This window comes from Paenibacillus polymyxa (assembly GCF_001719045.1).
Lineage (GTDB): Bacteria > Bacillota > Bacilli > Paenibacillales > Paenibacillaceae > Paenibacillus > Paenibacillus polymyxa_B.
In genome coordinates, this window is sequence record NZ_CP015423.1 from 4,542,875 (window position 1) to 4,658,217 (window position 115,343).

Here is a 115,343-nt window from a genome sequence, read left to right on the forward strand (position 1 = left end):
AAGAGAGTGCTTGCAGCCGTTGTATGAAGTCTCAGAAGGGCATCCGCATTTAGTTTACGAGTTTGAAAGAGCGAGATGGAGGGCTGAAAGGATTGAATGCATACAGAAGCAGCGTATGTATACACCACGAATCAGAACGGATATGCAGCAGGCTTTTGACAGGGTGAACCGCAGGAATGATGAAGCAGGGGGTTGAGTATGAGCCAACCAACAACCGATTTACCGAAGTTAGATAATAAAAAAACAAAAAATGCAATAGAAGGTGTCTTTGAAAAGTATCAAATATTCAAAAATACGATATTTGAGCTAAGAGAAGCAACTATTACAGCCAGTTATCAAGACCGTCCAAGCGGGCCAACCAATGTTACAAGTGATTCCACTGCGGATATTGCAGTATTTAATGTGTTCGCGCCTGAACACCGCAGACAATTTTGCAAAAATGTCGAACAGGCTGTGAACCAACTTTATCCTAAGTACAGAGAAATAATCGAATTGAAATATTTGGGTGACGACATGCCGACTGACTACGCAGTTTACAATTTCAAGATGGAACATCCTATTAGTAAGGATACTTACGCTAAATTACGGAGAAAAGCATTTCAAACTTTAGCATATAGTTTTGATGCTTTTGGGATTATCAACATACAGAATTTGTTAGATAAAAAACGTGCAAACATACGGACAAGCAGCCTCGAATAAACTATACAACCAAGATCGGAGGGGAGGGAACGATGTTAAGTCCAAAGGGTTATGGCGACTCACACGCACATAAAAAAGTGGAAATTGAGAGCAAGGTCACAACGTACATTCAGGGCAAGAATGGACTCATTGGAATCATAATCCCGCCCTGTGAGGGGCCGACAAGCGCATTAGAAGACCTTCATCGGACGATTGCTGAAATAGCAATCAAACAAGCCATAAAGAAAGAAGCTACTCCAGAATAGGGGCAGCTTCTTTCTTTATATATAGGTAGCTTAGTAAAAAAGACTGCTACATCAACGTTTTTATTTTGGGTGTATCAAGTAATAACGTATGAACTGATCGTGGCTCACACCAATGAATCCGAGTATAAAAGCTTTATTGCAAACAAAAAGAACGAGGCGTTGCAATCACGGATGATTGTAATGCCGATTCCTTATAACCTGAAAGTATCTGAGGAAGAAAAGATTTACGCCAAGCTCATTGATCAAAGTGATATGAGACATATCCACATTGCGCCTCATGCGCTGAGAACGGCTGCCATTTTCTCCGTGCTTACCCGCTTGAAGGAGACGAAGAAACAGGGGATGGATCTGGTCAAAAAGATGCGCATGTATGACGGTGAAGAGGTCGAAGGATACAAGGAAGCCGATCTGAAGGAAATGCAAAGTGAGTTTCTGGAGGAAGGTATGTCCGGGGTAGACCCGCGGTACGTCATTAATCGTATTTCTAGTGCATTGATTAAGCAAAATGTGGAATCCATCAATGCCCTTGACATTTTACGAGCAATTAAGGATGGTCTGGATCAACATGCCTCCATCACAAAGGAAGAACGGGAGCGGTATCTGAATTTCATTTCCGTGGCTCGTAAGGAATATGACGAATTGGCGAAAAAAGAAGTGCAGAAGGCCTTTGTCTACTCTTTCGAGGAATCAGCCAAGACGCTGTTTGACAACTATTTGGATAACATCGAAGCCTTTTGCAATTGGGCGAAAATTCGCGATCCGCTCACAGATGAGGAACTCGACCCGGATGAGCGGCTCATGCGCTCTATTGAGGAGCAAATCGGGGTATCGGAAAATGCGAAAAAAGCGTTCCGTGAAGAAATATTAATCCGTATTTCCGCGTATTCTCGCAAGGGACGAAAGTTTGAGTATCATCATCATGATCGCCTGCGAGAAGCCATTGAGAAGAAGCTGTTTGCTGATTTGAAGGATATTGTGAAGATTACGACTTCGACCAAAACGCCTGACGCTAATCAGCTCAAACGGATGAATGAGGTGATTAAGCGACTGATTGAGGAGCACGGCTACACAGGAGCCAGCGCCAACGATCTGTTAAGGTATGTAGGTAGCCTCCTGAATCGGTAAGACGAATAATAAACAAGTACAGTATGGTGAAACCATGGGTTGATCTGGATGGTGTCATACGGTTGTGAGGTATCCGATGAACGTGTTTCGTAGAGGGAATTCGGCAAGCACAGGGGGATTTCAGGTGCTGCCGGATTCTTTTTTTGTATCATTAAGCAGTTGAGTTTATATATATTTTTTCTGAAATTGATATGAAAAAAATCATAATCAATCTTCTGCTTTTTTAACATTTTCTAAAAAGTTGCCGATAAATATGGTAATGTAAAATCTATGTAAACTATTATTTGGAGGAACTTATGATTCATGTCGCGGAGAGTAGATTAAAACAGATACAATATATTGGTATTACTGATGATGATTTGGCTTTATTGCATCATTATCAGGGACTATTCCAATCTATTGTGAATGAGGTGGTCGATCGGTTTTATGAGCACGTAGAAAAGGTTCCGCATCTCATGTCGATTATTTCCAAATGGTCGAATATTGAACGACTAAAACAAACACAACGTGAATACTGGCTTTCTCTCGCAGATGGAAAAATAGATGATCAGTTTATCGAACACCGTCTTTTTGTGGGGCAGGTACATTCCCGAATCGGATTGTCTTCCGATTATTATTTGGGCACGTACATTGCTTATCTTGATATTGCAGTCGACATTTTAAAACGTTCGGGGATAGAGGATTGGTTTTCTATTGTGCATGCTCTTTCCAAAATGTTCAACCTGGATTCCCAGCTTGTACTGGAAGCTTATCAGGAAAAGGAAAAGGAACAAATCAACGAGCTGGCCGACGAACAAACGCAGGTGCTGACCGTTGTGTCCCGAATTGCGCAAAATTTGACCGGGATGATTGCTGAGCTTAGGGAAAATACGGATAATATCGCGGAGAGTGCCTGCAACACTGCTTCTTCGCAGGAACATACAGAGGAATTGGTACAGCATTTGAGTGACGAGATTAAGCATATTGAGCAGATGAGCGGTACGATCCGGGAACTGTCCGATCAGACTCATCTGCTGGGACTGAATGCGGCGATTGAGGCTGCCCATGCGCAGGAAGCAGGGCGCGGGTTTCAAATTGTGGCACAGGAGGTGCGAAAGCTTGCATCTAATTCGAAGCAAGCACAGGAGCAAATTCAGCGCAAGGTGCTGGATATTGCCCGTATGCTTGACAGTGTGCAATCCGAAACAGCTGTCACAACAGCCAGTGCCCGGCAACAGGCTTCCAGCTCAGAGGAATTGGCTTCGTTCACAAAGCTGATCGAAAACATGGTGAAGGAATTGGAAATGCTGCAGCACTCCTCGGAAATGCTAAAGGTGTAAGATGTGGCTTGAAGGCTATCCTTACGTTGGAGGCTTCACTACTGTAACGATTCAGTCATAGACTTTTTCCATTCTATATGAGCCGCAAGTACTCTTTTCCATAACTCGTCCCGTTCCTGGCGACTGTAGTTAACGAGCGGCTCGCCAAATACATCTGCCAACACTTCTAGCCACTGCGACTTCTTATCCAGTTCTATTTTTTCCAAACTGTGTAGCCCGCGTCTTTTCCAAATACATCCTCTGAGTTCATTCGCCTCTAATGCTTGCCTTTGCCGAATCAGAAACAGGTTAAACCATGGAGATTCCGCTGAGCGGCTATAGAAATGATGTTTCGGCATAAATTCTTCCAAATCCTGAACAACCGCAGGGGAAAAATCAACGCCAACAAATGAAGCAAGTGAGTCATGCTCTAAGCGCCAACCTTTTGTAACAACTCCGGATTCCATAACTTTATAATGAAGAGGGGCTTGTTCATAAGTCCCCATACGGAGTGGAAGAGGCTCATAGGGCATATCGCCTAGCCCGACATCAACAATCCATACTTCATCTTCATGATGCTCATTTAGCAAGTTCACTGTTAGTCCAAGATGAAATGAATTAATGCGTGGTTCAGCTCCCAGAGGTTGTACCCCGGCACGATGCAGAGAGACTTTGTACCCTAGTGAATATAGTAGTGCACTAAAGGCACCATTCAGATGAAAACAATAACCACTTCTCCCATGTAGAATGAGTTGAATGGATTCTCGAAAACCAATGGCTGCCGGCTTCCTTGCGAAAATGTCCAATGTTTGCCATGAAAGATGTTTTACATGAGCCTTATGCAGTTCAACTAAATAGGAAAGGGTAGGAGGCTGAATTTCGGGAATTCCGATTCTGTTTAAATAAGCTTTTATTTCTTCTTTTGTCATGGTGTACATGTACAATCACCTCTATTGTTAGTTTCCCAAATTCTCTTCTCGAAACCATTAAGCATTGAGTCTTAGCATCATTGTAGAAGGGGGAAGTGCTGTTTACAATGCTATACATTTTTGGTTGTACCGGTACAGTCAGCAATTCGATTGCCTTTAGCGGCATGCGCTTTTCCTGTAGTTGGTTGTCAGTACACAAAAAAACAGACCGCTTCATCGGGTCTGTTTTTTTGTTTAGTTCCAAGCTGACAGATTATAAGAGTGATCTAAGTTCACGTCGGTATTTGTTCAAATGCACGAACGACGGAATGACTCGCTTGGCAGAACGGAAGCCGCCTATTCTGATATTGCGGACCACATGATAGGGAGAGATCAATAGTGCGTGAAGCAGATGCAAATCATGGGTGCTCAATGGACGATATCGTTGATAGTAATCTATCGCGCGCAGCATCTTTGTCCCATTCCAAAGACAATTCCGATGAAGAAGATGGGAGAGATCTTTCATCCTTACATGTAGGGAGCAATTTTCAAAGTCGATCATATGGATTTTGAGCTGTTTGTCTTTAATCAGATTGGGATAATTATAGTCGCCGTGTATAAATGCGGCGGCTTTTTGCTCCTGAGCAATGGCTTCTCTAACTTTGGGCTGCTGTAGGCGATGGGACACTTCCTCACAAAGAGCTACGAGATGTGCTGTGCCTCTGTATGGGATGAGGCGTTTTTTGTATCCAGCTATTTCATCGCTCAAGTCTTCATAACGGATTCTGGATGGCGGAGCTTCAGTGACAGGAAAGCCCACGGCACTGGAATGGAATTTGGCTAAAGTAGCAATTCCCTTTTTGAAGTCTATTCTTTTTGTGAATTCTGGTCTGAGTCCATGAACCCAATTGGTTAATGTATACGAAACACCTTCATAGGTCATGTAAGCCGTTTGTTGTACTGTTGGATAGACCTTTTGGCTGCGTGTAAACCCGCGCTCATCCAAGTAGGACAAGACACGTGTAATAAAACGGATCTCTTCTTCCGGGAATTTGTAGGGTTTTAAGCAATAAGTCGTATTAGCGGTCTCAATCTTGTGAATGTCCTTCATTTGACGGCTACGCTGAATTTTGATTCCGTACATCTGCTCAACGTTCGATAAAATCGACATTTTGCTCCTCACTTTCTTTTATACATGAGCCCAATCCTGCAAAATATGGATGATTTGTAATCGAAGAGGCCACGACTGATCCCAATTGTCCAGGATTTCGCGATCTCTTGAACGATTCGGGTGTCGGGAAGCATGCCAGGCTTCTCGTGGTAGTTTATATAAAGCTGTAACAATCTTCCGTTCAGTACGGCTTAGCGGTTTGCGTTTTTGGTATCCCTTCAGCAAGGATTGCACAAATTCAGGGTTGAATTGAGTCGTATTCATAAGGGCCTTTGCCAAATCAGCATAGGCTGAGCCGATCTTAACCCGATCCCAATCAATGATTTTGAGATGACCGTCATCCGAAATAATGACATTTGGGGTAGTGATATCACTGTGTATCAAGGAGGGATGCCGATGTTCCATCCGAAGCAGCCTTATAATGGATGCATCCTGCAAATCCTTCCATGCTCGCCTGGATAAACGTTTGCAGTCTTCGCCGTGAGCATTGTACCAGTTGCGGTACGTTTTATCATGGCGACTGGTTTTTGTCATTTTTTTTTGAAAAAGACGATCCTGGTTTTTCCATATCCGCAATTGTTGAATGGTCGGAGGGGACTTTCCTTTATCCATCTGATGCAAGCCGGTGGAGGTGGCGTGAAGTGTGGCAAGTGCCCGCCCCAGTTTTTCGAAATCTTCAGCGGTCTCCAGGCCCCGTCCTTTGATCCACTGACTTACATAAAATGGCGTTCCCTGATATAGAGTCCATAACTTGCCGGAATGAGTGGGGAGCCATGCGGGCATGTAGGTATACTTTCTCTTTTTCAAAAGCCTGATATGGCTCGCAGCTCGTTCCATCTGTTGAATCGTATTTGAACGGACCATCTTTGTACGACTAAAGGGTTTTAATGCATAAGTTCCCTTTTTCGTTTTCACCTGGATCACTGCATTTTTTCGGTATAATGATGAGACTAAGCTTGATTTTAACGGGATCAGGCCGAAACGACGGGTGATTTTGCGAATCTGTGCTTTAGTATAGGATTTCGCCATAAGAACCTCACTTGACTTTGGATTGAAGAAAAAAGGTAATCCTCTGTTAGTTATCAGTCTATTCATGAAGAAATAATAGGTGCAGTTTTATGGAGCCATCTTCGTTCTTTTCCTGTGTCACATTGGTCAAAAAAACGGAGCAGCGAAAGTTCGCTGCTCCGTTTTAATTAGCTCTGTACTTAGTTACCCTAATTATGATCTGGGTAATTAATATTCGTTGTCATCATCATCGTCGTCTGTATCCACGATTGCGCCAGATGATGTATGGATATCAAGCTCAACGGTTCCTTCGTTGGTGAGTACCTTTACCTCGTAGATGAATTGTCCATCTTCCTTATCCAATTTAGAAGACAAAAGGGTACTCCCGGGCACGTGCTTAAGCGCGATTTGTCCAGCCTGCTTTTCAGTCAGGGTGATGTGATTTGGCTTGTTAAGGGAGGACTCGTTATTAGAGTCATGATCAAGCTCAGAATGGGAACGGATGGTTTTCCCGGTATGAGCATCAATATCTATATCCCAATCTTTATCCCCTTGCTGGAGATCCACCTCATAGTAGACTTTTCCGTTCTTGCGCTCCAGTTCGACATCTTCAACTTGTGCATTATTCCCCACAGCCTTCTTGGCAATGTTGGCAGCGGCGGTCGCTCCAATAAGGCCCGTAGGTTTAGCGGCCCATACGGCATTCGCTGAGACACCCGTAACCGTAACTCCAAGCAGAACCGTAGCTGCCATAATTCCTAATGTATAGTTTTTTTTCATTACATTGTTCCTCCTTGTGCTATAAGCATGAATACAGCTTATCTCTTAAACATGAGAGGAACATAATAGAATCATGAGAAAACCATGAGAAAACATGAGCTGAGATGATCATCAAGTCGTCATGATTCGTCGTGCTCCTGTTTTGCTTTTTCCCACGTTATAGAGTCGATAGAGCCCGATACTGCATTGACCTGTACCACTGCTTCACGCCCATTTTTCACCTCAACCTCAACCAGATAATAGAGGCCTTTGTCGTTGCGGTGAAGCTCAATATCATCGGATGTTCCGTTAACTGCTTTGGCAGCAAGCTTGGCTGCTTCTTTCTCTGTAATAACGAGAGAAACCGGGTCAGGTTTATTAGCTGGATTCGATGTGTCTCTGGTTGGTGAGTTACCGGGATTGTGGTCTTGGGGCTCCTGCTTCACATCTGTATAAGCTTGTGTCCGCTTAATGGAGTCGATGACACCGTCATAGGCATTGGCTTTTATATCGTACTTCCCTTTGGCGCGTTCCAGCCTGATCAGATAAAAATCACCCAAGCGTTGGGATTCGAGCACCTCGCCGGGATACTGATGCAAAACGGATTGGATGACGACCTTTTCTTCCAATGGAGAAGCTGCTAACGACCGTGCCCAAGGCCACTGTAAAAGACAAATTGTAATCAATACAGCCGCCAGCGTACCCCCAATCATCCACACATAGATGGCTTTCATCGTTATTCCCTCCTTTGGCTTATTATTTTGGAACGGTAGGGAGGATGATCGTTGCCGTTGTTCCGCTCCCCTCTACACTTTCTAGCCCAATTTGAGCATGTATAGCTTGTGCAATTCCTGTAGCCAATGATAAGCCTAGTCCAGTCCCACCTTCCTCGCGGCTTCTGGCTTCATCCACACGATAGAAGCGGTCGAATACTTTAGATAACTTTTCTTCTGGGATTCCAATTCCTTGATCTGTGATTCTTATGCAGGGTTGAGCTGTATCGCCTATCGTATCAATCATCAGGTGTATCGACTCGTCACTGTATTTGCGTGCATTATCCAAAAAGATAAATAGGAGCTGCTTCAGCTTATTTTCATCGGTATAGCCAATGCAGTCTGCCTGTACATCCAGTTGAATTTGTCGGGCGAACGCATTTTCAAATGTAGCCTTTAATTCTGTCGCTATTCTGGTCAGGCGTACAGGCTCCAGCACGACATTCCACTGTTCTTCGTTTCTGGCCAACAGAAGAAGCTGCTCTGCCATGTCCTTCATTCGGATCGCCTCGGAATGGATCGCTTCAACGGATTCGGCAAAAATCTTGGGATGCTGCAACCCCCGCCGTTTGAGCAGGCTGGCATAACTTTCAATAATGGTGAGTGGCGTCTTCAATTCATGGGACGCATTAGATACAAATTGTTCTTGCCTGACGAAATTTCGCTCCAGCAGTTCAATCATGTCATTAAATGTTTCACCCATTTCGACCAGTTCGTCGCGTGATGATGAATGGAGCGGAAGACGTTTGAATTTCCCGCTGCGCTGAATTTCTTTCATCGTGCTAATCATAGATGCAATTGGACGTGTAATCAGTCTGCCGAGCAGTCTTCCCGATACCACGACAGGAATGAGCGCAATTCCAGTGACAGCAACAAGTACGATTCTGAGTACCTGTAGCGTCTGCATCGTCGGTTGCAGACTTTCGGTCACCTGGAGATTGACAACCTCGCCATTGGTCCAAATCATGGGGAGCGATACAAGAATGTAACGGTTGCTTTCATAGGTAATGATGCGAACCTGCCGTGTTTCATCAAAAACGCCCTTCATCAAGCTAAGAGATTGCTCGGAAGAAGAGGTGATAGGGGGAAGAAAGTCGCCTTCTGGTTTCATTAGCCGAAGCATGCCATCCAGCGGTACATAGGCTCGGAGAAGATCCTCAGCGGCTACGGATACCGGAGCACGTTGAATCCCACGAATCATGTTTTCTGCTGCGGCCTCTACCTGGTCTTTTCGACTGTCTATCGAAAGTTGGCTGAATAGGAAATAGACTGAGAAGTTAATGGCCACAAGTAAAATCCCGAATAATAACGAGGTATACGTATGGATTTTGTTTTGTAGCTTCATAAGGATTCCTTCAGAACATAACCAATTCCACGTACAGTATGGATCAGCTCAGGGAGCTGGCGCGTAGGGTCGATTTTATTGCGCACGTAGCGAATATACACATCGACCACATTGGTATCGCCCATATAATCTATGCCCCATACATTCTCCAGTAATTGTTCACGGCTAAGTACCTGCCGCTGGTGTCTGAGTAAATGAACGAGCAAGTCAAACTCTCGCGGTGTAAGCTCAATGTTGTGCTCTCCCCGAAGAACTTCGCGAGTACCTTCATGGAGACGTAAATCCCCGGCACTAAGCCATTTATCTACCACTTGTGGAGCCGTGTCTTTCGTTGCACCCACTCTGAGTGCGGCCCTTACACGTGCAAGCAGCTCTTCGATCACAAACGGTTTGGTAACATAATCATTGGCTCCCAAATCGAGTCCCTCGACCTTATCTGCAATGGAACTTTTAGCCGTCAGCAAAATGACAGGAACGTTCGCATCATGCTTACGAATCCTCCGAAGTAGCTCGATGCCATTGAGACCGGGAATCATAATATCCAACAACACTAGGTCCCAATTGCCTTTGCAATACGTCTCCAGCCCATCAATTCCGTTTTTTTCTTTACATACTTGATAGCCTTCAAATTGAAGTTCAATCTCTAGAAGCCGGGCAATCTTTTCTTCGTCTTCTACGATCAAAATAGATTGTTTCATGATCATGCCCTCCTGTAGGCGAATAGCCGATACGGAAGTATTTTAGCATATACGGGCAGGTAAGACACTTCAAAGCGCAGGGCAGTGAGGGAAGAGATATTTATACTGCGTTATATTTCTTAACATTAAAAAGGGACAAAATGTAATGATAGCGCTATGATTTTGTTTTTTTATCCTTTATGCACAACAAATAAGCCTTTGTTTTGGTCAGAACGAACATTGTTTATGTTAGGAAAGTTGCAGTAACATAAGTTAAAACTATTCACCAGAACCGAAATAAGGGCAGACCGCGGGCTTGCCCTTTGTCGCCAGGAGCGTAAAATAAAATGAAGCGAAAGCAGGGGTTCAAAATGCATAAGCTTGGGATGATTACGATTGGGCAAGCCCCTCGGTCAGATGTGGCCCCTATCGTAGAAAGGGCGTTGGAAGGACGGGCAGAGCTGGTACAGGCCGGTGCGCTGGATGGGCTCTCATTGGACTATATACAACAGCATCTATCACCGTCACCGGGAGAATATGTATTAACCTCGCGCTTGACGACCGGGGAGTCGGTGGTCATTTCACGCGAAAAAATCCAGCCGCTGCTCCAGGAAAAAATCACACGTTTGGAGGAGCAAGGCATACGTACGATTTTGCTACTCTGTACCGGTGTGTTTCCTGGATTACATACCCAAAGCGCTTTTCTAATTGAGCCAGATCATGTGCTTCCTCCTGTACTAAAGGCCATGTCCAGCGGAAGAAGACTGGGTCTCATTGGACCGCTCGAAGAACAGAAGAATAACCTCAAGCTTAAATTCAGTCCTTATGGATTGAATCCAGAGTTTGCGGCGGCCTCGCCTTACAGTGGCAGTGAAGAAGAATTTTGCCGAGCAGCCGGACAGTTCAAGAATCAAGCCGATCTGATTGTGCTGGATTGTATGGGCTATACGGAAACGCATAGAGAGCTAGCGGCGCATTACTCGGGGGTTCCCGTTGTATTGTCCAATGCCTTGATTGGCAAACTGGTATCGGAAATGGTGTAAGGAGCTAAAAATTGGAGGTAAGAACTATGAGTCAACACCGTATTGAAATCAGTAAAAATGTATTGCAAAAATGTTTGGGACTTACCGCTGGGGAGACGCTTCTGGTCGTAACCGACGATGATAAAAAAGAATTGGGCGAGTCCATATATGAGGCTGGCAAGGCACTGGGGGCAGAAGCAGCTATTTTGACGATGAAGGTTCGCTCCAAATCGGGCGAGGAGCCTCCAGTCCCTGTTGCCGAAGCCATGCTTCGCTCCAACGTTGTTGTATGTGTCACCCGGTATTCGCTGACACATACAAGTGCCCGTAAGCAGGCCGCAGCTGCTGGAGCACGCCTGGCGACCATGCCTGGCATGACAGACGATATGTTCATGAATGGAGCAATCGCTGCTAATTATCCGAAGGTCAAGGCGCTGACCGAAGAGGTAACCGCATTGCTGACTGCTGCCAAGCAGGTACGGATTGAAAAGGATGGATATAGTTTGAACTTTACCATAGAAGGGCGCAACGGCGTTCCCAGCACAGGTATGTATTTGAATCCTGGCGAATCGGGCAATCTGCCTTCCGGTGAAGCGTATATTGCTCCACTGGAAGGAACGGCACAGGGTCAGATTGTGGTGGACGGTTCTGTAGCAGGAATCGGTGCCTTAAAAGAGCCGCTGCTGCTGACGGTGCAAAATGGCAGATTAATCGCCGCAGAAGGGGAAGCCGGACAGTCCCTGTTGGATATGCTCGGCGAAGGCGATGGTAGAATGCTGGCCGAATTTGGTATTGGAACGAATGATAAAGCCCGCATTACAGGTGTTGTGTTAGAAGACGAGAAAGTGTATGGCACGATTCATGTCGCTTTTGGCAGCAATAATACCTTCGGGGGAACTGTCGCTGCGGGTGTACATATTGACGGAGTCGTACAAAAACCGGATGTATATCTGGATGATCGTCTGATGATGAAGGCTGGTCAGTTGCTAGAGAGATAAAAGGGAGGAAGTTATCATGCTTGGAATGATCAGAGTGCTTACCATGCAGGACAAAGCAGCTATCGACCTTCACGGCCGGGTCATTGAGCAGCGCTACGGGCTGCCTGTCACCAGTGTATGTATCCCTGATCAGCCGAAAGGAATCTACGATGATATCACAGACCGGGAAGCGGTGCCTAAAATTGTGCTTGCGGCGCAACAACTCGTTGAACAAGGCTGTACGTCTATCGGTATTAGCTGCGCGGCTGATCCGGCGCTAGAGGAAACTCGTCAAGCTGTATCTGTACCTGTATACGGGGCGGGGTCTTGTGCGGCACTCTTGGCTCTGACATCGGCCAGCCGTGTAGGCGTGTTGACCATTTTGGAGGAGGCTCCGCCGCTGATTCGCCACATTTTGGGCAATTCCTATATCGGTACAGAGCGTCCCATAGGTGTGCAGACGACACTGGACTTGAACACTCCACAAGGTAAAGAGGCGGCTATGGCAGCAGCGTTGCGGCTTCAGGAGAAGGGAGCTGAGGTAATCGTACTTGCCTGCACAGGTTTTGTAACGATGAACTTTGCGCCAGAGCTGGAGCGTACACTGGGTATTCGGGCTATTGATCCGATTGTGGCGTTGGGTGCAGCCGTTTCGTTACGCTAGCAGTTGCTTCGTGACGGGGCACAGGCAGGATAATCTTAAACTTCATCATAAATAGTTCAATATTGGAATAAACCGCCTTCTTTAGAAAGGCGGTTTATTTATGTTCCATTGAGCTCCTAAAGATAGGAATGGGCTGGTGTGGATAGACTTGACCAAGCGGTAAAAGGTTTTGTTTTGTACACTTTTTTGGTACACTATCCTGAAAATTAGATGAAGTAAGGATTTTGCAAAATAAATAGCAGGGTGGTCTGTCTTTATGAAAATACCGGGTGTAACAGTTCAAGAGCTCATGGCAATACCCGTGTTGAAGGAGGCGAAGGTATTAAGCGGAGAACAGGGGCTAAGCCGGGTTGTCCGGTTTATTGACATTATGGAAGTCCCTGACCTGAAAGGCTGGGTCCGGGAAGGTGTATTGTTGATGACAACGGCTTATTCGATCCGTCATGAGCCTGAGGTATTGTGCCAAATTATTCAATTACTGCATCAGGGCGGAGCGGCGGCGCTTGTGATCAAGCCTACCCGCTTTCTCACGGGAATTCCCCACAGTGCGCTGGAAGAAAGCAATGCCTGCGGCCTTCCTGTGATTGAGATTCCAGCCGATATTCCCTATACGGATATTACGCAGCGTGTCATGGATATGGTGTTGAACCGACAGGCAGAGCTGCTGCGACGTTCGGAAGAAATCTATCGAACGTTAACGACGATGGTGCTGGAGAACAGTGGCATACAGGCTGTAAGCGATAATATAGCAGAGCTTTTTAAAGCTCCGGTTGCTTTGATTGATAATGGAGGTCAAGCCATTGTCACTTCACCACAAGAATGGGATTGGACGATGGTACAAGATGCTCGTCATTTTCCCATTAGCGTAGATAAACGTACAGTTGCCAAGTTGGTCATTGCCCGCAATGAGCTGGATGATATGGAGCAGGTTGGTATTGAGCAGGCACGGCTGGTGATGGCGTTGGAACTCATGCGTGAAAAGGCAGTAGAAGATACGGAAAGCCGACTACGGGGGAACTTTATAGATGAGCTAATGACACCTCCGTTGCCGTTGCGGCATGAGGTTGAGCGGAGAGGTCGTCAATTGGGATTTAATCCGGAATATGACTGGGAGGTGGCTGTACTGGAAAGTGCTGCGGCTCCGCCAGAAGAGATTCTTTCTGGGCTACTGAGTATGGAATCGACCCGACGGCGTGTGGTGTCTCATATTGAGTTTCGTTCAAATCGTGCGATATTATTTCTGCCGACTCTTCAGCCGAATGATTACCAGAACGTACCTGGCTCTGATCAGGAAATGTCCTGGAGTGATACGCTGAAAAACTGGTCGACTGAGAAGGCCTGGGGGACCGCCGATTATTATTTAGGCATCGGAAGTGCCAAAAAGTTATGGGAGCTGCTGCAAAGCTACAATGAAGCACGTCGTGCCATTACTGTAGCCCAGCGGCTGTATCCTGATCAACGTGTATGTAAATACAGCGATATAGAGATGCATTATATGCTTGGAGAAGCGATGGACAAAGAGGAATTTTCAAATGTATTTGAACGCAAGCTGGGGAGACTTCAGCAATATGATCGCTCACATGGCAGTGACTTACTCAAAACGTTATTTTATTATTTGGAAAACAGAGGAAGTCTGGTAGATACAGCCAATTATCTTTTTATACATCGTAACTCAGTAAAATACAGATTGGAACGGATACGCGACATGACAGATTTTGATCTTAACGATCCACGTGAGCAGTTTATATGTCATACCTGTCTGATTCATTATTATTTGCGGGAACATAGGTAGCTGGAGCGGTTTTTTATGCAGGGAGGGCAGGACATGGATAAAAAAATACTGATAGCGGACGATGAGGCGAGCATTCGAAATGCGCTGGCTTATGCATTAAAGCGAGAGGGTTTTTTGGTGGAAACCGCCGTTGACGGGGAGGACGCCTTGGAAAAAGTGCGTTTGTTCCATCCAGATGTGCTCATACTGGATGTGATGATGCCCAAACTTGGTGGATATGAGGTGTGCCGCCGTTTGGAAAGTCGGAAGGGCATCGGTATTTTACTGCTGACGGCCAAAAACGATATCGTTGATAAGGTACTCGGGCTGGAGCTGGGTGCGGACGATTTTATGAGCAAACCGTTTGACCTGAGGGAGCTGCTCGCTCGTATTAAAGCATTGGTACGGAGGCTGGAGCGAGAAGGAGCGCCTGCCCCGGAAGGAACAGAAGTAGTCCTCGGCCCATTACGGGTACGTCCGTCCAGCCGAACAGCTGAACTTGGAGCCATAGCGCTGGAGCTGACCCCCAAGGAGTTTGATGTGCTGGCGCTGTTGGTGTCCCATGCCGGGAGGGTATATACACGGGACGAGCTGCTGGAGCAGGTATGGAGCTTCGATTATGTGGGTGGAACGCGGACGGTGGATATTCATATCCAGCGCTTGCGCAAGAAGCTTGAGCCACATCAAGCGATATTGCAGACCGTGTATGGTATCGGCTATAAGGCAGAGAAAATGACGTGAACGAACATCATTCACTCCATCAGCAAGGAAGCTTGCGGTCCACCGACCAACAGAAGCGCAAACGCAAACCTACAGGCTTGAGCCTGCGTTGGAAATTTCCGCTGGTACTGGCGGCTTTGCTGCTATTTACTGTCGGTGTGCTGAGCTGGCTCGTGCTTACTGGTATTCGCGCTAACCAGACAGACCAAATGGAACGCAGCTTAAAGCGTCAGGCCGAAATTGTAGAAATGCGTGTAAAACAGTCTTACCTGTTGGGAGTGCGCCAATCACCGGAAGCCTTTATGAAGAAGCAGGCACCTGGGCTCGCAGTGGAACTGGGCGTATCCAGTAATATGCGTGTTATTTTATATGATGGTCAGGGGCATGAGGTTGGCAATTCTCTACCGCTGGCTTTTAGAACAGATGTCAGCCAGGCGCTCTCCTATGCGATCCAAGGCAAAATTGCGTATATTACGGAAGGAAGCGCAATCACTTATTTGGCTCCGCTTCAAGGTCCAGACGGCTTACTGGGAGTGGTACAGCTTCACAGCTCAACAGAAGCACAGCAGCAGTTCTACCGGGCCATTGCCCACTTGTTTCTATGGACGGGGGGTGCGGTGCTGGTATTGAGCTTTATTTTGGGTTTAGGCTATGTCAGCCGCCAGACGAGGGACATCGGACGACTGACTCGGGCTTCCGAACAGATATCGGCAGGGCATTATCCAAAAGCCAGACTGCTGCGGCGGCAGGATGAGCTGGGAAGACTGGATGAAGGAATGCTCCAGATGAGTCATGTGATCCGGAAGAGCATTACCGCGCTGGAAAACGAAAAGCTCCGGCTGGAAGAAGCGGTTCAGCGCTTGAGAGAGCTAGAGCAGCAGCAAAAATCTTTTATTGGAAATATCAGTCATGAACTAAAGACCCCATTAACCTCTATTCAAGCTTATGCTGATTTACTGGATATGTATGGGGATGATCCTGAACTGGTGCGTGAAGCGAGAGAAAGCATCAGTAAGGAAACAAAACGGTTGTACGAGCTTGTCGAGGACTCGTTGCGGCTATCTGTGCTGGATAAATATGATTTTGAATTGCATACGGAGGCTGTGGAACTGCATTCGTTACTGGAAGATGCAGGGAGCCGTATTCGAGGAAAAGCGGCAGCGCGTAGACTGAATTTTTCGATAGATACTGTTCCTGCCCAGGTGTGGGGAGACCCTAAGCATCTGATGCATATTGTACTGAATTTGCTGGATAATGCAGTGAAGTACAATCGGGACGGTGGATGGATTACGTTATCGAATCGGGTAGAACAGGACACTGTGATGGTGTATATACGTAATTCCGGTCCATGGATTCCCAGGGAGAAATGGGACATGATTTTTGAGCCGTTCGCTACCTTAAGCCGTGATCGTTCTCGTCAGGACAGCGGTACGGGACTCGGTCTTCCTCTGGCACGCAGACTGGCGGAGCGTATGGGGGGAGAGTTGCAGCTTACAGCTTCAGATCATAGTGGGTTGGAAAATGGCAACGGCCATACGAATGTAAGTGGGAATGAATTTTCGCTTAGACTCCCCCTCTTGGTTCACGATGGCTCCCTGTAAACGGCCGATTGTTAGCACAGGGCTAGATAGAATGATGTCTTGTTTACAATTTGGAAACAATTCGATGTATTCATGAGATGTTCGGCTATTAAACTAGGGGTATCGTTAACAAGGAGGCCGTTGTACATGATAAAGAAAAACATAGACAGCTATAGGCAAAAGAACGGCTCCTCTCATCGCGAAGGTTCCAACACAAGAGTTTTCAGACAGAAAGCCACGGGGGTGCTCATAATCGGCTTAATCGCCGGGGGATTACTCAGTGGTTGCGGCATGAAGAGCGCAGGAGAGACAAATCCAGCATTCGGTATGAAACCGGGCCAACAGCTTACTGTGATTGACACGGATACAGCCCAGAAGCAAGTAACGGACGAGCTGGTGGTATCGTCTATCGACAGGCTGGGGGATGTCTACGCGAGGTCTTGGCTGAGCGACGAAGAGCTGATTGTCGAGCGTAAAACCCAGCTGTGGATTCATAATGTAGAGACAAACAAGGAGCGGATTTTAACACCAGGTCGTAAGGCTCCACAGTTACTTGCTGTGGTATCACCGGATCAGCGCCATGTCTTTTTTACTGAAGGTAGCACCAGCAGCAAATATGATATCCAGGGTTACATTTTGGAACTAAGCAGTGGTAGGATTACATCGATTGGCAAGCTGGATATGACTAACGAAGTGAGCTGGAGCGATGAGAATGATCTCATTACAGGCACACCGGATGGTAAAATACAGCTGATTGGTCTGGACGGCAAAGCTGAAGAATTGAGTTTTCAAGATCCGAATCGCTCTGAATTGATGTCTCATGTCGAAAAAGTGGGTAACGCCATATTTTATACAGGCAGTGATAAACAAGGGTATCCGGTGCTGAATCGGTTCACCCTCAATCATCCTCAGGCTGTGACCATTGCAGAGGGTGCCATGTCCTTTGCCGTGTCGCCTGACGGTAAGTCTATTGCCATTGAAAAGCGGAAATGGAATACATCCGAACCAGCCCGTATGATCATTTTGGATGAACAGGGCAAAGAGAAAGGAATCGTCGGTCAAGGTACTTTAATGAGTCGTGGAAGCTGGTCCAATGACGGGTCCAAGCTTGCTTTTTCCATTTATGATGAGGATCAGCAAGGCATGAGAGGGCTGTATGTGTTTGACCAGTCCACGGGTAAAACCACTCCGGTTACGACCGATATCCAATCCTATGACAGCCCAACGGTATGGAGCCCATCCGGCCGGTTTTTATCCATGTACCAGAACATTTCGGAAGGTGGAAAACAGCTCAATCAAAGCTACATCGTCGAATTTAAGAGGAAGTAGTTCCTGGAAAAATATGTCCATCCAGTCCGTAAGAAATGGTGATTGCTTAGAGCTGTTATTAAGTAAGTAGTAAAAAGGCGCATATCCTTTTTAGGTATGCACCTTTTTTTAATTAGGCTGGCTATTTGATTTTGTATGACTATACAAACTTACGATGATGTTTTTTACCGTCATATGAGAATAAGGCGAGCTTACCCTCAATCAATGTTTCCAAATGAACGGTGCGCCCCCACAGCTGATACACATACGGAAGTGTGCGCTCCATATATTTTAAATCCAGCTCAATGCCTTCGTACTGGTGCTTGAGCTTCAACTCGCCCGTATGCAGGTAATCTCCATCCTCGACGACGATATAAGGGGAGCCTCCATTCACACGTGAAAACACGAGCTGATCCCGTATGTTTTCCCAGGATTTATCGGTAATTTTCCAATCGGGTCCCCGTTTCTCAAACACGTACAGATCCAAATCCTCTGTCAGTTTCTTGGTCATGTAATTGCGTATAAAAGAGGTGTCCGAGTCGAACTCTCGTACCTCGAACATTTTAGCGCGTCCTTCTCCCGGTCTGCGTCCTTGTCGCTCTTGCTCCTCACGGGTTGGGTTATCCCATCGTTTTTCAATATCCTCAAATATTTTCAGCCCCAAATAGTAAGGGTTTAGGCTTTGCTTGGAAGGCTGTACGACAGAAGCGTTCAGCATCGCAAATTCAACGGTTTCCTCCCCGGTCAAATCCAGTTCCCTTACAATCCGCTGGTGCCAATAGGAGGCCCAGCCTTCATTCATGATTTTGGTCTCCATTTGGGGCCAGAAATACAGCATTTCGTCCCGTAGCATCGTCATAATATCCCGCTGCCAGTCCTCCAGCACCTCCGAGAATTCCTGAATAAACCAGACGATATCTTTTTCAGGTTCCGGTGGGAACTTGCGTACCTTGATGCCCTCGGTCTCGGCGGGATCATGCTGCTTCACTGTGTCCAGTGACCACAGATCATCGTAAGGCCCAGGGGGACGCAGTCGTTTTCCAGGTTCTTTCTGCTCCCGAATTTTGAGTTCCATGTAGCGCTGCTTATCCAGATGCCTTGGTTTGATGATCTGTGGATCCACATGCTCTTGTATCGCCAGTACAGAGTCAATGAAGGATTCCACAGCCTTTGAACCGTATTCCATTTCATAGCTGTTGATTCGATCTGCTGTGGCCGACATACTCTCCACCATATTGCGATTAGAAGCTGAAAAGCGGGCGTTGTGTTTGAAAAAATCACAGTGTGCCAGTACATGGGCGACAATCAGTTTATTCTGCACCAAAGAATTTCCTTCCAGCAGGAAGGCATAGCAGGGATTGGAGTTAATGACCAGCTCATAGATTTTGCTCAATCCAAAATCGTACTGCATTTTCATCTTGTGAAACGTTTTTCCAAAACTCCAGTGGCTGAAGCGCGTGGGCATACCATAGGCTCCGAACGTATATACAATATCCGCCGGACAAATCTCATACCGCATCGGATAGTAGTCGAGCCCGAATCCATCTGCAATCTCCATAATTTCTGATATCGCATATTCTAGCTCCTTCTGGTCGGTGCTCATCCCACCGTTCCCCCTTCCCGTTTGCGAAAAAAGGTACGTAAGGCTTGGTATACCTCACCTTTTTCCTTGATGACATAGTACATAAACTGATCCTTTTTAATATTCTTGTAGGCTGACATCAGCGTGCTGCTGCGATTATATTGATTCACTTCTCCATAGCCGAACATATTGCTTCGCTTTATAAGTTCCTCGATTAGCTTCACACACCGCTCATTGTCCGAGGTCAGGTTATCGCCATCCGAGAAATGGAAGGGATATATATTGTAGCTGGAAGGAGGATATCGTTTGTCGATAATCTCTAGTGCTTTCAGATAAGCCGAAGAGCAGATCGTGCCGCCACTTTCTCCGCGGGTAAAAAATTCTTCCTCCGTAACCTCTTTAGCCTCGGTATGATGCGCGAGAAAGACAATTTCCACCTTTTCATACTGACGGCGCAAAAAGCGGGTCATCCAGAAAAAGAAGCTGCGAGCGCAATATTTTTCAAAAGAGCCCATCGAGCCTGATGTGTCCATCATGGCTATAATCACCGCGTTGGATTGGGGAATAGTCTTCTCTTCCCATGTTTTGTAGCGAAGATCGTCCGGACTAATATGATGAATGCCCGGTTTCCCTTCACGGGCGTTGCGGCGCAGATTTTCGAGAATGGTTCGTTTCTTGTCAATGTTCGCTTGCATGCCTTTTTTACGTATATCATTGAACACTATAGATTCAACCTCAATTTGATCCTTATCTTTTTGCTGTAAATTCGGTAATTCCATTTCCTCGAACAGCATATCTTCCAGTTCTTCTATGCTGACTTCCGTTTCCATAATATCGTGTCCCGGCTGGTCGCCGGCTTTCTCACCTTTACCAGGCTTCTGGGAGGCAGGATCACGTCCGATGACATCCCCCACCTGACTATCTCCATCCCCTTGGCCTACATGCTTTTGCTTTTGATAGTTATAAATGAAGCGATATTCATCCAGACTGCGAATCGGCACTTTAATAATCTGTTGACCGTCCGACATAATAATATTTTCTTCCGTTATCAGATCGGGTAGATTTTGCTTAATGACATCTTTGACCTTCTGCTGATGACGTTGCTGGTCCTGGTACCCTTTGCGATGCAGCGACCAATCTTCGCGGGATACGACGAATGAATATGGCTGGCGTGGTTCCGGCATTATTAGGCACCCCCCAAGTGGATACACGGCACAGTTTGGCCTTGTTGGTTATTAAGTATATTCACGGGGATGAACGATATGTGATGGAACTCGATTTAAATTCTGCCCGTTTGCTTTTATAATGAAAGTAAAAAATGTAAAAAAAGAATGGAGAACCTTGGGTTAATATTGATTGATTGTGCTTGAAGATATGCTTACTGATAGTAGAGGTATGCGTCAGATGCGTCAATTTACGGATTGCCACATTCTTCGAGAACGTGGTTTTGAGGAAGAAGATCTGTCGCCCTCGTTAGTAAGGACGACAGGTGGATCATAAGAAATGGCAGATGCCCTCCTATTGTAGGAGGGCATTTTTATCTTCACCACAATAGTCGAACTACAGCCATACTCACAATACCGACAACGACGGTAGCCAGCAGGTTTTTGCTCCACAAGGCGGTCACTAGCGTAGGAAAGACAGCCATAAGTACTTGCCCATTAAGAGTGACTGAGGATTCGGTTCGGACGAGCAGATTTTCCATCACGAGGGCTGTGAATATGCAGATGGGAATATAGGAAAGCCATTGTAGCACTGGCTTGGGAAGCGCCAGTCTTTGCAGCACGACAAAAGGAATGATCCTTGGGATCGCCGTGACAATCATGGCACCGATAATGATATACAGGACATTGGGATTAATGCTCATTTGTCGGTTAACACTCCAATCGTTGCGGTGATCATGGTTGCTACAATGACGGAGATATGTGATGGCACCCACCAGGACAAAAGGTACATCAGAACAGCCATACATAGCACAAGCAGCAGACGATGCTTGAGTTTGGAGGTCTGGACACTTTGGAGCTGGGAAATAAGCAGGGCAAGGAACATCGCAGGCAAGGCAAAGTCCAGACCAAAAGCCTCCGGCCGGGAAATCCAGTTCCCGAGAACCCCTCCCGCCACACAGGATGCAATCCAAGCGAGATAAGCTGTAATATTAAGCCCGTTCATCCAGCGGTCACTGACCTGCCCGCCTTTAGCCAATTTATCCGACGCTACTCCAAAGGATTCGTCCGTCAAAAGAGCGCCGATGCCTATGTTTTTCCACAATGAATATTTAGAAAAGTAAGGAGCCAGCGACGCACTTAACAGCAGATGACGAGCATTCACAATGAATGTCGTTAAAATAATGACGGATGGAGGACTGGCTGCAGCCAGCATCGAGCACATAATAAACTGAGAGGCTCCGGCGTATACAAGCGCCGACATGAAGGCAATTTCCATGGTGCTAACCCCTGATGAGGCACCCACAATGCCTGCCGCGAACCCAATACATACATAACCGAGCAATGTAGGAATACAATCTTTAACCCCATGTAAAAAGCTGAGTGAATCGGGCTTCGTTCCGCTCAACTCCGAAGCTATGGACATTTTAACCTTACCCCCAGTGTATAAATTTTATAATAGTATATAACGTAAGTTGTAAAGTATCAATATATTATACGTTTGTACGTTATATTGAATAATTTCTATAGCGAACACACAGGGAGAATGTTTATTTTATTGCTTTTTAGAACTTGATCCTAAGGATAGAGATGAATATGAACAGATGTAGAGGACAAGGACGTATACCTAATGGAATCCGCGCTGGTGCTTCAGCCCGGTAAGGAAGATAAAGAGCTTCAGCGAAAAAAGAGCATCAACAAAATTGAAACGTTTCCATCTTAGTGTTATTATAATTTTCATAAAGAGAGATAGGGAGAGGGAGATGCCGATGCCAAGTATTAAAGATGTAGCTAGCTTAGCTGGCGTAGCTGTAGGAACTGTATCCCGAGTTATTAACAACTCGGGCTCTGTAAAACCAGATACACGCAGAAAAGTGGAGGAAGCTATACAAGAACTGAATTATTTTCCTAATGAAGTCGCTCGAAATTTCAAGATGAGGAAATCCAAGATGGTAGCCTTGCTGCTTCCAAGTATCTGGCATCCTTTTTTTTCTGAACTGGCTTATTACATTGAGGATGAGTTGGATCAGGAAGGCTTTAAGCTCATGTTGTGTAATAGCGGCGGCAAGCCCGAAAAAGAACTGTATTATCTGGATATGCTACGGCAAAACAAAGTGGCTGGTATTGTCGGCATTACTTACAATGATATAGAAAATAGCGTAAGCAATGACATTCCGATTGTAAGTATTGATAGGCACTTCAACAAAAAAATTACTTGTGTGACCTCCGATAATTATGAGGGAGGGCGTCTGGCTTTGAGGGAGCTTGTTAAAGTGGGGGCCCAGAAACCGGCTTTTATGGGAAGCGTCACTTCCATTTTCAGTGAAACCATGAATCGGAGAAAAGGTTTCATTCATGAGGCGCAAACATTGGGAGTCGATTATGTAATCTACGAGAAGCCCGACCCTATAGTGGACGACGATGCCTATTTTAACGAGTTCCTAAATGAGCATCGCGATGTGGACGGCATTTTTGCTATTACCGATATGTTAGCCGCCAACTATATAGAAAGAGCACGCAGGGAGGGCATTCGCGTTCCAGAGGATGTAAAGGTTATCGGCTACGACGGGATTCAGGACCATCCTTATTTTCATCCGATATTGTCTACAATCAGGCAGCCAGTGGAGGAGATGGCACGTATGACAATCAGACTGCTTTATAAGAAAATCGAAGGTGAAACTTTAGATCAGCAAGTGTATCGTCTCCCCGTTGTCTTCAAGCAAGGCGAAACTACATGATTTTATTGTAAAAATATTAGCTCATTCGGTCGATTCATAGTATGGATCTACTAACTGATGTTTTTCTCACAGCAAATTGGAAGCGTTTCAAAAGTGAAAACATCCTAGTTCAAGAAAGGAGGTGTAATGGTGAATTCAAGAACTAGCGAGTCGGATCATTCAGGATCAAGCCAAATCGAAAAATATGGAACCGGATCAAACGCGACTATTCCTTAAACATTCAAACTTCAAACTTTTTTCTTTTGGCAGAAGAAAGATATCTCAGTTCTTCCCGATATTTCGCCACGGTTCTGCGTGATAGATGCAAACCTTCCTTTCCCAGCAGGGTAGTAATAGCCTGATCCGATAACGGTTTTTGCTTGTCCTCATCATCTATCAAATTTTTGATACACTTTTTTACACTCTCCGATGAAGTAGCATCTCCGTCCGCTGACGTCAAGGAGGAAGTAAAGAAAAATTTGAGCTCGAACAATCCGCGAGGCGTCTGTATAAATTTATTACTGACCGCCCTGCTGACCGTGGATTCGTGTAAGCCCGTCTTATCGGCAATCTCCTTTTGGGTGATTGGTTTGAGGAAATACACGCCATGCTCAAAAAAATCCTGCTGCTTTTCCACAATGGCCTTGGCAACCCGTAGAAGGGTCAGCCGACGTTGCTTCAGGCTATTGATCAGCCATTTTGCCGTATTCATCTTCTCATGGATAAAACGTTTGGTTTCACTATTCGGTAGATCCTGCATCATTTGCCGGTAAAAAGGGTTGATCTCAACCCGCGGCGCACTAATGTCATTAATCAGGACAAGATATTCCCCGTTGGCTTTTTCGACCGTGATATCTGCTATGATGTATTGCTGCTCTTTATGAGCAAATGCTGCGCCCGGGCATGGATTTAGCTTGCGAATTCGATCGGCCATCTGTATAACCTCTTGCCTACCGATTTCAAGAGCATCCGCAATTTTTTGTATCCGATTGTTCGCCAGATCGGCCAGATGGTTGCTTACCATTCTGACTATGCATTCATCATCCATGCCAGCAAGCTGGAGCTGGAGAAGAAGACATTCTTCCAAGCTGTAAGAGGCGATCCCCGGTGGATCAAAACTCTGTATCACCAAGAGCATATCCTCAATTTCGGCTATGGGAACGTCCAATAGTGAGGCGACCGTTGGAACATCAAGTTCTAAATATCCCATTTCGTTCAAATTGCCAATGAGGTACCGTGCCACCATACGCTGTGAATTTGTAAGCCCACATACCAGTCCAAGCTGCCTGTTCAGATGTTCAAACAGGGTATCATTCGGATTGGGGACAAAATCCAGAAATGTAACGGGATTTGCTCGCTGGACCGATGGATATTTTTCTCCGCCACGATAATGTTCAAGCAGATCTCCTTGATCTTTCTGTGAAAACCGCTCTGCTTCTTCTTTGATACTGCCTATGGACATATTAAACTCCGGCAAATCAATGACTGGATTATTGTTCGCCTGTTCATGCAGAAAGGATATTAAATCAGCCGAAGAATATTGCAAGATCGTGATTGCTTGTCGCAATTCGGGCGTCATAACCAGCTTGAATCCTTGTTCCTGTTGTAATCCATATCGTATCATTGACTTATTCGAACTCCTTTTCCATACATTTCCGGTACAAATTCACAGTCAGTCATTTATGAAAGATCTACTTCTCTAAGCCTATGCAATTCTCCTGCCTAGATGTTAACGTTACCGAGTAATTTTATCTGATAGAAACGATTCATAAACAAGCCAAAGATTGTCGTAATAAGTAACAGTTATTATGTGTGTTGTATTTTTGGTTATATACACTATCTTTCTTGTATACTCATTCATTGAATAACAAAATACACTGGAGCTGGAGGAATCATTTATGGAAACTTATAAAATTGTCTGCATTGATATTGACGGGACGCTGCTTAACTCGGCGCATCAAATCACGGAAGCAACCAAAGAAACCATTCTCCAGGTTATAAATGATAAGCAGATTCCAGTGGTTCTTGTCTCTGCGCGAATGCCAAAAGCAATTATTCCATTGCAGAATCATCTTGGTATTTCTGAGCCTCTCATATGCTACAGTGGGGCACTTGTTATAGATAAACACGGGAACAAGCTGAACACCCGTTATATAGATAAGAAAATGACACAGTGTTTGCTTGACAGCCTGGCTGCCTATGATCTTCACGTAAGCCTGTATAAGATGATGAGTGGTATATTGAGCAATTGGATGCATGGGCGCTTCAAGAACGTGACATCACCAATATCGAGCCTCGCATTTATAGTTTTTCTAAGCTTACCAGTGGTTGGAGGGAAGAGACTGATGGAACCAGTAAAATTTTGTGCATGGGTGATCCCGAAGAGATCAGACGCGTCCTTCAAGTATTGCGACCCCTATACGGCGAAGAAGTAAATCTCTACTTATCCAAGCCTACTTATCTGGAAATCATGTCAAAAAAGGCTTCCAAAACGGCAGCCATTCAAATTCTGCTAAAAGAGTACCAACTGAAACAAAGCGATTGTCTGGCTATGGGTGACAACTACAATGATATCGACATGCTGGCCTTTGCGGGACTTGGCATTGCCATGGAAAATGCTCCCCTTGAGGTCAAAGCTGCTGCCAACACCGTTACTCTCTCGAATGACGAGGATGGAGTAGCTCATGCGCTGAAAAACCATATTCTGTTCCCTAAATAAGCGGGTTGGAATAAATTTCCAATGACTGATTCAGGCTGGAGGAATACAGGTGAAAAGAATAGATAAGATTTTAGAGTATATTGCCGAAAGCACCAAGAAAATTTCCAAAGAGGCTTTATTTGCGGGGGAAGGGATTACGGCTGCGGAAATTGCTGATGATCAAAAGATGTTGAGAAACAATGTGAGCAAAGAGTTGAATAATCTGCTGCGTGACGATCTAATCCTTAAAATCAAAGGAAGACCGGTCAGATTTCTGCACAAGCAGATTATCGAGGACACCTTTCGGGTTCGGCTGAAAGAGAAACAAATTGAGGTCAAAAGCATCAAAGAGGTATTGCTGCCTGACGAACAGGTCGATCCGTTCCATGCTTTGATCGGTTTCAGGGGCAGCATGCGTAACCAGGTTGAGCAGGGGAAGGCAGCGATTCTGTATCCTCCTAGAGGTCTGCATACCCTGATAGTCGGGCAGACGGGTGTTGGAAAAACTATGTTTGCCAGGTTGATGTACCATTATGGCAAATATATGAAGCGGTTTTCAGAGCATGCGCCATTTATCGTTTTTAACTGCGCTGATTATTTCAATAACCCCCACTTGTTACTTTCCCACATCTTTGGTCACGTTAAAGGGGCGTTTACAGGCGCTGATCATGAAAAAGCAGGGCTGGTGGAGAAAGCTGACGGAGGCATCCTGTTTTTGGATGAGATTCACCGTTTACCCCCGGAAGGCCAGGAAATGATTTTCTATTTCATGGATACTCACACCTATAACAAATTGGGCGAAACGGATCGAAAAAGAGATGCGAGTGTGTTATTGATTGGAGCTACGACGGAAGATCCCGGATCATCCATGCTGAAAACCTTCATTAGGCGCATACCCATCACGATCAATATCCCTTCCCTTCAGGAACGTGCTATTGAGGAGCAAATGCTGATTTTGAAGTATTTGTTTGCTAACGAGGCCAATAGGGTAAATAAGCCGATTAGGATTGAACCAGAGGTAGTAAGAGCACTGATCGGCAGCGTCACCTACGGCAATATCGGCCAGTTAAAGTCGAACATCCAGCTGGTATGCGCTAAAGGTTTTTTAAACAGCATACATGAAAACAAAGAAGAAATAGGACTTGATTTTAAAAACCTGCCGGGAAATATCCGAGATGGTTTGTTTAATATTGATAAAACGCAATATAAGATGAAGGAAATCGGATGTATTTCCTCGTGCCTATACATTACTCCAGAAGGAAGAAAAGCTTTGGATGAAGAGGTTGTTTCCGAGCTGCCGTTTAACCTTTACAAACTAATTGAAGACAAGATTGGCATGCTGAAGGAAGAAGGGCTCGACGACGCCTACATCCACAGATTTATTGCTACGGATGTCAATATCCATATTAAAAGCTTTTATAACCGTTTTTATAACACCAAGGGGAGCAGGGAACGAATTCTGAAAATTGTGGACAAAGACATCCTTGAATTCTCCGAGCAGATTAAGGAAATGGCCAAAAAGGAACTAAACCGAATTTACAGCGAGAGATTCGTGTATGCTTTCAGTCTTCATTTAAGCGCCTTTTTCAAGCGCACCAGAGAGAGAAAATACGGTGATGCACGAATCTATGAACCGATGAATGAACATGATGAAGAGTACAGACTGGCCCAGACTATCAAAAGTTTGATCGAGTCTAAGTTTGGTGTACATGTACCGGAGGCCGAAATAACTTATATGGCGATTCTTCTGAAATCTGTTGAGGAAGAACGACAGGGTAGTGTGGGAATTATTGTGGCAGCACACGGTACCAGTACAGCGAGCAGCATCGTCGGCGTCGTAGACAGCTTGCTGGGCAGTTCTAATCTTTGTGCTGTTGATATGCCCCTCGATGTCAGTCCTAGGGAAATTTTGGAGCTTATTATCGATAAAGTAAAGAGCATTGACCGTGGTAGAGGCGTGTTGCTGCTGGTTGATATGGGCTCTTTGCTCAATCTTGAAGAAACTATTATGGAACGTGTTGGAATCAATGTAAAGACTATTGATATGGTTTCAACTCCGCTCACGCTGGAGGCTGTCCGAAAGGCCAGTGTTTTTGACATGGGGATAGAGGAAATATACCAATCGCTAAAAGATTTCAGGGGATATAACAATAGCAGCGCCGCAGTGAAAGTAGTCCATAAGGCAATTGTGACGGTTTGCTCCTCCGGCAAAGGTGCAGCGGTCAAATTGAAAGAGTTTGTAGAGAAAGTTGTCTGCGATTTGACGGATGAGGAGATACTGGTTGTCCCGGCAAACGTAAGAGAGTTGGATAAAGTGGTCCAGGATATGCGGTCTAAGCGAACCATTCTTGCCGTGATTGGAGTAAAACGGCCAAGCGAGCCGGAAATCCCGTTTATTCCCTTGGAAAAGCTGATTGAAGCGAGCGGTGAGCAGACATTGAGAGAGCTACTGCTGAATAACAAGCAGATCCCTGCTGTGGATCAAAGTGTAGTCGTCAGGGAGTTATGCGAGGAAAGTCTGAAAGAATTTATGACTTATTTGAATCCCCACAAAATTCTGGGAATGGTGATGAGATTTGTGCAAGAGCTGGAACTTGGATTAGAAGTCAAATTTGATTATGCAACAAAAGTCCAAATTTCTACTCACACAGCTTATGCGCTGGAACGTATGGTTATTCGCGATGGACTTGTTTATCAGGGGGAAGTGAAACAGCTCGACCAGCACATATTCGAGGTGGTAAACCGTTCATGCAGCATATTTGTTTCTGGTATGAATCTTATACTTTCTGAAGACGAAAAATATTATATTTGCGAAATGTTGAGCGAAGTATATAACTTTATTCCACAGTAATGGCCAAAGAGTATAAAACGCTTTCATATGTGTATGAAAGCAGTGGAGATTGATAAATAATGATCTGTTCAGACTGGAAAAAAACCTCCGACGCAACGGGGGTTTTTTTGTTGTTTACAAAATTTCTTCTGATCTATACAGAAGTTTGGCACAGAACTTGCATCATAGATATGTGGAGAGAAAAAAAGGGGGTGAGACAGATGATCGGTGTAATTGTTGGGACACACGGGAAATTTTCTGAAGAAATACTGAGGTCAACAGAAATGGTTTTCGGCCAATTGGATAATGTGGCAGGTGTTACGTTTGAACCAGGTGAAAGTGTCAGCGGACTTGTAGAGAAATATAAGGCTGCGTTGGCATCGCTGGATTGGACGGACGGTGTTATCTTCCTTGTTGATCTATTCGGCGGCAGTCCTTATAATGCTGCCAGCCGAATTGCAGTTAACCATGAAAAAATGGATATTGTGACAGGAGTAAACCTGCCAATGATCGTTGACCTTCTTGCAAACAGAGGAATTGAACAAGTGGAGAATTTGGTAAATTTAGCGATCCATGCAGGGCACGATTCCATGATGTCTTTTCGTGCCATTCGAAACAGTCAATTAGAGGAGGAATTATAGAATGGAAATTGCATTAGTTCGTATTGATGACCGTCTGATTCACGGTCAGGTGGCGACCGTTTGGGTGAAAGAAGCGAAGTGCAATAAGATTATCGCCGTTAGCGATGATGTCGCAGCGGATACATTACGCAAAACCTTATTGCTTCAGGTGTCGCCGCCTGGAATTAAGGCGTATGTCGTAACGATTAACAAAGCGATAGAGGCTTATAATAACCCCAAATACAGTGATTTTAAAACATTGTTTCTCTTTACCAACCCTACGGATGTACTGCGGGTTGTGGAAGGGGGAGTACCCATCCGCTCGGTGAATGTTGGAGGAATGTGTTTTAAGGAAGGAAAGACGCAGATTACCGGGGCGGTATCCGTAAACCAACAGGATGTAGATGCATTTCGTAAGCTGCATGAAAAAGGCATTGAGCTGGAAATCAGAAAAGTAGCCAGTGATCCGAAAATCAACTTGATTACCAAACTGCAGGATATGTGATCGTAAATACCAGGCGGCAACTAGAGAGGAGTTATAGAAATGACTGTTTTTCAAATTGTGATGGTAACACTGGTAGCGGCCATATGTGGCATGGGTAGCGTTCTAGATGAAGGGCAAACCCATCGTCCTCTGATTGCGTGTACGTTGATTGGCCTTGTCCTTGGCGATCTCAAAACTGGCATTATACTTGGCGGTACTCTGGAATTAATGGCTTTGGGATGGATGAATGTAGGAGCATCCATGGCACCAGACGCTGCTCTAGCCAGCGTGGTTTCAACCATTTTGGTCATCGTCGGCCATCAATCGATCGGCGCCGGAATTGCCGTTGCGATTCCAATTGCAGCCGCCGGACAAGTGCTTACCATTTTTGTCAGGACGATTACTGTCTTCTTCCAGCATTTAGCTGATAAGTATGCGGAATCTGCAAATTTCAAAGGAATTGAGCTATGTCACTTTATTGCCTTACTTTTGCAAGGTCTGCGCGTTGCTTTGCCCGCTGTTTTGGTGGCAGTTGCCGCAGAAACGGGCCTGGTGACTGCTATGCTTAACGCAATTCCGGAGGTTATCACCAGAGGACTACAAATTGCGGGCGGCTTTATCGTAGTCGTAGGGTATGCGATGGTCATTAATATGATGGCAGCCAAATACCTGATGCCATTCTTCTTTCTGGGCTTTGTCATTGCAGCTTTTACCAGCATTAATCTGGTTGGTTTTGGGGTCATTGGCGCGGTTCTGGCTCTGCTTTACATCCAGTTGAGCCCAAAATACAACCAGCGTAATGAGAAGATGGAAGAAATTGAAGAGTTATAGTAACTACCTGAAGGGAGAGGAGAGCACTATGAAAGAAAAGAAGCTGACTAAAAGTGATTTAAATAAGATGTTTGTCCGTTCATGCTTCCTGTTAGGCTCGTTCAATTTTGAGCGAATGCAGTCGATCGGTTTCTGTGTCACCTTGATCCCTGCGATTAAGCGGCTGTACAGCAAGAAAGAAGATCAAAAAGAGGCATTGAAAAGACATCTGGAATTTTTCAACACTCAACCGTTTATCTCGGCGCCTATTATGGGTGTAACGGCTGCGATGGAAGAGCAGAAAGCGAGCGGCCAGCCGATTGACAATGCGACCATAAGTGGAGTCAAAGTCGGTCTAATGGGACCTCTTGCGGGAGTGGGTGACCCCATTTACTGGGGGACTTTACGTCCGGTTCTGGCTGCTCTCGGAGCCTCAATCGCCTTATCCGGCAGCCTTGTCGGACCGGTTCTTTTCTTCCTTCTCTTTAACACTGCACGCTTGGCAACGAAATGGTACGGTCTGAAATACGGTTATCACAAAGGTACGGAGATTGTCTCCGATATGTCGGGAAACCGGTTGCAAAAACTCACGGAGTCAGCCTCCATACTGGGGCTTTTCGTTATGGGCGCACTTGTTTCTAAATGGACTACCCTGAATGTGCCGCTGGTGGTATCAAGATATGTGGGAACGGATGGAAAAGAGGTTATTACGACCATTCAGATGATTTTGGATCAATTGATGCCTGGACTTTTACCACTATTATTGACCTTTTTATGTATGAGGCTACTGAAAAAGAAAGTGAACGCAATCGCTCTGATTTTTGCTTTATTCGCAGTAGGCATTATTGGGTACGCATTTGGTGTTTTGGCTTAAAACGTGCGGTCAGGGAGTCATCCTTGGCCGGACTTTGTCGGATTTTTGTGACCAAAGCAGCGTAAACATAAGATATTGAACTATAGAGTTAAATATAAACGCTTTGTCAAGAACATTACTTGGAGTTCAAAATATTAAAAGAGGATATGAAAGATGGTGAAGAGGAAGTTAAGTATGTTGCTTATTTGCAGTGGGCTATAACATCCCTTCTTCTTCCTGGGATTTGTCATTGCCGCTTTCACGAACATCAATCTAGTTGGTTTTGGGATCGTAGGAACTGTGCTGGCTCTGCTATACATCCAGCTCAGTTCGAAATACGGCGGAAATTGAAGAGCTATAAGAAAATATTTTATGAAAGAAGGGGAGTACATATGGAAGAAAAGATGATGACCAAAAACGACTCAAACAAAATATTTGTACGTTGTTGGTTCCTTAATTCCGACGATTAAGCGGCTGTACAGTAAGGTTACTACCGTTCTTACTGACCTTCCTTTGCATGAGACTGCTTAAAAAGAAAGTGAACGCCATGGCTCTCATTTTTTGCGCTATTCGCAATTGGTATTATTGGATACGCTCTCGGTGTCTTGGCTTGAATAATTCTTAAAACTATTTGGTCAAGGAGTTATCCATCACCGGGGATAGGCTTTCATTATAAGGCGTTTTGAACTGATTTATAAAATTAGTTATAAAGGGAGTGAACAAGATGAGGAGTAAAAATATGAATCGGATTTGTTCTTTAGCACTTAGTATCATCTTATTATTATCTTTAACTTCATTCACGAAAGCGTTTGCATCAGATCCAGGATATTATCAGGAAACGTACCGCAATCAATTTCATTTTTCTCCCGAGGCCAACTGGTTGAACGATCCCAATGGAATGGTTTATTACAAGGGTGAATATCATTTATTTTACCAAAATTATCCATATGGAACGACATGGGGACCGATGCATTGGGGGCATGCTGTGAGTAGAGACCTTGTTCATTGGGAACATCTACCTGTTGCACTTTCTCCTGATATCCACGGACAGATTTTTTCCGGAAGCACTGTAATCGACTGGGGAAATACAGCCGGCTTTGGAAAGGAAGCAATGGTAGCCATCTTTACCCATTCAGGTGATAAGGGTCAGGTTCAAAGCATTGCTTACAGCTTGGATAAAGGGAGAACATGGAAAAAGTATGAAGGGAATCCGGTAATGCCTGAACCTCCCGCCGCCGATTGGCGCGATCCCAAAGTATTTTGGCATGAACAATCCAATCAGTGGGTGATGTCGTTAGTTGCTAACAATAAGGTGATGTTCTATACTTCTCCCAATTTAAAAAATTGGACTTATGCCAGTGAATTTGGTCCAGATGGTGGAATACAGGCCAATAGTCTGGATTCCACTTCTTACGCGATTTCCTCACAAGAAGGTGGATCATTCAACTATGAGGGCGACATTACCCTTAATGCAAAAAATGGCCGGGAAGGATCAGGAGGACTGGTTTTTCGTTCTGATAAGCGTGCGGCCAACGGCTATGTAGTCAATCTAGATGCCAAAAATGATCGCGTAACTTTAACTAAAAATAGGAATGGAGAAAGCATTGAACTTGGGGCCAGTTCTTTGCGCCTGGATACTTCATCTACCTATCATTTACAAATTGTAACAGATAGACATCACATTCAGGTTTTTGTAAACAACCAATCGGTTATCGAACAAACGGATGATGAATTTGTATACGGCTACTATGGGTTAACCGCATGGAATTCAACAGCCTCTTTTCGAAATGTGAAATTCAATAATACATCAAACTTTGTGACCAATTTGTCAAAATGGACTGTTGTAAGCGGTTCCTGGGAAGACACCGTGAAAGGAATGACCGGGACTTCCGCGGTGAATTCATATGTAATGAGCGGGCAAGCCGGGGAAAACTTTCGATATCAGGCGAACATTGAATTATCGGATGGCGGAGATGAAATCGGCTCACTTGTTTTTCGGGCAGATGCCGAGGTGAGAAATGGATATATGGCGAGCCTCGACGCTCACAACGATAAAATAAAATTGATGAAGCTTGAGGACGGGAAGCAATCAGTTCTGGCCGAGGCCACTGTATCTCTCGCTACGTATACGGATTACCCTTTAGAGGTGAGGACCTATGGAGAGAATATAAAAGTATATTTAGATGGTAAACTTACTCAGGATGTAAATGATTCTACCTTTTCCTCCGGCGTTTTCGGCTTGCATTTGGCGAATTCCTCTGTGCTCTTCCAGAATGTTCAGTTGGGCAAAAATATCATCACAGAGGAGAATGAAATACTTAACCATGATTTTGAAACAGGGGATCTGACTGGGTGGACCAGTGTACAAGGGGAAGCATTTACTAATGACCATGTAACAGATCGAAAGGATTGGTGGGGTGGAACTTTCGACCAGCAAGGCAAGTATCATCTATGGGGGTTTTCCGATAGTCACAAGGGGGATGATGCTACTGGAGAACTGCATTCATCCTATTTCAAACTGGGTGGCTCCGGAGAGATTAACCTGATGATGGGCGGAGGCAAAGACGTCAGCAACCGTTATTTATCGTTAGTCAGAGCTTCTGACGATCAGGAATTGCTTCGTCAAACAAATACGAAATCCGAAAAGGAAACGTATAGCAGATACGTATGGGATGCTTCCAATTATATTGGTGAAGTGCTATATATCAAAGCTATAGACAATGCAACGGGACGTTGGGGGCATATCAACCTGGATGATATCAATGTTTATAATGACAAACCAATTCCGGAAGACGTTGACCAGGTTGCACAAGAGCCGGAAAAAGGCAATTTGCCACAAAGTGGCCTCATAACGGATTGGTCTGCCGTCTCAGGTTCGTGGATACCTTCTACAAACGGAAGTATAGGCGGCGTATGGGAATGTCCTGCATTAATTGAATTGCCTATTGATGGCGACCCTTCAAAAAAGAAATGGGTTCTGCAGGTAAGTATAAATCCGGGAGGACCTGCAGGCGGATCCGGAATGCAATATTTTGTAGGAAGCTTTGATGGGAAAACCTTCACCAATGAGAATTCTTCCGACCAAATATTATGGTCCGATTATGGAGCTGATTATTATGCCGGTGTGGAGTGGAGCGGAATTGAAGGGGAGAAGGGCGAGAAATACTGGCTTGGCTGGATGAATAACTGGACTTATGCTCAAGATACACCTACTTCAACATGGAGAAGTTCCATGTCACTGCCGCGAATGATGGAACTGACCCAGACAGAGGAAGGATTACGATTAAAACAAACACCAATTTCTCTGGCCGGCATTCGTGCTGAAACAAAGGGAATTTCATATATAAATGAAAAGATTAAGGGAGAAAGCGACCTCCTATCCAACTTTTCTGACGATACATTTGAAATGATTGCAGAGTTTGATCTTTCCAACACCGAAGCAACTGAGTTTGGTTTTAAGGTTCGTAAAGGAACTGAGGAATATACAACGGTCGGGTATGATGTCTACAATGAAAAGCTGTTCGTTGACCGTACGAATTCCGGGAATTATGATTTCGGACCTGATATCACAAATAAACATGAGGGCCCGCTGAAGGCTTTAAACGGTACGGTGAAAATGCATATTTTTGTTGACCGGTCAGCGCTGGAGGTGTTCGGGAATAATGGAGAAACAGTGATAACTGACCAAATATTCCCTCATCCTTCGAGTAAAGGAATGCAAATCTACAGTAAGGGCGGGGATGTGGAATTAAAGTCTTTGAAAATATTTCCGTTAAAAAGTGTCTGGAAAGCGCCCCCATCTAGTGTCTCCGTACTGTCAGATTGGACGACGATCAGCGGCAAATGGGCGGATACTATTAATGGAAAACAGGGGCAGGGCGTAGGGGATGCGTTTATTCTGGCAAGTAATTTCGGTGAGGACTTTATATATGAAGCGGACATTAAAGTGCCGGATACAGATTCGCATCCCGATGATCCTGAAAAAGATAACATAGAAAACCCCATCGGCGCAGGTGCCTTGGTCTTTCGTTCAGACCCTACGGCAAAAAATGCGTATGCAATTAATCTGGATGTAAGGAATAATGTAGTTAAGTTGATGAAATTTGTTAAAGGGACCGGTAGTGATCTTGCCATCTACAATAATGACGCGAAGCTGAAACTACGGACAAATCAGGATTATCACCTCAAAATTGTAGCTGTCGGGGATACCATAAAGGCTTATTTGGACGGACAACTGGTGATTGATACCAAAGACCAAAGTTACACACGAGGATACTTTGGGTTAAATGTAAGGGATACAACAGCATTCTTTAATAGTGTTCGAATAATATCAAGTTCCAATTCCGGCCATTCCGGTGGCAATTCTCAGAACAACAAGGGTAGCGACAGCCAGGCGGTAAAGCTGCCAGTCAAGGCATCTATTCCGGCTTCCGCCACTTCAGGAATAATGGAGTATGCTCCGGGTATTACACAAAAGGCTGATGGCAGGAAAGAAGCCGCAGTGGTCGTGGATGATCTTACTTTGCTTAAAGCTTTGCCGGTAAGAAAAGGTTCAGCACTAACTTTGCATGTGAAAGCTGCTGGGGCTGACGTGGTTATCGTTGAGCTGACCAGCATGGCCAATAAGCTTTGGAGCGAGCATCGAACTCTGGATCTTCAGTTAATTACAGAACTGGGGACGTACACCCTTCCAGCCAGCAGGGTGAATAGAAATACCTCACCTTCCAATAGCGTGCCAGGGCTGCGAATTACGTTATCCAAGGCAACAATGCAGCAAAATGCGGCTATTCAAGAAGCGGCTGTAAAAGCGGGCGCAACCGTGGAAACGACTCCTATAGACTTCAAGGCTGAAGCAGTAACAGGCAGTACAACAACCGCTCTTGATTTCGGTGATACCTATGTGAGCCGGACACTTCCGCTTTCATCAGCGATGGACCCAAATCGTTCCACCGCAGTTTGCTACGACGAAGCCAGAAGGAAACTTATCTTTGTACCGAGCATTTTTCGGGCTGGGGATGATGGAGCCTCCGTTGAAATAAAGCATAATTCCAATGGTGTATATACCGTTGTCAACAGCAGCCCAACCTTCGATGATTTACCAGCTGGGTACTGGGGCAAAGCCGACATAGAGCTACTTGCCGCAAAAGGAATTGTTGTCGGTTCGATAAAAGGAATATTTGAGCCATCCAGGCCTGTTACCCGCGCCGAATTTGCCGCTATGCTTGTTCATGCACTGGGGCTTAAAGAACGGGCGACTCCAGCCTTTAGGGATGTAGTCAAGGGTTCATGGTACAGCGGATATCTCAGCGCAGCCTATTCAGCTGGGCTGGTCAAAGGTTATGAAGACGGTGCTTTTCGTCCGGAATCGAGGATCAGCCGCCAGGAGATGGCTCTACTTGTCAATCAAGCATTACAATATACCGGGTATGTCTCAGTCAACAGCAAAAACGGGCAATCGCTAGATGGATATGCCGACCGTTCGTCTATCGCGGTTTGGGCGCAAAATGCAGTAGCCGCTGTTACAGCTCAGGGCATCGCACAAGGTATGGACACTGGACACTATGAGCCACATGCAACAACTACCCGCGCCGAGGCGGCAGTTATGATAAAACGTTTGCTTCAAAAGATTGAATTTATCAATAAATAGGCAAAATGAATAAAGTCCCCGGACTCTTAATGCAATATGCATGCGGACCGGGGACTTGCTATGTGAAATACACAATATAAGCAATTTGCTTATCTTTATAAAAATACTTAAAAACACTTAACAAAAAGCGTCTAATCGCTTATAGTGAATATAGGGATAGGGGGGGCTTTATATTTACCAAGAGGAACGACTTTTAAAAATTTTGGAGTATCTCCAAAGCCGTAACCAATTATCAAATTCGGAAATTTGTAATTTATTGAACATCTCGAGAGATACGGCAAGAAGGGATATTATTAAGCTTGTTCACGAAGGGGGGGTTATCAGAACCCATGGAGGTATTGCCTTGCCCTTATTAAAAGAAGAAATAAGAGCCTACAAGGAACGTGTAACTTCAGCAACAAAGCAAAAGATGCTCATTGCAAAAGCAGCTTCCGCGCACATCGCTGACGGAGATGTTTGTTTCATGGATGTATCGACTACCATTCAACTGCTCTGTGGGCAATTGGACAAGAATCTCACGGTTTATACACACTCGTTGGATAATGCAGAAGCTTTATCAGCAAAAAGTGAAATTAACATAAACTTGCTCGGGGGCAAATTTAATCATGAAAACCGTTTTTTTTATGACCACTACACGGCTATGCAGTTGAACGATGTTTTTTTTGACAAAGCTTTTTTAGGAGCTGCCGCCATCATGGAAGACGGAGTGTATTTTGCAAACCGTGATGATGCTTTAGTTAAAAAGCTGGTATCGGGACGTGCCAGAGAAGTATTTTTACTTGCTGATTACAAAAAATTTAATTTAACAAGCCCGTTTAAAGGCCTGAATTTTTCCGAAATTGATATTCTAATTACAAATCAGGATGCACCGGAGCACTCATTGCTGATGTTGCAGGATAGCGGAGTAGAAATTATCAAGGCGCTTGAGGAAGAATCGTGATAAATAATCGCAAGGGAGCCATCGGCCATGATACAAGCAATCTTTAGCGATATTGACGGGACGTTGTTAAATTCAAAACATCAAATTACGTCCGACACTAAAAATACAATCCAAAAAGTTGTGGGAAGAAATATCCCTTTTGTACTTGTTTCAGCGAGAATGCCAAGCGGCATTTTTCCTCTTCAGCAAGAGCTCAATATTCACGCTCCCGTCATTTGTTATAGCGGTGCTCTAATATTGGGCGGCAACAGGGAAATCCTTCATAGCATCTGTTTATCGAAAAAGAGCATTAAACGAATATACGATATTGTAATGGATCATTATCCTTCTATCAGTTTTAACTTGTATGGACATGACCAGTGGATCGTTGGCAACATTCAAAATCCTTGGGTAATTCAGGAAGCGGAAATTATTAATGGCTCCCCCATACAGAGGTTACTCCCCTCATATATAGAAGAAGATCATGATATTCACAAAATTTTATGCATGGGAGATCCCGAAGGCATTGAGCGGCTTGTACAACAAATCAATAAAGAAGTTACTGGTATCAGTGTTTATAAATCCAAGGGAACTTATCTGGAAATTATGGATGAGATGGTGTCCAAATCGTATGCCATTCAGGAGCTCGAGGGGATATTTAATATTACTTATCGTGAATCGATGGCCATTGGAGACAACTATAATGACATGGATATGATTTTGTACGCAGGCCTTGGGATTGCAATGGGAAATGCGCCGGAGGAAGTTAAGAAAATTGCCGACAGGGTCACATCGAGCAATGATGAAGACGGTTTGAAAATAGGCTTGGAGGAATACATTTTGTCCGTTTGAAATGATCCAGTACATTGGATATCCAAACACCAAAAGACGGTAGGCATTGGAAATAGAAGAGAGGTGTTAACTAGTTACTTATTTCGAATAGCAGGAGGCAACCTGACAACAGAGTATTATGGATTTTCTTCTAGACCTATTATGCCTATCGCAGCTAAAATGCTATTTTCCAAAGAAGTGCTAAAAGAGGGTGCACGCCTCATCCAACAACTAAAAGTATCGAAGGATGATATCAGGATACTAAAACTCTATAATATGATGGCAGTAACTTAACAATGTTTTGTTTTAATTAGGTTAATTAGGCAAGCGCTTTCTCGTTCTGTCGACTGTCATTGTTTACAATGCCTGAATAGTTGGTCGAATTATCATTTTACTCATAGATGTATCATCAGGATCATTTATTGCATTAGCAATAGCTTTGCAATCCGATCAGGATAAATGCTAAGTCTGCAATATGAATTATAATGGTTTATGAGAATATCTGAGTTAATTAAAGATGAAAAGTTTTTGGCAATCGAAAAAAATCCTGACCTGCCTTATATAAAAGAAAACGACTACGTAGGATAAGTACTCGTTTTCTTTTGATTAAACTCCCTCGATATGTTTTAGTTTCTCACTTCATCTTCAAAAGAATGACTAAAAAGGTATCCAGCGACCTTAGAGATCGTCGGACACCTTTTGCTGTTCTTACGCTTCATTCCTTGATTCAACCTTGCGCTACGAAACGATTAACTTCTTCCAACGACGGCAAGGCTGCAATCGCTCCAACTTTAGTGCACACGATGGCGCCGACTTGATTGGCAAGTGTCACAAATTCCTGCTGCTGCTTCGCGTTGGAGGTAAATGCCTTAGGCTGACTCAGCTGGCTGATTTGATACAGCATTGCTCCGACGAAGGCATCTCCGGCACCAGTAGAGTCGATCGATTTGACAGCGATACTGCCGATTAACGAACGGGAGGCACCACTTGAGATGAGGGTTCCTTCTTTCCCCAAGGTAACCGCCACCGTCTTGGCTCCCAACCCATGCAAAAGATCCAATGAAGCATCGCGGTCAGCCAGCCCTGTAATGATGTTTAATTCCTCTTCGCTTACCTTTACCAAATCCGCATTGTGTATTCCTCTTCTGGACAGTGTGATAAATTCCCCCTGCCTGTCTTTCCAGAGGTCCCCCCGGTAATTGGGATCAAAGGAGGTGAATTGCCCGTTGGCCTTCGCTCCATCCAATAAAGACAAATACGCTTCTCGGAAAGGATCGGCGAGCAAGGCCGTTGCCGATCCAAAATGCAGAATGGCAGCCTGTCGGGTCCATTCTCTATCAATGTCCTGCAGAGACAGTTGACGGTCAGCTCCCCGGTTGAACACGAAATCCCGTTCGCCGTTAGCGGCAAGGGAAACAAAGGCCAGTGTAGTCGGCGTTGACGGATCAAAAAGGAGCATGGACGTATCCACATGCTGCTCATCCAACGTTTGCTTCAGGTACATGCCAAAGGGATCAGCCCCGACTTTCCCCAAGAATGACGCTTTTCCTCCGAGCTTGGCTACGGCTGCGCTTACATTTGCCGGAGCGCCGCCGGCCTGCTTGGAGAAATGCTGACCCTTGGCAAGATTAACATCAATATCCGTGCAGAAAAAATCAATGAGCAACTCGCCCACACAAAGAACCGTTCTGTCATTTTTCACTTTGATTCACCTCTTGGTAGATTTAGTTTAGAACAGGGGTCGAGTCCCGGTATACGATATCCGTTGCAACATGAGTCACTCGGTATGGCATGGTATTGTCTTTGATTCTGGACAATAACATTTCGGCTGAAATAATCCCCATCTGACTACTGTAAATATGCACGGTTGTAAGATGAGGCTCGACAACCCGGGATTCCAAAGCATCATCGAACCCGCAGACAGCAATATCTTCCGGGACTTTAATCCCTTTGTTTTTCAAAGATTTGATCACGCTGATGGCAATGAAATCATTGGCACAAATAAAGACGGAGGGACATTCCCTCAGGGCATCCAACTGCTGTTCCATCCAGTTCTCCTCTAGAACGAAGTTGCGGTCAGGCGCTACAATGCTATGGGCAGGATCTACGGCGATTCCTGCTTCTGCTAAGGCCTTATTAAATCCGGTCCAGCGTTCATTAAAACTTTTGCAGTGATTGTAATCGCCTACAAAACCGAAGCTTTCATAGCCATAATCGATTAATTTCCGGGTAACACAGTATGTGCTGTGTTCATTTTCCATTAATACTAGATCCGCCTTCAATTCTGGATACATCATATCCGCAGCGCAATCAATAAAAATGGTTGGGATGCCAAGATCTGTGATCAGCTTGCTGTATTCCTTGCTGAACATTTCGATGCAGAAGATGCCAGCCACATTCGAAGGTTCAAAATTGCCGGGTAGGGTCATCGAATTGATATCATTCTCACGGACAAAATAAATAGATAAAGTATAGCCCTGTTTGCTGATTTCCTTCTCCAGTCCGCTAATCAACAATGATCCAAAGTGTGAGCTATTAGGAAGATTACAGGTCAAAAGTGCGATATTGCCTTGTTTTTCAGAAGCTGTTTCCATATAAGAAAATTGTTTGTATTTAAGCTCCATTGCTTTTTTGACCACCTTGTCCCTAGTAACGGCGGGAATACTCTCCACTCCATTAAGCGCCTTGGAGGCAGTGTTTCTGGAAATCCCCAAGGCATCAGCGATATCTTGTATCGTAACCTTTGACTTTCTCGTCATATTGTTCACCTTATTCTCCGAATTAAGATTCTTCATATTTCTAAATATATAGTATTTTCATGTTTTTAACAATGTATTTATTCAAATGAACAATATAAGTTTACGTTTGTTTATTTATATTGTGTATTTTTGATATATTTTTGCTAAAAACATTATAATTATCTTGAAATACGCTTTTCGAATGAATTTTTCACCCGAAATATATTGACTAATTAAATGTACATCTGATAAATTGTAAGAGTAAAAATGTTCAAATGTAAATTGTAAGCCCATTCATTTTGGGAATGTGTAAAATTCTCGTTCTGTTGGAGGTGTGGATATTACAAGCAAGTATTTGAAAAACATCTTGGTTAATTATGTCAGAGAGATGACATAACATGGCTTATATTTTGTGTCGTATAACAAGCCGTGAACAGTAGGAGGGAAAATATTGGCAAATTCGATCGTTCAAAAAAGGGGACTAAAGGCTTCAGAAACAAAAAAAAGAAACCATTGGTTAAGTTATATGCTTCGAAATTATATATTGTATTTGTTTCTGCTTCCGTCCATAATTCTTACCGTCATTTTCAAGTATGTTCCCATGTACGGCTCGATCATTGCGTTTAAAAATTTCAGCCCAAGAAAAGGCATCCTCGGCAGCGAGTGGGTTGGATTTGAACATTTTCAGCGGTTTCTTTCATCACCAAATTTTTATGACATTTTAATGAATACGCTTAAATTAAGCGCTTACGGTCTTATTCTCGGCTTCCCAGTACCAATCATTCTGGCCTTAATGCTAAATCTGGTCAGAGGAGCGAAGTTCAAGAAGAATATTCAGCTTATTGTATACGCACCTAACTTCATCTCGGTTGTTGTTGTTGCCGGTATGCTGTTTGTTTTTCTATCGCCAGCTGGAATAGTGAACGCTTTGGTAACAACCTTCACCGGCAAGCCGATTGCTTTTATGACTGATCCTGCCTATTTCCGAACGGTATATATTTTGTCCGGTATATGGCAAACAGCGGGCTGGTCCTCTATTATTTATGTGGCCACCTTAGCCAATGTGGACCCGCAGTTGCATGACGCTGCAACAATTGATGGCGCTTCATTGATGAAGAGAATCTTCCACATTGATCTGCCAGCTCTTAAACCCGTCATGGCCGTCCTGTTCATTCTCGCTGCAGGAGGTATTATGTCGATCGGCTATGAAAAGGCTTACCTGATGCAGACTGCTCTGAACACACCTACCTCGGAAATCATCGCGACTTACGTATACAAGGTGGGGTTGCAATCCGGCGATTATGCTTATTCTACGGCAATCGGGTTGTTCAATTCCGTAATTAATGTATTCCTGTTGATTTTCGTAAATACCGTCGTCAAGAAGCTGAACGAAGGAGAAGGGCTGTATTAAAGAAGGAGGTATTTATGGATATTCATTACACCGGGAAGGACCGGATTCTGCTCATCATCAATTATATTCTACTTGGTTTGTTTGTTCTCGCTATTCTGTTACCGCTGGTTTATGTGGTGCTTTCGTCCTTTTTAACTCCAAATACCCTGATTACCAAAGGGTTTGCCATTACATCATCAGACTGGACACTCACGGGATATGCCAAAATCCTAAGCAACAGTGCCATGATCCGCGGTTTTTTTAATGCTATTTTTTATTCAGCAGCCTTTGCGTTCGCAACCGTATTATTTTCCGTCTTCGCGGCTTATCCGCTTGCGATTGAAGAGTTGGTAGGGAAACGATCCATTATGATCTTTTTCCTGATAACGATGTTTTTCGGTGGCGGTCTGATTCCTACCTATCTGGTGATTAAGGATTTAGGCATGTTGAATACGGTCTGGGCCATTATTCTACCCGGCTCGATCAGCGTATTCAATATTATTCTGGCAAAGACTTATTTCCAGGGACTTCCGAAAGAACTGTTCCAGGCGGCGAGTATAGACGGAGCTTCCGAGCTCAGTATTTTCTTTAAAATCGTCCTGCCGCTTTCCAAGCCTATTATTTTTGTTCTAGCTTTATACGCTTTTGTCGGACAGTGGAATTCTTATTTCGACGCCATGATTTATCTGGATGATCCGAAGCTGTTTCCGCTTCAACTGGTACTGCGCTCCATTTTGATACAGAATCAGGTTCAGCCCGGCATGATTGCCGATGCGATGGCACAAGCGGAGCTTAAGAAATTGTCTGAAATGATTAAGTACTCTGCCATTGTCATATCAAGTTTGCCTTTGATTGTCATGTATCCATTCTTCCAGAAGTATTTCGAAAAGGGTGTCATGGTAGGTTCGATCAAATAACAAATCGGGGGAATAGAGATGAAAAAAACATTACTAACCTTGTCTGTGTTGGCACTTTCTACTTCACTGCTTGCCGGATGTGGCGGTTCAGGCAATAATTCTGCGGCATCCGAAGATTACAAGCTGCAAAATGTTACTCTGCCGCTTAAAGAGAAAGTTACTTTGCATTTTATGACTCAAAGCTCGCCGCTGGCACCTTCCGATCCAAATGAAAAGTTGATTTATAAAAGACTGGAAGAAAAAACAGGGGTGCATATCGATTTTACCAACTTCACCTCCGATTCCTTCATTGAAAAAAGAAACCTTGCTGTTGCCAGTGGAGATCTTCCAGATGCCATACTGGATGCCGGATATTCTGATTACGATTTGTTGAATCTCGGAAAGGATGGAACTATTATCCCTTTAGAGGATTTGATTCAAAAATATATGCCGAATCTGCAGAAGGTATTGAAGGAAGCACCTGAGTACAGATCCATGATAACCGCACAGGACGGGCACATTTATGCCTTTCCTTGGATTGAAGAACTGGGTTCTGAGAAGGAGAGCATTCATTCTGTAAACGACATGCCATGGATCAATGTGGAGTGGCTGAAAAAGCTGGGACTTAAAATGCCAAAAACCACCGAGGATTTAAAAAAAGTTCTGCTCGCATTTAAAAATGGCGACCCTAACGGAAATGGCCAAGCGGATGAAATCCCGCTGTCCTTTATGCTCAATAACGGCAATGAGGACCTGAATTTTCTGTTCGGATCATTCGGTCTTGGGGACAACGGCGATCATACGGTAGTGACCAATGAGGGGAAAGTGGTCTTCACTGCCGATCAGGATGGTTATAAAGAGGGGATTAAATATCTTAATGAGCTGTATAAGCTGAACCTGATCGACGAAGAGTCATTCGAGCAGGATTACAATACGTATCTGGCCAAAGGCCAGAATGAAAAATATGGTCTCTACTTTCAATGGGATAAGGCGAACATCTCAGGAGATAACGATAAATATGAATTGATGAATCCGCTCGCCGGGCCAAGCGGTGAAGTCAATGTGACCCGCACGAACAATCTCGGCTTTGACCGGGGGAGAATGGTGATTACCAGTGACAACAAAAATCTTGAGCTTACGGCAAAATGGATTGACCAACTGTATGATCCTATCCAGTCCGTACAGGACAACTGGGGCACCTACGGCGACAAAACTCAGCAGAACATTTTTGAATACGATGAAGCGAGTCATATGCTGAAGCATCTTCCGCTTAAGGGAACGGCCCCTGTCGAGCTGCGGCAAAAAACGAATATCGGCGGTCCATTGGCAATTCTTGACGAGTATTACGGAAAAGTAACGACCAAGCCCGATGATGCAGTGGGACGGCTTAAGCTCATGAAGGAAAGACTCGTTCCTTATATGAAGGCTGACCATAATTTCCCGAAAGTCTTCTTCTCGCTGGAGGATCAGAAGCAGATCTCCACATTGGAAACCGATTTGTTTGCTTACGTTAACCGCAAGCGGGCGGAATGGATCAAGACGGGTAAAGTGGAAGAAGAATGGGCCGAATATAAAGCCGAGCTGTCCAGACTGGGGCTAGATAAATGGCTGAAAATCAAACAAAAAGGCTATGACAGATATCTTAAAGATCAAGGCTGAAACATTTAAATGGTAGTATCTCAAATTCATTTGCAAACGAGCAAACTCAAATTATTATGTTAAATACCTTATCAACAATCAAAAGGAGAGCGGATACTATGAAAGAATTAAAAAGTAACTATAGTGAAACGTACAGGCCTCAATTTCATTATTCACCGGAGAAAAATTGGATGAACGATCCCAACGGCATGGTTTACTTTGAAGGAGAGTACCACCTGTTCTACCAGCATACCCCCCATGATACGCAACCTGATTTTGGCAACATGCATTGGGGTCATGCGGTAAGCAAGGATCTAGTGCATTGGACTGAGCTTCCACCGGCAATTCCACCTGGGGAGGACGGAGCGATCTTCTCGGGGAGTGCGGTGGTGGATAAGAACAATACCAGCGGATTTTTCGACGAGGAAGGATCAGGATTGGTTGCCATTTATACGAATGAGGGCAACAAGTCTCAGCCTGGAAAGCCGCAGGTGCAAAGCATTGCTTACAGCAAGGATAAGGGTCGAACCTGGACAAAATATGAAGGTAACCCGGTTTTATTTCCAACGGACACGCTAGACTTTCGTGATCCGAAGGTGATTTGGCATGATGAATCATCAATGTGGATCATGGTTCTTGCCGTAAGGGACCGTGTAGAATTTTACACATCTCCAAACCTGAAAGAATGGTCTTTTGCAAGCGAATTCGGTTCCGACATTCCGCATATCCACCGAGGTATATTTGAATGTCCTGATATATTTCGAATCCAAGTGGATGAGGATCTTAATACCACGAAGTGGATTCTGATGCTAAGCGTCGGGGATAGAAATGGTGTGAATCCAGACGATCCGGAACCACCGGCAGGCGGTTCTGGCATGATGTATTTCGTAGGCAGCTTTGACGGTAAGTCGTTCACGCCAGATGAAGCGTTGGAATCTATCGATACTATCAAATGGGTAGACTATGGATCAGACTTTTACGCGGCCGTGTCCTGGAATGGCATTTCGAACGAAGACGGACGGAAAATTTGGATCGGCTGGATGAATAATTGGCGTTATGCTACCACGCTACCTTCAGAGGAATGGCGTGGCAAGATGTCAATTCCTCGTGAGCTACAGCTTAGAACTTATCCGGAGGGACTTCGCCTAATCCAAGCACCTATAAATGAATTAAGTCAGCTAAGAAAACCGATTTTGTCTCTGCAAGACTTGACGATTAAGCCAGGTATGAACGTGTTGTCTGATATTTTCGCAGCCAAGGCAGAAATTATTGCAGAATTTGAAATCGGTACTGCCGTGGAATTCGGGTTTAAAGTACGGAAGTCCGCCAATCAAGAGACGATCATCGGATATAATATCACGAATGGGGAATTGTTCGTCGATCGGACGAAGTCGAGCGCCACTGATTTTCATTCCGATTTCACAGCAATACACAAGGCCACTATGAAGCCAGAGCATGAGAGGATACAGTTGAGCATTTATCTGGATTGGTCAAGTGTCGAAGTCTTCGGCAATCATGGAAAAGCAATCATTTCAGACATGATATTTCCGGACTTCGAAAGTAAGGGTTTAGAACTCTACGCCATTGGTGGAGAACTAAGGGTCGTGTCGCTTCAGATCAATGATCTGGTAAGCATTTGGGGAAATGAGAATGTGTAGACGTTAACTATTGATATCATTCAAATTTTAATTATCTCACGAAGGAACTCATTGAGTAGCGAGTGTCAAATTGATTTTTCAATTTGACACTTTTTTATATTGGATAAGATAATGAGTTTGTGTAAGCTAGATAGCAATAAGACTGTTAAGACTTAATTGTAGATTCATTTTCGAATGAACCTCTCTCGAGTAAATTGTGTATTCTTCTTATATAGACTTTTGGATACAAGGAGGCAACGTTCCGTGGATTCAATGCAGCATATTATTGGCTCTAATTTGGCTCAAATCAGGAAGACTAGAGGATTAAGTTTGGATAAGGTGGCTGAACTGACAGGGGTCAGCAAAGGGATGCTGGCTCAGATTGAGAAGGGGAAATCCAATCCTACGGTAACAACCCTTTGGAAAATTGCGAACGGTTTGCATGTATCCTTCTCCACCTTTCTCAAAGAAGACCCGCCGCAAATCACGAAAATTCGGAGGGAAGACCTGCATCCGGTTATTGATGAGGACGGTAACTATTTTGTTTACCCTGTATTCCCGTATCACGCTGAAAAGAAGTTTGAGGTGTTCACGGTAAGTCTGAAGCCAGGCTTTACACACCAGGCAGAGAAGCATCTGGGTGAGGAAACGATTCTCATGATCCGTGGGGAGATGTACTTTGAAATGCAGGGGCAACAGCTCAAGCTGAGTGCAGGGGATGCCGTGCAATTTCAAGTATCTGACATACATACCTACCGCAATGATTCGGAAGAGGATGCCGATTTTTATGTATTGATTTATTATGCGGATTAGTGGGATGATTAGCATAGTCTAAAACAGGCTTCCACATCAGGATTTTGCAAAATCCAGAGATATAAAAAGAGAGCAACGAGGAAAAGAGAGGAAAGAACCCATGGAAAGCAAGTACATCCGAGAAACCTACTGCTTCAAGACGTCCCGAGTATTTCCCAACGATATCAACAATCATAACACGCTCTTCGGCGGCCGATTGATGTCGTATATCGACGATATCGCATCTATTGCAGCTGCTAAGCTGTGTCGTACGAACACAGTTACAGCCTCTACGGATTCGGTGGATTTTTTGCTACCTATCCATCCGAGTGATTCTGTCACGCTGGAAGCGTTCGTAACCTGGACAGGCCGCAGCTCGATGGAGGTGTTCGTAAAGGTAATTCGTGAAGGACTGATGACTGGCGACCGAAAAATCGCAGCCACCGCCTTCCTGACCTTTGTGGCTTTGGACGAGAACAACCGTAAGGTGACCGTGCCGCAGGTGATTCCAGAAACAGAAGAGCAGTTACAATTGCACCAGACGGCTCCATCTCGCGCAGCCATACGGCGTCAGCGGAGGGAAGAAAGCAAGCAGCTGGCTAGTTTTCTGACAACAGATTATCCGTGGGAACTGTAACGTACTAGAGATTATCAATTTCATCGTTTTACGTAAAAAGGAGCCGTCTTTTCCGGTAGCAGTCGACCATGATCTGCTTGGAATACGGCTCCTTTTGAAAATAACTTGAGCTATTCTACTTTAACTACACGGAAATGCTGATTTGTCCCATCGTTATCGCCCCATTGAATGGCTTTAGCTCCATCGGCGGTGGCGCCTTCAGAAATATCGATCAGCTTGCCGGTTGCCCGATTTTTCAGCTTGTAATAACCACCGGTTACGGATACTAATTGCCAATGCTGACTGGACCAGCCTCCGTCGCTCCACTGCTCAATAACTGTACCGTCTGTTGTCGTACCGCTTTCAACACCAATTAGCTTTCCGCTGTTGCGGTTTATAATTTTATAATATCCGCTGCCTGCATCCTTGAGCTGCCATTGCTGGTTTGCTGCCCCGGAATTTGCACGCTGCTCCAGATCTGCGCCGTCCGTCGTTGTATTGCCCATAATGCTTAGTGGCTTATTGCTCTTGCGATTCACTAGCTGATAATAGTCATCCGGATCAATGGCAATTGGCGTCGTTATCCCCTCGACCACACCACTGGCGGTGTCAATATTAATGCTGTCGAACCAATCCATGGCTAATGAAGTCGCTGTTGGAAAACGCAGTGGCAACCATACATATTGAGAATCCTGCACAGGACCGCTCCACGCACCCGCCCAACGGTCGCCCAAATACAGGTATGAAGTTGTCTGGGCACCTTCAACAGGGATCACGTAAGCCGACTGTGAACCATATGTCGTACCGTCCCCGAAGTTTATCGTATTACTCCAGGTTCCTTCAATGCTGGATGCGGTAGCATACTTGGCCTGATTGGGATTCCAGCCGGTTGCCCCGGATGTAATCAGGAAGTAGACGTCTCCTTTTTTGAACATCGCCGGAGCTTCACGATATTGTCCAGGCCAAAGTGTAGTCACCAGCGATTCAACTTGCAGAAAATCCGGTGTCAGACGATAAATGTTCAGATCTGCGTTTACCCGGGTAGCCGAAATGAGGTAAGCTGTACCGTTATCGTTGTATACGGTCATATCGCGTGAATCGTAATCCAGAGGACGGAAGCTGCCCTGATACGTGTAATCGCCGTCCACCGTATCGGAAGAGGCGACAGCCACTCGGGCTTCGTTGTAATTAACCCCATTTTCCTTGTGCATCCATAATACGTATTTACGTGTTTTTTCATTATAAATCACTTTCGGACGTTCAATATTCGAAACATTCAGCTCTACGGCGGAGCTGCTGGTCAGTACGTTTTTACGAAACTCCCAGTTTTTTAAATCAGAGGAACGGTAGGCGGATACCGCCTTGAACGTGCCGTTGGGATTACGATTTTCACCAAACCAATAATAGTAACCTTCTACTTTAATCATACCACCCCCATGGGTATGGACCACGTTTCCATCTGTATCTTTAAACTGAATGCCATTCACAACATTCGCTGAAGCGGCTGAAGCGATCTTAGGTGAAAACATCTGAAAAATGCTCAACGTCAGCAAAATAGAGAGCATAATACACAGCAAGCGGGCAAAATCATATTTCATTGTTTCGTCCTCCTCTGTATGTGTTATTTTAAAGCGCTTTCATTAATGGACTCTATGAAGTATTTTTAATAGAGCTACTTATCCCAATTGTATCCATATTGAATTGAAAGTGCTAGAGTAGTATATTGACCATGTACACGGCACACGCCATCCATATCTAACAGACTTCATCGAACGGTGAGTGTTACAAACTGGCTGATATTCATTAGGTATACAGGAGGCAACCATGAAAATATACGCGATTGATACGAGCAAGCCGGAGGCTGAGGAGCATTACGAATCACTGGTAAATCAGGTTTCGCTGGAAAAGCAGCACAAGTTAGATCGTTTTTTACATCGGGAAGATGCTTTGAGGGGGTTATATGCCGATGTGCTGCTGAGATGGTTGGCCTGCCGGCAATTGAAGGTATCTAATGCCAGTCTTCAATTTACATACAATGCATTCGGTAAGCCTTCCTTGATCAATGCACCCGCATTCCATTTTAATGTTTCTCACTCGGGAAAATGGGTGGTATGCGCTATTGATGATCACCCGCTTGGAATCGACATTGAACAGCTCCGTCCTATTGATTTTGCGGTAGGTAGAGTGTGCTTTTCAGACACAGAGTATGATGCGTTAATGCGTCAGGACGCAGACAGCCGCTTATCGTATTTTTACGACCTATGGACGCTTAAGGAAAGCTTTGTGAAGGCCGAGGGGCAGGGACTAACCCTACCGTTGAAGTCTTTTTCATTCGAGCTGAAGGCACAGCCATTCATAGGCTTCACGACAGAGGGCTTTACCACCGAGTATTGTCATTTTAAGCAGTATGAGCTGGATCAGGATTATAAAATGGCTGTCTGTGCAGCTCATGACCAATTTGCCCAGCAGGTGCAGCAGATAGATATAAATACACTACGCTTGGAAGTGGCAACACAGGCGTAATATGAAGTGGATATGCGTATAGTTGAATAAAGGAGATGAGTGGCGTTGACATTCGTTTTGTTCAAGCACGGCCGGTTGTATGGGGAGTGGGCTTCCAAAGGAGACTCTATCGTTGTACAGCATGGACGGATACAGGCCATCGGGTATGCTCGGGAGCTTGAATTACAGTTGTCCGGTAAGGAATATGAAACTGTGGATTGGGAAGACGCCTATGTACTGCCAGGCTTAACCGATTCACATATGCATTTGTCTATGCATGGTATGAAGCTGGCTATGCTGGATTTAACATCAGCTACCTCCAAGGAAGAGATGCTGGCTATGCTGCGCAAACGGGTCGCTGTAACACCGCCAGGAGAATGGATTTTAGGACTCAACTGGAATGAAAATGCGTTTATTCCTGTTGAAATACCGGATATAGCCGAGCTGGATGCCATTACAGATCAGCATCCGGTATATCTCACTCGTACGTGCTTTCATACGTTCTTGGCCAATTCAGAGGCATTTCGACGTGCGGGTATTAACGAGGACACCCCTGACCCGGCTTCGGGAGCCTATGGGCGAGATGCAGATGGACGGTTGAACGGATTGATTTATGAGGAAGCATCCTTTGCCTTTACTAGCGTGCAGCCAGAGCCGGATTATTCGGTTAAGAAGGATACGATTCGGCGGGCTTGCATGGATGCGCTAAGGCTTGGTTTGACTGCTGCGCACACAGAGGATTTACGTTTTTTGGGCAGCGTGGAGACGATGCAGCAAATTTACAGGGAGCTGAGGGAAGAAGGTCTTCCTTTTCGCACACACCAGCTTATCTATCATCCATTTTTGGAAGAAGCGAAAGTGCAAGGGCTGCGTGCAGGTACCGGAAATGAATGGTTTAAAATCGGTGCGATTAAAATGTTTGCCGATGGCGCTATTGGTGGAAGAACGGCATTATTATCCGAACCTTATAGTGATGCTCCACATACCTGTGGAATGGCGATCCAACCGCAGCCAGAGCTGAATCAGATGGTGGCTGCGGTCAGAGCAACAGGCTATCCGGTGGCTGTGCATGCCATAGGGGATGGGGCGGCGCACATGATTTTGACAGCGATGGAGGCTCATGCGCTCACGGGGGAAAGCGGTTTGCCAGACCGCCTGATCCATGGACAGGTGCTTAGGGGTGATTTGGTCAAGAGAATGGCGAAGCTGCCGCTGATCGCGGACATCCAGCCCCGTTTTGTCGCAAGTGACTTCCCTTGGGTACTGGATCGGGTGGGGAAAGAACGGACTGAATATTTATATGCCTGGAAAAAGCTACTGGAAGCAGGCATTCCATGTGCTGGAGGTAGTGACGCGCCGATTGAGCCGTTAAACCCTTTTCTTGGTATTCATGCGGCCGTGACTCGTGCCAAGCCGGAAGAAATGCATGAGGGCTATCTTCCCGCTGAAAAGCTGGATGTACATGAAGCCATTCGTTTGTTTACCACGGGAAGCGCGGTAGCAGCCGGTGAGGCTGATGAAAGAGGGACGATAGCTGAAGGGAAAGCCGCTGACTTTACAGTCATTGACCGTGATGTATCGGAAAGTCCGCAAGCTTTACTTGATGTTAAGGTACGAATGACAATTGTAAACGGGAAAGTTGCATATCGGTCATAGGCTTGTGATAAGTATATATGCCAAAAGCCTTCAACTTCACTTTTCATGTGAGGTTGAAGGCTTTATATTTTATAAACCACGCTGTATAAATCGGTCTGCGTTTTTTACACTGGACCACAGATCAGAGCTTGCTCCGCCCGGATACCAGTAGGCGAAGCCAGCAAACCCAGCATCCTGTCCCAAGCGATACTTACGAGTGAAGGATCGTCCTTCCTCGAGCCACAGCTTATGAAGCTGCGTGTCTTTGTAAGACACGGTATACTGCTGAATATCCTCATTCCAGATTGGTTTGGAGGCGGAACGGGATACTAGCTGGTTTTGCTGATCTAGTGAAATATCAGAGGAAGCGATTGACTTTCCGCTAGCGTTAAGCGTCCAGTTCCGTGTAAATAATGGCAACGCCAAGATCGCTTTCTCCGGATGGGTGGTTTGTACAAAACGCCGCACGCTTTCACGGAGCCATGGCAGTGAGGACACAGAGCCGGGGATCGAGCTACCTCCCCAATGCTCGTCATATCCCATCAGGATCAGATAGTCTGCCGCAGCGCCAAGCTGTTTATAATCAAAGGCGGCAGTCCAGTCCGTTCCATAATCAGGAGATACACAAATCGCCAGTACCGTATTCTGACTCTTCAACTTAGCTTTTAATTGTTGGACGAACAATGTTAAATTGGCACGATCCTGACCATCTACATTTTCAAAATCAATGACAAGCCCGTTCAAACCGTATACAGATACGGCATTAGCAAGCTGAGTTATAGTTGTATTTCGTAGAACCTCACTGGACAGAATTTGGTGCGTCAGTGCCAGGTTGGAACGGTTGCCTACCATCGCCCAGATATTTTTATGATGCTGTTTGGACCAGGCAAGCAGCGACGAATTGGTATAATCGCTGATAATACCTGTTTCATTTAGAAAAAACCAACGTGGTGATAGGGTGTTGATGTTGGATTGGAGCACCGTATTTTCAAACTGCTGAACGGTTTGATCATATTGCCAGCCTATTCGGATGGAAGAAGCGGTGGAAGCAGTTTGGTTAGCATGCTTTGTTGAATACGTTAGCAGTCGTTCCAGCAAGACTGCTGTTTCTTCACGGGTCAGAGAGGATGCAGGACGGAAATAGTTACTTTCACCTTTCATAAAGCCGTAACGATTTACGGTGGTTACCGCATCAAGGGCCCAATCTGCAATTTCGCCAGTATCTGTGAAGGAGGAAGTAGCATATCCTGATCCGCCCGAAGAGCGGATGAGACGTGCGATCATCAAGGCCGCTTCTTGACGGGTTATGGGACTATTAGGTTGGAATGTCGCAGACGTTCCCCCCTGAACGATATTGAGTTGAGAAGCCGATTCAATCCATCCATAGTACCACGTCTTTTTGGCAACATCTCGGTAGGAGGAAACGGCCGCTTGTACAGGCTCCAGACCGAGTGTACGGTCCAGTGCGGTAACCCATTCGGCTCTGGTAACAGCCTTTTTAGGAGAGAAGTAACCAGGTTGTGTACCGTTCAAAATTCCTTTAGCATGCAGGGAAATAATAGACTGATAGGCATAGCTGTGTGCAATATCTTGGAACGTAGCGCCGGATGCTGCTGCTGGAGCAGCTAAGTATGAAGTGAATGTTGTGAATATTGTGATGGCTGCAGTTGCTGAAAGGGTGAGCCTGGTTAACCAACGTGATCGTTTGGAACTCATACCAAATAACCTTCTTTTTTATGATAGATTGTAGACTCATATATCGTTACTCGACGAATAATACTATCAAAAAGAGGAAAGTTATTCATTGCTAAATTGTTGGAAAAACACCAAAAAACCCGCCACCTATGCGGAAACGGGTTTGATATTGGATAAACTATGCTTTTTTGGCATACATAATACCGATGGTCTGTGGACCACAATGACTGGAAATGACACAGCCTGCTGTAGTTAGCAGTACCTCTTGTGCGTTCGTTTCTTCTTTCAAGCGAGCTTGCAGCATTAGCGCGTCTTCCTCGGCCAAAGCGTGCACGACAATAATGATATCATTATCCATCTGATCTCGTTGATTCAGTGCATTTTGCAGCATCTGATCCAAAGCTTTTTCACGTTTGCCGCGGACTTTGTAGGCAGGCGTCATTTTTCCGTCAATCACTTTGATCACCGGACGAATTTTGAGCAGACTTCCGATCAGGTTTTGCATGCCTGAACATCTTCCGCCTTTATACAGGTATTCAAGTGTATCAATGACAAATTCCGTGTCTATGAGCGGCCTGGTTTTCGTCAACATGTCTACAATCTGCTCTATCGTATTGCCGTTGGTTGCCGCACGAGCAGCTTTCATCACAAGCAGGCCAAAGCCGCACGATAAATTCAAGGAATCAAAAACCGTAACGCGGCCTTCCGGAAATTCAGAGGCAGCGAGTAGCGCATTCTGGTACGTCGATGATAGCTCGGAAGACAGACTGATATATAAAATGTCGTCCCCTTGTTCTATGTAGGGCGCAAAGGCCTGAATAAAATCCGATGGAGAAGGTGCGGCGGTACGCGGTAAATGTCCCTCGCGGCTTACACGTTGAAACAATTGTTCCGGGTGAATGTTCACCCCATCCTGCAATGCCTCATCACCAAATACTGTATACAATGGCACAATGCTAATCTCGTACTGTTGACGCCAGTGAGCAGGAACATCACTGGTACTGTCGGCAAAAATTTTAATTTTGTTCATACATTGAATCCTCTCTGTGTGATGCAGAAAAATTATAAAGATTGCACGGAGGAAGGATAGATATCCGCTGTGCTATTCGGAACGGAAAGACCGATGGCCAGAAGAGCAATAAAGCCCACAATAATAAGTGCATTAATGATTAAGCCTGTAATAGCAAAGGTTTTCTTACGGTTTTTTAACGCAATTCCAATGATACCGACCACAAGTCCGCTACAATTCAGCAACAGGCTGCCTAAAAAAATAAAAGGAAGCAATACCGTTCCGGTTTGCTGCAGAGCGACTTCCGGGTTCAACGTTTGGTATTGGCTGAAATGAGCCAGCAGATTAATGACCATAATAGCCAGAATAATATATCCGATCAGGCTGACAAGCGACATAATAAAAGAAGCAATTCCGGGACCGGAATGTTTGAGCTTGACCGGAGGCTGAAACACAGGAGCTTCTGAAAAAACAGGGTGCTCCTCAGACGCAGCAGGTTTTTGCAAATTAGGATCTTGGTAACTCATTTTTTCCACTCCTTGAACATAGTCCGAACAGGTACTAATTTTCCACAAAATAAACAAAAAAGCAAGCCATCCTACACATTACCCTTCAAAAGACAGGGTCTAATCATCCAATTCTGTATGCGGTCTGTTCACACACGCTGGCTGGTAAACTTCATACGGTTTCGATAAAATAAGAAGAACATTCGGCTAAAAGGATGAGATGAAAAGGAGTACACAAACATGCAACGAAAATGGATATTTGTGGGATCTATAATGATGATGTTGGCGGTAGCCATTGGAGCGTTCGGGGCACATATTGTGAAAGCCCGGATCAACGCGGATGCTTTGGCCGTGTATGAAACAGGTGTGAAATATCATATGATTCACGCTGTCGGTTTGCTGATCATTGCGTTGGCTGCCGGACAGTGGGGTCCTTCCAACCGTTTAAGATGGGCAGCGCGTCTGTTATTGACAGGTATCATTTTGTTTTCTGGTAGCTTGTATGTGCTAAGTTTGACCGGAATCCGTGTGCTGGGGGCTATTACCCCTCTAGGAGGCGTGTGTTTTATTGCAGGATGGATATTGCTGGCATGGGCTGCCATGGGTCTGAAGAAAGAGGATTAGAGTTCTTTTCGGATAATGCAAAAAAAGAGAATGGACAAGAAAAACGTCATGTTTTTCCTGCCCGTTCTCTTTTTTCATGCTTCGTTTTTTTATGAAATATTACATTTACGATGTGATTTCATCGATCTCATTCATTTTAAAGGAGTACACTTGCTTCTCATCTACATGATACACACTCAGCAGGCTATTATCATGATCCAGATTGAGGATGCGGCAAGGAATGCTGCGCTGTCCGCCATAGCGGTTCACGATTAACCGTACAAGCGTGTTATCTTGAATATAGCGTTTGATCCATTCATACGTACTAAGGTCTTGTTGAATTGCAGGCTTTGGCTGTACGTGGGATTGTTTGATCTCTTGAACGACTGGTGGCTTGTTCGTAATTGCGGCTGATTTCTTTTTAGAGAATTTTTCCGCGAGCGTAGCGGCTGCATTAGATGGGTTATTCACGGCCGACTGTTTTTTTAGGTACAGTGCAGCTTCAATTAAATTGCCAAGTTCGATACCGGATTGAATCCGGCTATCCGCAATTTGTTCATTTTGGCTCAAGAGATTAAGCAGGAACTGAAGGGCCTCTACGTTCGAACGACCTTTAACTAATACATCTACATTAAATAAATAACTGGTTTCGTCTTGATTTGATTCCTTTTGCATACATCCTCCAGCCCAAGCCATGGGTAATTAGTCTTTTATAGTACCTATCAATATATCATTAAAACGTAATCTATCATAGTGCCTAAGGCCCTGTTGTTGGATATTAACAAAAATAAAATCTATATAAAGCCCTATGCGTAATATTTTCTCAGATAAGCAAAGCCAGAGTTACATATACAGAGAATAAAGGAGGTAGGGGGTGAAATCAAGTAGTTTAAATTTCAAATATATTACAGTGGAAAAATATAACGAAGCAGTATCATACATCCAGAAGAAAAGTAAAATCCCCCTTATTGAGAGGGGGATTGGCATATCAAAAACATGATATATTATAGTAAGCGCAATTAAAGCAATTTTATTTTCGATTAAACTCATACATTTCACCTACAAGCACTTCGTTGATGGCATGCCTGAAATCTTCCTTTGTTGGGGATTCGGCCGCTTCCTTTAATGTAGAAAAAAAGTTTTTAGGATCATACAGACGAAGTGGGGAAAAGAAGGGTCCATGTGTCAACGGCCAATCGCCCTCAACAGTAGAGGCAATTTTAAGAAGAATGTCTGAACTACAGACGTTCACCTCAGCTTTCCAGGGCCCTGCCGACCATTCATGGCTAAATTCTACGGGGCCGTTTGGTTCACTCAGTACGCAAAACATTTCAATATCCGAAAAAGGGCCGTCAGTACCTTTGGCAACAGATCCATAGATCCCTATAGCCAGAATTTTGTCTCTGTATACTTCATGTAACCTCGCAGCTATTTCGTGGCAAGTCTGAAGTCTCTCACTTCGAGAAATGTTGACAGGTCCATTCATGTCCATTAGTGACCTCCCTCTGTTTCCTAGGGTCAAAGTGACTTTTCCAATTTACGGATTCGCCATTCAGCGCGGGTTTAATTTCACTTGCGAGCCCTTGCCGCCTGTCTGGATTCCAGTTTCCTTCACTCCGGCTTCCTTCAGATCGACTAGTAGCCGCTCTAGTACCGCTTTGGCGACGGGGGCTTCTTTTGCTCCAGACGCTTTAACGACCAACTGCACCGGTTTGCCGGAACGCAGATGTTTGTCTGCCTGACGCAGCTTCGTGTCGTAATCATGCTCCTCAATATGAGCAGTGAAGCGAAGCTCCTTGACCTTTTCTTTGCCGCTGTTTCTTGCGGCTCGGCCGACATTTTTGCTTGCTGCGGTTTCTTTTTGCGCCAGCGCTTTTCCTTTGCCCTTTGCGACCAAGCTACAGGGCGGTGGGCTGCTCATGAGTGAGGTACATACCAGGTCCACCCCTTGGGATCGGGCCATAGCCAAGGCTTCTGACTTGGAGACAACGCCGAGCTTCTCTCCCGCGAGTCCAGTGAGTACCACTTCGTCAGCTTTAATTTGCTCGTTGATTAATACTGCCACGTAAATGTAGCCTCCCTTAAACAATGATAAAGCTATCATATACGGAACCTGTTTGTGATTCAATTTTAGATTTATCCGTATTGACAAAAGTCACTAACCCCTATAATCTTTTACTGATAATGATTATCATTTTCCAATGCAATATACATACAGGGGTGATTGAGAGAAATGAAAAAGATGTTGAATAGCCTATTATTATTTGTAGTTTTTACTATTGTATTGGCGGGCTGCGGTGCAGCTGGGGATAGCTCGAAGACGGAAGGTACTGCAGGGTCTGAGCAGACATCCACAACGGCTGGTCCGGTTACGGTTAAGGACGACCACGGGGAAGTCAAACTGGACAAGCCAGCGGAACGTGTCGTGGTACTCGAATGGACGTTTACCGAGGACCTCATTGCACTTGGCGTACAGCCGGTCGGCAATGCAGACAATGAAAACTACAAGCTGTGGGTAACACCGGAGGCGAAGCTGGCTGATACCGTAACTGATATCGGCACACGGGGCGAACCGAATCTAGAAGCGATTGCGGCGCTCAAGCCGGATCTTATTATCTCTAACGCCGATAACAATGCAGCGATCTATGCGCAGCTTAAAGGAATTGCACCAACGATAGAATTCGATCCTTACAAGGGGAACGGCTATGATTACGACCGTATGGTTGAAATCTTTAAGCAAGTGGCTGTAGCTACCGGAAAAACGGAACAGGCTGATAAGGTCCTAAGCGAACTTGACCAGCACTATATAGATGCAAAGGCTACATTGGAGAAGGCAGGCAAAGCAGACTTTCACTATGCGCTGACACAGGCCTTTACAGCTCAAAATGCTGCCAGTCTGCGAATGTTCAAAGAAAATTCGGTTGTAGTGGGAACGCTTGCGAAAATCGGCATGGTGAACGACTGGAAGTCGGACCAGACCGAGAAATACGGGTTTAGCACCGTTGGCATTGAAGCTCTTCCAGCTGTACAGGACAGCAATTTTATCTATATTACACAAAAGACGGACGATGTATTTGGAGCCGCGATGAAGAACAACTCGGTATGGAACGGACTGAACTTTGTCAAAGAAAAACGTACCTATCCGCTGGACGGTACAACATGGACATTCGGTGGTCCTATCTCATCCAAAGTACTGGTTGATCAAGTAGTTGGAGCTCTGACGAAATGACCCGAACAGACACAACGGGTTTATCGAAGACTTGGCGTGTAGGAAGCATCTTTGGGGGCGGATTGATCGTCCTCATCGTGCTTTTTTTTGTAAGCTTGTGTTATGGAGAGGCTTCAATCCCGCTGCATACAGTAATTGAGGCGTTGACCCAGCGTCAGAATACGCTTGATCATAACATGGTGTGGGATCTCCGAATGCCGCGTACGGTCATCGGAATCCTAGCAGGTGGTGCGCTGGCCATCGCCGGTGCTCTGCTCCAGGCCATCACCAAAAATCCGCTGGCGGCTTCTGATACACTAGGAATTAACGCTGGTGCCTACTTTGTGGTCGTCCTTGGCGCGGTGATGTTTCCCGGATTGCTGCACCAGGCGCCGTTTTTATTTGCTGCTGTCGGCGGCCTGCTAGCAGCGGTACTGGCTTACTTCATGGGTGGGGGACGAGCTGGAAGTCCAATTCGGTTGGCGCTTGCCGGCTTGATTGTATCCATGGTTCTCGGTTCGTTTACCGGAGCTTTGCATATCTTTTATTCATTTGAAACCCAGGGACTGTTTCTCTGGGGTTCTGGCTCGCTTGTGCAAAACGACTGGAGCGGGACAACTTACGCCTGGCCCTGGGTCGTAGGGCTCTCGGTCATTGCCGTTCTGCTGTCAAGGCAGTTTGATGTCCTAGATCTGGATGAGTCCACATCCACGTCGCTCGGACAAAAGGTTAGCTTGACCCGGGCGGTGGGAATTGTATTAGCTGTCCTGCTATCGACCATTACAGTCAGCGTCATTGGACCCATTGGTTTTGTGGGTTTGGTAGCTCCGCATTTGGTGCGCTTAAGCGGTCTAAAAATGCATCGTTGGGTGCTGCCCGGTTCCTTCCTCTGGGGGGCATTGCTGTTGACGGGTGCTGACGTGCTGGCGAAAATGGTCCACCAATCAAGCATGGATCTGCCGACCGGAGCAGTGATGGCCTTGATCGGTGCTCCTTGGTTAATTTGGCTGATTCTGTGGAAATTGAAGCTGCCTTCTGGTATTAGTGGACAATCTTCCATGAACATAGGTGTGCGCTCTCGGAAATTACCGTATGGCAGGCTGGTCACGTTGTTTGGATGCGGTGCCGTGCTGTTGACTGTATTCAGCCTGATGTTTGGAGGGATGCGAATTCCTGTCGGCGATCTATTGTCCGGCCTGTTCGGCGGTGAGAACGCAAATTCGGCCTTGCTGCAGTTTAGAATTCCGCGCACGCTGGTGGCAGCCGGGGCTGGTATCGCTCTTGCTGTCAGTGGTGTCTTGATCCAATTAGCCGTTCGTAATCCTTTAGCGGATGCCTCGATCATTGGTGTTTCTTCAGGGGCTGGCTTTGGTGCGCTTGCAGTGATTATCGTTTGGCCTGGGCTACCTGTTTATATGCTGCCCATCGCGGCGATTGCCGGAGCGACGGTGTCGGCGGCAGTGATCTTCTTTTTATCATGGAACAAGCACCTAAACCCGTCTGTGGTCATCCTACTTGGGATTGCTGTATCAGCGATCGGAGCAGCCGGCATTCAGGTACTGATTATCCAAGGCTCGCTTTGGGGCAGCACAGGCTATATTTGGCTGACGGGTAGTACCTACGCTCGAAACTGGGGACAGGTGGCGACGATTCTGGCCTTTCTGCTCGTGTTGTTGCCAATAGCCTGGTGGCTAGCTCGCCGCTTTGATCTTTTGGTGTTTGACGATAGCAGCGCTATGGGACTGGGACTTCCGGTGCGCCGCACCCGGCTGCTGGCCATGGCAGTGGGTGTGCTGCTGGCGGGTGGAGCGGTAGCCTGTGTAGGTACAATTGGCTTCATCGGGCTGATTGCTCCGCATATCGTGCGTACGTTGATTGGGCACCATGTACGCCGCTCCATTGTTCTGTCGAGCCTCTTGGGAGCAGTAATGCTGGTGCTGGCTGATACGATTGGCCGGACAGTGCTTGCGCCGACTGAAATTCCTTCCGGATTGCTGATCGCACTGATCGGTGCACCGTATTTCCTGTACTTGATGTATCGCTCCAATAAGAGTAAGTCAGTGTAGTTAAATATGTACTTGAACAGGCTGCTTCCCAGCGGATTTTGCGTGGGGAAGCAGCCTTTATTATTAATTTTCTACGTAATCAATGGACTTTATATTTACAAATCTAATAAAATAGATATAATGTTTTATATGGAACCGTCATTGATTTATAAAGCATTGTCAAACGAAACTCGTCGTCTAATTATGCTGTGGTTAAAAAAACCAGAAGAGTTTTTTGATGAACAGGCTTATCTAAAGCAAGGGCTTAATTTTCAAATTGGTGTATGTGTGGGAGATATACAGGCTAAATCGGGACTTGCGCAGTCTGTGATTTCAAGTTATTTATTAACGATGCAAAAATCCGGTTTGTTAGAGTCTGAGCGTATTGGGAAGTGGACGTACTATCGTCGGAATGAAAAAACAATCCGGGAATTTGCCGAGTACGTTCAAAAGGAACTATAAACTGAAAGGAGGTTTTTTTTCACATAACATATCTACAAATCTGTATATATAATTAAATTGGAGGCTTATACTTAAAATGAAAAAGGTTAACCCGTTACTTATTATCATTCTGGCTTTAGGCGTATTCGGCATTATTACAACGGAAATGGGGATTATAGGCGTTCTCCCTCAAGTAACCCAAAAATTCAATGTATCAGCTGCCCAGGCTGGTTGGCTCGTTAGTATTTTTTCTTTAGTTGTTGCCATTTCAGGTCCGTTCTTGACCTTACTCGTTTCCGGCATGAATCGTAAAGTCATTCTATTAAGCGCTGTATTCAGTTTTGTCATTTCTAATATTGTCTATGCCTATACCACTCATTTTGAGGTCATGCTCATTTTTCGTGTTCTTCCTGCTATTTTTCATCCTGTCTTTTTTTCGGTCGCTCTCGTGACTGCATCTCATCTTGTCCCCCCTGAAAAGAGTAGTAAAGCCGTCACCAAGGTTTTCGCTGGAATTACAGTAGGATTTGCGTTTGGCGTGCCTTTGACTTCCTATCTTGCTGAAAAGATATCGTTAGAAGCTGCTTTCTTGTTTGGAGCTGTCGTAAGCATGATTGCATTTGTGGGAATACTCGTATGGCTTCCTTCCCTGCCCGTTCAGGAAAAGATGTCTTATGGCAAACAGCTTGGTATATTACGTAAACCTCAATTGTGGTTCAACATTGTGACTGTTATTTTTATCTTTGCAGCTATGTTTTCGGTGTATAGCTACTTTGCCGAATATCTTGGAGAAGTAACTCTTATGAACGGGTCATGGATCAGTATGATGTTGATGGTCTTTGGAATCGTCATGATTTTTGGGAACTTTTTATTTGGAGGATTATTACATAAAAATCTGACAAAGACCGTCATCATGTTCCCATTGCTATATATGGTCATTTACGTATTCACTTATGCTCTGGGAGCTTCTTTCCTACCGATGATTGTGGTTGTACTCATTTGGGGGGCCGTGCATTCCGGGGGGCTAATTATTAGTCAAACATGGTTAACCACTGAAGCGAAAGAAGCTCCAGAGTTTGGTAACAGTCTGTTTGTCTCATTTTCTAATCTGGGTATTACGATAGGGGCTGCTATGGGCGGGTGGTTTATCTCTCACTTGGGAATACACCAGCTCATCTGGAGCGGATTGATGTTTGCACTGCTAGCGTTTTTATCTATGATTTTAAAAATAAAATTGTTCAATTCGAATGCAACGGAAGTCAACGTGCGTTAAAATATGGAGAGATATTAGAAGAGTACTCTAGAAGATGATGACCATAAAATGATGCATGGGGTGATGTTGATTGAATTTCGTATGGACTTCGATCTTAATGACATTCGTAATCGTTATCGGGATTTTGGCGTTGCTCATCTGGGGAGTGATATCCTTAATTAAGCGTTTTCGCTAATCGCAATGAAGGGGTAGGCATCTCTATGTACAGGTGTAACCTTGCATCAATACGTTCAAATTCTCAATTATAACGGGCATACTCAGCGGTCAGTAGAGCTTTTAAATGAGGAGATTTTAGATTTGGAAGGTACAGGGTACCGGATTATACATGCTGAACCTTATATTCAGATGGCGGAAACACTTCTTCATCAGAGCAATCCTGTATTAGCTCATGAATATCTCCAGAAGGCATACTTGATTGGAAGTGCAAGAGCATTTCGGGACCAGCCCAAGCTCTATCAAGAAATGGCGAAAAGTAAATCTCTGGATGAACAGGATATACTACTTCAATTTGCGGCGTTGGATGTGAACGCCAAACTTCTAACCGATTTAAAGGATAATTAATAACCAATGTAATGAACCTCATACAGTCTGAGATAAAATGCTGATCTGGATACGACGGACTAATGGGCTTCAATATTATTTATGGGGAGGACTAATGCATTGAAATTAAAAGAAGTGCTCTTAGGCACCCACAGTTTCGAAGCGATGAAAGCTTTTTACGGCTCTCTCTTGGATTTGCAGGTTGTGGAGGAAAGCTCTTTGCGGTTGTCGTTTCAAGTAGGAGAATCAGTTCTTGCTTTCCAGGAATCCCCCCATATGGAGAATGGATTTTATCATATTGCGGTTACGATTCCAACGAATAAATTCATAGAAGCAAAACAGTGGGTAATCGACCGTGGGATTTCATTGATTTCAAGATCCGAAGAAGATGAGTTTTTTTTCGAAAACTGGAATGCAACAGCACTTTACTTCTATGATCCAGATCATAACCTCGTTGAATTCATTGCCCACCATACACTCGATAATGCAGTCGCTGAAGCTTTCGGACCCAACTCTATACTTCGTATAAGCGAGATTGGTCTTCCGGTCGATGATGTTCCAGAGGTATCTAGAATAATTACCGAAACGTTCCAACTTAATTCATGGGGAGGGGCTGGACAGAAATTCGCGCCGCTAGGGGATGTAGAAGGATCATTTATAGTCATAGACAAGCAACGGCCTTGGTTTCCTGATGATAGGCTTCCGACCGTGTTCAGCATCAGTGTCTTGTTTGAAGCTCCACACTCTGCCAGTCTTTCACTGCATAATGGTTTGTATGAATTGAGAGCAGACGGATAGTGCTTCCCATCTCCACCATCCCCGGATTTCTGGAATAAAGCTTACGATGGAGTGGAAATCCGGGGATCATAATACATACAGGAGAGAATATATGAATATTAGACTACTTCATTCAAATGAAAAATATCCAATAGAGCTTTTGTTACTAGCTGATCCATCGCACCAACTTGTTGAGGAATACTTAAAGAGAGGGGAGTGTTATGTAGCAGAGATTGACCAACATATTGTTGGAGTCTATGTTCTTTTACCTACAAGACCTGAAACAGTTGAGTTAGTGAATATAGCAGTGTCAGAAGGTATGCATGGTAAAGGAATAGGCAGACAATTAGTAACACATGCAATTGAAACAGCCAGGGCACAAGGTTATAAAACGATGGAAATGGGTACAGGAAACTCTAGCATTGGGCAGTTAGCTCTCTACCAAAAATGTGGGTTCAGAATTGTTGGTGTAGATCTAGATTTCTTTGTCAGACACAACTATCTAGAAGAAATTTATGAGAATGGCATACAGTGTAGAGATATGATTCGTATGTCTCAGGATTTATAGAGCTTAAATTCTTTGCAAGCCCATCAAAGGTATCTTAAGTAAGGTTCTGAAAGGTATATGATATTGTGCCAAAAGATGGTACAATAAATTGCGGAAAGGCTATACAATCATTGGATTGCAATAGTCCTTTTTTAATAAGTTGATATCCTACTAAGTTCCTGATAAGGGGTGGTTACTTTGTACAACACAACAACCACGATACTCACAGAGATAACAAAACATATGAGAGATAATGATTTAATCCTAAGTGATTTAGCTAGAGCAGCCGAAATGAATCCGGGCACCATGAGCAGTATTATTAATGGGAACCGCACACTTTCAGTGGATCAGCTAGATCGAATTACACAAGCGATGGGCTACCCCGTTGGTTACTACTATGAACGCTATGTGTCTGAGTATTTAGCAGAGGCTAATCCGAATTGGCGTCGAATGAGTCCTTTCATACATAACTGTGCGAAATTAAACAAACTGGACTGCATTCATGATGTGGTCAATCTATTGATGGACAAGTTGGGCTATTCAGAATCCTTATTTGAGCTTGCTGAAGAGCTGTTTAAAGAAGAATGTTATGAAGCGGCAACTATTCTGTACGAGAATGTAGCTATGAGTGAGAAAAAACAGTATTCGGAACGTTTAGCAATTTGCCAATATCGACTGTTCCAAACGAGGCAAGGAGATAATCAAGAGAAAAACTATGATGCGGTTGTTCAATTTGAGGCTTACGTGGAACGTTTGGATGAAGCGGACCAGTTAGATGCGTTAAGAGATTTAGTAAATACTTGTCGTTCATTGCGAAAGTGGGATAAGGCAAATAACTTTGCTACGGCCTTGGGCAATAAAGCTGAAATACAATATAAAATTGACCAGCAGCATACAAAGAGTGAGCAAACAAAGAAGCCTTTGTATCCTCCATTTGTTTATTGGGCATTTTCGCATTTAATTCGTGCTGAAATTTGTGATGCTAATAAAGATTATGAGACAGCGCTTCAGCATATTCAAAAGTATGCCGATTTAAGCTGGGTAGAAGAAAAAGATGATACAACTTTAAAATGGAAAAATCAATTTAAAGAATGGGCCGACGCCAATACTTATGTGAATAGGCTTATGTCTGGCGATGTAAGCGTACTCTCTGATTATGTTGCTTATTTTTCTTCGAAGGAAGATGAAATACTTCCCGCAATAGATAACATAATCGAGGCGGCTAATCGATACAATATAAATGTAGATCATATACTTGCATTGTTTGAAGTAGAAATTCAATCTTTTTTGAATGAACAAAATCGAGTAGGCGTATATACTCAACAAATTATTTTAGAACGTTTTACTCATTTCTCCAATGAATTAGCAAAATACTATTTAAATAAAGGGATTTATTCAGAAGGTTTTCGTTTTTTGTTGAGTTGTTTGGAAAAATCTACAGTTATTAATAATAAATCATATATAATCAAATGTGTAAGGCTCTATGAGTCTTATCAAGAATATGCATCATCTGAAACAAAGGCAGTGTATAGAAAGTTGATTAAAGAGGTGGAGGAAGATGAAGATGAAGCGTAAAATTGTTCTAACCTTATGGGTGACTAGTTTTCTAGTATTGACGATAATGGTTCCTCCTTTCCAATATCAAGATGATGGGTTTAATTACGAACCGACAGGGCACCACGGAGGAATCTAAGAATAAAAAGTCTCCAGTATAAGGCACAGTAGGACCTAAAAAATTACTATTATTAAGTGGTTAGACGGAATGATCCGTCTAACCTTTTTATTATCTGTTTTGCTGTATATAAGCAATATGAGGAAATCTTCTTTTGAGAAATATATGTAAAAAGTGCAAAAATGTTATGTGTGCTGTTGTAAACAACTGAAGGGTATATGACTTTGTTCCAAAAGAAAATGATGGGCTAAAGTAATTCTTACTAACTGTTTCTCATTACATGGTTTAATTATGTATCATATGCCGAGTCTACGTTGAAAGGGTGGTTTATCTATGGAGATCACACCTACGATTAGAGCAGAAATTCAAACCTATCTGATAAGAAAAAGCTTAACCATGACCGAGTTTGGTCACATTATTGATTTGAATGTAGGAACGGTTAGTGGCATTGTGACGGGCAACCGACCTATTTCTGTTCACCAGCTAGATCGGATCACTATGGGAATGAATTTACCATCGGATTATTTTTATGAACGTTATATTGATGAATGTATTGAAGAAGAACCGCTTAACTGGCGAAGAATCAGCCCTTTTTTGTACCGGTGCGCGGAGTTAGGGCGACTTGATTGCTTGCGAAGAGTTGTAGGTATGTTGCTAGATAATCCTGTTTATCTTCCTTCACTTTTTGAAGTAGCCGAGGATTCTTTTAAAAAGGGTAATACTAGAGCAGCGGCGTTCCTTTATGAAAACGTGTCAGAAGGGGAAAAGTATCAGTATTCAGAACGATTGGCGGTTTGCCAGTATCGATTGTTTACGATTCGTATTGGAGACGATCAAGAGAAAAACTATGATGCAGCCATTCAATTTGAGCCTTACGTTGATCGATTAGATGAGGTAGATCAGTTAGATGCCTTAAAAGACTTGGCGAATACATACCGCTCGTTACGAAAATGGGATAAAGTAGAACTATTCGCTAAAGCAATGGGAGACAAGGCAAAAATTCAATACAAACTGCAACAACAGCGGCATCATGTACACAAAGACAATTCGAAGAAACCAAGCTTCCCTCTGTTTGCTTATTGGGCATTTTCTCATTTGCTTCGGGCAGAAGCTTGTGAAGGAAGGAAAGACTACGAGAAGGCACTTCAGCACACTTATGCTTATTCCGATTTGAGCTGGGTAAATGCTACAGATGAAACTGCTCTGAAATGGAAAAAAAAGTACGAAGACTGGGCAGTAGTAAATACGTACTTAAATAAGCTGCTTTCTGGCGATAAGAGCGTTCTTTCTGATTATGTAACTTATATTTCTTCAAGAAAAGATGAGATTCTTCCCGCACTTGATATTATGATCGAGGCAGCTAACCGATATCATTTTGATGTAGATGATATTTTAAAGCAATTTGAAGAAGAAATCATCTCCTTTCTGGAACAGAAAAAAGTTGAAGGATTGTATTCTCAACGATTCACAACGGAGCGATACACTCATTTCTCAAGGGAATTGGCAATCTATCTTTTGCGTAAAGGGAAGTTTTCAGATGGATTCACATTTTTGTTCAGTTGTTTGGAAAAGTCGGCTGAAGCTAATAATAGAATACAAGCAATTAGATGTATGAGGTTGTTTACACATTTTAAAGAACATGCATCTGCTCACACGAAGGAAGTCTATGGAAATCTGATTAAAGCGGTTAACGAAGATGAAGAGTAAGCTGATCCCACCATTCCAGTTTTATGTTAGTAGCCAGTGGAGGCACCTCCTATTGAGCATTGAGAGAATGGCTCGAATTACGGACCAACGGGTCACCACGTGGCAGTCTGAGAATAAAATGCTCTCAAGTTAAAACCACAGCCATTAGAAGGAGTAAGAGTATGAAGACAGATAAAATAAATGATACCTACTATGCTGGATTTGAAGGAGAACCAGAAATAAGAGTGATTTATACAAATTCAGAAGAGCTATGTATTGAAGATATGGAATGGATACTTTGATACATTATTGGATTGTTTGGTTCAACTAGAATCTGCACAAAGTAATATACTAAGTGAATATTATGCCCACGAAGGCTGGTATAAGGAAAGTTCATGGGAAGCGGAAAATATTGGAGATGCCCTACAATTATTTGATTCATTTGATATTAGATATTTGACTAAGGAAGAAGCGAAAAGTTTGACTAATATATTACCTGTACTTCCTGATCTTAAGAACGATATAATTATATTGTTACAGAAAGCCGTCAATGGAAACGGCAATGTGTTCATTGAGTATGATTAATATTTTATAAGCTTGCTCCTAAACATTAAAATGGGAGTAGGCTTTTTTGCATAGTTAGTCAATCAAATAAAGGGTACGAATTTTTGAACACAGCAAACAACAATATTTCCGATATAATCCTTCAAAGTCCATCTTAGTTTCTAGACGATCATATTATTTGTTTTCATGATGTTTATAATTATAAATCCCATCATCTACTCCTTTAACGGGGGGTTGGTTATACTGAATGATTTTACTCTGCTCTTTTTTATTAAAATACCTTGAATTTTTACAAGATAGCTGAGTATTTCTTTTTGAGTACGACTTTAGTTGTGTAGCTACTAAGTATCCAAATGCTTGCAAATATAATTACAATAAAGATTGGCATTCCATATTTCTTTATAACTATCTCCTTTGTGGGAGCAAGCTTAAAGCGGCGCTAGCTGTGACGCAATATTTGCTTTGAACCGTCAATAAAGAAAAGGAGCTATTGCGATTGGATGGCTCCTTTTGCTTTGAGATTACTCTGGGAAATCTACTTATTTCCTTTTATACATAAAAAAACGATTGTATACACCGCTCCAGCAATGAGGCTTAGTATAAACGAGATGGATAAAGTTCTGAAAATAAAAGTAGAAGTGGGTACTGTATAAAATTCAAACATACCGTTGATTGAAGAACTCGTTGTTGTTGGCCCTTTAATAAAGGAATAATAAATTCCTACACAAAAACCGTAAGACAAATACTTAATTAGATTTTTTTTCAAATTTACTCATTTACTAGCCTCCAATAATGTTTATGGGCAAGGAGAATTTGTGTACTATGAAGCCATTCAAATTAGTATAGGAAAAGCCTAGTATTTAAAAGAAATCCTTGTTAAGCTAACGGGAAACGCTAGTTGAAATTTGTTCATTGAGAGGAATGTTACATGAATGAAAAACAAAGTTATGAAGATTATTGTTACCACTGCATCTATTTTACTTATTATTGGCGTTTCAAGTGCCTTGAAAAATAATGTTGATTTAAAATCCAAAGAAGAAAATGAAATCTTTGAAAGCAGTCCTGATGCACTCGAAGATACACTAACTTGGGATTTAGCGGGTGATAAAGTGGACCCTGAAAAAGATTATTCTGTGACAGTTGGATATCCACATATTAAACTTAATGCAAAAAATACTGGAGCACACTCTTTTAGGGTCGAAGTAAAGCACAATAGCAAGAATACGGTTATTTTTAATGCAAGGGTTGCAGCAGACGCAACAGTAGAACTTGTAAATAATGATAGTATGCCACTTGTTCCTTCAGGCGCTTATAAAGTGACTATTTACGGTGGGACAGGTCTACCAAAAGGACAAGTTCTTCTTACACAGTCAAACGCACCATATTGAAGAGACAGAAATTTGTTCCTATCAAAAGTCGAGTTGTCGAGGGACAAGAACTTGTACCGATCGACGATTAGATATACATTTAATAAGTTACTTTAGCTCATTACGCTAGCGGGCAAGCTAGGTAATCATATAGCGAACACATCAAAGTGCTGACTGTTTATGTGGAGGTCACTATATATGAAATATGCATGTCCATGCTGTGGTTATAAGACACTGGATTATGAACCACCAGGTACCTATGACATTTGTGATATTTGTTTTTGGGAGGATGATGTTTCAATATCACGATCCCGATTATGAAGGGGGAGCAAATATTGAATCGCTAAGGCAATATCAAAAAGCTTATTTACAAGGACGTGTTAATCGTAAGCCAACGATTAACGATGAGCGTAATGAGAACTGGAAACCACTTTTAAAAAAGTGACAGTCTCATTACGCTAACGGGAAACGTTAGTTCAATGACAACAGCGGCGGACACAAGACTTTATTTATCAAGTCTTGTGTCCGCCGCTGCTCCTTTAATATACTGGTCCATATTTAGCTGGTGTTAGATCTGAAAGAGAAGAATTATGGGTTTTTCTTGGTTTTAGGCAACACTTCGACTGCTATCTCAGCCCATTTGACAGAGCCGTACGGTGAACTACCTCCCACGAATACATCTGGACTTAGAATATTGACCAAATAAGTACCGGGTTTTCGAATAACGATAGAACCGTTAAAGGATTTATCCTGTTTGAGTGGGACAACGGTCTTTTTATCAACTTCAATAAAATCATCGTTTTGAAATGCTGCCACACCAAAAGAAACTTCATTGCTTTCCAGATACGTAGCTGTCACGACTCCAGCAATTGCTATTGGATCTCCAGCCTGTACACGGAGGTACCCCTGTGTCGGATTGGTGAAGCGGATGTCTTGCTCGTTCTCGGGATGGTTGTATCTGATAGGAACGGAGGACGGGTTTAATACTTTACGATGGACCATTATCTTAGCAGATCCTTTATCATTTGTCGTAATTTCCAGTGGATTTGGACCAGGGCGAAGGCCTACTGAATATTCAATCCGCTGAAATGTTCTTCCATTCACTATAATTGACTTTTCAGTTGTTTTTTCTGTTCCCTTAAACGTGCTTATGCCACCTCCAATGGAGCTTGTCATACCACCGTGTCCTGTATTCACCAAAACATAAGCATGCCCGAACTCTTTTTGTACTAATGCGCTAAAAGTGATGTTTTCCTTGTCCGTTGTATACGTTGGATGAAGCGCTTTGACTACTTTATCGTTCCACATCCAGTGCATGACTCCATTACTCCATGTATAATTTATTCCCATCTTAGGCAGGAGTGACGCTGGAATATACAATTGACCGTTTTTCATAAATGTTTTAGGGATTGACTCATCAAGCGCTGTCATTGTTCCGTCTGAGTACCTGAAAATCTTTGATTGGTTAGGGATCAACCGAAATGAGGAAAAAGGTACCGAGTTCTCAGTGTCAAACTCCGCCCACGTGCTGCCTGTCTTTGCATCTCGCTTGATGGTTGCCAAGTGAGCTGTTTCCAGCCATTTGAACGGGAAATACAAATGATTATTTTTCCTCAGCAGTGGAGCGGCCTTTAGGGAGACGGAATCCAGCGATAAAGAAGACTTGTTTAATTTGGCAGTCAGTTGGTGCGGAACCAGATAGAACACAGCCGCATCCTCTGCTACAACGGGAAGAGTGGAATTTGAATTCTCCTCATAACTCAGAGCCGTTGGAAGCAGGCCAGAAATAAGAAGGCAGGAAGCTACAAGTAGAGAAACAAAAATTCGTCTCATTCAATAAACACCTGATTTCATTTTTTTATCATATATACCAGAAAAACGAAAGGAAGTTGCACAGATATATTATTTTATTCTGACCACTAGCCTTTTTGAATAACTTAGTTCTTTCATTCAACTGCTTTCTTATTTTGTTTCATGACAAGCTTCATGATACTTCGACACGACTCTTACTATAGGATAAATATAAGGCTAATTTACTTTGGAGGTGTCTTTTTGGAGTTATTTCTATTTATACTTAATATTTTAGTTATTCTCCTTTCTATTGCTGGTGGAGTGCTTTTAATTGGATTATTGTACAGAGGATATATACTGCTAGGTTTACTTATTGCTGAGAAAAAGAGAAGAATAACGGCTCAATCTCAGAATCAGGCTTGACTATCAGCCCAACATCCGATGGCGGTTACATTCAATGAGAATGCCTGCTTTATAGCGGCTACGCTTGTTGCCATCGGCATATAAATCCCCCCTCAAAATGAATGCAAAAAAGCCGCCATAGCTTTGGCGGCAGTAGTTGGTATGTTTATACCGTTGATAAAACTGAGAAATCCAAGCGGACAAGATACCTAATCAGATTCTAGGGAAACAGATTTAATTCAAAGTACTTCAACTTTGATTACATCGCCATGCGCCTGCACGCCCTTGCGATGTATTTTTTATCGTCCGAAGTCAACACGGAGTCAATGCTTCGCTTCAACTTTTTCAGCGCAGGATGAATCGAGCGTTCGCTCGTATTCGTCCCGATCATCCTCGAAAAAGCTACGCTGCATCAAAACTTTGATAGTTTGAATATCGGCCTCAAAATCTTGCGAATCCCAAAAGCAAATACAGTCATTGCGGTCCATGAGCTGCGCATATTCTGGATGTATTGATCGTTGATTATATAAGTCCGAGTGGAAGTAGGACTCTTCAGACCGAACTCTTCCCACTTCGCCGGATCATTCGAACCTCCGAGCCTTACAAGCATATTCGCCGACTCGCTATTTACTTTAGCTGGAATTTGCTCGTATGCTTGGGTGATTTGTGCATGAAATTCGTCGATCGGATTGCCGCTGACAAGGCTTTCCAAGTGGATGCCTTCACGAAGGTAAGAAACGTATGCTAGATGGTCGGCCCAGAACTTGTCGATATAAAAAAGCCGTACGCGCTGCTCCAAAGGACTCATCGGCTTCTTGCCTTTTAAAATTGCGAGCCGCTCCTCGTATAGAATTCGCCTCTGATCCTCCACCATATCCGAATAACAGTTCAGTTCCTGCTGGATATCGAAGTTTTGGCCCATAATAACACGTTGAATATGCGCGATTTTGCTGCGTAGCGCTGGGTCTTCGAGAGCCTCATCCTGCCTGTGGGCGCGAATCGCTTTATGGATGCCGAACCGAAGTAACAACTCGTCCTCCAAGCTTACGAAAAATACGGAAGCTCCAGGGTCGCCTTGGCGCCCAGAACGCCCGCGCAGTTGGTCGTCGATCCGCACGCTTTCGTTTACATGCGTACCAATCACGTATAACCCTCCCAGCTTGGCGACAACTTCTGCTTGCGTAGGGTTGCCACCGCCGAGCCGAATGTCGACGCCGCGTCCCGCCATATTCGTAGACACCGTCACGGCGCCGATTTCTCCCGCTCTTGCAATGACCTCGGCTTCTTCTGCATCGTTTTTCGCATTCAGAACATGGCAGGGTACGCCGGCAACTGCTAGCGCCTCTGCCAGCATGTCAGACTCCTCCACACTTGACGTACCAATGAGAATCGGCCGTCCCATCGCATGGACGGACAAGATTTCTTGGACAAGCGCCTTAAGCTTGGCTTCCTTATGGGTATAAATCCGATGCGGTTGATCGATCCGTATGTTTGGCCGGTTCGGTGGAATTTGCACGACCTGCAGTGCATAAATCTCTTTGAATTCCATTGCGGAAGCGTACGCGGTAGCCGTCATTCCGCAAATTTTTGGATACAGGCTAATGAAGTGTTGAAGGGTGATCGTTCCGAGAATTTTCCCGCCGACTTTCGAGTACAGCCCTTCTTTAGCTGCAAGCGCGGCTTGCAGTCCTTCTGGCAAATGCCTGTTCTCCGCCACGCGGCCGGTATATTCGTCTATCAGCTCGATTTTACCGTTCCGGACGATGTAATCGACGTCTTTTTTCAATAACGTTTCCGCATACAACGCGCAATTTAACGACGACAACAAATGACTATTATGGCTTTCGTACAAATTACCGCATCCCAGCAGCGACTCCGCTTTCGCAGCGCCCGCCTCATTCAAATAAACGTTCCGCTTGAACTCGTCGAAGTCGTAATACTTATCTTGCTCAAGCTGCCTAGTCACATCTGCGAAACGAATTACGTCGTTGCCGGAAGAATCCGGCTCGCCAGCGATGACTAGCGGCACCCGAGCTTCGTCGAGAAGCAGTGAATCCGCTTCGTCGACGATAACGTACTGGAAAGGACGATGCACGGTATCGGCTTCGCTTAGTGTAATCGTGTCGCGCAAATAATCGAATCCCGCTTCTTTGGCCGTAACATAGGTTATATCCGCGGCGTACGCTTCTCGTTTCTCGGACAAGCTCAAGCCCGCTTGAACCGATTTTACCGTTAACCCGAGGAAACGATAGATCGGACCCATCCACTCCGCATCCCGATTTGCCAAATAATCGTTAAAAGTGAGCACATGAACGCCTTCGCCGGTCAGCGCATTTAGATAAGCAGGCATAACAGCAGAGAGCGTTTTTCCTTCGCCGGTATGCTGCTCGATCACAAATCTCTCGTGCAGAGCGATGGCAGCCATGATCTGGACATCATAAGGCTGTAATCCGAGCTTTCTCTTCGCTGCCTCGCAGACTAACGCATAAGCATCGACAAGCAGCTCATCCAAAGGGGTACCCAATTTTGCATCCTTTTTCAGCCGGAGAGATTCCGCTTTCAGCCGCTGATCGTCCCATGCTTCCAAATTCCGTTTCCTAATGAGCTCCGCTTTGTCCCGATAGCCTTTCAGCTTATTCTGGGTATCGCGGTCTTTGAATTTTTGCATCAACTTGACGGCTAAATCCATCGGAATTTGATCCCTCCTCGGTAGAAATACGCGATTCTATAGTGGCTAAAGTATAATCAAACTCTATAACAATAGCAAAGTTTGGAATAAAAAAACAACTCCCTTGCTTTATTCTTATTATTAGGCAACGATGTATGGACTCACAGGAAAATTACATCTTGGAGGTCAGAAAGATATATCTTTTCAGTAAATTGATAATTTTGTGATTTTAACAAAGGGAGAGCTGCATCGTGAAAAGATTCTTTACGGTTTCCGTATTCCTTATTTTTATACTTGTACTAAGCGTACAAGCCAGTGCAAAACATCCTTATAATTACACAATTAATATACAGGTAAACGGTGTTCCTATTAATTTTGGAACTAATTCAGATTCACCTCCATATAATTGAAAATGCTACAAATACAGCTTTTGTTCCTCTTCGCTTCGTTTCTGAAAATCTAGGGGGAAAGTAAGGGACTGGGACAAAACTTTACAACAAGTCACCATCGAATCAAAGGATGGAACTATAATTAAATTGGCGATCGGTAGTAAGATTGCGTATGTCAACGATGAAAAGAAAACCATGTTAGCTGCGCCGCAGATTCCTACAACTCGTGTTCAAGTTCCTTTAAGAATTGTTTCTGAAGTGTTGGGAGCAAAAGTGGATGCCAAAAAAATAGGTGAAACATTAAATGTGAACATTACAACTTCTAATTAATATTTTTAAATCTAGAGTATACTATTTATAAAGTATAATGATTGAAGACTATTGATATTGTACATCAAACGGCAACACACATAATCCAAGCCTTTGAGTAGTTGGAAACCAATGTGCGATTTTTTTACACATGGTCTAATTTTACGACTTAGCTTCCATACAAATTTCAAAATGGAATTTAAGACGTTCGAATGAAAACAGGAGTCTATCTTACAAAAGAGACAAACCACTTGTAATTAGAATTGTCTAGCACTTATGTTAAGGTCATAGAGAGAGCCGTCATTGTTGTAAATATATACTTTATAGTTACCTGATAAGCCAATACCAACTAATTGTTCAAAATTCCTAGTTTTTTGTCCACCAGCAGGAATAGTTGTTTCTCCGAAGTCCTGACCGTTGACTTTTACACTAAGATAAACTGTTGACGAACCATTATTTTTAGTGTAAATATTCAATTTTTTACCGTTCTGAGGAGAGAGTGTGAAGAAATCTTTGAAAGCTCCTTTTCCTATATGATGAACAGCAGGAATAGTTATAACATCCATAGGTGTAATTAAACAGGTATCCTTGACTTCATTACCATCAGCATTACCTTGATCTTGAGTTGCAGATATTGATTGCTCCGCATTTGCTATGTAACTGTTATCTGCAAAAGATGTAGCGGACAAAGATAACATTAATGCAGCAGACAATGATACTGTTAGTATTTTCTTCATAAGATGAATTCTCCTAAAATATTTTTTGCAAATACTAAGTAAAATACAAAAGATCTAGTATTCAAAATGATCTATTTATCAGAAAAATTTTGAAAAATTTCCAAAAAGGTATCTCGAGTACTGCATGAAAAGTATATGATTTGTTCAAAAAGATGGTACCATCAGAGCGCTAAACCATTTTATTACTTGTTTCACAATTACATAATAATTTTAACTATGCATCATATAGTGAGTTCACGCTGAAGGGTGGTTTATCCATGTGAAAATTACACCCACGATTACGATTAGAGCAAAATTAGAACACTATCTACAACAAGAAGGCTTGAATTTATTGGAATTTGCTCATATTTCAGGCATGAATAGGGGGATAATAAGTAACATAGTTTCAGAGAATAAGCCTATGTCTATTAATCAGCTCGACTTAATTACCGAGGCTCTGGGGTTACCAAAACTTTTGTTAGCATGTTTTGAAGATCGAGATTTAAAAGCGATGACTGCTATATTCTAGCTTAGACATTCTCTAACATGGACATACAATACTTAAGACATAATAAATCTGTTTATTTCAGTTCACATGTCACATGGATTACGAGGAAATAACAGGATAGTAGATTTCCCTAAATCACCCCTTCTGATAGGATTATTTCCATCAAAATTAAAGCGGGCGTGATAGTATGTGGAGAATATTGGTTCCATCTAATAAAATTGATGGAAGTGGCTGAATAGTTCTTACACGGAAAGCATGAAATGGAACGTATGCTGAATTGAACGAATTGATTTTGTCCAACAAGGCTGGTCTGGAGCTACCCGAGAAAGTTTTAGGAATTTCAGGGTTCTCGACAATCCATGCAGGAGCGAGGCGTAACCAAAGAAATGGCAGATTCTTGGGTGGAGAATGGGAAGGCCCTTTCCCAGAATAATGGTAGTAAGCATTTGTTTTTTTCAAAAGAAGGTGCTGTTGTAGTTGCTAATGATGGGGCACTTGTTACAGTTATTCCTAAGAGTAAGTATGATGATGCATATAAAGCACTATCTAAATCGTTATTTGGAGAGTAGGAGTGTATAGAAATGAACGATGATATTGTACAAATGATTAATGAATGGAACCCAGTCGAAATATATCCTCTATTAGAAGATGAATATTATTCAGAAATACGTAGAATCCATGAAAAAAGTAAGGAAACAAACTCTGTTGAAGAATTAGCAGAGCAGATTCATTTTGTATTCGCTCAATCTTTTAAAAAGGAATTCGATAAAAGTATTGAAGAATGTCGGTTAATCGCTGAAAAGATAATTAATGTTACAAAATAATTTATTTTTGAGCTTGCTTCCTTAACAATAAAAATGGGAGTAAGCTTTCTTCATCTGAGCTTGCTACAAGCAACTTCTATAACGGATAGAACGCACAAATTAAAATAGGAAGAAAGTATTTGGGTACTGACGGGAATTTGTATAGGAACAATCAGCAAAATATTACCCATATACCAGTGGATCTTGGGAAGTAAACATGAATTTGAATGAAATTAAACAATTGCCTGATGTTATGTCTAAAGAACAGTTAGAGTCATATATTATTCAATATTTAGACTCCATTGAAAATTTAGAGAAATAAATATTCTTGAAACGTTGGAATGTTTTTCGGAATTTGCTGACAGGAAGACTTATACTTACGAATTGTTAAGTGATTCGTTGAGAAAAAGATTAGACAGCTTTCTCCAGAAAATATGGAATGATACATCTTCAGAGATAGTAGATGTATATTCTTCAGTTGTTGTTAATCTGAACTTAAAAAATAGCTATAACTTGATGAAAGAATCTTCAAACAAAGATTTGGATGAAGATGTAAGGGAAATCATCGAGGAAACTGTAGATGAAATTGGTGAAGATATAGAGGTTCCATTTAAAATAAACTAATATGTGAGAGTTCAGAGCTAAGTTCCAAATGCTTGCAAAAGTATTTAATGGATTTTGTTTATTATTTGTTTTGCATTTCTATTATAATCATTCTAACGCTTCCTTAGAAATATCATGATAATAAAACAAGACATATTGCCTATTCCCTTCATTTCCCTTATGATAATTGCACTACTACCAAAGAAGGAGATACATATGAAGAAAGCTATTCTACTACTATTAATGTTTGCTATCTTAATTCCATCACAAGTATTAGCAGCAAAAGCTACAAAAGCTATGTCAACAAGTGAAATCGAAAAATTATACTTTGAGGATTACAAAGATCGTGTCAAAGAAATTAGAATTGCACAGAAGCGTCTAAATACTGTACTAGGGGCAGAAGTTCGTGAGCTAACTCAGAGATTAAGTCAAGCATCAGCGCGCTATAAAAACGAAGTGAAAAATAAGTCAAGTAAAGCGGTAATAGCTCAAGCCAAGGCTGATTGTGATAAATTAAAGAAGCAACTCGGCGTGGCTAAGGTGGAACTAAATAAAACAGTTAAAAATTATAAAAAAGAAAGCGAACAAGCATTAAAGGATATTGCAAATCAGAAAGCAGAGCTTATAAAATTTATTAAGAATCACACAGCAGGAAAAGATAAACTTACAGAGTCTCAATTTAGCAAGCAAGTTAATGGAGGTATTATGCCGATTGACGGCTCATTTACTGGCATTTTAAAAATGTTGACGGAAGCTGAATAATTGTGAGTAAAGGCAGCAGGTATCACCTGTTGTCTTTTTAATTTAGGCTTAGAATGAAAGTTATTGTTGGAGACTTTGGATTGGTGTGAAATGGGGACAAAGAGGATATATGGATATGGATGAAATAAATTTGTTCGTTTTTATATAATGAAGTACGATTAGCGAGGAGAAAAATGTATGAATCGTAAGTTTTTTATCATGGCTTTAATAAGAGGTATTTTCGGGTATTTCCCTTGTGGGCTGGGAGTTGCAGTATTATTGGAGGCTTATAGCAGATATAGTCTAAGAGGTTTTTTAATTGGAGCTACATTTTTCCTTATCGGGGGATTAGTGCTTTACTTCACAAGACGCTATGAATCATCAGATTGGTTACTTTAGATAAAGCAAATATTACATTAGAAGGAGTATATGATGTTATCACCAAAACAAGAAGAGAGCCTTAGTAAATTTATGAGTAAAATTCTTAGGCATACACCAGAACAGTTTGGAATTAAGTTGGACCATGAAGGTTATTGCCACGTGCAAGACTTAATTTCAGCAATTAAATCAGAGAATAGATGGTCGGATATAGGAGAAGCAGGGATTGATCAAGTCGTAACTAATTGTCCAAAGAAGCGATACCACATGGTAAATGGATACATACGAGCGAACTACGGGCACAGTGCAGGAAGATTAGATTACAAAGAATCCATTCCGCCAACTGCTCTTTATCACGGAACAAATAGGAAAGTAGTTGATAAAATTATTACCGAGGGAATTAAACCAATGGGGAGAAAATATGTTCATCTATCTGAGACACTTGAATTTGCAACATTGGCAGGTAAGAGACGTGGTGAATTAGTCATTCTTGAAGTCGATACAGTAAAAGCGCTGGATAATAATGTGAAGTTCTATATCGCTAACAATGGTGTTTGGCTTGCCGATTTTGTGCCTCCACAATATTTTAAAAAAATTTAACACTGATATTTTCGTTTATATTAAAAAGTCAGTTGCATTACTTGAATCTGTTAGTGAATCTATTATTTCTATAAAATTGGATGCTATCAAAAGAGTGAAGTCAAATAATTTACTTTGCAAGGCATTTATACAATACTTTTGACATAGTACATCCGTTTATATCAGTCCATTTGTCACATAATATAAAAGGAAATTTCAGGATAACAGGTGGATATCTCTAAACATCTCCTTCTGATAAGATTATTTCCATCTAAATTAAAATGGACGTGATCAATTGGGGAGAATATTGGTTCCACCTGATAAGCTAATGGAAGTGGCTGACCAGTTCTTGCATGGTAAACACGAAATGGAACGTATGTTGAATTTACTGAATGGAAGAATTGATTTTGTCCAACAAGGCTGGTCTGGAGCTACCCAGGAGAGATTTTTTCAAGAATTTCAGGTTTCTCGACAATCCATGAATGTAACGATTGAACGACTATCGACAGTAGCACAAGAACTTATTTTTATTTCAAAAAACTTTACACAGGTGGACAGGGAGAAAGTCGTACTGGATGTGCCGTGGCTTGGTACCCCTGTTAAAACGGCATCCACAGGTGGAGGCTGGTTACATAAAATATTTGAACAAATGGGACGAGCTGAGATCACCAAGGCTGAAGCTCAATTGGAAGCTAGCAAACTTCAAGGAGAAATCCTTTGGGATACTGCACAGGGAGCAAAAGGAGCTATTCAGGGAAATTTGACATTGGGGATGCTGCCAGATAAAGAACGGGATTATGATCATCCCATGGCAGCTAAAGTAGGAGAAATTCTCGGGAATGTAGCTACAACATTGCAAGGGGCTGGTGAGGTAGTAGCTGGAATAGGTGGGGAAGGATTATCAGTTGCTGTTTCATCTACAGGTGTAGGGAGTATAATCGGAGTACCCGGATTAATTGGATCGGCAGCTTTGGCGACGCACGGAGCTACAACTGCGGTTAAAAGTGCAAATGGAGTAGGAGAAAAAACAGCAGAACTATGGCAAATGGTAAAAGGGGAAGGTGCTCCTTCTTATGGGAAGAAATCTGTTCCATCAGGTCCTTACCGTGAAGTAGACGGTTACCCTATAAAAGTAAAACATGGGGATCAGGAGAAGCATATTGTGGGGACACCCAACTACAAACAAGACTTAGCAAATGGTAAGAACAAGAGTATTCTCTATGGTGATAACAAAACCGCACAAGAATTGCTTGATAGTTATTCTGGAGAAGGTGATATGTTTAAAGCCGGACGGGAAAGGATTGATTTCGGAAAACCTATTGGGAAATACTATAATAGAGATACTGGTATGTTCGAGGAAACCACAAAAGGAATTATTCATTATAGTAAAGATGGCGCACATATTGTACCAGCAGCGCCTTAAACCAAGGAGGAATATTATGGGATATGATTCTTTAATTAAAGCTATTATTTCAGTACCAAAAGAAGAATTAACTATTTATTGGGAAAGTGGATTAAAGATTATTGGTACTAGGGACACCATCTATGAAACAAACAATGGCTTAGATGAAGATGATAATGGGTTCTTTGAATATGATGCTGCGGTTGTTGAAGTTAAAAAAATAGTATCTAAGCCGATTACCGATGAAGGAAGTATATATAAATGGTTACAAAAAGGAAAAAGCTCCTTTATTGAAATTTCTCTGCATGATGACCCCCCTAGCATGATCACATCTTCTGACGGGTCTATTATTTGGAAAAATGAATAATTTAGATCATCCTCCTCAATTGAGTATTTTCCACTGAGTTGAGCATGATCTTTTCCTTTTAATTACTTTTATGATGTTTATAATTATAAGTTCCATCATCTACTCCTTTCCTGGGAGCTTGGTTATACTGAATAATTTTTTGTAACTAAGCATCTAGCAATAGGCGTTATTTATTCTCAATTTACTATAGTTATCCAAAAATAATTGGGAAATTGTACCTATCTGTTGTATTATAAGGAAGTGTAAAAAGGGTTTCGAGTAGCTAAGGAGGAGCATTGTTGTCTACATTTGTGATAGTGTGTGTCATTGTTGTATTAATTGCTTTGGTATTGCTACGCTTATTTAAAAAGCCTAGAGTTCAAGACCGATATAAAGTAACGCAGGATATTGATCCTTATAAAATTAGCATTAACGAAATAGATCGTATGGAGGATGGCAAGGACTTTGAAATGTATCTGTTCAGGTTCTTCCTGTGTTTAGGCTATGGTGATGCGTATAAAACACAAGACAGCGGAGATTTTGGAACAGATTTGGTATTTACGGATAGAGAAGGATACCGCAATGTCATTCAGGCTAAACGGTATGCAATAAGCAATCCTGTTGGTTTGAGCGCAGTTCAGGAAGTGTATAGTTCTATGCGATTTTATAGAGCTAAGAAATCTATTGTCATTACTTCAAGTAAATACACTCCTTCATGTGAAAAGTTGGCCAGTTTTAATGGAGTGAAGCTGTTGGATCGCAACGATTTAATTAAAATGATTGAACTATTTCAAGCGCAGCAACATAGTAAGGTAAAAGATATAATTGAAGCGGAGCCTTATTTGAGTCTCGATTCATGGGACGATTATAGAAATAACGGTAAAGTGATTAAAAAGGATCGTAAGGCTGAAAAGCTTATCGCTTCAGAAAACTAGATACTGGAGACTCCAGTAGCAAAACGATGGTTTTCTGAAACAATATAATGTACTTAAAAATCTTATGAAGACAGAGAATTACGGGAGAACATATGATTATCAATACGAACATTGTGGCAACAGTTGCAAGTAACAACTTAAAAAAGCGTGCAGGTTTTGTCAATAAAACGATGGAGAAGTTATCATCAGGACTACGTATTAATCGTGCGTCTGACGATGCGGCTGGTTTAGCAATATCAGAGAGCATGAGAGCGCAGATTCGTGGATTACATCAATCTTCACATAATGCTCAAGATGGTATTTCTCTCCTACAAACAGCAGATGGAGCCTTGGCAAGTGTTAATAATTCTTTGCATAGAATCAGGGAACTAATTATTCAGAAGGAAAATGGGACACTACAAAATAGTGATAAAGAGAATATTCTTAATGAGATGGTTGAATTGCTTGATCATATTGATGGTATAACTAGCAATACTGAGTTCAATGGAATTAATTTGTTTGATGGCTCGTTCTCTAAGAATGTTTACGCTGATGGTAATATTCCAATTACAATAAATAACATGGATTTCGGCTTATACTATAAAGAAAACTTTGACGATCATAATAAATTCTCACAGTGGTTTTCCGATGCTGGGCAGTGGAGTGTGAAGAATGGAGAACTTAGGCAAGAAACATTAGGAATAGGAGACAAAACAATATTGTCTCAAGTGATTAAGGATAATGAGATGACAATAACTGTAGATGCAGAATTTACATCTGCTGATAAAGACGGTAATGTAGGAATTATTATAAAGGGTAAGGACTTTAATAATCAGGTGTTTGGTTGGTATAGTCAGTATGGTGGGATATACTTAGGTGAAAGAGTGAATGGAGTATACAGAAATATCGGACTAGTAGGGGCAGAAGCAGCGAATGTGGGAAAGACTTATAAGCTTTCCGCTTCAGTTGTTGAAGACTATTATACCTTCTCGGTTGAAGGGATAGGTGACATAAACGGCTACTCTGTTAACTCAAGTATGGTTGAAGGATATACAGGAGTGTTTACAGCTTTTTCAGAGAGTTCATTCGATAACTACAAAGTGATCCCTTCAATTACTGTAGAAGATATTGATAACGCTACTAATAAAGTGTTATCAGAACGTTCTAAATTGGGAGCTTACCAAAATCGCTTGGAGCATGCAATTAACAATATCAACAACTATACGGAGAATCTCACTTCTGCGGAATCTCGCATTCGTGATGCTGACATGGCTAAACAAATGACCCAGTTGGCTAAAAATCAGATTATGCTTCAGACATCACAAGCAATTCTGACACAGGCTAATATGCAGCCAGAGAGTATGTTGCAATTGCTCAAGCCTTAAATTGTTAATTATAATGGTTTTATGCTATAGGCGCACATATAGTTATTCTCGATATTCCAATTCTTGACACTAGACAATACCATAATGGGTTAGAGAAAGTTATATCCAGTATTGTGCTTGAAATGTTTAGCTACATGGCAGAACGTGAACGCGAGAAGATCAAAGGCAGACAAAAGAAGGGATAGCAGCAGCTAAACAATGGTGTGTATTTGGTCGGCCTAAACAGGCAATAAGCGAGGAGTTCATTACAGTGTATGAGGAATGGAAGCAAGGCTGCATAACAGCAGTGGAAGCCATGAAACGTGTGGATATGAAACCAAACACATTTTACCGTAGGATAGAGGAATATGAGCAACAGCAACAAGCAGGATAAAATAATAATTATGTACACACCAGTACACTGTTACTGCCCAGACGATTATGTCTAGTTTTTTTGTCATGTCTGCTGATCAATATTAACAGGTGCAATAAAAAAGGGTGGGGGGATTTTACATCGTAAACGTCTATTTAATTTCCAGAATTGCCTCTAGCACATCCACTTTCACACTCGAGTTATTTTTTGACTCGGTACCATCCCGAATATCGTTAAGGTTGCTTATATGCTATACATCAAATCTAAGGTAAATCCATAGATAAATTACAAGGGAATACGAACATGACTATTCAATTAGGTAACTTTGTAAGCCTTGAGTTGCATTCTGATTTTCCAAATAAATTATACATAAGCATAAAGATGATACTTTTAATTATGAAATCATCGCAGACTATCTCAAAAGGTATCTTGATACCAAATATGAAAAGTATATTATTTAGTTCCTGAATATGGTAAAAAATAAGAGTGATAAAGAAAATATGTTTTACTACTTGTTTCATAACTAAACAATATATTTAACTATGCATCATATAGTGAGTTCACGCTGAAAGGGTGGTTTATTCATGAAAATTACACCTACGATTCGGGCGGAATTAGACAAATACCTAAAACAAGAAGGTTTAAACATAGCCCAATTTTGGCTAATTGCAGGTATGAATGGGGGGCAGTAAGTGCTATTGTGTCAGGAAATAAGCCTAATCTATTAACCAGCTTGACCAAATTAGTGAGGCTATGGGTTTACCGGAAGGCCACTTTTACGACTTATTTATATCATCGATTTCCCTCCTGGTGTTGGACAAAAAATATTAAAGAAAGATGGCCAATTTGCAGGTGATTTAGATGTAGTTACATACAACTAATGAATTAATTGAGGTTAAGGCTTCAATCAAAGCAGTTAAAGAAGGACAACTGGAGAAAATGACAATTACGACTAATAAGCTTTATTTTAATCCAGAACAGAAGAAAGTTATACTTTATATCGATAAGCCTTTGGGCAATCTATCTCAAAGTAATAAAGAAAAATTAGATAATATCAAGAAGCTAGGAGTAACTGTTGTAAATTCCTTAGAGGAATTAAGAAAGGTGGTTAAGTGATGGGAAGTTCGGCTTTTATTTTAATAGAACGAGAAAAATATACACCTGAGAAATTACTGGGAGATGCAATCGTAGCTGCCTTTCATGCAGATGCTGGATTATATTTTGACAATGATAAAAAATATAAGAACGAACAGTTTTTTTCAACAACTCTAAATATATCTTATAACCCACTGGGTGCTGAAAATAACCAGCAGTTTATATTCTATATTGACGGAATTGATAATTACGAAATTAATTATGAGCATGATGAAGATATTAGTGGATTAGATTCAAGCTTGTCCTTGTATCAAGTAGGATGTATTGAAGATGTTTATGGTGTTGAAGAGCTGATTTTTCGATTTATATATGAATATCTCAAGCTAAATCCTACTGACTATTTTTGGATTCCTGATTACGATTGGGTCTACAGTTGGGAAGATATGCAGAAGTTCAGATCTCTGCCCTATGATCCAAACTGGGCTATAAAAATCCTAAATCAATATAACTCACAGCAATTGATAAATATTTATAAGCTTGCTCCTTTAACAGTAAAATGGGAGCAAGCTTTTTTCATAGTAATTTATCTGATAAAGAAGATAATTTGCATGCACCTAAGAATTAAGAGGCGGGTTTAAACAGGAGAGTCTTCAATCAGGCTACTAACTTAGCGATATGGGTAAAAGTATACGGAAGGTGCGTGAATGTTATGAAGTATGATACATTCTTAAAATTATGGGAAGAACAAAATAGTCTAATGAGACTATTGTTCTGTGAAAATAAAGTGTTAGACTGAAAAACAAAGCATTAGACCGTGAAAAATAAAGTTGTAGAATGGCAGCCGGCATTAGCCAACGGGCAGGATAACGCAACCATTAGATGGACTTATGGTTCTAATATGCTACAATTTATCCCAGAAGTATCTTCGCGGGTTCATGAAAAGCAGCGGTGATGAACTAATAGGAGACCAACACAAAAAAGTGGTAGTTTTATGGATATGCAATAGTCTACTATAGGGTCTTATTCCTCGGTTCGTCTAACCGATTGTAACGGAGACTTCATGAAGTGCCTGGAGAGATGGAAATAAAAGTGTTGCCTGACAATGGACATAGCGGGACTGGAAGAGCGGAAGTGACAAAGCCCATAAGCGTAGGTCACAGCTCATAATACGAACGGAGAACTATTGCTTAACAAAGAAATTACTGGAAAGTGCGGAGGATATTTGGATCGCAATTCGCTGGAATCGAGTGGAGATTCACTTCGCAGACAACTGGTGGCACTACGCGCCGAATGGAACTTGGTACTAAAAGGAGGGGCAGGACACATGCAAGAAGAACAGGAAATATTCGCGGGCGACGGATATAACAGGTCGTACGCAATGGCTACGGGTATGCCGATTTTGAATCTTAGGGGTAGCATACCGCGTGAAAGTAACGGCCAACTACCGTTTCCGTGGGTGACAACGGGCATCAGGATTGATAAAGAACAGATGTTGGAAACCGTTATGAAGCAAAAGACACTCGAGTATTTGTTTAATATGCAATTCAGTAAGGAGGAAATGACCGACCGCAATTTGGTTGTAGGCTGTTATGAATACAGGAATCCAAATGACAAGGAACAAATAATGCTATATGCGCTGGTTTCGTTGAAGGAATTTCTCGCGAGATACGGCGATGAACGGGCATTGGAGATTCTGATGCGAGTTGGCTGCACATACGAGAAGATTATGGAGGAATGTGATGAAGCTATTAAAGAACACTTTGCAGTGTTGCGCCGGTCACTTCATTTAAAGAATTTGAGGGACAAATATGATGTCGTTTACGAGTGGAGTGAAGAGGAAGGGGTAAAGACGTACATAATCAGATACACCAAATCGAGTTATACGAAGATTAAAGCTAAATCATTCGAAGAGTTGACCAAACTCTATGATGAGCAACGGAAGAAGGATGCGAAGAAGACGTTCGCGACTCTGGAACCGTTAGAAGCATTTATGCAAGCCTAAGAAAACCGCCCCTTTACGGGGCGATTATTCAACATTTCATCGAACGAAGATTCGAGGAATATCCAGCGATAGAGAGGATTCTCGACAGTCGCATCGGAAATTGCTGACCCGTACGCCAGATATGGTCGAATGGGGACTGATGGAAGACGTTGATCCAGCCGATTATTTCGGCAAAACCATAGAGGTAGAACGATTTAAGGCGATTGGAAGCCTAGCGATTCAGGGAGAAATTATTGCCTGGGCGTTTCTTACTGACGGCAGCCGATCGGCAGGACCGAAAGGGTTGTGGTTATCAACGGGGATGGCATGTTCTCGCTCCCCAGTGGCAAGCTGCTGCAGAGTATAAGTGGCAATTCCTTCGAGGCGTGGCAGCGCGACTGGCTGGATCGGTACGGCGGATGACAAGAACCTCATCTTGTATCAAATAAACTTTATCAAAACAGCCAGTCTTATCACATGAAGTAATTTTGCACCACTTGTTACGCTAACAGAGAACGTTAGTTCAATAAACGAGCGGCAGTCTAGGACTTTATTTTCAGGTCCTTGACTGCCGCTCGTTTTATATTTGGGTCAGTCTAAATCTTTATTTTCATCGGACAACTATTAGAGAGGAGGGATTTAAGAATCAGAAATTTTTTATCATGGATTTGATAAGAGGTATTTTCGGTTATTTTCATTGTGGGCTGGGACTTGCAAAAATATTGGAGGCTTATAACAGATACAGTCTAAGAGGTTTTTTTAATTGGAGCTACATCTTTCCTTATCGGAGGTTTGGAGCTTTACTTCACAAGGCGCTATGAATCATCGGATAGGTTATTATAGATAGACAAATATTTTATTAAAGGAGTATACAATGTTAACACCAAAACAAGAAGAGAGCCTCAGTAAGTTTATGAGTAAGATTCTGAGACATACACCAGAACAGTTTGGTTTGAGCTAGACCATGAGGGTTATTGTGACATACAAGACCTGATTCAAGGGATAAGATCAGAGAATAGATGGGCCGATGTTAGTGAGTTGGGTATCAAGCAAGTAGTAAACCATTGTTCAAAGTAAAGATATGAGATTGTTAATGGGTACATAAGAGCTAATTATGGTCACAGTACAGACAGGTTAGATTATAAGAAGGCTACTCCACCAACCATTCTCTATCATGATACAAACACAAAGGTAATCCATAATATTTTCAATGAAGGAATTAAGCCAATGGGCAGGAAGTATGTACATCTGTCTGAATCCCTTGAGTTTGCAATTTTAGCAGGCAAAAGACGTGGGAAACTAGTGATCCTCGAAGTAGACACAGAAAAGGCATTAGCCAATCAAGTAAAGTTTTATAAAGCCAATCATGGTGTTTGGCTTACCAACCTTATAGATGGAATGATTCGTCTAGTCTTTTTGATATTGCCTGTTTTGTTGTAAACACATAATCCTCCTATATTTTGAACGTATCCACGAGCGTCCACACTTACCCGCAAATGCCGCATAAAATATCCCGGGTGAACAAAGAGGAGGTGCATGTAATAACCATGATACACATGGAACCCGTAAAAGTGGGTGAGCATACATTTATCGGAGTCGAAGTCAAACTGCCTAAAACAACGCTGCTGACTATCTCCAACTCCCGTGGTTACATCATGTGTGGTGCACTGGATGTTGGACTGCTCAATGAGCGGCTGGCGGATCGGAAAATTCTTGCTGCACGAGCTGTGGGGGTAAAAACGCTGAAAGAATTGTTGGAAGCGCCGATGGAATCGGTGACGACAGAAGCGGAGCAGCTGGGGATTAAGCCGGGGATGCCAGGCTACGAAGCATTATTGAAACTGGTGTAATGAAGCCTATGTGCACATGTTGTATAAAAGTAGAGGAACAAGAAACGAAAAAAACCGGACTTTTTGGTCATACCCCTGTCAAGTAGACAGAACTAAAAAGACATCTTTAAGCGGCAACCGTTTCTCGGTATTCAATCGGGGAACGGTTGTTTAATTTTTTTGAAATCTATTTTCATTATAAAATGAAATGTACTCCCGTACGTGTTGTTCTACCTCCGCTAGGGTTCCGGGTTTCGTTAAATAAATCTTCTCTGTTTTAAGATGGGAGAAGAAGGATTCTATACAGGCATTGTCTAGGCAATTTCCACGCCTTGAATGGCTCCCAAGCATTCCAAGCCGCTTGAGTTTGCGGTTAAACGGCTTGGAGGTATACTGAAACCCCTGGTCTGAATGGAGAATGACACCCTCCATGTTCACGTTCTTACTTAGAACGTCTAGCGTCTCGCTAACTAAAGCAAGGTCATTTCGTTCCGAAAGACGCCAAGCCACAATTTCATTGTTAAACAGATCTTGAATGACAGAGAGATATACAAACCGCTCTCCAGCTCGTATGTATGTAATATCGGTAACCAGCTTGGATAAAGGAGAATCTGCCTGAAATTGTCGATCTAATCGGTTGGCATTTACCACAGATGCCTGTTTGCCGAAAAAGCGCCGCTTCTTTCGAATGACGGAACGGATCCCCAATTTCTTCATTAGGCGGTACACCTTTTTGTGGTTGACCAAGATACCTTCTCTACGTAAAGCAACGGTCATACGCAGATAACCAAAATAGGGATGAATCCGGTGTATCGACAACATATGCGATTCCAGGAGCTCTTCCTCTTGCTTACGCTGCTGGATTGTTTGCTGAGTCTTTCTCCATTTATAATATCCTGCCCGAGAAACATGGGCTAATTCAAGTAACCATTTCAACGAATATCGTGTTCGCATTTCCTCAATAATTTCAAACCTTGCTTCTTTCCTCGTCACTCCTTGTGTAGATTTGGATACTGCTTTTTTAAATATTCAATCTCCGCCCGTAGATACGCCATCTCTTCTTCCATACTGGAAAATTTCGTTTTGGGTCGTCCCTGCCTTGTGGTCGTTGGCTGGAGGTTCTCCCCCGCTCGATGTTTCATCACCCAGCTTTGCACTTGGGATTTATTACGAATGTCCAATTGTTTCGTCACTTCATGAATACTCATATGTTCTTCGTTCACCAACCGGACTGCCTCCATCTTCACATCTAAGGAGTATTGCCGGAATGATTGTCCCTTTTTAGCCATGAAAAATCCCCTCCGTTCAACAAGATTAAGTCCATCTTACCAGATGTCTTTTCTCTCTTGTCTACTAGAAGGGGATAATACCATTTTGGCTCCGGTTTTTTTCTATAAAAAGTTTTATTCTATCGAGTAGAATCATTTGACTTATATACGAACTATATAACCTGCAAGAACAATTAATCGGCAAACAAATTAGTCAGGTTCTCGCTAAAAGGTGCTTGTACAATTCCTTTTTCGGTAATGATGGCGCTAATGTACTCATGAGGTGTAACGTCGAAAGCTGGGTTGTAGACTTTGATGCCCTGCGGGGCGGTCCTTTTACCAAAGCTTTCGGTAACTTCCTCCGCAGAACGCTCCTCGATCGGAATATCTGCGCCTGTTGCGGTCTGCAAATCAATGGTAGATAGTGGGGAAGCGACATAAAAAGGAATGCCATGCGCCTTCGCTAGCACAGCTAGACTGTAGGTGCCGATTTTGTTGGCCACATCGCCATTAGCAGCGACTCTATCTGTGCCGACAATAACGGCCTGTACCCATCCTTTGGACATCACCATGCCCGCCATATTGTCACAGAGCAGGGTGACATCAATGCCTGCCTGCTGAAGCTCGAAAGCGGTCAGGCGCGCACCTTGCAGCACAGGGCGGGTTTCGTCAGCAAATACTTTGAGGTGGATGCCATTCTCTTGCGCTAGATACATCGGTGCCAGCGCTGTTCCGTATTTCGCTGTCGCCAATCCGCCTGCATTGCAGTGAGTGAGTACGCCCATCCCGTCCTCGAACAGAGGTAAAGCATGGATGCCGATCTGGCGACATACTTCTTCATCCTCTGCCTGAATGGCTATGGCTTCACGCTCCAGCCCGGCATTCCAGTCTTCGACCTGGCCTCCGCCAGCTTCAACGATGAGTTCCCCGGCCCGCTTCTTCATGCGGTCCAGAGCCCAGAAGAGGTTCACGGCTGTCGGCCGTGAGGTAGCCAAATGTCCGCACACGGCATGTACATGCTCCAGCCACCCAGCAGCGTCGGTGCCGTCGTAGGCGGTAGCTCCTAGCACAACGCCGTAGGCCGCTGCCATCCCGATGGCGGGCGCACCGCGTACCTTCATGGCATGTATGCCATCCCATACTTCATCGGCCGTGAATAAATCCAACATGACAATCGTTTCGGGCAGCAGACGCTGATCCAGCATGGACAAATGGTTACCTTTCCACACCAGCGAAGATAGAGCCTGCCTGGACACTGCAGTTTTCCCAGAGGTTACGGGTGCCAATTCTTTCTCTTCACTCATATTCATTAAGCTCCTTTAGTTTGGGCAGCTGTTGCTGTCCGAACAATGTCTCCCAGTTCCCAAATCGAATGAAGCTCGCGATTGCGAAGAACCAAGGATTTACCGATAGATAACGCCAGACGTTCCGCAGCTTCCTTGATAGCAGGATCGGCAATGGTGTCGATATCTGCTACATGCGATAGGCTGATGATACGGCGAATCACTTTGCACCCTGCAAAACCAATCGTATCTTGCAGTACTTTCTGGAGATACAAGTCCTGATATCCAGCTGTACGTGCCATATGGTCGGTTACATGCTCGTCCCACAGTTTACGGAACCTACCCTCAAACTGCTCCCATACCTGAATGGCAGTCTCCAGAAGCCAGTCACGTCTTTCCTTTAGAGCTTTCTCGCCAGAGGTCCATCCGGGCTGAGCTGCGTAGTTCAACAGCAGATTGGCGATCACCGCTCCGATGTCAAAGCCCATGGGTCCGTAGTAGGCAAATTCAGGATCAATGACTTTAGTCGATTCGGTCGTTACGAAAATGCTGCCAGTATGAAGGTCACCGTGCAGAAGCGCTTCGGTTCGTGTCAAAAACTTTTCTCGCAGCAAAGCCACTTCCAGGTGAAGCACTTGATCTGTACGTAGTGCCTCTGCTTCGTCTTCGATGTAGGCACCATAGTTGTTATTATCTGAGAACCGATACGGTTCATCCAGAATCAGATCTTCAGTTATTTTGCAGAGATCAGGGTTGATAAAGCGTTTAACTAGGTCTTTTTTATCTTGCTGATTCATGCCCAAATCTGAGGTGAAGAAGAGCGTGCGTGCCAGAAACTCCCCAATATGATTAGCGAAATATGGATAGGTGTTTCCTTCTATTAGTCCCTTGCGCATGATGGTGTGTGAGCTAAGATCCTCCATCACGGTCAACGCAAGCTCATCGTCATACGCCAGTACCGCAGGAACCAATTCGGGGCAAATATGGTGTTCCTGCTGAAGGGCCTCGCGTTCAATACGGGCACGATCCAGTGAAAGCGGCCAGGATTCACCCACAATTTTTACATAGGGAAGTGCCTGCTTGGCAATGATACTCTTGTTAGATTCAGAATCCGTAATATGAAAAACCAGATTTAAGTTACCATCACCGATTTCTCGGCATTCCAGACGGGCTTCCTGACTAAAAAATCCGGGGATGTTCTTCACGAATTCGATTGCTTCTTCAGTCGTTAAAGGATGATATTGGGACAACGAAGTCACCTCCATAAATTGTGCGCATGTAAATAGTTAAAAAATATCACAAGATTAAACCAAGTATTTTGATAGGATAGAGAAAGTATAACGAAAATCATTGAATTTTTGTACATTTTTTTTATGGGGATTGAAAGAGGAAGAAAGGAGTACTCTTCTTTTTGTTTCGACTCCGTATAGAGAGGGTAAATATGAGACAGACGTCCGGCAGGTGATATTAGGATGCCCGCTGGAGTCTTACCGTCAGCAATGACGGTGATGGATACGTAAACGTTCCTGAAAATCAATTTGATGAAAAAGGAAGGGATTATGATGGCTAAAACAACAAGTAACTCGAAAAATACGCAAACCAAATCGGTGGAGGAACTTTTAAACCGTCAAGTCGCTAACCTCAATGTGTTATATGTAAAAATTCATAACTATCACTGGTATGTGAAAGGCTCCAGTTTCTACACACTCCATGTTAAATTTGAAGAGTTATACAATGAAGTGACATTGAAAATGGATGAAATCGCCGAGCGTTTGCTCGCGTTGAAAGGTTCTCCTTCCGCAACGTTGAAGGAATACCTGGAGCTGTCGTCGATTCAGGAAGCAAACGGCAACGAAGATGCTCCCAAGATGGTACAAACCTTGATCGAGGATTTTGCAACTGTATGCGAGGAGTTTCAGGAAGGTATCGAACTGGCGGAAAGCAATTCCGACCAGCCAACTGCAGATTTACTGATTGGTTATAAAGCGGATCTGGAGAAACATATGTGGATGCTTCGCTCTTATTTGGGCTAATTGGCAGAATTTCGCTCCATCACTCAATGCCTAGTTCGGTGAATTTAATTCCACTCCATAGTGATGGGGTTACGCTCTGAAATAAACTCTCTACATGTAAAACGCTACTGACGTCATGCTGTCAGTAGCGTTTTTATGGCTGGAAAGAGATCATGCATCTCATGTTTATTGTATAAATTTATAATTATATGAACAACCACAGGATGAATTTTGCCATTTGTGTGCCTGGTAGGGTGAACATTTTATGAAGAAAGTTGAATAACGTGTGTATGTTGGTTGCACCCTTAAAGATATTTATTATAAAATAACTTGAGAATCATTGAGAATCAGTTTAGAATGATTATAAATAAATTTTTAAATATTACTTGAAATCAGGGGGCTCCCCTGTTTAAATATACTTTCTGATTTCGACACCACACTACATTTTTTGGAGGGTATTGCGAATATGGCTACAAACTTTAAGATTGAAGGTCTCAAAGCGACCATTGAAGGCAAGGAAATTTTGAAAGGTATTAACCTCGAAATGAAGGGCGGAGAAATCCATGCCATCATGGGTCCTAACGGTACGGGTAAAAGTACACTCGCGTCTGCTTTGATGGGTCATCCTAAATATGAAGTCACAGATGGCAAAGTAACTTTGGATGGAGAAGACGTGCTGGATATGGAAGTGGATGAGCGTGCACGTGCAGGATTGTTCTTGGCGATGCAGTATCCGAGTGAAATTGCAGGGGTAACGAACTCCGACTTTTTGCGTAGTGCAATCAACGCGCGCCGTGAAGAAGGACAAGAAATCTCCCTGATTAAGTTTATCCGTCAAATGGAAAGCAAAATGAAAGAGCTTGAAATGAACCCAGAGTTTGCTCACCGTTACCTGAACGAAGGCTTCTCTGGTGGTGAGAAAAAACGGAATGAAATTTTGCAAATGATGATGATTGATCCGAAAATTGTCATTCTTGATGAAATCGACTCCGGTCTGGATATCGATGCTTTGAGAATCGTGGCTAGCGGTGTCAACGCTATGCGTTCCGAAGAGCGTGGTTTCCTTATCATTACTCACTATCAACGTCTGTTAAACTACGTTAAACCAGATTATGTACATGTGATGATGCAAGGACGTATTGTTAAATCCGGTGGTCCTGAGCTTGCTGAGCGTCTGGAAGCGGACGGTTACGATTGGATCAAGGAAGAACTGGGTATCGTTGATGAAACTGTAGGACAAGAGGCGTAAGCCGGAAGCGAGGAGGAAAACTAATGACTACACAAACAATCCTTCCGGTAGATTCCGAGCAACTGCGTGTTCTGTCCGAACGTAACGGCGAACCATCTTGGCTGGCCGAAGACAGACAAAAAGCACTTGAGCTTGCAGGCAAACTGGAGCTTCCGGTATTTGAAAAAACAAAAATCGAACGTTGGAAATTAAACGATTACGGTCAACATAAACAGAGCGAGGTCATTGCATCGGTAGGGCAGGTTCCTGCAGCCATTGCTGATCTGGTCAAAGAGCAACAGGAGGGCGGTCTGATTATTCAGCGCAACTCCGGCGCGGTATATGTGAAGCTGAGCGAGGAATTGGCGGCGCAAGGCGTCATTTTCACGGATTTACAAACAGCGGTTAAAGAGCATGCTGATTTGGTTAAAGCTCATCTGAACACAGTTATTAAGGCTGAAGAAAATTCATTGTCTGCATTGCATGCAGCACTCTGGAACGGTGGAGTATTTGCTTATGTGCCTAAAAATGTAGAGCTGAACGTTCCGCTTCAAGCTGTATTCCTGACGGACGATGCGACTGCAACATTTGCACCGCATGTGCTGCTCGTTGTTGAAAGCCACAGTTCTGTGACTTACGTAGACAACTATGTATCTGCGGATTTGGCGGCACCTGTTCTTCATAACGGTGCGGTAGAAGTTGTTGCAAATGCAGGAGCTAAAGTACGTTATGCGACAGTTCATCAGTTTGGGGAGCAAGTAACGGATATTTCGATTCGTCGTGCCACGTTGGGAAATGACGCAGCTATCGAATGGATTGTGGGCGAAATGAACAACGGTAATACAGCAAGCAATACCATGTCCGTGCTCAAAGGCAATGGCTCCAATTCGGATGCCAAGATCATTGCTGTGGGTTCCGGCTCACAAAAGCTGAACTATACGACACAAGCACAGCATTTTGGTAAAAATTCCGCCAGTCAGATGATTACGCGCGCAGTGATGCGTGAAGAAGCGTCTTCCATCATTAACGGAATTACAAAAATTGAAAAAGGTGCTACCAAAGCAGACGGTCAGCAAACAGAACGTGTTCTGATGCTCAGTCCGAAAGCGCGTGGTGACGCTAACCCGATCCTGCTGATTGATGAAGATGATGTAACGGCAGGTCACGCAGCATCGGTTGGTCAGGTAAACCGTGAACAAGTGTATTACTTGATGTCCCGCGGGATTAGCCGTGCAGAAGCTGAGCGTCTGATTATTTATGGCTTCTTGGCACCTGTCGTATCTGAAATTCCGCTCGAAGGACTTCAACATCAGCTGCAAAGCCTTGTTGAAAGGAAGTTAGGCCAATGAATACTGCATTGATCCGTGAACAATTCCCGATTTTACATCAGGAGATCAACGGTCATCCGCTGGTTTATTTGGATAATGCGGCCACTTCGCAAAAACCGCTGGCGGTCATCGAAGCGATCAAGCACTACTACGAATATGATAATTCGAATGTTCACCGTGGTGTGCATACCTTGGGTAGCCGCGCAACGGATGCTTATGAAGGTGCGCGGGAGAAGGTAGCCCGCTTTCTGAATGCCAAGCGCAGTCAGGAAATTATTTTTACAAGAGGAACAACAACGGCGCTGAATCTGGTCGCTTCTTCCTACGGTAGAGCTAACTGTAAGGAGGGTGATGAAATTGTCATCACACAAATGGAGCATCACAGTAATCTGATTCCGTGGCAACAGGTAGCCAAAGCCACAGGCGCGACTTTGAAATATATTCCACTTCAAGAGGATGGTAGCGTTGATCTTGCTGATGTGGAGAATACCATTACAGAAAACACAAAAATTGTAGCGATTGCACATGTCTCCAATGTGCTTGGTGTTGTGAACCCTGTCAAAGAGATTGCAGCTATTGCGCATCGCAAAGGGGCAGTTATCGTTGTAGACGGTGCACAAAGCACACCACATATGAAAGTAGACGTGCAAGACATCGATGTTGACTTTTATGCCTTTTCGGGTCACAAAATGTGTGCTCCTACTGGGATCGGGGCACTGTACGGCAAGAAGGCGCTGCTGGAGGATATGGAGCCCATTGAGTTCGGCGGGGAAATGATCGACGATGTGGGATTGTATGAATCCACATGGAAGGAGCTGCCTTGGAAATTCGAAGGTGGAACTCCGATTATCGCCGGAGCTGTTGGCTTGGGAGCTGCCATTGATTTTCTGGAAAGCATCGGACTGGACGCCATTGCGCAGCATGAAAGCCGTCTGTCCAACTATGCCCTCAAACGTCTCCGTGAAGTGGAGGGGTTGACTATTTACGGACCTGCAGAACGTCATGTCGGGCTCGTAACCTTTAACCTGGATGATGTGCATCCGCATGATGTAGCTACTGTACTGGATAGCAAAGGGGTAGCTATACGTGCGGGGCATCATTGCTGCCAGCCGTTAATGCGCTGGCTGAAAGCCAGTGCAACTGCACGTGCTAGCTTTTATCTCTATAACACGGAAGAAGAAGTCGACGCTCTGGTCAGCGCCTTAATCCAAACAAAGGAGTATTTTGGCGATGCAACTTGATGACTTGTACCGACGCGTGATTATGGATCATTATAAAAATCCGCGCAATCGCGGACGTTTTGAGGACGATGCCGTTACGGTGGATTTGAATAATCCTACGTGTGGTGACCGGATTTCTCTTCAACTCAAAACGAAAGACGGCGTGGTCGAAGATGCCCGTTTTACTGGCGAAGGCTGCTCGATTAGTATGTCCTCAGCTTCGATGATGACAGAAGCAGTCAAAGGAAAAACGATTGATCAGGCACTGGATATGGCGAGCCGCTTCTCTTCTTTAATGAAGGGAGAAGCCGTCGAATTCGATGATTATGAAGAATTGGAAGCTTTGTCAGGCGTAAATAAGTTCCCGGCCCGCATCAAATGTGCGACATTGGCTTGGAACGCGCTGCGCAAAGGGATTGATGAAGATAAATAATTTAAATAAAACAGAGGAGGTTTGAGAAACATGGCCAAGAAAGCACCGGAAATGGAAGAGTATAAATACGGCTTTCGTGACGAGCACAAGTCCATTTTCCAAACAGGTAAGGGTCTCACTCCGGAAATCGTAAAGGAAATCTCCAAAATTAAGGATGAGCCAGAGTGGATGCTGGAGTTCCGTCTGAAGGCACTGAAGCAGTTTGAAAAAATGCCAATGCCAAACTGGGGCGGAGATATGGATGAACTGGATTTCAACGATATCCAGTACTATGTAAGACCTTCCGAGAAACAAGGGAAGACATGGGAAGAAGTTCCGACGGAAATTAAAGAAACCTTTGATAAACTGGGTATTCCTGAGGCGGAGCAAAAGTTTTTGGCTGGTGTATCTGCACAGTATGAATCCGAGGTTGTCTACCACAGTATGCAAAAGGATCTGGAAGATCAGGGCGTTATTTTCATGGATACCGATACGGCGTTGCGTGAGCATCCTGAGATTCTGAAAGAGTATTTTGCAACAGTTGTACCTCCTGCGGACAATAAGTTTGCAGCACTGAACAGTGCGGTATGGTCAGGCGGGAGCTTCATCTATGTACCAAAAGGTGTGAAATGTGAAGTTCCATTGCAGGCTTACTTCCGTATCAACTCGGAAAACATGGGTCAATTCGAGCGTACGCTCATTATTGCTGACGAAGACAGCTTTGTGCATTATGTAGAAGGCTGTACGGCTCCAATTTACAGCACGAACTCGCTGCATAGTGCGGTGGTCGAAATTATTTGTAAGAAGAACGCACGTGTTCGTTATACAACGATCCAGAACTGGGCACCAAACATCTATAACCTGGTAACCAAACGTGCGGTTGCGGAAGAAAATGCAACGATGGAATGGGTCGATGGTAACATCGGTTCCAAGTTAACGATGAAGTATCCAGCCGTTGTATTGAAAGGCCGTGGGGCGAAAGGGATGGTCCTGTCCATCGCTGTTGCAGGCAAAGGCCAGCATCAGGATGCAGGTGCGAAAATGATCCACTTGGCACCAGACACCACCTCCACAATTGTATCCAAGTCGATCAGTAAGCACGGCGGTAAAGTAACGTATCGCGGATTAGCTTCATTCGGTCGTCAGGCTCAAGGTGCAAAATCGAATATCAAGTGTGATACGCTGATTTTGGATAATCAATCAACTTCAGATACTATTCCTTATAATGAAATTATGAATGACGACATCACGCTTGAGCATGAAGCAACAGTTTCCAAGGTATCGGAAGATCAGCTGTTCTATCTGATGAGCCGTGGTTTGACTGAAGCAGAGGCAACGCAAATGATCGTTATGGGCTTTATTGAGCCGTTCACCAAAGAACTGCCGATGGAATATGCGGTAGAGATGAATCGTTTGATCAAGTTCGAGATGGAAGGTTCCATCGGTTAAAACGCAGTAATCCTTGGCGTGACAAGGTACTTGAGGTAATTAAAGCTGTTAGATCGGAGTCGTGCCGATTTATGCTGACTCGGATTTTCTCTAGTATAGAAGGCGAACTTTTTAAGTTCGTCTTCTTTTATTTTTTCTGTGATGCCTAAGTTCATAAGCCTTCTTTCTACTACATAAAAAAATTTATGCTTAGGACCGGAGATACTTGCCTAGCACTTATGTATGTTTGCTTAATAGGATGTTGTGAGTGACATAAACATAAGGAGGCATACCAACAGATGCAGAAGAATAAAACTGGAGTGGAGAAGAAACCCCTCTCTTCTAAACAGACACAGAGGCATGTACATGAATTTGAAGGTAGTACCAAACTGGCTGAAGAAGGCGCAGACCGACATAACCACCGCTTTGCAGGTGTTACTGGGCAAGCGATTCGAGTTGGAAGAAGTCATGTCCATGAAATCGATCTTACAAAAACTGATTTCGTGAACCACTTTCATAATCTGAAAAAAATTAGAACAGGACCAGCTATTCCAGTCGGAAATGGAAAACACGTACATTTTGTTACGGGCCAAACTACATTAAATGATGGTCATGTACACCAGTTTAATTTTGCAACATTAATTCAGGCACCTCTTATTTAATGAACGGTGGTTTGACCGAAGCTGAGGTAACACAAATAATTGTTATAGACAGCTGCTCATAAAGAATGAGAGCATCGTCTTCGATTTTTCGGTGATGTGTAAATTACTCGAAATAAATCAAAAAGCTCTGCTAACCATAAATGGTCGGCAGGGCTTTTTAGTCTTACATTGATTCTGTACTTCTTGATTAATGACCGGCTATGATTTTATGCCTTATGATAAGCCGCCTTATTCGAATTTTAAGTATATATTTTTTGTTTCATTTTTATGGTCAGTATCACCAATTAGCAATCTTTAATGTTGAGACAGCTCGTCTGCTACTTGTTTATTTATCTGAAGTTTTATGGTCTAAGTCATGATGTAATTCGGTTGCTGGTATTTTGGCACTATAGATTTGACCTTTGGCAACAGGCTTAGAGATGTACACATAGCTCCCGCTTCCATCCGGCGCACTTCCTGTTGCCCACAAACCTTCACTAGATTCTTCGCCTTCAGACAAATTCCAAAACTCATAAGCTTCAGGCTGAGACTCTTGCTCTGCTTCAGGAGGAAAAGAAGCCGGGACCACAACACCGTTTTTTTCTTCTAATTCTTGGATTGCCGCCATCCATTGGTACTGGTGATAGCGGTCACGTGCTAGCATTTTCCGTAGTGTAGCTCTGACGCTTTCATCTTGTGTCATATGATATAGCCTTGCTACCTGCAACCGACCCTGACTCTCAGCGTGCAAATTAGACCGCATATCCGCCAAAAGGTTACCACTTGCGACGATATAAGAGCCGTTCCATGGAACTCCATTTGAATTACTAGGTAATCCACCAAGACCGCTGACCAGCAAGTGCTGCGGGTTAATTCCCCCCATAATGGCAGCTGTAACAGGGTCTTTTGCAGCTTGTTCTTGATCTTCTGGTTTAGCTCCATCAAGTAGTTGACTAATTAAAGCACACAGCATCTCCACATGCCCTACTTCTTCAGTTCCAATGTCCATTAGCATATCTTTATATTTTTCCTCACCGCGACAGTTAAACCCTTGAAATAAATATTGCATCATTACGGTCATTTCTCCAAATTGCCCCCCCAAAACTTCTTGTACCTGCCGGGCAAAAAGAGGATCAGGACGCTCCACTTTCACTTCAAACTGCAACTCTTTTTGATGTCTAAACATAATTACTCCTCCTATAGTTAAGCAGCTTAGTAAATTCTAACTGTATTTAACCTTTTCAAGATGTAATAAAACGAGGATCAGCATAACAACAATCTGATAGGAGTCTTTACATTTAACTATCTGTTTGTGTGGTTTGTATAAAAATTATTAAGGAGGGAAGCATATGTTCACGTTTAAAAAAAAGTTTAAGGAGGTTTTTTTACATTGTATTTTTATAAAGAAGATCTAATTAACATAATAGTACCCGATAAGCCCGACCCGGCTGCTGCTAAAGTGATTCAAGAAGTATTGGGTGGTCGATTCGGAGAAATGCGTACCATGATGCAGTTTTTCTTTCAAAGTAATAATTTTCGTGGTAATGCTGTGCAGTTTAGGGATTTGATACGCGGAGTTTTTCTAGAGGAGCTTAGTCATGTTGAACTGGTCCAACATACTATTAATCAACTTCTGACTGGCTCAGGCGCAGACCAAGCCGGCGATGCTGGAATTGATCATGCTCCTTTAGATGAGGCGATAAAACACGCAAATCCTCATCATTTTATTATGGGAGCTCAAAGTTCCTTACCTGTTGATGCAAGTGGAAACCCTTGGCTAGGTAGTTATGTTTATTCCCACGGCAATCTGATTAGTGATTTGCTTGATAATCTCGTACTCGAATCTACAGGGGTTCTGCAAAAATCCCGAATTTACGAAATGAGCTCGAACAAAACATTCCGGGAAACGTTGGCTTTTTTGATTGTGCGGGATAATGCTCATCAAAATGCGTTTGCCAAAGCTTTAGAGACACTTGGAGTTGATTGGGGAAAATTGTTCCCGGTTCCAAACTACGATATTAACAAGTATCCAGAATGCCGGAAGTATGTTGAAATGGGCTTTCACAATGCACAGTTTAATTTTCGATTGGATTCTACCCGTATTGGAGAAATATTCAATGGGCAAACTCCAAGCAGAAACGGTGGGGATTTGAGTGTAGTGGATCCTCCAGAAGGGTTTCCTCTTCCGTATATGCCTGAATTGCCTAATGAACATAGCCCAGGTCTGCATGATCTTAACACTTAGGTTTAAACAAATAAGTAAGGATAGTAGCTAGGTTAATGTCCGTAACATAAAAAGAGGCTGTCCTTCGTAAAGAACCTACGAATCAAGGACAGTCTCTTTTTATTCGCGTAGCCTGTGCTTCGGCAAAACATTTCGTTCTACCGAAGTAACGCCGGGAGGCAGTAGTAGTGGATCAGGATTCCAAATAAATTTCATCAATGGATACATGGCGTTCTCTAGACAAATCTACATATTCATTATCGGTAATTCTCACTAAGGGTCTGAAGTAATCAGCAGGATTGTTTAGAATAATCGTTCCTGTCTGACCTGTAGTCAGCAGAACCTGCTTATTAATGAAATTAGGAAGCATGTGTCTGATGAACACTTGGGTAGCTTCTGGGTTTAGATGTCCAAAACTCATGCTGTGCAGCTCACGTAATACGGTGAGCAGCTCCTGCTTCGTCTGGTACACACGATTGGAAATCATCGCGCTATACACGTCGGCAATAGCTGTTATGCTGGCAAAAGGATGAATATCTTCCTTGAACAGTCCATGGGGATATCCACTTCCATCTTCACGCTCGTGATGCTGCAGGGCGACAATTGCAGAAATCTCATCGCTGGTTGAATTGCGAATAATATCATAGCCATATAGCGAATGTTTTTTCATCTCATGGAATTCTTCGGGTGTCAGTTTATCCGGTTTGTTCAAAATTTCATCCGGTATCATGGACTTGCCTATATCATGTAAATATCCAGCTTTACCGGCGGCATATGCTTCTTCTTCCGTATATCCAAGCCATGTGGCAATGTAATATGACAGTACGCCTACTTGGAGAGAATGATTATAGGTATAGTGATCTCCCCGTTCCATAATTAATAGCAGAGATACGACATCTTTTTGACGAGCCAGCTCTGAAACGAGAGGGCCGAACAGCTCATCCACTCGATATTCATCAAATTTTCCAGTTGAGGAGGCTTCGAGAAACATGCTTTCAAAGCCACTGATCGTCTGCTCCATGAGAGGAACGGCACGTTTGAGGGACTCGGGGGAAGCTGGGACATCGGGGGCAAAGTCAACCGGAATGCTCGCTGAACCGGCATCAATGTCGATATAATCGACACCGTGCATAATGAGTTTGGAAATATCGTCATGCTGTAGCTCGGTGCCCTGAATCATGACAGGTACACCGTGCCCGTTGTATGTATCGGATTTGAGGCGATCTCCCGGTTTGGCATCGGTAACGTGTACTCTCATGCGCTAACCTCCTTATTGTCGTAAATTTGTCGAAAATACGAAACAAACTTAATATATCAAGAATTAAATGGGATGACAACGACTAATTTACTATTATTCCAAGCTGTAAAATAGGTCCCAGAACCCGTTTCCTATCAGATACCTACAGTAGATAACGTCAATACTTTTCACTATGTTTATGATATGAGATTGCCCAGAGACTACAGCGAAGCTTAAGGACTATGTCCACTCATATGTACCATATTGCTAAATAACATGGTATGCTTAAACATTAGAAGCTCCAAAGTCGATATATATAAAGTATAGAGGAGGGCGGTTATGGAGATGACGACTCGGCAAACGTTGACCATTTTGCATACCAATGATATCCATAGTCATTTTGGCAGTATGCCTTCGATAGCCGCGATGATCGATGAACGAAGAGCCGCATCACGGGATGCGCTGCTTGTGCTCGACATAGGAGACCACATGGACCGGATGGCCCCCGAAACGGAAGGAACGCTCGGTGGGGCAAATGTGGATGTGATAAATCTAACAGGATACGATGCAATTACGATCGGTAACAATGAGGGACTGACTTTTACCCCGGATATGATTGAACAGGCATATGCGGGGATTCATTGTCCGGTCGTATGCGGCAATATAACAGAGCGTGCCACGGGGATGAGCCCTTCGTGGATGAAGGAATCCCTTATCGTAGATAAAGCAGGAATCAAGGTCGGTTTACTTGGTGTGACGGCTCCTTTTGTAGAGTTTTATCAATTGCTGGGTTGGGATGTGCTCAATCCGTTTGAGGTGCTGGGGAAGCAGATCGCGGCACTGAGAAAGCAGGTTGATGTTTTGGTTGTGATGTCGCACCTGGGTCTACCTTCCGATAAAAAATTAGCGTCGCAGTTTCCTGAAATTGACGTTATCCTTGGAGGTCACACCCATCATGTGCTGGAAGAACCGCTTTGGATCGGAAAAACAGCTTTATGTGGGGCGGGTAAGTTCGGAACGCTGCTGGGTGAAGTGACACTAAGTCGTAACAATAGCCTCGAACCGTTTCGAGTCACGTCGGGCGGCGTAGTTCCTGTGGATCAGACACTACTGGACGAAAAAGTGGCATCGGCCATTGTGGTGCATCGCAGACAAGCAGAGCGCGCCATGGAGAGCACAGTTGCGGTGGCGGATCGGAAACTGGAGATCGCATATGATCAGGAATCCCCTTTCGGGAATATGCTGGCACAAGCGGTGTCCCATTTTACAGGAACAGAAATTGCCCTCGTCAATGCGGGACAACTGCTCGGCCCATTACCTCAAGGGGATATCAGCAAAGGAATACTACATTCCTTATGCCCTTCGCCGATTAATGCCTGTGTTATGAAGTTGCGGGGAAGAGATATTCGGTTGGCGCTGGAGCAGTCCTTGCTGCCTGAATTTACAGACAAGCCCATGACGGGGTTTGGCTTCAGAGGCAAAGTGCTTGGCACGATGTGTGTGGAAGGCTTGGCCATTCAGTATGGCCCTGGCCGTGCTCCTTATGAAAAAGTGACGGACATTCGTGTAGCGGGTCAACCTTTGGAAGAGGATGAGGAATACACAGTGGGCACGTTGGATATGTTCACTTTCAAAGCAGGTTATGAGGTGCTTGCGAACGGAACAGATCTCCGATTTATGCTTCCAGAATTTTTACGGGATATGATTGAAATGGAGTTGAAGCGTCCGGGCGCGATGGAAGAATGTTTTGCAGCTAGGTGGCTTCAGGTATCAAAACAATCGGGAGAGGATTAAGCTGCGACTGGTACCTGTTACATTATTGAGAGCCGGCATGAAGCTGGGCAAAAAAATATACAATGAAAACGGAATGGTGCTGCTCTCGGAAGGTGTTGAGCTTACTTCGCGATTGATTGAACGTCTAGGCCAAGTCGGTATTGGATATGTATACATTGAGGATGCTGTGACTGAAGATATCGTCATTCCTGAGATGATCCATGAACAGACAAGGGCCGCGGCGCTACAGGAAATCAAAAAGCAGTTTCAAGGTTTATCATCCTACTCCGTAGATCATAAGCACAAATATTTTGGCAAGTCATTTTATAAGGTGATGGAATCCATTCTGGACGATATTGGAGGCCGTCAGGACGCCGTCATTATGTTGATGGATATCGGGGCCGCGGATCAGGATTTGTATCATCATTCTTTGAACGTATGTTTATATTCACTAGTACTTGGGATATCCAATGGCTACGATAATAACCAGCTCATGGAGCTGGGGATAGGTTCACTACTGCACGATATTGGTAAAATGAAAATTTCACCTCAAGTACTCTATAAGCCGGGTAAATTGACGGATGAGGAATATGAGCATATGAAAACACACACGGTGATCGGCTACAAGCTGCTCAAAGACGAACCTGGCATTCCCTTATTGTCGGCTCATTGTGCATTACAGCACCATGAGCGTATCGACGGCAGTGGATACCCACACGGTTGGAAAAAGGACCAGATCCACGAATATGCGAAATGGATCGGTCTGGCCGACTCGTACGACGCAATGACAGCAAGTCGGATATACAAACAGGCTTTGTTGCCCTATGAAGCGATGGAAGTGCTGTACGCCGGGGCAGGAACGTTATATGAGCAGCGAATGCTGGAAGCCTTTCGTGACTGTGTAGCTATTTACCCCCTGGGACTCTCTGTGGTGCTCAACACGGGGGAAGAGGGGGTCGTGGTGCGTATACATCCCAAAATCCCGCAAAGACCCGTCATTCGCATTGTAAGAGACCGGGATGGGCAGGAAGTGAAGGCACCTTATGATGTGGATTTGTCCGTATCCCTCTCGGTTATGATTACAAACACATTGGGTGCTACTGTCGCCCCTTTCGGAGGAGTACACGTAGATTAGCAGATGATGTGGAAGAAAGTATGCAGACACTTTACACATCATGATATGATAATTATACGTCTTTTGAGGTTAATAACAGAAATAAGGTGAAAACATAATGACAGTTCTACAAAATAACACGCTACCCCAAATATCGCCAACCTATGATCCGTGGGACCCGATTGTCTCACTGCGTACACATGGTCGTCATTTGCTTACGAGTGTGGAGATGACCGTAACGCATCTATGTAATATGCGCTGTGAGCATTGCGCTGTTGGCGATATGCTGGTTATGAAGGAGGCCCCTTTCCTTCGGCTAGACCTAATGCTGAAGCGTTTGGATGAAGTCGAGCATCTGGAGACGATCAGTATTACAGGTGGGGAACCTGCTTTACTCGATAAAACAGTGGATGAAGTAATCGTTCCACTGCTGAAATATGCCAAGGAGCGCGGTATTCGCTCGCAAATCAACTCCAATCTGACATTAGATATTCGCAGATATGAGAAGATGCTTCCTTATCTGGATGTGATGCATATTTCATTTAACTATTTGAATGCAGACGATTTTTATGAAGTGGGTTTTGCAAATACCGGCCGGCCGACTCCGCGTGCGGGTGCTGTTCGCCTGTATGAAAAAATGATGGAAAATGCCCGCAGATTGAGTGAAATGGGGATGTTCATTTCAGCTGAATCCATGATTAACTATCGGACACACACGAAGCTGGAGGGCATTCATCAATTAATCAACGAAATGGGATGCCGACGGCATGAGGTTCATCCAATGTATGCGTCGAATTTTGCCTCTGCTTTGCCTGTGCTTTCACTCGACGACATGCGGAACTCTATCCATAAGCTGCTGGATGTACGTAATCAGGACATGTGGATGTTGTTTGGTACATTACCGTTCTTTGCTTGTTCGGATCGGGAAGAAGACCGCAAACTGCTTCGACGCTTGCGTCAGGAACCGAATATTACGGTGCGTAATGATCCGGACGGAAGAAACCGTGTGAATGTGAATATGTTCACGGGTAGCGTGTATGTGACAGATTTTGCAGACATACCGGCTTTCGGAAATATTCAGGAAGATAGTCTGGACGATATTTTTGGTGAATGGCTGAATGAGCATCCGCTGAATCAGACTGTGAACTGTCATTGTGATGCCGCTGCCTGTTGTGGACCAAATCTGCTCGTGGCGGATATGTATTACAAAGGAATAGATTTTAAATCAAGAAAAGCATTACAACTATAGAAATGGGGAGTTCGTATTGGATGGTCATACCGAGTTTCATTGGGGATTGCTAGCTGTGAATCTCCTCTTGGTACTGCTGCTTGTCTTTCTAAATGGTGTATTTGTGGCCGCAGAATTTTCGCTGGTCAAAATGCGCCAATCCCGATTGACGCAGCTCCAAAGCGAGGGTCATCGCCTGGCAGGCTATGCGCTGAAGGTGAACCAAAAGTTGGATGCTTATCTGTCCGCCACCCAATTGGGCATTACGCTGGCTTCATTGGGCTTGGGTTGGATTGGAGAGCCAGCAATATCCGGCTACCTGATAGAGCCACTCATGCACAAACTCGGTGTAACTGACGGTACACTGATTACAACGGTATCTGTTATCGTCGGATTTTGCGTAATTACCTTTTTGCATATCGTATTGGGGGAACTGGCGCCAAAGTCCTTAGCGATTCAGAAGACCGAAGGTGTGGCGTTGTTTTTATCGGCGCCTTTGCTGCTTTTTTATAAGGTCTTTCTGCCTGTGATCTGGGTATTGAATGCTGCGGCAAACTTGCTGTTGCGCGCATTCGGCATTCAGCCGGCGAGTGAAGCCGAAGCGGCTCATTCGGAGGAAGAGATTCGTATATTGATGAATCAGAGCGCCAAAAGCGGTGTGATTGATAAGGACGAAATTAAGCTGATGGATAATATTTTTGATTTTTCCGACTTGCTTGCCCGTGAAATCATGCTGCCGCGTACAGATATGGATTGTTTGTATACGAATTTGTCGTTTAAGGAAAATCTCAAGATCATCAGCGAGACCAAGCATTCCCGTTACCCGGTAGCGGTTGAGGATAAAGACCAGATTATCGGTTTTGTCCATATTACAGATCTTCTGCTAGCTGAGCAGGGAGAGCAACTGGATCTGGCTTCGGTGGTACGTCCTATTTTGAATGTGCCGGAGTCCATGGAAGTGAGTCACGTGTTGCGTCTTATGCAGAAAAAACATTCCCAAATGACTCTCGTGGTAGATGAGTACGGCGGAACGGCCGGGCTGCTGACAGCGGAGGAAATTTTGGAGGAAATCGTTGGGGATCTCTATGATGAATTTGAGGATGAACGCCCGAGTGTGGAAATGAAGGAGAACTTCATCTCTGTGGACGGTCGTATGCTCATTGAGGATGTCAATGATTTGACTGGAGTGAACATTGAAGACGACGAGGTGGATTCCATCGGGGGATGGCTGTTCAAGGAATTGGAGGGCATTCCGGTGAAAGGGAAGAAAATTGAGTTTTATAACCTTACCTTTGAGGTGGAGGAAGCAACAAGGCTTCGCATAATGAGAGTGAAGATTCACCGCAAGCCTGAGTCTGTGATTGAAGATGAGCTTTCAGGTATGTAAGTTATTATAGAGTGCTGAAGAAAGAGCTTTTAGATCCACGTACCGTGGTTTTAAAGGCTCTTTTTTGATTAGAAACAGTTCTATGGTTATTTTCTTGAACAATTATTTTTATCTGTGATTTTTTGTTCGAGACTTGGGCGATACGGCATATGTTGAATAGTAAAACAGATGGATCAATCAAAGGAGGTCCCGGCCCGTGAAATTTCCACAGCAAGGTGAGTATGCCCCGTTTGTCGGCCCGTTCGATCCGTGTCCGCCCGTTCTGTGTAAGACTTATGTGCTTCCGCCAAACTTGTTTATACAATTTCAGCCCCCTGGTCTACCACAATTCAGTCCAGATGAGGCGCTGACGAAGGGAACGCTATGGCCTTTGCTTTACAGCCCTTATGAGCCTAGGAGAAACCAGGGGGGAGGCGAATAGAATGGAGAATCCAAATCAGGGTCAGTCCCCATTCCAATTCCAGCAGCAAAATCAGCATGAGAGCGGGCAGCAACAGCCGAATCCATATCAAAGCCCTTATTCAAATCCGTATCCATACCAGAACCAGTATCAGAACCAAACTCAGGGCTATAGTCAAGCCGGAAACCCGGCCCAAGGCTGCACGCCCCAAACCAAGCCAGTTGATGCCCAGTTTTATGCGTTGCTGGAGAAGCTCCAAGCGGTGGATTTTGTGTTGGTGGAGCTGAATTTGTATCTGGATACGCACCCAGATGATTTACAGGCTATCGAACAGTTCAATAAACTGACGCAGGAAAGAACGGCGATTGCTAACGAGTATCAGATGCTATATGGGCCTTTACAAAATTTTGGCCGTGCCTATTCCAAGTATCCTTGGGAGTGGAGTCAATCCCCTTGGCCGTGGCAGGTCTAGGTAGGTATAACCTTTTATAAAGGAGGAACATGAATGTGGGTATATGAGAAAAAACTGCAATATCCCGTACGTGTCAGCAAATGTGATCCTCATATGGCCAAACTGCTTATGGAGCAGTATGGTGGAGCGGATGGCGAACTGGCAGCGGCATTGCGCTATCTAAATCAGCGCTATACGATTCCCGATAAGGTAATTGGCGTACTGAACGACATAGGCACGGAGGAATTTGCACATCTCGAGATGATTGCGACTATGATTTATAAGCTGACCAAGGATGCGAGCGTGGAGCAAATGAAGGCAGCTGGGCTAGGGGAATATTACGCGGCGCACGATCATGCGCTATATTATCAAAACGCAGGCGGGGTTCCTTTTACAGCGGCCTATATTCAAGCCAAAGGCGACCCGATTGCCGATCTATATGAGGACATAGCGGCAGAGGAAAAGGCACGAGCTACATATCAGTGGCTGATTGATCTGACAGACGATGTGGATTTGCAGGATAGTCTGAAGTTTTTGCGTGAACGTGAAGTGATTCATTCGCTGCGTTTCCGTGAGTCAGTGGAAATTTTGAAGGGGGAAAGAGACCGGAAGAAAGTCTTCTAAGAAAGTTTTATACCATCAACGGTTTAAATTGTTAGCTTGTTCTATATATTATTACAAATAGGAAAGGCCATCTGCAAGCCTCAAGTGCAGGTGGCCCTTCTTTATTTTTTTACATTCACCTATCCCCTAATATGAATTGCTTGGAACGATGGTTTTTTTGGCCGTCTGGACTAGAAACTGTGCTTTAATACAAAGCAGAGGATAGCCTTCCTCAATATTTAAATAGGCAGCCACATCAAAGGAGAAAATTCCATAACCACCGACAGAAAACTTATTTTTGTTCTAGCTGTGCAAAATATTGCTCGTTATATAAAACACTTGGATGAGTAGGATGGTGCAACTGAGCTATGCGATGATGCGATTTTGCCTTTTCAATGTCGCCGATTCGGTCGTAACACAGGCATAATTGCAAGTGTGGAAACCAGGTATAGTACGACGAATTGGTTAAGGCCATCACATCTTGTGGGGGCTCGATCAGCGTCGCCTGACGAAACCAGTAAATGGCTTGAGTATACTGCTCATCTTCAATGAACAAATTGCCAAAGGCACAGCAGAACTGGGCGCGTGGTACATCAAGGTTGAGTGTGCAAAGCAGTGCCATACGCTGCTCCTGTTTTTGACCCTGGTGAGCGTAGCAATCTGCTAGCTTAAAGCAAGCAGCAATCCGATCCTCAATCCATCCTTGATCGAGCCCCAGATAGTGTTCGTACTGCTGGATGGCTTCTAGTATGCGTCCGTTATCATATAGTTCATTAGCGAAGTAGTAGTGATCTCGCTCAGAAAATGCAGTGCCTCTCTCCCGGTGCTGGAGATAAATATGTAAATTACGGTCAGTGTAGGTACGTGTCTTTTTATGAGTCACTGCCATATTGCTGTGAAAGGTGCTGCCAGTCACATTCAGGAATTCGTGCACAAAGCCGATCCATCTGAATCTACGATCACGCCGCACAATTCGGTTTCTTTTGAGCTTATGCAGCGGCTGCCCCTGTTCATCTACAGATAGTACATAATCCATCGTAATGCTGTCATACGAGACGGTGGCTTGTTTTTTCCAGTCGAGAAATGCCAGTCGATCTTGCTCCTCTAGGATGTCATCAGCATCCAGCCAAAATTGATATTCCTGTGTTGCCTGATCAAACGCATAATTGCGGGCTGCGGAGAAATCATCGCACCATTCAAAATTGTATACCCGAGCATTGAACGATGCAGCGACCTCTTGGGTTCTGTCGGTAGAACCAGTATCAACGATAATGATTTCATCTACTAGGTCATGGACTGATTTCAGACAGGTATGAAGGGCTTCTTCTTCATTTTTGACAATCATACATAAGCTGACAGTTACCATGCTCTTTGTCCCCCCAAAAAAACTTGGTATAATCTCCATTTTATTAGGATAGCTTGCTCATTATGTAGTAATTCCTATGGATCGTTTAGAGGATGTGTGATGATCATAAATTCAATCTTGCTCTAATAAATTAGAAAATCAAAGTCTGATATGAAGAGGAGGAGATTGTGTAAAATTCGATATTATCAAGTGCGACCGGGAAATAAATTTGATGGCTAAATGTAGTTAGAAAACCGGTAACAGAAAAAAAGGCAGTTAACTGGAGGGTAAGATTGTATTTTTGTATTGATGTCGTTTTCATTGATATTTCCAGGTGTAAGTCCATTCATACCACGCTCACTCCCATATCGCTTGGCCGCAATTATGGTATGTCTTAGGACATGGAGGGAGAACGGTTTATGAGGCTTCTACCTGATGGAGGCGTTGAATCATGCGTATACTAATCGGTAGCCCGGTGCACCAGAAACCGGAAATATTGTCTTTGTTTCTTCAAGCTTTGGAGCGACTGGAGGCACCTGACGTGCTGCCGGATTATTTATTTGTCGATGATAATGACAATCCGACTTCAAGCCAATGGCTTGCCGATTTTTCCAATCGGTTGCCGGGCAGGGTTTTACCCTTGTTGACAGGCTCACAGCAAGTAGAGAATCGAAGTGATGAGCACACTCATTATTGGCCGCCTGCCCTCGTCTGGAAAGTGGCTGGCTTTAAAAATCGTCTTATTGATTATGCACTTCAACATAATTATGACGCGCTGTTTTTGGTCGATTCTGACCTGATTCTCCATTCCCGTACCTTATGTAAGCTGGTGGAGGCGGAGAAGGACATTGTATCTGAGATTTTCTGGACACGCTGGCAGCCGGAGGGGCCTCTATTGCCTCAGGTGTGGGTTAGTGATGAATATAATTTGTTCCATCGTGAAGAAGGCGAAGTGTTGTCGGCAGAGGAGCGAGCGCAACGCGAGTTGCATTTCATACACCAATTGCATGTTCCTGGTTTGTACGAAGTGGGTGGTCTAGGCGCTTGCACCCTAATCCGCAGACGTGCACTGGAAGCAGGGATTCACTTTGGTAAAATCAAAAACGTTTCCTATTGGGGAGAAGATCGACATTTCTGTATTCGGGCAGCTGCATATGGATTTCCACTTTTTGTGGATACACACTATCCGGCGATGCATCTGTACCGGGAAGCGGACCGAATGAAAGCAGAGCAGCTACTATTCGCCCTAAAGTATTTTACAACGAGTGGTGTTCATACGGACCATTCAGAACATTTAGCATATCTGGATCACTCCGATACTTCTACTAACTCTCCTGCCTTCAATCGTTCTGCATCATCAAGTCCCTCTAAGTTCCCTGAACCTCCTGTTATACCGTATGATCTCCGTGAGTCAGCTGTCTTTGCCAAGTACACTGCAGATTCTTTTGCTGTACCACAAACATTCTCTGGTCCACGACAAAGTGAACTTCATACGCCGCCTGTCACCAAATCCAAATTGACACTGACTATGACGGTATACAATGAGGCAGATCGCAAGCTCATTGACGTGCTGCGGAGTCATCGGGAATATATTGATGAAGCGGTCATTATTGATGATGGCAGTCAGGATGATAGCGGAGAGTTGTGCCGTGAGATCCTAAAGGGAATCCCACTGCGTTTAATACGCAATGAAACAGCTTCTTTTACCAATGAATTAGAGCTGCGTAAGCAGCAGTGGAGAGAGACGTTGGCTTCCTCTCCCGAATGGATATTAAACATGGACGCTGACGAAATGTTCGAATCCCGTTTTGCTCAAGGGGTACATTCGTTGTTAGCGGGAACGAAAGCCGATACGATTTGTTTCAGGTTGTTTGATATGTGGTCTTCCACGCATTACCGCGATGATGATTATTGGCAGGCTCATCGGTATTACCATCCTTTTTTGATTCGATATAAGGAAGGGTTCTCTTATAAATGGAAGGAGCAGTCCTTGCACTGTGGGAGATTTCCCGAAAATGTGCTTGACCTTCCCAGTGAAATCAGCAACTACCGCATCCAGCATTGGGGATGGTATACACCTGCTATTCGCATGGCCAAATTTCAGCGGTACCAGTTGCTTGATCCAAGTGCTCGTTATGGCTGGAAAGAGCAATATGAATCTATTTTGGACCCGAACCCCCGACTCACGCTCTGGGTGGATCAGGACAACATAAATGTAGAAAAAGAAACGGCACCAGAATATGAAGCTGCCCACCAGGTAAACGACATGGATGTTGCCGAGATTTCGAGTGTCCAGGTTATTGATAATTCCGATCTGCAAATAAAAAGTGAAACTAAGGACTTACTTTATAGTAAATGCAAACTGTGTGGCTCATCTGACACGGCAGTGTTTCATAGCTATGAACGCTTTACCTTGATGGGATGCGGTTCCTGCGGATTGGTTTTTCGTAATGATGTGGATCATATACGCCCAGAAGATATGATTGCAGAGATTTATAATGCCAAATGGGTTGCTATGCGGGATAGTGCAGCAGCATCAACTTATGGAGATCATGCCCTTTTTGGACTCATGCTGCTGGATATGTTCAG

102 protein-coding genes and 11 pseudogenes (2 of these 113 running past the window's edge) are annotated in these 115,343 nt (G+C 43.6%); 83 read left to right on the forward strand and 30 right to left on the reverse strand.

Translation table 11 applies throughout. From position 1 onward, the window contains the following. The 5 genes and pseudogenes from AOU00_RS20490 to AOU00_RS20510 form a co-directional block, all read left to right on the forward strand. A protein-coding gene (locus AOU00_RS20490) for a hypothetical protein (RefSeq protein ID WP_069291533.1) crosses the window boundary here: on the forward strand, positions 1 to 196 show its final stretch. 221 nt of this gene lie to the left of the window's left edge; only the last 196 of its 417 coding nucleotides appear in the window; its start codon lies off the left edge, out of view; its stop codon occupies positions 194 to 196. Positions 197 to 198: 2 nt separating this feature from the next. Next, positions 199 to 699 (forward strand): ArpU family phage packaging/lysis transcriptional regulator, encoded by a 501-nt coding sequence (locus AOU00_RS20495; RefSeq protein WP_069291534.1) that lies wholly within the window; start codon positions 199 to 201, stop codon positions 697 to 699. A 32-nt stretch (positions 700 to 731) separates the two neighbouring features. Continuing rightward, complete coding sequence (locus AOU00_RS20500; RefSeq protein ID WP_069291535.1) at positions 732 to 944, forward strand: hypothetical protein; 213 nt, start codon at positions 732 to 734, stop codon at positions 942 to 944. 87 nt (positions 945 to 1,031) lie between these two features. After that, positions 1,032 to 2,069, forward strand: a pseudogene (locus AOU00_RS20505) (protein prkA); the annotation flags it as partial. Positions 2,070 to 2,365: 296 nt separating this feature from the next. Continuing rightward, complete coding sequence (locus AOU00_RS20510; protein ID WP_061831409.1) at positions 2,366 to 3,388, forward strand: globin-coupled sensor protein; 1,023 nt, start codon at positions 2,366 to 2,368, stop codon at positions 3,386 to 3,388. A gap of 38 nt (positions 3,389 to 3,426) precedes the next feature. Here the strand turns inward: AOU00_RS20510 and AOU00_RS20515 are convergent, their stop codons facing one another. The 7 genes from AOU00_RS20515 to AOU00_RS20545 form a co-directional block, all read right to left on the reverse strand. Next, the gene (locus tag AOU00_RS20515) at positions 3,427 to 4,305 is read right to left on the reverse strand and encodes an arylamine N-acetyltransferase family protein (RefSeq protein ID WP_069291536.1); all 879 of its coding nucleotides are present in this window, start codon (positions 4,303 to 4,305) and stop codon (positions 3,427 to 3,429) included. A 244-nt stretch (positions 4,306 to 4,549) separates the two neighbouring features. After that, a complete protein-coding gene (locus AOU00_RS20520) occupies positions 4,550 to 5,446 on the reverse strand; it encodes an aminoglycoside phosphotransferase family protein (RefSeq protein WP_069291537.1) in 897 nt (298 codons plus the stop codon). Between the two features lie 18 nt (positions 5,447 to 5,464). Continuing rightward, on the reverse strand, positions 5,465 to 6,475 hold the full coding sequence (locus AOU00_RS20525; RefSeq protein ID WP_069291538.1) for an aminoglycoside phosphotransferase family protein: 1,011 nt from the start codon (positions 6,473 to 6,475) through the stop codon (positions 5,465 to 5,467). A 207-nt stretch (positions 6,476 to 6,682) separates the two neighbouring features. Next, positions 6,683 to 7,234: a PepSY domain-containing protein gene (locus tag AOU00_RS20530; RefSeq protein ID WP_069291539.1), complete on the reverse strand. Its 552-nt coding sequence runs from the start codon at positions 7,232 to 7,234 to the stop codon at positions 6,683 to 6,685. A gap of 119 nt (positions 7,235 to 7,353) precedes the next feature. Next, positions 7,354 to 7,947, reverse strand: a complete 594-nt coding sequence (locus tag AOU00_RS20535; protein WP_069291540.1) for a PepSY domain-containing protein — start codon at positions 7,945 to 7,947, stop codon at positions 7,354 to 7,356. A gap of 22 nt (positions 7,948 to 7,969) precedes the next feature. Further along, positions 7,970 to 9,331, reverse strand: coding sequence for a sensor histidine kinase (locus AOU00_RS20540; RefSeq protein WP_069291541.1), 1,362 nt, complete (start codon positions 9,329 to 9,331; stop codon positions 7,970 to 7,972). After that, positions 9,328 to 10,029 carry a response regulator transcription factor gene (locus AOU00_RS20545; protein WP_069291542.1) on the reverse strand — a complete coding sequence of 234 codons (702 nt, stop codon included), beginning with the start codon at positions 10,027 to 10,029 and terminating at the stop codon, positions 9,328 to 9,330. The genes AOU00_RS20540 and AOU00_RS20545 overlap by 4 nt, the downstream gene beginning before the upstream one ends. 326 nt (positions 10,030 to 10,355) lie before the next feature. Between AOU00_RS20545 and AOU00_RS20550 the strand changes: the two genes are divergently transcribed. The 7 genes from AOU00_RS20550 (at position 10,356) to AOU00_RS20580 (ending at position 18,071) form a co-directional block, all read left to right on the forward strand. Further along, positions 10,356 to 11,051, forward strand: a complete 696-nt coding sequence (locus tag AOU00_RS20550; RefSeq protein WP_069291543.1) for an AroM family protein — start codon at positions 10,356 to 10,358, stop codon at positions 11,049 to 11,051. A gap of 26 nt (positions 11,052 to 11,077) precedes the next feature. Next, positions 11,078 to 12,028 (forward strand): aminopeptidase, encoded by a 951-nt coding sequence (locus AOU00_RS20555; protein WP_069291544.1) that lies wholly within the window; start codon positions 11,078 to 11,080, stop codon positions 12,026 to 12,028. Positions 12,029 to 12,044: 16 nt separating this feature from the next. Then, positions 12,045 to 12,671, forward strand: a complete 627-nt coding sequence (locus AOU00_RS20560; RefSeq protein ID WP_069291545.1) for an aspartate/glutamate racemase family protein — start codon at positions 12,045 to 12,047, stop codon at positions 12,669 to 12,671. 256 nt (positions 12,672 to 12,927) lie between these two features. Next, positions 12,928 to 14,463 carry a PucR family transcriptional regulator gene (locus tag AOU00_RS20565; protein ID WP_061831420.1) on the forward strand — a complete coding sequence of 512 codons (1,536 nt, stop codon included), beginning with the start codon at positions 12,928 to 12,930 and terminating at the stop codon, positions 14,461 to 14,463. A gap of 33 nt (positions 14,464 to 14,496) precedes the next feature. After that, positions 14,497 to 15,183 carry a response regulator transcription factor gene (locus AOU00_RS20570; protein ID WP_061831421.1) on the forward strand — a complete coding sequence of 229 codons (687 nt, stop codon included), beginning with the start codon at positions 14,497 to 14,499 and terminating at the stop codon, positions 15,181 to 15,183. After that, positions 15,180 to 16,763 (forward strand): sensor histidine kinase, encoded by a 1,584-nt coding sequence (locus AOU00_RS20575; protein WP_061831422.1) that lies wholly within the window; start codon positions 15,180 to 15,182, stop codon positions 16,761 to 16,763. Before AOU00_RS20570 ends, AOU00_RS20575 begins: the two co-directional genes overlap by 4 nt. Before the next feature lie 126 nt (positions 16,764 to 16,889). Further along, the gene (locus tag AOU00_RS20580; RefSeq protein ID WP_061831423.1) at positions 16,890 to 18,071 is read left to right on the forward strand and encodes a TolB-like translocation protein; all 1,182 of its coding nucleotides are present in this window, start codon (positions 16,890 to 16,892) and stop codon (positions 18,069 to 18,071) included. 139 nt (positions 18,072 to 18,210) lie between these two features. Here AOU00_RS20580 and AOU00_RS20585 read toward each other — a convergent pair whose 3' ends face one another. The 4 genes from AOU00_RS20585 to AOU00_RS20600 form a co-directional block, all read right to left on the reverse strand. Continuing rightward, positions 18,211 to 19,653 carry a SpoVR family protein gene (locus AOU00_RS20585; RefSeq protein WP_061831424.1) on the reverse strand — a complete coding sequence of 481 codons (1,443 nt, stop codon included), beginning with the start codon at positions 19,651 to 19,653 and terminating at the stop codon, positions 18,211 to 18,213. Beyond that, positions 19,650 to 20,816, reverse strand: a complete 1,167-nt coding sequence (gene yhbH, locus AOU00_RS20590) for a sporulation protein YhbH (RefSeq protein ID WP_025723949.1) — start codon at positions 20,814 to 20,816, stop codon at positions 19,650 to 19,652. The genes AOU00_RS20585 and yhbH overlap by 4 nt, the downstream gene beginning before the upstream one ends. A 359-nt stretch (positions 20,817 to 21,175) precedes the next feature. Then, positions 21,176 to 21,499, reverse strand: a complete 324-nt coding sequence (locus tag AOU00_RS20595) for an AzlD domain-containing protein (RefSeq protein WP_039269810.1) — start codon at positions 21,497 to 21,499, stop codon at positions 21,176 to 21,178. Continuing rightward, positions 21,496 to 22,221 carry an AzlC family ABC transporter permease gene (locus AOU00_RS20600; protein WP_061831425.1) on the reverse strand — a complete coding sequence of 242 codons (726 nt, stop codon included), beginning with the start codon at positions 22,219 to 22,221 and terminating at the stop codon, positions 21,496 to 21,498. The genes AOU00_RS20595 and AOU00_RS20600 overlap by 4 nt, the downstream gene beginning before the upstream one ends. 343 nt (positions 22,222 to 22,564) lie before the next feature. Here AOU00_RS20600 and AOU00_RS20605 point away from each other — a divergent pair, with 343 nt between their 5' ends. Continuing rightward, entirely contained in the window at positions 22,565 to 23,533 is a 969-nt protein-coding gene (locus AOU00_RS20605) for a LacI family DNA-binding transcriptional regulator (protein WP_061831444.1), read from the forward strand. 220 nt (positions 23,534 to 23,753) lie between these two features. Here the strand turns inward: AOU00_RS20605 and rpoN are convergent, their stop codons facing one another. Then, on the reverse strand, positions 23,754 to 25,136 hold the full coding sequence (rpoN, locus tag AOU00_RS20610) for an RNA polymerase factor sigma-54 (protein WP_061831426.1): 1,383 nt from the start codon (positions 25,134 to 25,136) through the stop codon (positions 23,754 to 23,756). 274 nt (positions 25,137 to 25,410) lie between these two features. On the opposite strand from rpoN, the gene AOU00_RS20615 reads away from it, so the two are divergent. From AOU00_RS20615 to AOU00_RS20660, 12 genes and pseudogenes are all read left to right on the forward strand, one after another. Further along, the gene (locus AOU00_RS20615; protein ID WP_216637466.1) at positions 25,411 to 25,947 is read left to right on the forward strand and encodes an HAD family hydrolase; all 537 of its coding nucleotides are present in this window, start codon (positions 25,411 to 25,413) and stop codon (positions 25,945 to 25,947) included. Then, positions 25,881 to 26,231 carry an HAD-IIB family hydrolase gene (locus AOU00_RS27385; RefSeq protein ID WP_250637522.1) on the forward strand — a complete coding sequence of 117 codons (351 nt, stop codon included), beginning with the start codon at positions 25,881 to 25,883 and terminating at the stop codon, positions 26,229 to 26,231. The genes AOU00_RS20615 and AOU00_RS27385 overlap by 67 nt, the downstream gene beginning before the upstream one ends. A gap of 49 nt (positions 26,232 to 26,280) precedes the next feature. Further along, positions 26,281 to 29,061: a sigma-54-dependent transcriptional regulator gene (locus AOU00_RS20620; RefSeq protein WP_069291546.1), complete on the forward strand. Its 2,781-nt coding sequence runs from the start codon at positions 26,281 to 26,283 to the stop codon at positions 29,059 to 29,061. 200 nt (positions 29,062 to 29,261) lie between these two features. Beyond that, positions 29,262 to 29,681, forward strand: coding sequence for a PTS sugar transporter subunit IIA (locus AOU00_RS20625; protein WP_013309476.1), 420 nt, complete (start codon positions 29,262 to 29,264; stop codon positions 29,679 to 29,681). 1 nt (position 29,682) lies between these two features. Further along, on the forward strand, positions 29,683 to 30,165 hold the full coding sequence (locus AOU00_RS20630; protein WP_039269822.1) for a mannose/fructose/sorbose PTS transporter subunit IIB: 483 nt from the start codon (positions 29,683 to 29,685) through the stop codon (positions 30,163 to 30,165). Positions 30,166 to 30,204: 39 nt separating this feature from the next. Further along, positions 30,205 to 30,975 carry a PTS mannose/fructose/sorbose transporter subunit IIC gene (locus tag AOU00_RS20635; protein WP_023988666.1) on the forward strand — a complete coding sequence of 257 codons (771 nt, stop codon included), beginning with the start codon at positions 30,205 to 30,207 and terminating at the stop codon, positions 30,973 to 30,975. A 28-nt stretch (positions 30,976 to 31,003) separates the two neighbouring features. Continuing rightward, positions 31,004 to 31,828, forward strand: a complete 825-nt coding sequence (gene manZ, locus AOU00_RS20640) for a PTS mannose transporter subunit IID (protein WP_069291547.1) — start codon at positions 31,004 to 31,006, stop codon at positions 31,826 to 31,828. A 204-nt stretch (positions 31,829 to 32,032) separates the two neighbouring features. Next, positions 32,033 to 32,158 (forward strand): annotated as a pseudogene (locus tag AOU00_RS27190) (PTS mannose/fructose/sorbose transporter subunit IIC); the annotation flags it as partial. A gap of 388 nt (positions 32,159 to 32,546) precedes the next feature. Then, positions 32,547 to 33,593: pseudogene (locus tag AOU00_RS27605) on the forward strand (glycoside hydrolase family 32 protein); the annotation flags it as partial. Positions 33,594 to 34,355: 762 nt separating this feature from the next. After that, positions 34,356 to 37,454 (forward strand): GH32 C-terminal domain-containing protein, encoded by a 3,099-nt coding sequence (locus AOU00_RS27200; RefSeq protein ID WP_237166407.1) that lies wholly within the window; start codon positions 34,356 to 34,358, stop codon positions 37,452 to 37,454. Between the two features lie 199 nt (positions 37,455 to 37,653). Further along, complete coding sequence (locus AOU00_RS20655; RefSeq protein WP_257785386.1) at positions 37,654 to 38,394, forward strand: DeoR/GlpR family DNA-binding transcription regulator; 741 nt, start codon at positions 37,654 to 37,656, stop codon at positions 38,392 to 38,394. Positions 38,395 to 38,421: 27 nt separating this feature from the next. Then, positions 38,422 to 39,225 carry a Cof-type HAD-IIB family hydrolase gene (locus AOU00_RS20660; RefSeq protein ID WP_069291551.1) on the forward strand — a complete coding sequence of 268 codons (804 nt, stop codon included), beginning with the start codon at positions 38,422 to 38,424 and terminating at the stop codon, positions 39,223 to 39,225. A gap of 706 nt (positions 39,226 to 39,931) precedes the next feature. On the opposite strand, the gene AOU00_RS20670 is transcribed toward AOU00_RS20660, so the two are convergent. Both AOU00_RS20670 and AOU00_RS20675 read right to left on the reverse strand, forming a co-directional pair. Then, entirely contained in the window at positions 39,932 to 40,906 is a 975-nt protein-coding gene (locus AOU00_RS20670; RefSeq protein WP_069291553.1) for a carbohydrate kinase family protein, read from the reverse strand. A gap of 22 nt (positions 40,907 to 40,928) precedes the next feature. Beyond that, positions 40,929 to 41,963: a LacI family DNA-binding transcriptional regulator gene (locus AOU00_RS20675; RefSeq protein WP_061831435.1), complete on the reverse strand. Its 1,035-nt coding sequence runs from the start codon at positions 41,961 to 41,963 to the stop codon at positions 40,929 to 40,931. Positions 41,964 to 42,468: 505 nt separating this feature from the next. Between AOU00_RS20675 and AOU00_RS20680 the strand changes: the two genes are divergently transcribed. The 6 genes from AOU00_RS20680 to AOU00_RS20705 all read left to right on the forward strand — a co-directional run bounded on the left by AOU00_RS20680 (position 42,469) and on the right by AOU00_RS20705 (position 48,932). Then, positions 42,469 to 43,353: an ABC transporter permease gene (locus tag AOU00_RS20680; RefSeq protein ID WP_230584986.1), complete on the forward strand. Its 885-nt coding sequence runs from the start codon at positions 42,469 to 42,471 to the stop codon at positions 43,351 to 43,353. A 14-nt stretch (positions 43,354 to 43,367) separates the two neighbouring features. After that, positions 43,368 to 44,249: a carbohydrate ABC transporter permease gene (locus tag AOU00_RS20685; protein WP_013309484.1), complete on the forward strand. Its 882-nt coding sequence runs from the start codon at positions 43,368 to 43,370 to the stop codon at positions 44,247 to 44,249. Between the two features lie 18 nt (positions 44,250 to 44,267). Continuing rightward, on the forward strand, positions 44,268 to 45,887 hold the full coding sequence (locus tag AOU00_RS20690; protein WP_069291554.1) for an ABC transporter substrate-binding protein: 1,620 nt from the start codon (positions 44,268 to 44,270) through the stop codon (positions 45,885 to 45,887). 98 nt (positions 45,888 to 45,985) lie between these two features. Beyond that, positions 45,986 to 47,524: a glycoside hydrolase family 32 protein gene (locus AOU00_RS20695; protein WP_231109491.1), complete on the forward strand. Its 1,539-nt coding sequence runs from the start codon at positions 45,986 to 45,988 to the stop codon at positions 47,522 to 47,524. 243 nt (positions 47,525 to 47,767) lie between these two features. Further along, positions 47,768 to 48,316, forward strand: coding sequence for a helix-turn-helix domain-containing protein (locus AOU00_RS20700; RefSeq protein ID WP_039269838.1), 549 nt, complete (start codon positions 47,768 to 47,770; stop codon positions 48,314 to 48,316). Between the two features lie 100 nt (positions 48,317 to 48,416). Beyond that, positions 48,417 to 48,932, forward strand: a complete 516-nt coding sequence (locus AOU00_RS20705; RefSeq protein WP_013309488.1) for an acyl-CoA thioesterase — start codon at positions 48,417 to 48,419, stop codon at positions 48,930 to 48,932. A gap of 110 nt (positions 48,933 to 49,042) precedes the next feature. Here the strand turns inward: AOU00_RS20705 and AOU00_RS20710 are convergent, their stop codons facing one another. After that, entirely contained in the window at positions 49,043 to 50,509 is a 1,467-nt protein-coding gene (locus AOU00_RS20710) for an RICIN domain-containing protein (protein WP_069291555.1), read from the reverse strand. Positions 50,510 to 50,735: 226 nt separating this feature from the next. Here AOU00_RS20710 and AOU00_RS20715 point away from each other — a divergent pair, with 226 nt between their 5' ends. Beyond that, entirely contained in the window at positions 50,736 to 51,434 is a 699-nt protein-coding gene (locus tag AOU00_RS20715) for a 4'-phosphopantetheinyl transferase family protein (protein ID WP_061831438.1), read from the forward strand. 45 nt (positions 51,435 to 51,479) lie between these two features. After that, on the forward strand, positions 51,480 to 53,069 hold the full coding sequence (locus AOU00_RS20720) for an amidohydrolase (RefSeq protein ID WP_069291556.1): 1,590 nt from the start codon (positions 51,480 to 51,482) through the stop codon (positions 53,067 to 53,069). Between the two features lie 69 nt (positions 53,070 to 53,138). On the opposite strand, the gene AOU00_RS20725 is transcribed toward AOU00_RS20720, so the two are convergent. The 3 genes from AOU00_RS20725 to AOU00_RS20735 form a co-directional block, all read right to left on the reverse strand. Further along, complete coding sequence (locus AOU00_RS20725) at positions 53,139 to 54,764, reverse strand: S-layer homology domain-containing protein (protein ID WP_069291557.1); 1,626 nt, start codon at positions 54,762 to 54,764, stop codon at positions 53,139 to 53,141. Between the two features lie 157 nt (positions 54,765 to 54,921). After that, positions 54,922 to 55,773: a DegV family protein gene (locus tag AOU00_RS20730; protein ID WP_069291558.1), complete on the reverse strand. Its 852-nt coding sequence runs from the start codon at positions 55,771 to 55,773 to the stop codon at positions 54,922 to 54,924. A gap of 32 nt (positions 55,774 to 55,805) precedes the next feature. Continuing rightward, on the reverse strand, positions 55,806 to 56,279 hold the full coding sequence (locus tag AOU00_RS20735; RefSeq protein WP_069291559.1) for a hypothetical protein: 474 nt from the start codon (positions 56,277 to 56,279) through the stop codon (positions 55,806 to 55,808). 219 nt (positions 56,280 to 56,498) lie between these two features. Here AOU00_RS20735 and AOU00_RS20740 point away from each other — a divergent pair, with 219 nt between their 5' ends. Beyond that, positions 56,499 to 56,882: a DUF423 domain-containing protein gene (locus AOU00_RS20740; protein WP_069291560.1), complete on the forward strand. Its 384-nt coding sequence runs from the start codon at positions 56,499 to 56,501 to the stop codon at positions 56,880 to 56,882. A gap of 105 nt (positions 56,883 to 56,987) precedes the next feature. Here AOU00_RS20740 and AOU00_RS20745 read toward each other — a convergent pair whose 3' ends face one another. The 3 genes and pseudogenes from AOU00_RS20745 to infC all read right to left on the reverse strand — a co-directional run bounded on the left by AOU00_RS20745 (position 56,988) and on the right by infC (position 58,926). Further along, on the reverse strand, positions 56,988 to 57,536 hold the full coding sequence (locus AOU00_RS20745) for a hypothetical protein (protein WP_069291561.1): 549 nt from the start codon (positions 57,534 to 57,536) through the stop codon (positions 56,988 to 56,990). A gap of 367 nt (positions 57,537 to 57,903) precedes the next feature. Beyond that, positions 57,904 to 58,353, reverse strand: a pseudogene (locus AOU00_RS20750) (kanamycin nucleotidyltransferase C-terminal domain-containing protein); the annotation flags it as partial. 60 nt (positions 58,354 to 58,413) lie between these two features. Next, positions 58,414 to 58,926: a translation initiation factor IF-3 gene (infC, locus tag AOU00_RS20755; RefSeq protein WP_069291562.1), complete on the reverse strand. Its 513-nt coding sequence runs from the start codon at positions 58,924 to 58,926 to the stop codon at positions 58,414 to 58,416. Between the two features lie 168 nt (positions 58,927 to 59,094). Here infC and AOU00_RS20760 point away from each other — a divergent pair, with 168 nt between their 5' ends. From AOU00_RS20760 to AOU00_RS20815, 12 genes and pseudogenes are all read left to right on the forward strand, one after another. Continuing rightward, entirely contained in the window at positions 59,095 to 60,090 is a 996-nt protein-coding gene (locus tag AOU00_RS20760; protein WP_069291563.1) for an ABC transporter substrate-binding protein, read from the forward strand. Further along, a complete protein-coding gene (locus tag AOU00_RS20765; protein WP_069291564.1) occupies positions 60,087 to 62,135 on the forward strand; it encodes an iron ABC transporter permease in 2,049 nt (682 codons plus the stop codon). The genes AOU00_RS20760 and AOU00_RS20765 overlap by 4 nt, the downstream gene beginning before the upstream one ends. A 129-nt stretch (positions 62,136 to 62,264) precedes the next feature. Continuing rightward, positions 62,265 to 62,576, forward strand: coding sequence for an ArsR/SmtB family transcription factor (locus tag AOU00_RS20770; protein ID WP_061831898.1), 312 nt, complete (start codon positions 62,265 to 62,267; stop codon positions 62,574 to 62,576). A gap of 76 nt (positions 62,577 to 62,652) precedes the next feature. Further along, a complete protein-coding gene (locus tag AOU00_RS20775; protein WP_069291565.1) occupies positions 62,653 to 63,828 on the forward strand; it encodes an MFS transporter in 1,176 nt (391 codons plus the stop codon). Positions 63,829 to 64,044: 216 nt separating this feature from the next. Beyond that, positions 64,045 to 64,389, forward strand: a complete 345-nt coding sequence (locus AOU00_RS20780; RefSeq protein ID WP_237166216.1) for a hypothetical protein — start codon at positions 64,045 to 64,047, stop codon at positions 64,387 to 64,389. A 99-nt stretch (positions 64,390 to 64,488) separates the two neighbouring features. Beyond that, a complete protein-coding gene (locus AOU00_RS20785; RefSeq protein WP_069291566.1) occupies positions 64,489 to 65,166 on the forward strand; it encodes a VOC family protein in 678 nt (225 codons plus the stop codon). A gap of 91 nt (positions 65,167 to 65,257) precedes the next feature. Continuing rightward, complete coding sequence (locus tag AOU00_RS20790; protein ID WP_069291567.1) at positions 65,258 to 65,713, forward strand: GNAT family N-acetyltransferase; 456 nt, start codon at positions 65,258 to 65,260, stop codon at positions 65,711 to 65,713. 222 nt (positions 65,714 to 65,935) lie between these two features. Further along, on the forward strand, positions 65,936 to 67,267 hold the full coding sequence (locus tag AOU00_RS20795) for a helix-turn-helix domain-containing protein (protein ID WP_069291568.1): 1,332 nt from the start codon (positions 65,936 to 65,938) through the stop codon (positions 67,265 to 67,267). 430 nt (positions 67,268 to 67,697) lie between these two features. After that, positions 67,698 to 69,071 carry a transcriptional regulator gene (locus AOU00_RS20800; RefSeq protein WP_069291569.1) on the forward strand — a complete coding sequence of 458 codons (1,374 nt, stop codon included), beginning with the start codon at positions 67,698 to 67,700 and terminating at the stop codon, positions 69,069 to 69,071. A gap of 297 nt (positions 69,072 to 69,368) precedes the next feature. Further along, on the forward strand, positions 69,369 to 69,635 hold the full coding sequence (locus AOU00_RS20805) for a hypothetical protein (protein ID WP_237166217.1): 267 nt from the start codon (positions 69,369 to 69,371) through the stop codon (positions 69,633 to 69,635). A 911-nt stretch (positions 69,636 to 70,546) separates the two neighbouring features. After that, positions 70,547 to 71,002, forward strand: a complete 456-nt coding sequence (locus tag AOU00_RS20810) for a hypothetical protein (protein WP_061831889.1) — start codon at positions 70,547 to 70,549, stop codon at positions 71,000 to 71,002. Between the two features lie 177 nt (positions 71,003 to 71,179). After that, positions 71,180 to 71,426 (forward strand): annotated as a pseudogene (locus tag AOU00_RS20815) (CPCC family cysteine-rich protein). A 143-nt stretch (positions 71,427 to 71,569) separates the two neighbouring features. Here AOU00_RS20815 and AOU00_RS20820 read toward each other — a convergent pair. Both AOU00_RS20820 and AOU00_RS20830 read right to left on the reverse strand, forming a co-directional pair. Next, a complete protein-coding gene (locus AOU00_RS20820) occupies positions 71,570 to 72,814 on the reverse strand; it encodes a hypothetical protein (protein WP_061831888.1) in 1,245 nt (414 codons plus the stop codon). Between the two features lie 772 nt (positions 72,815 to 73,586). After that, the gene (locus tag AOU00_RS20830) at positions 73,587 to 75,863 is read right to left on the reverse strand and encodes a preprotein translocase subunit SecA (RefSeq protein ID WP_061831886.1); all 2,277 of its coding nucleotides are present in this window, start codon (positions 75,861 to 75,863) and stop codon (positions 73,587 to 73,589) included. Between the two features lie 467 nt (positions 75,864 to 76,330). Here AOU00_RS20830 and AOU00_RS27205 point away from each other — a divergent pair. Then, positions 76,331 to 76,561: pseudogene (locus AOU00_RS27205) on the forward strand (copper amine oxidase N-terminal domain-containing protein); the annotation flags it as partial. Positions 76,562 to 76,797: 236 nt separating this feature from the next. On the opposite strand, the gene AOU00_RS20840 reads toward AOU00_RS27205, so the two are convergent. Then, positions 76,798 to 77,277: a hypothetical protein gene (locus AOU00_RS20840; RefSeq protein ID WP_061831885.1), complete on the reverse strand. Its 480-nt coding sequence runs from the start codon at positions 77,275 to 77,277 to the stop codon at positions 76,798 to 76,800. 259 nt (positions 77,278 to 77,536) lie between these two features. On the opposite strand from AOU00_RS20840, the pseudogene AOU00_RS20845 reads away from it, so the two are divergent. From AOU00_RS20845 to AOU00_RS20925, 20 genes and pseudogenes are all read left to right on the forward strand, one after another. Beyond that, a pseudogene (locus AOU00_RS20845) lies at positions 77,537 to 77,728 on the forward strand (transcriptional regulator); the annotation flags it as partial. Between the two features lie 223 nt (positions 77,729 to 77,951). Then, a pseudogene (locus AOU00_RS27740) lies at positions 77,952 to 78,130 on the forward strand (WXG100 family type VII secretion target); the annotation flags it as partial. Positions 78,131 to 78,150: 20 nt separating this feature from the next. Then, the gene (locus AOU00_RS20850; RefSeq protein WP_155729775.1) at positions 78,151 to 78,333 is read left to right on the forward strand and encodes a hypothetical protein; all 183 of its coding nucleotides are present in this window, start codon (positions 78,151 to 78,153) and stop codon (positions 78,331 to 78,333) included. Positions 78,334 to 78,345: 12 nt separating this feature from the next. Next, complete coding sequence (locus AOU00_RS20855; RefSeq protein ID WP_061831882.1) at positions 78,346 to 78,588, forward strand: DUF1871 family protein; 243 nt, start codon at positions 78,346 to 78,348, stop codon at positions 78,586 to 78,588. Positions 78,589 to 78,966: 378 nt separating this feature from the next. Continuing rightward, entirely contained in the window at positions 78,967 to 79,191 is a 225-nt protein-coding gene (locus AOU00_RS27210) for a hypothetical protein (protein ID WP_231109515.1), read from the forward strand. Between the two features lie 195 nt (positions 79,192 to 79,386). Then, positions 79,387 to 79,932 (forward strand): hypothetical protein, encoded by a 546-nt coding sequence (locus AOU00_RS20865; RefSeq protein ID WP_061831881.1) that lies wholly within the window; start codon positions 79,387 to 79,389, stop codon positions 79,930 to 79,932. A gap of 177 nt (positions 79,933 to 80,109) precedes the next feature. After that, positions 80,110 to 80,310, forward strand: a complete 201-nt coding sequence (locus tag AOU00_RS20870; RefSeq protein WP_028542918.1) for a hypothetical protein — start codon at positions 80,110 to 80,112, stop codon at positions 80,308 to 80,310. Positions 80,311 to 80,343: 33 nt separating this feature from the next. After that, entirely contained in the window at positions 80,344 to 80,889 is a 546-nt protein-coding gene (locus tag AOU00_RS20875) for an RNA 2'-phosphotransferase (protein WP_069291570.1), read from the forward strand. Between the two features lie 274 nt (positions 80,890 to 81,163). Further along, positions 81,164 to 82,291 (forward strand): WXG100 family type VII secretion target, encoded by a 1,128-nt coding sequence (locus tag AOU00_RS20880; RefSeq protein ID WP_069291571.1) that lies wholly within the window; start codon positions 81,164 to 81,166, stop codon positions 82,289 to 82,291. Between the two features lie 16 nt (positions 82,292 to 82,307). Beyond that, entirely contained in the window at positions 82,308 to 82,637 is a 330-nt protein-coding gene (locus AOU00_RS20885) for a hypothetical protein (protein WP_069291572.1), read from the forward strand. Positions 82,638 to 82,915: 278 nt separating this feature from the next. Then, the gene (locus AOU00_RS20890; protein WP_069291573.1) at positions 82,916 to 83,551 is read left to right on the forward strand and encodes a restriction endonuclease; all 636 of its coding nucleotides are present in this window, start codon (positions 82,916 to 82,918) and stop codon (positions 83,549 to 83,551) included. Positions 83,552 to 83,643: 92 nt separating this feature from the next. Continuing rightward, a complete protein-coding gene (locus AOU00_RS27545; RefSeq protein WP_069291574.1) occupies positions 83,644 to 84,915 on the forward strand; it encodes a flagellin N-terminal helical domain-containing protein in 1,272 nt (423 codons plus the stop codon). Between the two features lie 250 nt (positions 84,916 to 85,165). After that, a complete protein-coding gene (locus tag AOU00_RS27505) occupies positions 85,166 to 85,288 on the forward strand; it encodes a hypothetical protein (protein WP_257785350.1) in 123 nt (40 codons plus the stop codon). A gap of 563 nt (positions 85,289 to 85,851) precedes the next feature. Beyond that, positions 85,852 to 86,065, forward strand: a pseudogene (locus AOU00_RS25950) (transcriptional regulator); the annotation flags it as partial. A 141-nt stretch (positions 86,066 to 86,206) separates the two neighbouring features. Then, positions 86,207 to 86,383 carry a hypothetical protein gene (locus AOU00_RS26715; RefSeq protein WP_172828307.1) on the forward strand — a complete coding sequence of 59 codons (177 nt, stop codon included), beginning with the start codon at positions 86,207 to 86,209 and terminating at the stop codon, positions 86,381 to 86,383. Then, a complete protein-coding gene (locus AOU00_RS20910; protein WP_237166218.1) occupies positions 86,383 to 87,000 on the forward strand; it encodes a hypothetical protein in 618 nt (205 codons plus the stop codon). Before AOU00_RS26715 ends, AOU00_RS20910 begins: the two co-directional genes overlap by 1 nt. A 584-nt stretch (positions 87,001 to 87,584) precedes the next feature. After that, a complete protein-coding gene (locus AOU00_RS20915; RefSeq protein WP_230584964.1) occupies positions 87,585 to 88,364 on the forward strand; it encodes a hypothetical protein in 780 nt (259 codons plus the stop codon). 100 nt (positions 88,365 to 88,464) lie between these two features. After that, positions 88,465 to 88,710 (forward strand): hypothetical protein, encoded by a 246-nt coding sequence (locus tag AOU00_RS26395; protein WP_172828238.1) that lies wholly within the window; start codon positions 88,465 to 88,467, stop codon positions 88,708 to 88,710. Positions 88,711 to 89,217: 507 nt separating this feature from the next. Beyond that, positions 89,218 to 89,783 (forward strand): annotated as a pseudogene (locus AOU00_RS20920) (RNA 2'-phosphotransferase). A gap of 107 nt (positions 89,784 to 89,890) precedes the next feature. After that, positions 89,891 to 90,193 carry a YunC family protein gene (locus AOU00_RS20925; RefSeq protein ID WP_069291575.1) on the forward strand — a complete coding sequence of 101 codons (303 nt, stop codon included), beginning with the start codon at positions 89,891 to 89,893 and terminating at the stop codon, positions 90,191 to 90,193. A gap of 106 nt (positions 90,194 to 90,299) precedes the next feature. Here AOU00_RS20925 and AOU00_RS20930 read toward each other — a convergent pair. The 3 genes and pseudogenes from AOU00_RS20930 to mtnK form a co-directional block, all read right to left on the reverse strand. Continuing rightward, a pseudogene (locus AOU00_RS20930) lies at positions 90,300 to 91,461 on the reverse strand (IS3 family transposase). Between the two features lie 173 nt (positions 91,462 to 91,634). Beyond that, complete coding sequence (mtnA, locus tag AOU00_RS20940; protein WP_069291577.1) at positions 91,635 to 92,744, reverse strand: S-methyl-5-thioribose-1-phosphate isomerase; 1,110 nt, start codon at positions 92,742 to 92,744, stop codon at positions 91,635 to 91,637. A gap of 5 nt (positions 92,745 to 92,749) precedes the next feature. Then, positions 92,750 to 93,973, reverse strand: coding sequence for an S-methyl-5-thioribose kinase (gene mtnK, locus AOU00_RS20945; RefSeq protein ID WP_069291578.1), 1,224 nt, complete (start codon positions 93,971 to 93,973; stop codon positions 92,750 to 92,752). 312 nt (positions 93,974 to 94,285) lie between these two features. On the opposite strand from mtnK, the gene AOU00_RS20950 reads away from it, so the two are divergent. The 7 genes from AOU00_RS20950 to AOU00_RS20980 all read left to right on the forward strand — a co-directional run bounded on the left by AOU00_RS20950 (position 94,286) and on the right by AOU00_RS20980 (position 101,013). Further along, positions 94,286 to 94,756: a Dps family protein gene (locus AOU00_RS20950; protein ID WP_069291579.1), complete on the forward strand. Its 471-nt coding sequence runs from the start codon at positions 94,286 to 94,288 to the stop codon at positions 94,754 to 94,756. Between the two features lie 445 nt (positions 94,757 to 95,201). Beyond that, on the forward strand, positions 95,202 to 95,984 hold the full coding sequence (gene sufC / locus AOU00_RS20955; protein ID WP_013309552.1) for a Fe-S cluster assembly ATPase SufC: 783 nt from the start codon (positions 95,202 to 95,204) through the stop codon (positions 95,982 to 95,984). A 23-nt stretch (positions 95,985 to 96,007) separates the two neighbouring features. Beyond that, positions 96,008 to 97,312, forward strand: coding sequence for a Fe-S cluster assembly protein SufD (gene sufD / locus AOU00_RS20960; protein ID WP_069291580.1), 1,305 nt, complete (start codon positions 96,008 to 96,010; stop codon positions 97,310 to 97,312). Further along, the gene (locus AOU00_RS20965; RefSeq protein WP_069291581.1) at positions 97,309 to 98,532 is read left to right on the forward strand and encodes a cysteine desulfurase; all 1,224 of its coding nucleotides are present in this window, start codon (positions 97,309 to 97,311) and stop codon (positions 98,530 to 98,532) included. Before sufD ends, AOU00_RS20965 begins: the two co-directional genes overlap by 4 nt. Further along, positions 98,522 to 98,944: a Fe-S cluster assembly sulfur transfer protein SufU gene (gene sufU, locus AOU00_RS20970; protein WP_013309555.1), complete on the forward strand. Its 423-nt coding sequence runs from the start codon at positions 98,522 to 98,524 to the stop codon at positions 98,942 to 98,944. Before AOU00_RS20965 ends, sufU begins: the two co-directional genes overlap by 11 nt. Before the next feature lie 30 nt (positions 98,945 to 98,974). Continuing rightward, the gene (gene sufB / locus AOU00_RS20975) at positions 98,975 to 100,372 is read left to right on the forward strand and encodes a Fe-S cluster assembly protein SufB (RefSeq protein ID WP_069291582.1); all 1,398 of its coding nucleotides are present in this window, start codon (positions 98,975 to 98,977) and stop codon (positions 100,370 to 100,372) included. 278 nt (positions 100,373 to 100,650) lie between these two features. Further along, positions 100,651 to 101,013 (forward strand): YmaF family protein, encoded by a 363-nt coding sequence (locus tag AOU00_RS20980; protein ID WP_061831687.1) that lies wholly within the window; start codon positions 100,651 to 100,653, stop codon positions 101,011 to 101,013. A 325-nt stretch (positions 101,014 to 101,338) separates the two neighbouring features. On the opposite strand, the gene AOU00_RS20985 is transcribed toward AOU00_RS20980, so the two are convergent. Further along, a complete protein-coding gene (locus AOU00_RS20985) occupies positions 101,339 to 102,178 on the reverse strand; it encodes a manganese catalase (RefSeq protein WP_069291583.1) in 840 nt (279 codons plus the stop codon). Between the two features lie 204 nt (positions 102,179 to 102,382). Between AOU00_RS20985 and AOU00_RS20990 the strand changes: the two genes are divergently transcribed. After that, positions 102,383 to 103,237, forward strand: a complete 855-nt coding sequence (locus tag AOU00_RS20990) for a manganese catalase family protein (RefSeq protein ID WP_061831689.1) — start codon at positions 102,383 to 102,385, stop codon at positions 103,235 to 103,237. A 172-nt stretch (positions 103,238 to 103,409) separates the two neighbouring features. Here the strand turns inward: AOU00_RS20990 and AOU00_RS20995 are convergent, their stop codons facing one another. Continuing rightward, positions 103,410 to 104,474: an HD-GYP domain-containing protein gene (locus tag AOU00_RS20995; protein WP_061831690.1), complete on the reverse strand. Its 1,065-nt coding sequence runs from the start codon at positions 104,472 to 104,474 to the stop codon at positions 103,410 to 103,412. A gap of 318 nt (positions 104,475 to 104,792) precedes the next feature. On the opposite strand from AOU00_RS20995, the gene AOU00_RS21000 reads away from it, so the two are divergent. The 7 genes from AOU00_RS21000 to AOU00_RS21030 all read left to right on the forward strand — a co-directional run bounded on the left by AOU00_RS21000 (position 104,793) and on the right by AOU00_RS21030 (position 111,430). Further along, entirely contained in the window at positions 104,793 to 106,247 is a 1,455-nt protein-coding gene (locus AOU00_RS21000) for a bifunctional metallophosphatase/5'-nucleotidase (protein ID WP_061831691.1), read from the forward strand. Next, a complete protein-coding gene (locus AOU00_RS21005; RefSeq protein ID WP_061831692.1) occupies positions 106,201 to 107,361 on the forward strand; it encodes an HD-GYP domain-containing protein in 1,161 nt (386 codons plus the stop codon). The genes AOU00_RS21000 and AOU00_RS21005 overlap by 47 nt, the downstream gene beginning before the upstream one ends. A gap of 97 nt (positions 107,362 to 107,458) precedes the next feature. Next, a complete protein-coding gene (gene yfkAB, locus AOU00_RS21010) occupies positions 107,459 to 108,589 on the forward strand; it encodes a radical SAM/CxCxxxxC motif protein YfkAB (protein ID WP_061831693.1) in 1,131 nt (376 codons plus the stop codon). A 16-nt stretch (positions 108,590 to 108,605) separates the two neighbouring features. After that, positions 108,606 to 109,955, forward strand: a complete 1,350-nt coding sequence (locus tag AOU00_RS21015; RefSeq protein WP_061831694.1) for a hemolysin family protein — start codon at positions 108,606 to 108,608, stop codon at positions 109,953 to 109,955. A gap of 196 nt (positions 109,956 to 110,151) precedes the next feature. Then, the gene (locus AOU00_RS21020; RefSeq protein ID WP_061831695.1) at positions 110,152 to 110,376 is read left to right on the forward strand and encodes a spore coat associated protein CotJA; all 225 of its coding nucleotides are present in this window, start codon (positions 110,152 to 110,154) and stop codon (positions 110,374 to 110,376) included. Between the two features lies 1 nt (position 110,377). Then, positions 110,378 to 110,827 carry a spore coat protein CotJB gene (locus tag AOU00_RS27550; RefSeq protein WP_269465968.1) on the forward strand — a complete coding sequence of 150 codons (450 nt, stop codon included), beginning with the start codon at positions 110,378 to 110,380 and terminating at the stop codon, positions 110,825 to 110,827. A 33-nt stretch (positions 110,828 to 110,860) separates the two neighbouring features. Continuing rightward, positions 110,861 to 111,430: a manganese catalase family protein gene (locus tag AOU00_RS21030; RefSeq protein WP_061831696.1), complete on the forward strand. Its 570-nt coding sequence runs from the start codon at positions 110,861 to 110,863 to the stop codon at positions 111,428 to 111,430. 271 nt (positions 111,431 to 111,701) lie between these two features. Here the strand turns inward: AOU00_RS21030 and AOU00_RS21035 are convergent, their stop codons facing one another. Beyond that, the gene (locus AOU00_RS21035; protein WP_061831697.1) at positions 111,702 to 112,775 is read right to left on the reverse strand and encodes a glycosyltransferase; all 1,074 of its coding nucleotides are present in this window, start codon (positions 112,773 to 112,775) and stop codon (positions 111,702 to 111,704) included. Between the two features lie 430 nt (positions 112,776 to 113,205). Between AOU00_RS21035 and AOU00_RS21040 the strand changes: the two genes are divergently transcribed. Continuing rightward, a protein-coding gene (locus tag AOU00_RS21040; protein ID WP_069291584.1) for a bifunctional glycosyltransferase/class I SAM-dependent methyltransferase crosses the window boundary here: on the forward strand, positions 113,206 to 115,343 show its 5' portion. 670 nt of this gene lie beyond the right edge of the window; the window shows 2,138 of its 2,808 coding nt (coding positions 1-2,138); the start codon lies at positions 113,206 to 113,208; its stop codon lies beyond the right edge, outside the window.

Coding starts and splice junctions, on each gene's coding strand:
- AOU00_RS20495 (WP_069291534.1), top strand. CDS start 199: ATGAGCCAACCAACAACCGATTTACCGAAGTTAGATAATAAAAAAACA.
- AOU00_RS20840 (WP_061831885.1), bottom strand. CDS start 77,277: ATGAAGAAAATACTAACAGTATCATTGTCTGCTGCATTAATGTTATCT.
- yfkAB (WP_061831693.1), top strand. CDS start 107,459: ATGACAGTTCTACAAAATAACACGCTACCCCAAATATCGCCAACCTAT.
- AOU00_RS20830 (WP_061831886.1), bottom strand. CDS start 75,863: ATGGATTTAGCCGTCAAGTTGATGCAAAAATTCAAAGACCGCGATACC.
- AOU00_RS27545 (WP_069291574.1), top strand. CDS start 83,644: ATGATTATCAATACGAACATTGTGGCAACAGTTGCAAGTAACAACTTA.
- AOU00_RS20770 (WP_061831898.1), top strand. CDS start 62,265: ATGGAACCGTCATTGATTTATAAAGCATTGTCAAACGAAACTCGTCGT.
- AOU00_RS20545 (WP_069291542.1), bottom strand. CDS start 10,029: ATGAAACAATCTATTTTGATCGTAGAAGACGAAGAAAAGATTGCCCGG.
- AOU00_RS20680 (WP_230584986.1), top strand. CDS start 42,469: ATGCTTCGAAATTATATATTGTATTTGTTTCTGCTTCCGTCCATAATT.
- AOU00_RS20745 (WP_069291561.1), bottom strand. CDS start 57,536: ATGCAAAAGGAATCAAATCAAGACGAAACCAGTTATTTATTTAATGTA.
- AOU00_RS20995 (WP_061831690.1), bottom strand. CDS start 104,474: ATGAGAGTACACGTTACCGATGCCAAACCGGGAGATCGCCTCAAATCC.
- AOU00_RS20740 (WP_069291560.1), top strand. CDS start 56,499: ATGCAACGAAAATGGATATTTGTGGGATCTATAATGATGATGTTGGCG.
- AOU00_RS27550 (WP_269465968.1), top strand. CDS start 110,378: ATGGAGAATCCAAATCAGGGTCAGTCCCCATTCCAATTCCAGCAGCAA.
- AOU00_RS20875 (WP_069291570.1), top strand. CDS start 80,344: ATGTTATCACCAAAACAAGAAGAGAGCCTTAGTAAATTTATGAGTAAA.
- AOU00_RS20800 (WP_069291569.1), top strand. CDS start 67,698: ATGGAGATCACACCTACGATTAGAGCAGAAATTCAAACCTATCTGATA.
- AOU00_RS20985 (WP_069291583.1), bottom strand. CDS start 102,178: ATGTTTAGACATCAAAAAGAGTTGCAGTTTGAAGTGAAAGTGGAGCGT.
- AOU00_RS20980 (WP_061831687.1), top strand. CDS start 100,651: ATGCAGAAGAATAAAACTGGAGTGGAGAAGAAACCCCTCTCTTCTAAA.
- AOU00_RS20675 (WP_061831435.1), bottom strand. CDS start 41,963: ATGACGAGAAAGTCAAAGGTTACGATACAAGATATCGCTGATGCCTTG.
- AOU00_RS20850 (WP_155729775.1), top strand. CDS start 78,151: ATGGCAGATTCTTGGGTGGAGAATGGGAAGGCCCTTTCCCAGAATAAT.
- rpoN (WP_061831426.1), bottom strand. CDS start 25,136: ATGATACGATATGGATTACAACAGGAACAAGGATTCAAGCTGGTTATG.
- AOU00_RS20790 (WP_069291567.1), top strand. CDS start 65,258: ATGAATATTAGACTACTTCATTCAAATGAAAAATATCCAATAGAGCTT.
- AOU00_RS20570 (WP_061831421.1), top strand. CDS start 14,497: ATGGATAAAAAAATACTGATAGCGGACGATGAGGCGAGCATTCGAAAT.
- AOU00_RS20555 (WP_069291544.1), top strand. CDS start 11,078: ATGAGTCAACACCGTATTGAAATCAGTAAAAATGTATTGCAAAAATGT.
- AOU00_RS20560 (WP_069291545.1), top strand. CDS start 12,045: ATGCTTGGAATGATCAGAGTGCTTACCATGCAGGACAAAGCAGCTATC.
- AOU00_RS20865 (WP_061831881.1), top strand. CDS start 79,387: ATGAAGAAAGCTATTCTACTACTATTAATGTTTGCTATCTTAATTCCA.
- manZ (WP_069291547.1), top strand. CDS start 31,004: ATGAAAGAAAAGAAGCTGACTAAAAGTGATTTAAATAAGATGTTTGTC.
- AOU00_RS20615 (WP_216637466.1), top strand. CDS start 25,411: ATGGAAACTTATAAAATTGTCTGCATTGATATTGACGGGACGCTGCTT.
- AOU00_RS20500 (WP_069291535.1), top strand. CDS start 732: ATGTTAAGTCCAAAGGGTTATGGCGACTCACACGCACATAAAAAAGTG.
- AOU00_RS20690 (WP_069291554.1), top strand. CDS start 44,268: ATGAAAAAAACATTACTAACCTTGTCTGTGTTGGCACTTTCTACTTCA.
- AOU00_RS20630 (WP_039269822.1), top strand. CDS start 29,683: ATGGAAATTGCATTAGTTCGTATTGATGACCGTCTGATTCACGGTCAG.
- AOU00_RS21000 (WP_061831691.1), top strand. CDS start 104,793: ATGGAGATGACGACTCGGCAAACGTTGACCATTTTGCATACCAATGAT.
- AOU00_RS20510 (WP_061831409.1), top strand. CDS start 2,366: ATGATTCATGTCGCGGAGAGTAGATTAAAACAGATACAATATATTGGT.
- AOU00_RS20820 (WP_061831888.1), bottom strand. CDS start 72,814: ATGAGACGAATTTTTGTTTCTCTACTTGTAGCTTCCTGCCTTCTTATT.
- AOU00_RS20515 (WP_069291536.1), bottom strand. CDS start 4,305: ATGTACACCATGACAAAAGAAGAAATAAAAGCTTATTTAAACAGAATC.
- AOU00_RS20965 (WP_069291581.1), top strand. CDS start 97,309: ATGAATACTGCATTGATCCGTGAACAATTCCCGATTTTACATCAGGAG.
- AOU00_RS20715 (WP_061831438.1), top strand. CDS start 50,736: ATGAAAATATACGCGATTGATACGAGCAAGCCGGAGGCTGAGGAGCAT.
- sufC (WP_013309552.1), top strand. CDS start 95,202: ATGGCTACAAACTTTAAGATTGAAGGTCTCAAAGCGACCATTGAAGGC.
- AOU00_RS20910 (WP_237166218.1), top strand. CDS start 86,383: ATGGGAAGTTCGGCTTTTATTTTAATAGAACGAGAAAAATATACACCT.
- AOU00_RS20565 (WP_061831420.1), top strand. CDS start 12,928: ATGAAAATACCGGGTGTAACAGTTCAAGAGCTCATGGCAATACCCGTG.
- AOU00_RS20725 (WP_069291557.1), bottom strand. CDS start 54,764: ATGAGTTCCAAACGATCACGTTGGTTAACCAGGCTCACCCTTTCAGCA.
- AOU00_RS20710 (WP_069291555.1), bottom strand. CDS start 50,509: ATGAAATATGATTTTGCCCGCTTGCTGTGTATTATGCTCTCTATTTTG.
- AOU00_RS20635 (WP_023988666.1), top strand. CDS start 30,205: ATGACTGTTTTTCAAATTGTGATGGTAACACTGGTAGCGGCCATATGT.
- AOU00_RS20525 (WP_069291538.1), bottom strand. CDS start 6,475: ATGGCGAAATCCTATACTAAAGCACAGATTCGCAAAATCACCCGTCGT.
- AOU00_RS20765 (WP_069291564.1), top strand. CDS start 60,087: ATGACCCGAACAGACACAACGGGTTTATCGAAGACTTGGCGTGTAGGA.
- AOU00_RS20540 (WP_069291541.1), bottom strand. CDS start 9,331: ATGAAGCTACAAAACAAAATCCATACGTATACCTCGTTATTATTCGGG.
- AOU00_RS20735 (WP_069291559.1), bottom strand. CDS start 56,279: ATGAGTTACCAAGATCCTAATTTGCAAAAACCTGCTGCGTCTGAGGAG.
- sufU (WP_013309555.1), top strand. CDS start 98,522: ATGCAACTTGATGACTTGTACCGACGCGTGATTATGGATCATTATAAA.
- AOU00_RS20625 (WP_013309476.1), top strand. CDS start 29,262: ATGATCGGTGTAATTGTTGGGACACACGGGAAATTTTCTGAAGAAATA.
- AOU00_RS20760 (WP_069291563.1), top strand. CDS start 59,095: ATGAAAAAGATGTTGAATAGCCTATTATTATTTGTAGTTTTTACTATT.
- AOU00_RS20695 (WP_231109491.1), top strand. CDS start 45,986: ATGAAAGAATTAAAAAGTAACTATAGTGAAACGTACAGGCCTCAATTT.
- AOU00_RS20600 (WP_061831425.1), bottom strand. CDS start 22,221: ATGTCCATAGCTTCGGAGTTGAGCGGAACGAAGCCCGATTCACTCAGC.
- AOU00_RS20950 (WP_069291579.1), top strand. CDS start 94,286: ATGGCTAAAACAACAAGTAACTCGAAAAATACGCAAACCAAATCGGTG.
- AOU00_RS20550 (WP_069291543.1), top strand. CDS start 10,356: ATGAAGCGAAAGCAGGGGTTCAAAATGCATAAGCTTGGGATGATTACG.
- AOU00_RS20685 (WP_013309484.1), top strand. CDS start 43,368: ATGGATATTCATTACACCGGGAAGGACCGGATTCTGCTCATCATCAAT.
- AOU00_RS20870 (WP_028542918.1), top strand. CDS start 80,110: ATGAATCGTAAGTTTTTTATCATGGCTTTAATAAGAGGTATTTTCGGG.
- AOU00_RS20660 (WP_069291551.1), top strand. CDS start 38,422: ATGATACAAGCAATCTTTAGCGATATTGACGGGACGTTGTTAAATTCA.
- AOU00_RS20520 (WP_069291537.1), bottom strand. CDS start 5,446: ATGTCGATTTTATCGAACGTTGAGCAGATGTACGGAATCAAAATTCAG.
- AOU00_RS20535 (WP_069291540.1), bottom strand. CDS start 7,947: ATGAAAGCCATCTATGTGTGGATGATTGGGGGTACGCTGGCGGCTGTA.
- AOU00_RS20705 (WP_013309488.1), top strand. CDS start 48,417: ATGGAAAGCAAGTACATCCGAGAAACCTACTGCTTCAAGACGTCCCGA.
- AOU00_RS20810 (WP_061831889.1), top strand. CDS start 70,547: ATGAAAAACAAAGTTATGAAGATTATTGTTACCACTGCATCTATTTTA.
- AOU00_RS21035 (WP_061831697.1), bottom strand. CDS start 112,775: ATGGTAACTGTCAGCTTATGTATGATTGTCAAAAATGAAGAAGAAGCC.
- AOU00_RS20595 (WP_039269810.1), bottom strand. CDS start 21,499: ATGAGCATTAATCCCAATGTCCTGTATATCATTATCGGTGCCATGATT.
- AOU00_RS26715 (WP_172828307.1), top strand. CDS start 86,207: ATGACAATTACGACTAATAAGCTTTATTTTAATCCAGAACAGAAGAAA.
- AOU00_RS20795 (WP_069291568.1), top strand. CDS start 65,936: ATGAGAGATAATGATTTAATCCTAAGTGATTTAGCTAGAGCAGCCGAA.
- AOU00_RS27200 (WP_237166407.1), top strand. CDS start 34,356: ATGGGCGGAGGCAAAGACGTCAGCAACCGTTATTTATCGTTAGTCAGA.
- yhbH (WP_025723949.1), bottom strand. CDS start 20,816: ATGCCGGAACCACGCCAGCCATATTCATTCGTCGTATCCCGCGAAGAT.
- AOU00_RS20925 (WP_069291575.1), top strand. CDS start 89,891: ATGATACACATGGAACCCGTAAAAGTGGGTGAGCATACATTTATCGGA.
- AOU00_RS20775 (WP_069291565.1), top strand. CDS start 62,653: ATGAAAAAGGTTAACCCGTTACTTATTATCATTCTGGCTTTAGGCGTA.
- AOU00_RS20580 (WP_061831423.1), top strand. CDS start 16,890: ATGATAAAGAAAAACATAGACAGCTATAGGCAAAAGAACGGCTCCTCT.
- AOU00_RS20730 (WP_069291558.1), bottom strand. CDS start 55,773: ATGAACAAAATTAAAATTTTTGCCGACAGTACCAGTGATGTTCCTGCT.
- mtnA (WP_069291577.1), bottom strand. CDS start 92,744: ATGAGTGAAGAGAAAGAATTGGCACCCGTAACCTCTGGGAAAACTGCA.
- AOU00_RS27385 (WP_250637522.1), top strand. CDS start 25,881: ATGGGTGATCCCGAAGAGATCAGACGCGTCCTTCAAGTATTGCGACCC.
- AOU00_RS20855 (WP_061831882.1), top strand. CDS start 78,346: ATGAACGATGATATTGTACAAATGATTAATGAATGGAACCCAGTCGAA.
- AOU00_RS20530 (WP_069291539.1), bottom strand. CDS start 7,234: ATGAAAAAAAACTATACATTAGGAATTATGGCAGCTACGGTTCTGCTT.
- AOU00_RS20585 (WP_061831424.1), bottom strand. CDS start 19,653: ATGAGCACCGACCAGAAGGAGCTAGAATATGCGATATCAGAAATTATG.
- AOU00_RS21030 (WP_061831696.1), top strand. CDS start 110,861: ATGTGGGTATATGAGAAAAAACTGCAATATCCCGTACGTGTCAGCAAA.
- sufB (WP_069291582.1), top strand. CDS start 98,975: ATGGCCAAGAAAGCACCGGAAATGGAAGAGTATAAATACGGCTTTCGT.
- sufD (WP_069291580.1), top strand. CDS start 96,008: ATGACTACACAAACAATCCTTCCGGTAGATTCCGAGCAACTGCGTGTT.
- AOU00_RS20885 (WP_069291572.1), top strand. CDS start 82,308: ATGGGATATGATTCTTTAATTAAAGCTATTATTTCAGTACCAAAAGAA.
- AOU00_RS20605 (WP_061831444.1), top strand. CDS start 22,565: ATGCCAAGTATTAAAGATGTAGCTAGCTTAGCTGGCGTAGCTGTAGGA.